Raw genomic sequence first — 111,221 nt, 5'->3', positions numbered from 1 at the left:
GCGCATCGCTCTGGCAGCGGCCGCAAGCGCGCTCTTCCTGCTCCTGATTGGACGCCTCGTCCGGCGGCGGTCACCTGCAGCCCGAGCCAGCAGGCGCGACCTCGATCAACGGACGCGGCCTGCGCGCATGCTGGGCTATGTTTCCTCGATCGTCTTCGTCGGCGGCGTCGCCGCTTGGTCGAGCGTCGCGCTTCTGGCAAGCGCCGTCGTTGCCAATGGCGTTGTCAGTCCCGAAGGCTATCGCAAGACCGTCCAGCACCTGGAGGGCGGCATCATCGGGGCGATCCACGTGAAGGAAGGCGACAAGGTCAGCGCCGGCCAGGTTCTGATCAGCCTGAAGACAACGGAGGCGCAAGGGCGCTACGACGAGTTGCAGGGGCACTACATCCGCCTGCTGGCAACCGAGGCGCGCCTGGTCGCGGAGCTTGCCGGACAGAACCGGATCTCGTTCCCCAAGGAGTTGACGTCGATCGATAGTGAGTTGGCGCGAAAGGTCGTCGTCGAGGAGCAGGCACTGCTCGACAGCCGCCTCGCAACCCGCGACGGGCGCACGCAGATCCTCAACAAGCGCATCGCGCAGATTAAGGAGCAAAGCGCGGGATCACGAGACGTGATCGCCGCAGAGACCGAACAGCTTGGCCTGATCGAACAGGAGATCGCCTCCGCGCAGGAGATGTATAAGAAGGGCCTCGAACGCCTGCCGCGGATATTGGCGCTGCAGCGTTCCCAGGCCGACATTCGCGCCAACCAGGCATCGAACCGGGCGGAGGTGGCGAAAAACGATCAGCAGATCGGAGAGACCGAGTTCCAGCTCCTCAACCTGCGCCAGCAGGACAGCGAGACCGCCAACGAGGATCTTGCCAAAGCGCGTACAGACCTCGCCGAATTGCGCAGCCAATTGCCTTCGCGCCAGGACGTGCTGGCCAGAACGGATATCGTCGCGCCGATCGCCGGAACTGTGATGAACCTGCGGGTAACGACCGAATCGGGCGTGATCTCCAGCGGTCAGCCGCTTCTCGACATCGTCCCCAACGAGCCCAATCTGATCATCGATTCACGAATCCGGCCCACGGATATCGATGTGGTGCATCCGGACATGCCCGCCCGCGTGGTGCTGACAGCCTATCCGAGCCGGCATTTGCCGCAAATCCATGGCCTGCTTACGTCGGTGTCGGCCGACCGGCTGACGGACGAGAAGACCGGCGAGCCTTATTTCCTCGCTAAGGTCAAGGTCGACACGGCCGATCTTAAAGATCTGCACGACATCCGGCTGTCGCCCGGTATGCCGGCGGAAGTCATGATCCTGACCGGGGAACATACCCTGCTCGACTATATGCTGGCGCCGCTGCAGGCCTCGCTCACACGCTCTTTCAGGGAGAATTGAAACAACAGGGCGGCACGCGGACGAAAAAAAAGGCGGCCGGCGTCGGCCATAAGCCAACGCCTCATCATCGCATTTGTCAGCAGCAGCCGCGGGGGCGACGGAGCTACCGCCTCAGGGCGTAGACATTGTCCGTGGACGGGCCACCCAGCGGCAGCGCCATGTCGTCGTCAAGCAGCCGGGTGATGCGGGCAAAGCCGACAAAGGCCTTTCTCGCTTCCTCGGCCGACATTTTGCCCGACATCGCCGCCGAACAGCAATTCACGGCGCACTGATAAACGGGGCCGCGTCTTCCCGTTGGCCACTTCCGCAGGAACACCATCGCTTCGGAGACGCTATCGACTTCCTCCAAGGGGTATCCCTGCCCACGCGCAATCCGCACTGGGGTAAAGAAATGCAAGCGATCCATAGTTTCCTCCCGGTTCGACCGCAGAGCAGCCGAACCGCAATAAACGCATATCCTGTGGATTAGTTCCAAACAAATTTGGTTGCCGCTTGAAAATTTTGGAACCGCCGATCTGCGGCGAAAACGCCCTCGCCGACTCAGGCAATGATGAGATCAGTGTCAGCGATAAGGGCCATTCTCATTGAATGTCTTTAAGGCGAAAGCCGGCCAATGGATTGCTTGCCGGTTCCCCAGCGTCAGGCTTAACCTCGACGGTTAACGCGTGAGGGCGCGTTTTGCAAAAGGGGAACACTTGCAATGACCATACAAGGCGCATCGCCCGGCCTCTACAACGAGGATCTGGCTCCGGCAACGGTCAGGAACTGGGGACCGTTTTCGATCTTCAACGTCTGGACATCCGACGTCCACAGCCTCTGGGGCTACTATCTCGCCGCAAGTCTGTTCCTGTTCTGCGGCGGCTTCGTCAACTTCATCATCGCCATCGGCATCGGCTCGCTGATCATCTATTTCCTGATGAACCTCGTCGGCTATGCCGGCGTGAAGACCGGCGTGCCCTACCCCGTGCTCGCCCGCGCTTCCTTCGGCATCTGGGGCGCCAACATCCCGGCGCTGGTGCGCGCCGTCGTCGCCTGCTTCTGGTACGGCGCGCAGACGGCTGCGGCATCGGGTGCGATCGTCGCGCTGTTGACGCGGCTGCCATGGTTCAACGAATTCAACCAGACCTCGCACCTCCTCGGCCATTCCACCCTGGAAGTGATCTGCTTCGTCGTCATCTGGGCGCTGCAGCTCCTGATCATCCAGAAGGGCATGGAAACCGTGCGCCGCTTCCAGGATTGGGCCGGCCCCGCCGTGTGGGTGATGATGCTGATCCTGGCGATCTATCTCTGCGTGAAGTCGGGTACCTTCGCCTTCACCAGCGACATCCCGATGGACGTGCTGCTCGACAAGACCAAGGACGCCGGCGTGCCCGGCGAGCCGGGTTCGTGGACGGCGCTGTTCGCGGTGGCGGCGATCTGGGTGACCTATTTCTCGGCGCTCTACCTCAACTTCTGCGACTTTGCCCGCTATGCGCCCGACAAGGCATCGCTGCGCAAGGGCAACATCTGGGGCCTGCCGGTCAACCTCATCCTGTTCTCGCTGGTCGCCGGCGTCACCACGATCGCCGCCTACGACGTCTATCACGAGGTGCTGCTGCATCCCGACCAGATCTCGGCCAAATTCGACAGCTGGTTCCTGGCGGCTCTGGCGGCGCTGACCTTCGCGGTGGCGACGCTCGGCATCAACGTCGTGGCGAACTTCGTCTCGCCGGCCTTCGACTTCTCGAACGTCTTCCCGCGCCAGATCGACTTCAAGAAGGGCGGCTACATCGCAGCGCTTATCGCACTGGTGCTCTATCCCTTCGCGCCTTGGGAAGGCAGTGCCGCTTCCTTCGTCAACATCATCGGCGCGACGATGGGGCCGATCTTCGGCGTGATGATGGTCGACTACTACCTGATCCGCAAAAGCGAGGTCGACGTCGAGGCGCTCTACCGCGAAGACGGCGAGTTCCGCTTCCAGGGGGGCTGGCACGTCAACGCCTTCATCGCCGCCGGTATCGGCGCGATCTTCTCCTCGATCCTGCCGAACTTCACCAGCTGGCTGCCGTCATGGTGGGGCGTCTACGGCTGGTTCTTCGGCGTGGCGATCGCCGGTGCGGTCTACTACGTGCTGCGCACCATGGCGTTGGGTGCTGGAGCGCGGACGGCGAAGGCCTGAAGCAAATGGGGCGGCGAAAGCCGCCCCCTCTCCATCTGGCTAATTCCGGACTATCTCGGCCAGCCGGCGCACCGTGTTCCAGTTGCGCGAAGTACCGATGCCAAAGCGCTTATGATTGGCGGCTGCAAGCAGGCGAGAGCTTGGCCTCTCGCGCGAAAACACCAGCCAGATATCGCCGTCGACCAAAAGCACCTTCTCGTCTTCAGCAGCACGGGCCTGAAGCGCGGATAGGGCATCCGTCGGTACAGGCTCGCGCATGACGCGCACAGCGACCTGATCGCCGGTGGCCGCGGATTCGGCCGGAAACGGATTTCCAGTCGCGAGCTTCAGCCAATCTTCGGCGCCGCGCACGATGATGTCGACATGGCGGCCGAAAGTCTCTTCGAAGGCCCTCTCCAGCCGCTGTTCGAGGGCGGAAATTTTGGTCGACCGCGTCTCGAAGACCAGATTGCCCGTCGCCACCAGCGTGCGGACATTTTTCAGCCCTAGGCCTTCGGCCATCGCCTTGAGGTCCGACATGACGAGGCGCCGCCCCTCGCTGAGGAGAATGCTGTAGAGCAGCGCGACATAGGTCTGCATGGCTGATCCGCCAGCCAACGGCCTAAACGAGCCGCGACTGTTCCACCGCGGCCGAGATGAAGCTCGCGAACAGCGGGTGCGGTTCGAGCGGCCGGCTCTTCAATTCCGGATGGTACTGCACGCCGATGAACCAGGGATGGTCAGGATATTCGACCGTCTCCGGCAGCACGCCGTCGGGCGACATGCCGGCAAAGACCAGGCCGCAATCCTCGAGCCGCTGCTTATAGTCGACATTGACCTCGTAGCGGTGGCGGTGGCGCTCGGAAATTTGGGTGTCTCCATAGATCTCGGCGATCTTCGAGCCCTTGCTGAGCTCGGCCTGATAGGCGCCTAGCCGCATGGTGCCGCCGAGGTCGCCGGTCGCCCTGCGTTTCTCCAGCATGTTGCCCTTCAGCCACTCGGTCATCAGGCCGACGACCGGCTCCCCGGTCGGGCCGAACTCGGTCGACGAGGCCTTCTCGACGCCGGCCAGCGACCGCGCCGCCTCGATGCAGGCCATCTGCATGCCGAAGCAGATGCCGAAGTAAGGCACCTTGCGCTCGCGCGCGAATTTCGCGGCGAGAATCTTGCCTTCCGAGCCGCGTTCGCCGAAACCGCCGGGAACGAGGATGCCGTGAACCTTTTCCAGCCACGGCGTCGGGTCTTCCTTCTCAAAAATCTCGCTCTCGATCCAGTCGAGCTTGACCTTGACGCGGTTGGCGAGGCCGCCATGCGAGAGCGCCTCGATCAGCGATTTATAGGCGTCCTTCAGCCCTGTGTACTTGCCAACGACGGCAATCGTCACCTCGCCTTCGGGATTGTGGATGCGGTTGGAGAGCGCCTGCCACGGCTCCATGCGCGGCTTCGGCGCCGGATCGATACCGAAGGCAGCGAGCACTTCCGAATCGAGCCCCTCCTGGTGGTAGGCCATCGGCACGTCATAGATATGCGGCACGTCGAGCGCCTGGATGACGGCGCTTTCGCGCACGTTGCAGAACAGCGAAAGCTTTCTGCGCTCTTCCTTGGGGATCGGCCGGTCGGCGCGCACCAAGAGGATGTCGGGCGCGATGCCGATGCCGCGCAATTCCTTGACCGAATGCTGCGTCGGCTTGGTCTTCAATTCGCCCGCCGTCGGGATATAGGGCATCAACGTCAGATGCACATAGACCGCGTTGTTGCGCGGCAGGTCGTTGCCGAGCTGGCGGATCGCCTCCAGGAACGGCATCGCCTCGATGTCGCCGACCGTGCCGCCGATCTCGCACAGGACGAAATCGTAGTCGTCATTGCCGTCGAGGACGAAATGCTTGATCTCGTCGGTGACGTGCGGGATCACCTGCACGGTGGCGCCGAGATAGTCGCCGCGCCGCTCGCGCTCGATGATGTTCTTGTAGATGCGGCCGGTGGTGATGTTGTCCTGCTGGTTGGCCGAGCGGCCGGTGAAGCGCTCATAGTGGCCGAGATCGAGATCGGTCTCGGCGCCGTCGTCGGTCACGAACACTTCGCCATGCTGATACGGCGACATCGTTCCAGGGTCGACGTTGAGGTAGGGATCGAGCTTTTTGATCCGCGCGCGATAGCCTCGCGCCTGCAGAAGAGCCCCAAGAGCTGCTGCGGCGATGCCTTTTCCGAGTGAGGAAACCACGCCGCCTGTGATGAATACATATCGCGCCATGGGAGTCATCGCTTAACGCGGCCTGATTGATTCCGCCAGAGAAAAAACCGCCGCGAAGGCTTTTTCCCAAGATGGCGCCGGTGCCCGTGACAGGCGATTTGCTTATGTCAAAACGAAAGGGCCGGCGGTGCCGGCCCTTTCGGCAGTTGTTCGAACGCGTCAGATGATGACGACTGGGTCGTTATATAGGTAACGACCTTGTCGTCAGATAATAACAACCTTGGTGCCGATCTTGACGCGGCTGTAAAGATCCATGACGTGCTCGTTGATCATGCGGAAGCAGCCGTTGGAGGCGCTGGTTCCGATCGATTGCGGCGCAATGGTGCCGTGGATGCGCAGATGCGTGTCCTTCTTGCCGTCATAGAGATAGATGGCGCGCGCGCCGAGCGGATTCTCGCCGCCGCCGGGCATGCCGTCCTTGTATTGGCCATAGTGCTTCGGCTCGCGCTTCTGCATGTCGAGCGTCGGGATCCAGCGCGGCCACTCCTGCTTGTCGCCGACCGCCACGGTGCCCTTGAACTGCAGGCCTTCGCGGCCGACCGCTATGGCATAGCGGCGTGCGGTGGAAAACGATTCGACGAGGTAGAGGCGGCGCGCGCTGGTGTCGATGACGATCGTGCCCGGCTCATAGCCGGTGAACGTAACGTCCTGCGGCACAAACTCCGGCTTCACCTTGAACGGCCTCTTGGCATCCTTCCTGGCGAGCGCCGAATCGAGCGCGCGGGTCTCGGGAAGATAGCTGATCGAGGATACCGACTGGCCGCCGAACAGGCCGGCGAACAGCCCGCCACCGCTGGTCTGCTTTTGTCCCGGCTGCTCGCTGCGCAGCTCGCCGTTGTTGCCGGTGGCCGCGATGTTCATGGCTTCATCCGAGATTGGTTCGTCGGTCTGGATCGGCGCAATCGGCGCAAGGGGCTCGAGCGGCGCGATGATCTTGACGGTCTTCTTCACCGGCCTGGCGTCGGCCACTTCCGACGATGCTGCCGCCCCCTTCTTGGCCAGCCATTCCTGGCGAGCCGCGTCGGCCTTGGCCTTGGCCGCCTCGCGCATCGCCAGCTTGCGGGCTTCGAGCGCCTTTTCCTTGGCCGCTTCCTTGTCGGCCACGATCTTGGCCTCGAGCTTCTTGATCTGCGCGAGATCGTCCGAAGTCGGGTTTTTCTTCTTCTTGAGAAGCTTCAGCTGCGATGCGTCGCTCTTGGCAACGACGGGAATTGCGTCGGTCTTCTCGACCGACGGCGAAGCGGCCAGGTTTGCCGGCGAGGCAAAGGCCGCGGACCCCATGCCGAATACGGCACAGAATCCCAAAAGGATGAAGCTGCGAAGCTGCATGGCGAAGATCCGATTTTCTATGCTAGTTGCCCACGGCGTCGCCCGGCGCCCCCCAAGGACGCCGAAAGTGCCGCGCGCAATCTATAATCGATTAGCCGTAGGCCGCTCAAGCTGAGCGACAGGCTACGCCCGGTTGAATCTTCGTGATCAAGCAGCATTTGCCGCGACTGTGTTCAAAGAACAACAGATCGCGGCGGCAATGCTTGCCCGGCTACTGGTTCGGAACCTGCGGGGTGACCGGCAAGGTGATGCCATTCGCGGCCGGCGGCGTGGTCGGATTCGCGGGCGACGGCGTGGCGGGAGCGGTGGCCGGAGCCGTGGTCGCGCCGCCACTGGACAGCGGAGTGGTCGTTGTCGTGCCACCCGACGGAACCGCGGGCGTGGTGCCGCCGGCCGGCGCTGCGGGCTGCGAGCCACCCACCGGACCGTTGGCGCCGGGCAACTGGTTGAGCACGCCGCCGGCAGGCGCGCGGTCGAGGATGTCGATCGGCTTCTCGCCGTAGCGGGCGAGGATGGAGAGCGCAAGCGAGGTCACGAAGAACGCCGCGGCCAGGATCGCGGTCGCGCGGGTGAGCGCATTGGCGGCGCCCCGCGCCGTCATGAAACCGGACCCGCCGCCGATGCCGAGACCGCCGCCTTCGGAGCGCTGCAGCAGCACCACGCCGACAAGGGCGAGCACGACCATGAGGTGAACGACGATCAGTACGGTTTCCATAATTTATCCTGGCGAGGCCTTGCGCGGCCGCGCATACGACCGGTGATTTGGAGGCGGCTCCTTACAATGCTTTGATGGCATTTCCAAGCCTGCGGCCGGAATATGGGAAGCAAGACGGCCTTTGCAACGGCCCGGCCGCCTCCCTGCCACCTCGGGCCGCGGCTATGAAACGTTCATATAGGCTTCCGCGATGGCGAGGAAGTCGGCCGCCTTCAGGCTTGCGCCGCCGACCAGCGCGCCATCGACATTCTCGACGCCAAGCAGTTCCACCGCATTGGAAGGCTTGACCGAACCGCCATAGAGAATGCGCATCTTGGCCGCGGCATCGCCGAGCAGCGCGGTGAGCTTGCCGCGGATATGCGCATGCGCCTCGGCGACGTCGGCTGCGGTCGGCGTCAGGCCGGTGCCGATCGCCCAGACCGGCTCATAGGCAATGATGGTGTTGGCGGCGGTGGCGCTCGGCGGCACGGACCCGTCGAGCTGACGCGACAGGATATCGAGCGTCGCGCCTGCCTCGCGCTCGGCGCGCGTTTCGCCGATGCAGATGATGGCCACCAGCCCTGCCCGCCATGCGGCCGACGCCTTGGCATGGACAATAGCGTCGTCCTCCCCGCCCTGCTCGCGGCGTTCGGAATGGCCGACGATGACGTGGCTGGCTCCGGCATCCTTCAGCATCTCGGCCGAAATGCAGCCGGTATAGGCGCCGCTTTCCTTGGGGTGGCAATCCTCGCCGCCGGCGCGGACGGGCGTGCGCGAAAGGATCTCGGCAGCCTGGTGAAGCAAGGTCGCCGGCACACAGACCAGCGCTTCCGTCTCCGCATCGAGGCCGCTCATGAAACCGTTGCCGATCATCCTCAACTCGTTGAGCGAGGCGCTGGTGCCGTTCATTTTCCAGTTGCCGGCGACGAGCGGACGGATTCCAGGGGTCATGGGGTCAGGTTCTCCAGGCGACATAAGGCAGCGCCCTCACTACCAAAATCAGGCCACAAAGCAATCGACAGTGGCCCGGAAGGACGCTATTGCGCTTGTTTCAGACTCGGCGCATGCGAAAATGCGCAAAAATCGGAAGTAGGCATGCTTGGTTTATTGAGAAGCGCGGCGGGCACCTGGGTCGCGAAGGCGTTGCTGTCCCTCCTGGTGGTGAGCTTTGCCGTCTGGGGCATTTCCGGGCGCCTGTCAGGAACGTTGGGCGGTCATCATTCGGTGATCACGGCCGGCGGCACGACGGTTTCGATCAACGAATACCGCTTCGCCTACGATCGCCAGATCAACCTTTTGTCACAGCAATATGGCCAGCGCATCACGCAGGAGCAGGCCAAGCTGCTCGGCCTCGACAACCAGGTTCTGGCGCAGCTCGTTTCGGGCGCCGTGCTCGACGAGCAGGCCCGCAAGCTCGGGCTTGGCTTTTCCAAGGACAGCTTGGCCGAATTGACACACCAAGAACCAGCTTTCAGGGGCCCAAGCGGCCAGTTCGATCTCCGGGTGTTTGAGGCCAGGCTTCGCGAGCTCGGTATACGACCTGAAGACTATCTCAGGAATCGTTCTCAGGTGGCCAAGCGCCAGCAGATTGTCGAGGCGATTTCCGACGGCCTCAAGGCGCCGCAGACCTTCCTGAAGGCGGTCGCGCTCTATCGCGGCGAGGACCGCACGATCGACTATCTCGTCCTGCCGAAGACATTGGTGCAGCCGATCGAAGCGCCGTCCGACAGCGCGCTGAAAACCTATTTCGAAGCCAACAAGAAGAACTACGCCGCACCGGAATACCGCAAATTCTCCTATATCCGGTTGGAGCCGCAGGACATCATGGACCCGACGGCGGTGACCGACAGCCAAGTCGCCGACGACTACAACAAGAACAAGGCGCGCTACACCACGCCTGAAATGCGCACCATCGAACAGCTGGTGTTCAAGACGCCGGATGCGGCCAAGGCGGCATATGATTCCCTGAAAACCGGCGCCACCTTCGACAAGATCGTCACCGCCGAAGGCAAGACCCAGGCCGATACGCTGCTCGGCACGCTGGCCAAGGACAAGATCGCCGACAAGGCGGTGGCCGACGCGGCCTTCTCGCTCAATGTCAACGAGGTCAGCCCGGTGGTCCAGGGCGCCTTCGGCCCGGTGCTGCTGCGCGTCACCGAGATCAAGCCGCAAGTGGTGAAGGCGCTTTCGGAAGTGTCGGATCAGATCCGCAAGGACCTGGCGCTCGGCGAGGCTAGCCGCATCCTGCTCGACGTGCATGACAGCTATGAAGACACCCGCGCTTCGGGCGCCTCGCTTGCTCAGGCCGCCGAAAAGCTGAAGCTCAAGGTCGTCACCATCGACGCCATCGACCGCACCGGCCAGCGGCCGGACGGCACGATCGTCAACGACCTGCCGCAATCGGCCGATCTCATCAAGGCGGTCTTCGAGGCCGAGCCGAACCAGGAAAACGAAGGCCTGACCACCGCCGACAACGGCTTCGTCTTCTATGAAGTCCAGTCGATCACGCCGGCGCGCGACCGCACGCTGGACGAGGTTCGCCAGAAGGTGGCGGCCGACTGGACGGCCGCCGAGACCGACAAGCAGCTCGACGCGAAGGCTGAGGAGCTGGAAAAGCGCCTGAAGGCCGGCACGACGCTCGACGTGATCGCGGGCGAGCTGAAGCTCGAGAAGCAGACCAAGCGCGGCTTGAAGCGGGAAGCCGACGATGCCGACTTCGGCAAGGAAGGCGCCGCGGCCATGTTCGGCGTCGGCGAAGGCGGCACGGGCCTGATCCCCTCGCCCACCGGCGATGGCCAGATCCTGTTCAAGGTCGCCGAAGTCTTCGAGCCGGCCGGCGCCGATGGCAGCTCGGTTCCCGACGATGCGCAGAAATCCTTCAGCGCCGGCATGTCCGACGACCTGCTCGACCAGCTGGTGGCGCAACTGCAGTCGCAATACGACGTTCGCATCGATCCGTCCGCCGTTTCCCAGGCACAGACCCGATGAGCGCTCTCAAGACACACATAGCCAAGGTCGCCACCGGCAGTGCGCTCTCCTTCGAGGAAGCGCGCGAGGCTTTCGACATCATCATGTCGGGCGACGCGACGCCGGGCCAGATCGGCGGCTTCCTGATGGCGCTGCGCGTTCGCGGCGAGGCGGTGAGCGAAATCTCCGGCGCGGTCGCCACGATGCGCGCCAAGATGCTGCACGTCGAAGCCCCGCTCGGCGCCATCGACATCGTCGGCACCGGCGGCGACAACTCGCACTCGGTCAATATCTCGACCGCCTCGGCCTTCGTCATTGCGGCGGCCGGCGTTCCGGTCGCCAAGCACGGCAATCGCGGCCTTTCCTCGCTGACCGGTTCCGCCGACGTGCTGATGGCGCTCGGCGTCAAGATCGACATTCCGCCGGAAACGATCAGCCGCTGCATCCACGAGGCGGGCGTCGGTTTCATGTTCGCGCCGGCGCATCACCCTGCCATGAAGCATGTGGGCCCGATCCGGGGCGAGCTCGGCACGCGCACCATCTTCAACCTGCTCGGACCGCTGTCCAACCCGGCCGGCGTCAGCCGCCAGATGGTCGGCGTCTTCCTGCCGGAATGGATCACGCCGGTGGCCGAGACGCTGAAGGCGCTTGGCGCCGATCACGCCTGGGTCGTGCATGGCGACGGCTACGACGAGATCACCACCACCGGCGAGACTCAAGTTGCCGAGCTCGCCGGCGGAGAAATCCGCAACTTCACGCTCACTCCGGAAGCGGTGGGACTGAAGCGGCACAGCAAGGAAGAGCTACGCGGCGGCGATGCGGCCTATAACGCCACGGCATTACGCGATATGCTGGGCGGTGCTGCCGGCGCCTATCGCGACACGGTGCTGATGAATGCCGGCGCCGGGCTGGTGGTAGCGGGCAAGGCGACGACGCTCGCCGACGGCATTGAAGCCGCCGCGCAAGCCATCGACAGCGGCCGGGCGCTCGCGGTGCTCGACAAGCTCATCGAAATCTCGAACGGTTAGAACTTTGTCCGATATCCTGCGCAAGATCGAAGCTTATAAGCGCCAAGAGATCGCCGCGGCGAAGCTCAGCGTGCCGCTTGCCGAGATCAAGGCGAAGGCCAAGGATGCCGAGCCACCGCGCGGCTTCCTCGCGGCGCTCGAGGCCAAACGGAAGGCCGGCGGCTTCGCGCTGATAGCCGAGATCAAGAAGGCGAGCCCGTCCAAGGGCCTGATCCGCGCCGACTTCGACCCGCCGGCGCTCGCCAGGGCCTATCAGCAGGGCGGAGCGGCCTGCCTTTCGGTGCTGACCGACGCTCCGTCCTTCCAGGGCGCGCCCGCTTTCCTGACCGCCGCACGCGCCGCCGTCAGCCTGCCCGCACTGCGCAAGGATTTCCTGTTCGATCCGTACCAGGTTTACGAGGCACGGGCCTGGGGCGCGGACGCGATCCTCATCATCATGGCAAGCGTCGACGATGCGCTGGCTAGCGAGCTCGAAGCGACGGCCTTCGATCTCGGCATGGACGCGCTAGTCGAAGTGCATGACGAGAAGGAGATGGAGCGCGCGCTTTGCCTCTCGTCGCGGCTGATCGGCATCAACAACCGCGATTTGCGAACCTTCGAGACCAGCCTCGACGTTTCCGAGCGGATCGCCGCCATGGTGCCGGCGGACCGGCTGCTGGTCAGCGAAAGCGGCATCTTCACCCATCAGGATTGCCGTCGGCTGGAAAAGAGCAGGATCGGCACCTTCCTCGTCGGCGAGAGCCTGATGCGGCAGGCCGATGTGGCGGCCGCGACCTCGCTTCTGCTGACTGGCAAGGCGCCGGCCGAGGCCGTTTGAGATGGCAGCCCTCACCCATCTTGGCGCCAAGGGCGAAGCCAACATGGTCGATGTCGGCGACAAGGCCGAGACGACGCGCACCGCAATCGCCGAAGGTTTTGTCACCATGCAGCCGCAAACGCTGGAGATGATCCTGGCCGGCGACGCCAAGAAGGGTGACGTGCTGGGCACCGCGCGCATCGCCGGCATCATGGCGGCCAAGAAGACGCATGAACTCGTTCCGCTCTGCCACCCGTTGCTTCTGACCAAGGTTGCGGTCGATATCGAGCCCGACCGCGCGCTGCCCGGCCTGAAGGTGACCGCGCTTGCCCGCGTCACCGGCAAGACGGGCGTGGAGATGGAGGCGCTGACCGCGGCGTCGGTCGCGTGCCTCACCATCTACGACATGGCCAAGGCGGCGGACCGCGCCATGGTGATTTCCGGCATCAGGCTGGTCGAGAAGACCGGCGGCAAGTCGGGCGATTACAAGGCAGAATCCTAAGATGGCACTGCTTCCGGTCGCCGAGGCGCTCGAGCGCTTGCTGGCCGGCGCGACTGCGCTGCCGGGCGAAAGCATACCGTTGGCCGACGCGGCGGATAGGGCTCTGACCGAACCGGTGGTGGCGCTGCGCACTCAGCCGCCCTTCAATGCTTCGGCCATGGACGGCTATGCCGCACGCTTTGCGGATGTGGGCTCGGTGCCGGCGCGGCTCTCCGTGATCGGCATGGCGCCGGCCGGGCGCGGCTTTACCGGCATCGTCGGCAAGGGCGAGGCCGTGCGCCTCTTCACCGGCGCGCCGCTCCCCGAAGGCGCCGACACGATCGTCATCCAGGAAAATGTCCGCGACCTCGGCGGCGGCCAGATCGAGGTGACCGAGCCGACGTCCGCAGGACGCAACATCCGGCGAGCCGGTCTCGACTTCCTGAAAGGCGACGTGCTGCTCGAAAAAGGCCGCCTGCTCGATCCAGCGGCGCTTTCGTTGGCGGCGTCGGCCAACCATCCAAGCCTCACCGTGGTGCGCCGACCGCTGGTTGCCATCATCGCCACCGGCGACGAATTGCTGCCGCCGGGCAGCGAGCTCGGCCCCGACCAGATCATCTCGTCCAATGCCTATGGCGTCGTTGCGGCCGCGCAGTCGGTTGGCGCGCGCGCTCTCGATCTCGGCATCGCTGCCGACCGCCATGACGCGATTGCGGCTCTGGTCGGAAAGGCCGTCGAGGCGGGCGCCGATGTCATCGTCACCCTCGGTGGCGCGTCGGTCGGCGATCATGACCTGATCCACGACGTGCTGACCGGCCAAGGCATGCAGCTCGATTTCTGGAAGATCGCCATGCGCCCCGGCAAACCGTTGATGTTCGGCCGGCTTGGCAACATCCGCTGCATCGGCCTGCCCGGCAATCCGGTGGCAAGCCTTGTCTGCTCGCAATTGTTCCTGAAGCCGCTTCTGGCGCGTCTCGGCGGCCGTAGCTACCGGCAGGACATCCGCACTGCGCGGCTGGCTGCCGCAATGCACGCCAACGATCTCAGGCAGGACTATGTGCGGGCCGTCGTGCGCGAGGACGCCGGACAGTTGGTCGCGACGCCGTTCGGCATCCAGGATTCCTCTATGCTCAAGATGCTGGCCGACGCCAACGGCCTGATCGTGCGCCAGCCCCTCGCCCCGGCGGCCGAGGTCGGCGACGAATGCAGCGTTCTGATGTTACGCTGAACAAAACGTCAACACATTCACTAAACTTTAAACGGTTGCGGAACACAACTGGAACAGATAGTGTTTGTTCTGGGTTTGTTTTTCTGATTCTGGTTTCAGGACCCGTTGGGGCTGCCATGCTGACGCGCAAACAACATGAACTTCTGATGTTCATCCACGAACGGCTCAAGGAAAGCGGCATTCCGCCGTCTTTCGACGAGATGAAGGAGGCGCTCGACCTAGCCTCGAAGTCGGGCATCCATCGGCTGATCACGGCGTTGGAAGAGCGCGGCTTCATTCGCCGGCTGCCGAACAGGGCGCGCGCACTGGAAGTGCTGCGCCTGCCCGATTCGATCGCGCCCGGCCTCAATGCGGCGAGGAAGTTTTCTCCGAGCGTCATCCAGGGCGGCCAAGGCAATCTCGGCCGGCAGATCAAGCCTGCGGCGCCCTCGCGCGCGCCAACGCCCAGCAATGACGACGATGCCGTTTCGGCCGTGTCCATTCCGGTGATGGGCCGCATCGCCGCCGGCGTGCCGATCGACGCCATCCAGCACCAGACGCATTCGATCACAGTGCCGCCGGATATGATCGCGGGCGGCGAGCATTACGCGCTGGAGGTCAAGGGCGACTCGATGATCGAGGCCGGCATCTTCGACGGTGACACGGTCATCATCCGCAACGCCAACACCGCGAGCCCGGGCGAGATCGTGGTGGCGCTGGTCGACGACGAGGAAGCGACGCTGAAGCGCTTCCGCCGCAAGGGCGCCTCGATCGCGCTCGAGGCCGCCAACCCGGCCTATGAGACCCGCATCTTCGGACCCGATCGCGTCAAGGTTCAGGGCAAGCTGGTCGGGCTGATCCGCCGCTACTGAGCTGGTTGCGGCTTGGCCTCTGGCTTCTCGGGCCGCTTGTAAGGCGGCAGGCCCCTCGCCTCGCGCGAATAGCTTCGCTGCTCATGCCAGGGGCGATAGGGCTTTTCGACTGCATATTGAATGGCTGGTCGCGCCGTTGCCGATTGCGGGTCGAAGAAGACGGCAGCACTGCCGTCACGCGCGAGCTGGCGCTTGGTGACGACGAGAACCCGTGGATCGCGGCAAGGATTATAGGCCGTGGCGTCGTTTATGACGATGAGGTCGGCAAAGCTACAGGCCGGCCTGGCACTGTTGCGGTTTTCCGCCAACGCGACGATCGCACCGGAAGGATGCCGGCCGATGCAGAGATCACCGGTACAATAGAACGGCGAACCTGGCGGCAGGTCGACGGGATCGGCTATGTCGAGCGCGTCTTTGGCGAACGTCTCCGGCGGCACGATCGCTTCGGCCTTCAGCGCCCGTTTCCAGTTGTCGGTGGTGAATTCGTTGGAGCGGGCACGGTTGATGGCGAGTTCGCCGCCGCCGATCGGCATGGCCACCAGATGCGCGTCCTCGGAGATCAAAAGGTCCGGCGTGCGCACCTGCGGGATCGTCAACAGGCTGGCCAGAGCGAAAGGAACGGCCGCCAGCCTGAGCCAGGTGGTCGCCATAGTCGCGATGACGAGCGCGATCGTTGCCAGCAGCACCGACTGGATCGAGATCAGCCCTACGGCATCGACTGGCGACCATTGCGAAATCCACGCCGAGATCGCGATCATCGCCGTCAGGCCCTTGCCCATCAAATAGAGGAACGGACCATCGATGCCGAATGGCATCGCCAACGCGCTTAGGACGGCAAACGGCATGACGATTAACGAAACGATCGGCATGATCGCCAGATTGGCCAATAGGCTGAGCGGCGAGACGCGCTGGAAATGCCAGATGGCAAACAGCGCCGTAGCGCTTCCGGCAATGATCGACGTCATGGCGGCGCCACCCGCTCCGACCGCCAGCTTTCGCGACAGGAACCGCAGGAACGAGCGCTTTGCTGGCGGCGCCCTCTCCTTGCTGGCGCGGTAGTCGGCCCAGCCGGCATAGGCGCCGACAAGGGCGGCGGTTGCGGCGAACGACATCTGGAAGCTTGGGCCGACCACTTCATGTGGCGACACAAGGATGACGGCGACGGCCGAGATCGCCAGGTTGCGCATCGTCAGCGCCGCGCGGTCGAACAGCACGGCAACCAGCATGACGGCAAGCATGATGAAGCTTCGCTCGGCGGCGACCACCACGCCGGAGATGACGAGATAGGCGGCGATCGAGACAAGCGCGATGGCCGCTGCATATTTCTTCACCGGGCGCCGCGAAGAGAAATCCGGAAACAACGCGAAGGCGCCGCGCAGCAGAAGCATGATCGTGCCGGCGACCAGCGCCATGTGCAGGCCCGAGATCGAGATGATGTGGTAGATTCCGGTCCGCCGCATCGCCTCGTTGATGTCTTCGGGGATGCCGGCGCGAATGCCGACGATCAGCGCCGCGGCAATCTCGCCTTCGGGTCCGCCGACGGTGCTTCTGATGTGACCGGCAATCGCCTCGCGCGCGTTCTCGATCGCCGAGGTGATGCTCGCCCCAGCGGCCGGATCGGTTGTCGAAATGACTTTCGGGTCACCGAGGAAAAAGCCGCTGCCGCCGATGCCGGAAAAATAGCTATCGAAGGAAAAGTCATAACTTTCGGGGCGGACCGGTCCGGTCGGCGGCAAGAGCCGGGCATAGCCTGTCACCAGCGACCCTGCCTTCATCTCGGGCGGAATTCTGTGCGCCGAGAGCCTGACGCGATCCGGCGCGTAGCGCAGCGTCGGATGCGCGGTCGAGATGAGGTCGATGGTCAGCCGCACACGGCCATTGGCCATTTCCTCGGCGATGACGACGCGACCCGTCAGCCGCGTCTGGATTTCGGAGCCGAGCATCGGCGTTGCGGTCCGCCATGTCTCGACTTTCGCGGCGACAAAGCCCAATGCGCAAAACAGCGCCGCCATGAAGAGAAGATGCGTCTTTGGCCAAGAGCGGGAAATGGCCGCACAGACCGCCATCAGCGCTACCGCCGCCTGCGGCCTGTAGAGATCGGGCTCCGCGTTCAGGGAAAAATAGAAGATCACGCCGGCAGCCAGGAACACCGGCACCAGCAGGAAGGCGATGCCGCGGTCGAGCTCGGTTGTAGCGGCTACAACGACGCTTTGGCGAAACGCGGAAAACGAGGCGCGGCTGAACTGCCGTCGGATCCGGTCGATGGTTGCCGACTGTGGCGGCTGCAGGGCGGCACCGCCGTCCGGCGGTAAAATCTCACCAGCCGGCCGCGGCATCGGAAGCGAAACCGGCGTCGCTTCAGCAGGCGCGGTGCCGGCAAACAGCAGGCGCTCGCTGACGCCAGCCGTCGTCCCCTCGCCCTCCACCGCGCCCCGGCCACGTCCAGCCATCGGGTCTGCCCCTTGCGCCCCAGACCTCCTATGCTACATGAACCGCGACAGCGCGAAAGTCCGCGCAACCACCTCTGTTTTCAGTGCCATTCTGAGAGTTCCATGTCCGACAAGGTCGTCACCCGTTTTGCCCCCTCGCCCACCGGCTACCTGCACATCGGCGGGGCGCGCACGGCGCTGTTCAACTGGCTCTATGCCAAGCACACGGGCGGCACGATGTTGCTGCGCATCGAGGACACCGATCGCGAGCGCTCCACCGAGGCGGCGACGGCCGCCATCCTGGATGGACTGACCTGGCTCGGCCTCTCTTGGGACGGCGAAGCAGTATCGCAGTTCGCGCGCGCGCCGCGCCACCGCGAGGTGGCCGAGGAGCTCGTGCGTCTCGGCAAGGCCTACTACAGCTACGAGACGCCGGCAGAGCTCGAGGCGATGCGCGAGGCGGCGCGAGCCAAGGGCCTGCCGCCGCGCTACAACGGCCAGTGGCGCGACCGCGACCCGTCAGAGGCGCCTCCCGGCGTCAAGGGCGCCATCCGCATCAAGGCGCCGACTGAGGGCGAGACGATCGTGCACGACCGCGTGCAGGGCGAGGTGCGCTTCCCGAACAAGGATCTCGACGACTTCATCATCCTGCGCTCGGACGGCAACCCGACTTACATGCACGCGGTCGTCGTCGACGACCACGACATGGGCGTCACCCACATCATCCGTGGCGACGACCATCTGACCAACGCGGCGCGCCAGACCGTGATCTACAACGCCATGGGCTGGGCTGTCCCGTCGATGTCGCACATCCCGCTGATCCACGGCGCCGACGGCGCCAAGCTGTCGAAGCGCCACGGCGCGCTCGGCGTCGAGGCCTACCGCGCCATGGGCTATCTGCCCGAGGCGCTGCTCAACTATCTGGCGAGGCTCGGCTGGAGCCATGGCGACGACGAGGTGATGTCGATCAAGGACATGATCTCCTGGTTCGACATCGGCGACGTCAACAAGGGTGCCGCGCGCTTCGACTTCGCTAAGCTCGAGGCGCTGAACGGCGTGCACATGCGCCAGATGGACGACAAGGCTCTCTTCGACATCTTCGTCGCCACCTTGCCCTGTCTCGAAGGCGGACCGGCGCTCGCGGCAAGGCTCGACGACAGGCGCAAGGCACAGCTGCTGGCCGCCATGCCCGGCCTCAAGGAGCGGGCAAAGACGCTGGTCGAGCTCGTTGACGGAGCCGCCTTCCTGTTCGCGGAGCGGCCCCTGCAGCTCGATGAGAAGGCCGCGGGATTGCTTGGCGCTGACGCGCGCGCCATCCTTCGTGGTGCCCATGCAGCGCTCGCGGCGGTCCCCGCCGACTGGAGCGCCGCGACCGCGGAAGCCGCTATTCGTGACTTTGCGCAGGCCGGCGGCCACAAGCTTGGCGCCGTGGCTCAACCGTTGAGAGCCGCGCTCACCGGCCGGAGCACATCGCCCGGCGTGTTCGACGTGCTGGCCGTGTTGGGGCGCGTGGAGAGCCTGGCGCGGATCGGAGATCAAATCGATTAGGAGCGAACTGGCCCAAGAAGATTGGCATTGAAAGGTGTGTTTCGCAGTGCAACATTAGGCCTTGGCCCAATCTGGCACGCACTTCCTAAAATGCGGTGGTAAGTTCGCGCATTCCGGTGATTTCGACGTGTCGTTTGCAGGAATTGCCTTGCCGGCATGAGGAAACATAAAGGAGTTTGAGAATGAGCGAAGCTGCGACAAAACTGGAACCGGGCGGCAAGGCGCATGAGTCGACCGCCAAGCTCGAACTCGCCGGCAAGACCCATGAATTCAAGGTGCGAAGCGGCTCGACGGGGCCCGACGTCATCGACATCGGCGCGCTCTACAGCACCACCGGCGCCTTCACCTACGATCCGGGCTTCACGTCGACGGCGAGCTGCGAGTCGGCGATCACCTTCATCGACGGCGATGCCGGCATCCTCTTGCATCGCGGCTATCCGATCGACCAGCTTGCCGAACATGGCGACTTCCTCGAGGTCTGCTACCTGCTGCTCTATGGCGAACTGCCGACCAAGGCGCAGAAGGACGACTTCGATTACCGCGTGACGCGCCACACCATGGTGCATGAGCAGATGTCGCGTTTCTTCACCGGCTTCCGCCGGGACGCGCATCCGATGGCCGTCATGTGCGGCGTGGTCGGCGCGCTGTCGGCCTTCTACCATGACTCGACCGACATCTCGGACCCGTACCAGCGCATGGTCGCCTCGATGCGCCTGATCGCCAAGATGCCGACGATCGCCGCGATGGCCTACAAATACCATATCGGCCAGCCCTTCATTTATCCGAAGAACGAGCTGAACTTCGCCGCCAACTTCCTGCATATGTGCTTTGCGGTGCCCTGCGAGGAGTACAAGATCAATCCGGTGCTGGCGCGCGCCATGGAGCGCATCTTCATCCTGCATGCCGACCACGAGCAGAACGCCTCGACCTCTACCGTGCGGCTTGCCGGCTCGTCGGGCGCCAACCCGTTCGCTTGCATCGCCGCCGGCATCGCCTGCCTGTGGGGCCCCGCGCATGGCGGCGCCAATGAGGCGGCCCTCAACATGCTGGGCGAGATCGGCCATGTCGACAACATCCCGGAATTCATCGCCCGCGCCAAGGACAAGAACGATCCGTTCCGGCTGATGGGCTTCGGCCACCGCGTTTACAAGAACTATGATCCGCGCGCCAAGATCATGCAGAAGACCGCGCATGAGGTGCTGGGCGAGCTCGGCATCAAGGACGATCCGCTGCTCGACATCGCGATGGAGCTGGAAAAGATCGCACTCACCGATTCCTATTTCATCGAGAAGAAGCTCTATCCGAACGTCGATTTCTATTCGGGCATCACGCTGAAGGCGCTGGGCTTCCCCACCACCATGTTCACCGTGCTGTTCGCGGTCGCCCGCACCGTCGGCTGGATCGCGCAGTGGAAGGAAATGATCGAGGATCCCCACCAGAAGATCGGCCGCCCGCGCCAGCTCTACACCGGCGCCACGGAACGCGACTACGTGCCGATTGCGAAAAGGTGAACTTGAGCGAATAGCGAAATAGCGAGTAGCGAATAGGGAAAAGCAGCAAAGCGCTGAGCAGCACCCAGGCCCCTACTCGCTATTCGCTATTCGCTACTCCCTATTCGCTCTCTTGATGCATCCAAGAACCACCCCTGCAGCGATTTCGCCCGACGGCCTTTCCGTTGCCATGCGCCTCACGATCTCGGCGAAGCCTGCCTTCTGCCAGGCGCGCATGCCGGTATCGGCAAATAGGCCTTCCAACTGGCGGGCCAGGTTCTCCGGCCGGACATACTGGTTGTAGAATTCAGGAACCAGCGTACGGTCCGAGATCAGGTTGGGCAGCAGTGCCGACCATGTGGTCACCAGATAGCGTGAAATGACGCGCGCGATCGGATCAAGCTTGTAGCTGGACACCATCGGAACGCCCGAAAGCGCAAGCTCGAGCGAAACCGTTCCAGACGCGATCAAAGCCGCATCGGCCTTGCCGAAAGCCTGCCATTTGCGCTCCGCATCGGTGATGATCTCGGGCTTTTCGTCCCAACCCGCGACGGAGGTCCTGACCAGGTCGGCGACATGCGGCACGGTCGGCAGCAGCAGGCGCAACCGGTGGCCGCGCTGGCGCAAGACCGACATCGTCTCGCCAAACGGCTCGATCAGCCGGCGCACCTCGCCGCGGCGCGAGCCCGGCAGTACGAGCAGCGTCTTGACGCGATCCTCAGACAGGTCGCGCGGCAGGCCTTGCGCTTTGGCTGCACCAAGCACGCCCGGATCCTGCGTCAGGCGGTGGCCGACATAAGTGCCGGGCGGTCCGCCAAGCCGGGCAAGCGCCTTCACCTCGAAAGGCAGGATGCAGAGAATGTGATCGACATAGGGCTTCATCGCCACCGCCCTGCCCGGCCGCCATGCCCATACACTCGGACACACATAGTGGACGATCGGAATGGCGGGCGCGGCAGCGCGGACCTTTTTAGCGACGCGCAACGAAAAATCGGGGCTGTCGATGGTGATCAGGCAATCCGGTCGCTCCGCCGCGATTGCGGCGGCTGTCTGGCTGATCCGCCGCATCAGCCGCGGCAAGTCGCGCAAGACGGCGCTGAAGCCCATCAGCGCGATCTCGCTGCCGTCGAAGAGCGGTCTCAGCCCCAATTCCTGCAAATGCCGGCCGCCAATGCCGATCAGTTGGATCTTGCGGCCGGTGATCTTCTCCAGTGCGCGCACGATGTCGGCGCCGAGCAGGTCGCCGGATTCCTCGCCGGCGACGATGGCGATCTTAAACGGCTTCTCATCGGCCATCAGCCGGCTCCGTTACTGGGAGACCGACGATGAACAGGCCAAGCGCATTGGCCCGCGTCAGTGTCGCCGGGCCTTCGAGAATGAGCGAGCGGCCTGATTCGACGGCTATGCCGGCAAGCCCCGCGGCATGTGCCGCCTCTACCGTCTGCGGGCCTATCGAAGGCAGGTCGGCGCGCAATTCCTGACCAGGCTTGGCGCATTTGACGAGAACGCCGCGCGTCTTTCCGGCGAGTCTGCCGTGATGCCGCAGCTCTTTCGTCCGCTCCAGCAGGCCGGCAGTGCCTTCGATGCCTTCCAGCGCAATGGCCCGGCCGCCGATCGCAATCGCCGCCTGCCCGATATCAAGCGCGCCGATGGCCTTGGCCGCAGCGCGACCCGCCTCGATATCGCGCCAGTCGGACTTGCTTGGCTCGGTTGCCGTGAGCGTGCCTCTGCCGGCGGTCAGTTCGGGGACGACCTCGTGCGCGCCGACCACCTTGATGCCGCGCTTTTCCAGGCCGCGCGTCAGAACCTTCAGAAGTCCGTCATCGCCGCGCGCCAGTGCGACGATCACCGACGGTACGATCGCCAGCAATCCGAGGCTGGGGCGCATGTTGCTCAGCCTTGGCCTGCGCTTGATCTCCCCGGCAAGAACCAGATGGCTGACGCCGTGGCGTTTCAGCGTCGACACCAAGGAACCGATCTGTTCGAGCGCCATGGTGACGTGCTCGTATCGGCTAAGCTGCTGCTCACGGTCAGCCTCACCTTCCATCAACAGAATGAAGGGCGGATAGCCGTGCGCGGCGAGACCGTCGGCGACCTCGACCGGCAGGTTGCCGCCGCCGGCAATGATGCCGACCCTGGAGCCCGGCGCGAGTGCAAGCGCTGATCCGGCGGGCTCAGCCCTCGTCATCGCCGTTATCATCGTCGCCGCCACCCTTGAGTGACGGGACGGCATAGTGCCGCTTGCCGCGGCTGGTGATGAAGTCGATGATCTTCATGGCCGTCGGCGAGGAGGCGAATTCGGCCTTGGCGATTTCGACATTCTCGCCGACGGTGCGGGAGCGGTCGAAGATCATCCTGTAAGCCTTGCGCAGCAAATAGATTTCAGCGCGCGGCAGGCCGGAGCGCTTCAAGCCTATGATGTTGAGGCCACGCAGGCTGGCGCGATTGCCGACGGCGATCGCATAGGGGATGACGTCGCCGACAAAGGCCGAGCACCCACCGAGAAAGGCGTTGTCCCCGACACGCACGAATTGATGAACGGCGCTGAGGCCACCGATATAGACGTTGTCGCCGATCTCGCAATGTCCGCCGAGCGTCGCTCCATTGGCGAAGGTGGCGTTTTTGCCGACGACGCAATCGTGAGCGATGTGGGCGTAGGCGAGGAAATTGCCGTTGTCGCCCACTGTCGTCTCGCCGCGGCTGGAATCCGTGCCGACATGCATGGTGACGCCTTCGCGGATGGTGCAGTTCTCGCCGATGATCAGCGTGGTGCGCCCGCCCTTGTGCTTTGTGTTCTGCGGCGGGCCACCCAGGATCGCCATCGGATAGACCTTGGTCGCGGCGCCGATAGTGGTCGCGCCCATCACCGAGACATGGCTGAACAGTTCGACACGGTCGCCGATCACCGCGTCGGCGCTCACATGGCAGAACGGCCCGATGCGGACGCCTTCGCCGAGTTGGGCGCCTTCTTCGACGATCGAGGAAGGATGAATTGATGTCTCGACTTTCATGAGCATTTCGAACCTCAGCCGGCAACCATGGCCGAGATCTCGGCCTCCGCCGCCTTCGCGCCGTCCACCATCGCCTCGCAGGCGAATTTGAGCAGGTTGCCGCGCATCTTGATTTTCTTGACGTGGATCCTGAGTTGGTCGCCTGGACCGACCGGCTTGCGGAATTTTGCGTTGTCTATGGTCAGGAAATAAACCAGAGACGGCTTTTCCGTGTTGAGGCTGCGGATGCAGATAGCACCGGCCGTCTGGGCCATGGCCTCGATGATCAGCACGCCCGGCATCACCGGCTGTTCCGGAAAATGACCCTGAAAATGCGGCTCGTTGATGGTCACGTTCTTGATGCCGACGGCCGAATCGTTGCCGTCGATATCGACGATGCGGTCGATCATCAGGAACGGATAGCGGTGCGGCAGGAGCTTCATGAGCCCCATTATGTCGACCGCTTCGAGTGTCGTCGCTACCATGTCAGCCATTTCCGTCGCCCTGCTTGCGCGTCCTGGCCAGTCTGCGCAGCATCGCGATCTCGCGCATGGCTTCCGCCATCGGCTGCGCCGGATAGCCTCCCCAGACCTCGCCCGCCGGCACGTTGCTCATGAATCCGCTTCTCGCAGCAAGCTTGGCTCCCGGACCGATGGTCAAATGGTCGGCGAGGCCGACACCGCCACCCATGGTGACGTTGTCGCCGACGACGACGGACCCGGAAATACCCGAAAGCCCGGCTATAATGCAATTGCGACCGATGCGAACATTGTGGGCGATCTGCACCAGATTGTCGATCTTGGTGCCTTGGCCGATGACTGTGTCGGACATCGCGCCGCGATCGACGGTCGAGTTGGAGCCGATCTCGACATCGTCCTGGACGATGACGCGGCCGATCTGCGGCACGCGCTCGGGCCCCTTGGCGCCGGCCACGAAGCCGAACCCGTCCTGGCCGATCCTTGCGCCGCCATGGATGATGACGCGATTGCCGATCAGCGCATATTGGATGCTGGCGCCCGGACCGACATAGCCGTCGCGGCCTATCTTGCAGGAGCGGCCGATGACGGCGTGGGGCGCAATGACCGTGCCGGCGCCAATCGAGGCGTCGGGACCGATCACGGCGCCCGCCTCCACGATCGCGCCGGCTTCGACATGCGCGGACGGATCGATATGCGCCTGCGGTGAAACACCGGTTTCCCCGGTCATCGGCCCTGGAGTGGCAGCTTGCGGAAAGAGCAGCCGCCCGACCATGGCGAAGGCCTGCTGCGGGCGCGGATGCACCAGCACCGCGATCCCTTGCGGGGCTCTGTTGGCAAAGTCGGCGGGACACAGGACCGCGGCCGCCTTGAGCGACTGCATCAAAGCAAAATTGCGCTTGCCGTCGACGAAGACAAGCGCACCATCGCCGCCCTCATTGGCCGGCGCCAGCGCTTCGATGGCAATATCGGCTTGCGAGGAATCGACGAGGTTGGCGCCGGTCAGATTCGCGACCTCGCCAGCCGTATACCGGCGTGAAGGCGCGAAGAACACCGGATCGGTCATTCCACAAATAGTATCCAGCTCGGTCGGATCAGTCTATTCCGGGCCGGCAGGCAGCCCGGAAACATCGTAACCCGCGGATTAGAAACGGGTCGCAATGCCGAAGTTGAATTCCTCTACGTCGTCGCCCGGCTGCTTCTCGACCGGGATCGCATAGTCGATGCGGATCGGACCGAACGGCGAAGCCCACATCAGGCCGACACCGACCGAAGCACGCAGATGCATGTCAGCCGATCCGGCCTGGATCAAAGTCGGATCGAGCTTGTTGCCATAGAGTGTTGCTGCGTCGGCGAACACCGCGCCACGCAATCCGAAGCTTTCCGGAATGACCGGCATCGGGAACTGGGCTTCCGCCGAGGCATTGAAATAGGTCGTGCCGCCGAGATGGTCACCACTGGTTCCAGCAGCCACAGGACCAATGCCGCCATAGGCGAAACCGCGGATCATGCGGTCATTGCTCTGGAAGTGGTCGAAAATGCGCAGATCGCCATTGCCGTAGCTCGCGATATAGCCGGCGCCACCCGACACCAGGCCGACTAGGTCCAGCTGCTCGGACAAGGTCTGATAGACACTCGCGCGCCCGGTCAGCTTCACCCACTTGGCGTCGCCACCGAGACCAGCGACCTCGGTCGTGCCGGTGATGTAAAGACCCTCATGCGGGTTCTTCATGTCATCGATAGTGTTGTAGACCAGCCCGAGGCTGACCGACGATTTCAGCCAAGGGCTTTGTTCGATGCCGTCTAGGATTGCCTGGGAGACATTGCAGTCTGCGTCGGGAATACCATCGCCATTGTCATCGCAGCCGTCCGCCAACTTATACTTTTCCTGGGCGATATTATACGCCAACTGCGTCGAGATACTGTCGGTGATCGGCAGGCCGAAGCGGATGGTCGCGCCGGTGACGTCAGTGTCGTAGTGTCTGTACTCGCGGGTCGACTTGTAGATATCGAAGCCCGCCGCGATGCGCCGGCCGAGGAAATACGGCTCCGTGAAGGAAATCGCATAGTCGCGCGAGTGCCTGCCGCCGCCGGCCGATAGCTTGATATACTGGCCGCGGCCGAGGAAATTGCGCTCGGTGATCGAGCCTTCGACGGACGGACCGGGCGTGTCGCCGCCGGTCGAATAGCCGGCGCCGACCGAGAACTCACCGGTCGACTTCTCGACCACGTCAACGACCAGAACGACCTGGTCGGGAGCTGACCCGGGAACAGTCGAGATGTCGACTTTTTCAAAGTAATCCAGCGCTTCCAGCCGCTTCTTCGCGCGCTGGATGAGAACCTGGTTGAAGGCGTCGCCTTCGCTGACGTCGAATTCGCGACGGATGACATAGTCGCGCGTGCGGTCGTTGCCGCGGATTTCGATGCGCTCGACATAGGCTTTGGTGCCCTGGTCGATGGTGTAGACGACAGAGATCGTGTGATTCTCGAAATTGCGGTCGCCACGCGGCGTCACCTGGGCAAAAGCATAGCCCGAACCGGCGACCTTCTCCGTCAGAGCGACGATCGAATCCTCGACGTCCTTGGCGTTGTAGACATCGCCCTTGTGGGTCTCGACCACCGATTCCAGCGACTTGGAGTCGACTTCGGGAATGCTGCTCTCGACGCTGATGTCGCCGAAGGTGTAGCGCTCGCCTTCCTGAACGGTGATCGTGACCGTGTATTTGTTCGTGGTGTCGTCGAGCTCGCCGACAGCGGAAACGACCTGGAAGTCGGCATAGCCGTGATTGTAATAGAAGCGGCGCAGCAACTCCTGGTCGGCGCGCAGCTTGTCCTCGTCATAGACGTCGTCGCGCAGCACGAACGAAAGCCAGGACGAACGCTTGGTGTTGATCACGTCCGACAGGCGGCGGCTGGAATAGGCGCTGTTGCCGACGAAGTTGATGGCCGCGATCTGGGTACGGCCGCCTTCGTTGATGTTGAAGACCACGTTCACGCGATTGTCGCCGAGATCCATGATCTGGGTGGTCACGGCGGCGTCGTCGCGGCCGATGCGCCGATAGGCAGCCTTGACCGCCTCGACGTCGGCATCGAGCGCCTGCTGCGAGAAGGTCGCGCGCGGCTTCAGCTGAATGGCCGCCTGGAGCGCGTTGTCCTTGAGCTTCTTGTTGCCCTGGAACAGGACCTGATTGACGACCTTGTACTCGGAAACCTTGACGACCAGCGTCGAGCCGACCTGATTGATCTGGACGTCCGAGAACAGCCCGGTGCCGAACAGAGCCTTCACGGCGCTGTCGATGTCGGCGCTCGAAAACGCCTTGCCCGGCTTGATCGAGATGTAATTGCGGATGGTTTCGGCATCGACACGCTGGTTGCCGCTGACCTCTACCCTGCTGACGACTGCTGCTTCGGCTACCGATATGGCAACGAACTGCACTGCGAGCGCGCCTGGCAAAACCAGCGCGGCGGACAAAGCCGCCGCGGACGCGGCGCTCAGAAACTTGGATGCTGCCTTCATCGGGCTTTTGTACCTTTTTCTCGTAGTCCCCACGGCGAGAAAACCGGACGTGCGGTATTTTCCCTTACCGTATTAACCGGATTTTCCCTACACGCAAGGCTCCCGGTTAATTTGTATTTACTTAACCCTGATGCGTGGCTTTCGCGTCACGCATATCCCCACGCATGGTAAACGGCGTCTCAATACGGTCAGGGCCGAAGCCAAATTTCTTCATGATTTCAGCACCCAAACAGATCATTCCAAAAAACGAAGCCCATGAACCCGAGCACCAGAAGGAGACCGGCCCGGTAGGCCATCTCCATCATCCGCTCCGACACGGGCCGCCTTATGACGGCCTCCACGCCGTAGAACAAGAGGTGGCCGCCGTCGAGAGGGGGAATCGGCAGAAGATTGAGAATCCCTATCCCGACTGACAGGAATGCAACAAGCTGCACCAGCCACTCGAAGCCGAGTTTGGCAGCCTGTCCCGACATTTTTGCGATCTTGATAGGTCCGCCCAGCTGGCACTTGTCCTCGCGCCCGACGACAAACCGCTTCAGGAACTGGCCGGTGCGCTCGATGACGTGCCCGGTTTCCTCGACGGCGGCCGCCAGCGCGCCCGCGGGCGTATAGGAGATCAGCCGCGGCTGCCCGAGCTCGGCATTGTTGGCGACGCCGATGACCGCGACTTTGACCTTGTTGCCCAGCGCATCCTGCTGTTCCATCGGCTCTGGCGTGGCCGTGACGGTGATTTCCTTGCCGTCGCGCAGCATGGTGAAAGTGATGGCGTCGCCGGCGCGGCCCGAGACCAGGCGTTGAACGTCGGCGAAAGTCTCCACCTTGTTGCCGTCAACCCTGACGAATCGGTCGCCGGGCTGGATGCCTGCCCGCGCCGCGGGACTGCCGGCAGTGACTTCGGCCACCGTCGGCTCCATGACCGGACGGCCGTAGAGCGAAAACAGCACCGCGAACACAGCGATCGTCAGCAGGAAATTGAACAGCGGCCCGGCAACGACGGTCGCCGCGCGTTTCCAGATCGGCTGGGTGTGGAAGGCGACCTCGCGCTCGGCCTCGGTCAGCGATTCGAGGTCTTCGGCGCTCGGCTGGCTCGACGTCGCGTTCATGTCGCCGACGAATTTGACATAGCCGCCAAGCGGGATGGCGCAAAGCTTCCAGCGCGTGCCGTGGCGGTCGTTGAAGCCGAAGAGTTCCGGTCCGAAGCCGATCGAAAACGCCTTCACGCCGATGCCGCACCAGCGGCCGATGAGATAGTGGCCCATCTCGTGGACGAACACCACGACGGTAAGGACGAACAGGAACGGCACAAGGGTGCCAAGGACAAAGCCTTGAGTGCTGAAGAGCGCGTGAAGAATGTCGTTCAAGTCATGCCCTCAAATTCGCCCAGCGCGACAGTCCGCCGCGACTGTGGCATCAATCCGGGCGAATCCGTGGCGCGCGTCGTTTTTCGCCCAGCGGCGACGCCCTTCAGTTCGGAAACAGCCCCATTGCCGGATGGTCGGCGCCCGCCGCAATCCAACCGATGACGTACAGGGCGAAAGCCGCCGCGACAAGCCCATCGACTCTATCCATGACGCCGCCGTGGCCGGGAATCAGATTGCTCGAATCCTTGCAGCCATGCCGGCGCTTGACCCAGGACTCGAACAGATCGCCGATCTGCGAGACGATCGAGAGCGCCAAGGCGACGAATCCAAGCTGTACGAGGTTGCCGGCCCCGCTGACGATTGCCAGCAGCAATCCGGCAACCACTCCGCCGACGGCGCCGCCCAGCGCGCCGCTCTGCGTCTTGCCGGGCGAGATCGACGGCGCGAGCTTCGGGCCGCCGACCGCGCGGCCGACGAAATAAGCCGCTATGTCGGTCGCCCAGACCACCGCGAACAGGAAAAGAATGGCGATCAGCCCTGAGTGGTTGTCATCGCGCAGGTAGGCGAGCGAAAGACCGGACAGAGCCGCATAGGCCAGCCCACAGGCTTCCCACTGCGCCCCACCCTGAATGCGCGCGGCGATGACAGCGACTGCCACAAGGATCGCGACAATGACCAGCAGCCACAAGGCCGGCAGGCCGCCAATCAGCGCGCCGATGAAGACCAGAATCAGCGCTTCCGCCAGGAAACCGAGCGCCGCGCCGTTCCCGGGGCGCGACATCCGCGTCCATTCGTAAAAGATCAGCGCCGCGATCGCCGCGCAGAACAGGCGGAACGGCAGCCCGCCCAGCCAGGTGAGCGCGAGCGTGACGCCCGCCATCACGATGGCCGAGATGACGCGCTGCTGGAGATTGCTCATTTTTGGCGGCGCCTAGGAGGCGACGTCGCGGGCGGCGAGCCCGCCGAAACGTCGCTCGCGGCCGGCAAAGTCCCGCAGGGCGTCGGCAAGATGCTCCCGGCTGAAGTCCGGCCAGTAGCAAGGCAGGAAGACGAGTTCGCTATAGGCGGCCTGCCACAAGAGAAAGTTCGACAGCCGGAGCTCGCCGCTGGTGCGGATTACCAGGTCGGGATCTGGAATGTCTTCGGTGTCGAGCGAACCGGCAAAGCTCTCCATCGTGATGGCATCGCTTGTCATTTCGCCGCGCGCCACGGCATCGGCGAGCTTGCGCGCGGTGCGAACGATCTCGTCGCGGCCGCCATAATTGAAGGCGATGACCAACGTCAGCGCTTCGTTGCCGGCGGTCAGCGATTCGGCCTCCTGCAGCAGGCCCCTGATGTCGGGTTGCAGCCCCTCCCTGTCGCCGATCACCCTCACCCGCACGCCGTTCTGGTGCAGTTCGGCGAGATCTCGGCGGATGAAGAGCTTCAAGAGACCCATCAGGTCGCTGACTTCGGATTTCGGCCGCGACCAGTTTTCCGAGGAGAAGGCATAGACCGTCAGATAGGAGATGCCGAGTTCGGGCGCGGCGCGCACCGTCTTGCGCAAGGCCTCGACGCCGGCGCGATGGCCGGCAAGCCTCGGCATGCCGCGCGCCTTGGCCCAGCGTCCATTTCCATCCATGATGATCGCGACATGCGCGGGCGTTGCCATGGTCTCGCTTTCGAGCCGGTGAGAAGCCGACCCTAAACCTGCATGATTTCAGCTTCCTTATCGGAAAGCAGGTGATCGATGGTGCTGATCATCTCGTCGGTCAGCTTCTGAACCTGGTCGGAGCGCTTGCGATGATCGTCTTCGCTGAGCGTGCCGTCCTTTTCGGCCTTCTTGAGGAAATCCATGCCGTCGCGGCGAACGTGGCGCACCGCGACGCGAGCGTTCTCGGCATAGCCGTGCGAGATCTTGACCAGTTCCTTGCGGCGCTGCTCGTTGAGCTCGGGCAGCGGAATCCTGAGATTGGTGCCGTCGACGATCGGATTGAAGCCGAGATTGGCTTCGCGGATAGCGCGGTCGACGGCGCTGACCATCGACTTGTCCCAGACCGAGACCGAAATCATGCGCGGCTCCGGCACCGTCACATTTGCCACCTGGTTGATCGGCATTGTCGTGCCGTAGGCCTGGACCTGGATCGCGTCGAGCAGGTTGCTGGAAGCGCGGCCGGTGCGCAGCGAAGCGAGATCGTGCTTGAAGGCCGAGATCGCCCCGTCCATGCGCCGCTTGAGGTCGTCATACTCGCCACTCATGATCATCTCCTCGACCCGTTCGCCGGGTTCACTGTTTGTGTTCAGGTTCCCGTCCGGAACCAACGCTCGTTTAGCCGGTTCTGATCCGATCAATTGTCGGCGACGATCGTGCAACGGCCGCCGCCCCTCAGAATTTCGCCGAAACCACCCTTTTCGTGGATCGAATAGACGATTATCGGAATGTTGTTTTCGCGCGCAAGAGCAATCGCGGCCGTATCCATGATCGTAAGCCCGCGTTTGATGACTTCGGCATGACTTATGCGGTCGAACCGCACCGCGTTCGGATCCTTCTTGGGGTCTGCCGAATAGACGCCGTCGACCTGCGTGCCCTTGAACAGGGCGTCGGCGCCGATCTCGGCGGCGCGCAGCGCCGCGGCCGAATCGGTGGTGAAGAACGGATTGCCGGTGCCGCCGGCGAAGATCACCACCTTGCCCTGGTTCATATAGGCGGTCGCCTGGCGCTGCGAGAAGCTCTCGCAGAGCTCGGGCATGGCGATGGCCGAAAGCACCACGGCGTCGACGCCGATCTTGTTCAGCGAGGTGCGCAGCGCCAGCGAGTTGATGACGGTGGCCAACATTCCCATGTGGTCGCCGGTGACGCGGTCGCCGCCCTTGGAGGCGACGGCCACGCCGCGGAAGATGTTGCCGCCGCCGATGACGACACCGACTTCGATGCCAAGCGCGCGCGCCTCGGCAATGTCGGCGGCGATGCGGTCGACGACCGAAACGTCGATGCCGAAATGCTGTTCTCCCATCAACGCTTCGCCCGAAGCTTTCAGCAAGACACGTCGATAGAGGGGCTTCACCGTCATCTGGTTCCTCGAAAATCTCGGCGCGGCAAATCTGGGGACGAAAACTGCCCCGCTTCGCCTGGCGGCGCTGGCATGATGGATCGACCCGATACACGAAGGGCGCGGCGATGTCACGCCGCGCCCTTGCGCAAAATCCCAGGCTTTTTCGATCAGTTGCTGCTGATGCTGACCGCCTCGCCTTCGACCAGGACCGGCAGCGAATAACCCGAAGGCTTGTCGCCGGTCGCGGTGCCGCCTGTGACCCTGACCTGAATCTGCGAGCCGAAATACGGATGAGGAAATGGCGCCGGAACGCTGCTGACCGCTTCCAGCCGCTGGCGAAGTGCGGCGGGAATTTCGAAATCCAGCGCCGCGAGATTGTCCTGCAGTTGCGCGAGCTTCGTCGCCCCGAGGATGACGGTTGCAACGCCTGGCTGCGTCGCAACCCAGTTAAGCGCCACCTCAGCCATGCTGCGGCCGAGTTCGGCGGCAACCTTCTCGAGCTCCGCCACGATCGCCCAGTTGCGGTCGCTGAATTTCTGGAAGCCCGGATGCGTGGTGTTGCGGAAACCGTCGAGCCGGCCGGCGTTCCCGGCCTGCGTCGGGCGGTATTTGCCGCTCAGCAACCCGCTGGCCAGCGGGCTCCAGACCATGATGCCGGCGCCGTGTCGTGTGGCCAAAGGCACGAATTCATGCTCGATCGTGCGCTCAGTCAGCGAATATTCGAGCTGCAGGGCCGAGATCGGCTCATAGCCGCGCAGTTCGGCGATCGCCTGCGCCCGGCCGGCATACCAGGCCGGCACGTCGGAGAGGCCGACATGGCGCACCTTGCCTGCGCGCACCAGGTCGTCCAGCGTGCGCAGCACCTCCTCGGCCGGCGTCAGCCGGTCCCACACATGCATGAGATAGAGGTCGATATAGTCGGTTCCGAGCCGCCTCAACGAAGCGTCGATGGCGCGCATGATGTTCTTGCGGCCATTGCCGCCGGCGTTCGGATTGCCCGGTTCAGAATTGAAGGTGAATTTGGTGGCGATCACCGCCTTGTCGCGCAAACCGCGCTCGGCGACGAATTCGCCGAGCCAGGTCTCGGCAGTGCCGCCGGTGTATAGGTCGGCGGTGTCGAAGAAATTGCCGCCAGCCTCGACATAGGCATCGAACATGGCGCGGGCGGTATCCCTGTCAGCGCCCCAGCCCCATTCGGTGCCGAAGGTCATGGTGCCCAACGCCAGCCGGCTGACGCGCAGACCGCTGTTGCCGAGCGTGTAATAGGTCATGCTCATGATGTTCTCCGATCGTGTTGATGTGGGCTTATTGACCAGGAGTCGTTTTCACCCAGGGATTGCCGCGCTCATGCGTCATGCGGAAGGTGAAGCCGTCGACCTTCCAGCCGGCGCCGGAGCGCGTCAGGTGGTGCTCATAGGTGCCCCACACTTCCCAGAGCGGGTCGCCATTGCCCTCCATCCGGTTCCAGGCATAGCCGTTGGAGCGAACGGTCGCCGCATCGGCCTCGATGACGACCTGATGGTTGGTGCGCAGATGCAGGCTCGTCTTGCCGCCCTTGAGGTTGGCCGCCCATATGCCGATCAAATCGTCGGAGGCGATAGTGGCGGCAGGCTGGCCGGAAAGACTGCTGAAATCGGCGGTGACGCGATCCGCGAAATAGCTGCGCGCAAGCTTCCAGTCCTGCGCATCGACGGCGCGGTCGATCGCATCCGCGATACGAATGACGGCGCGCTCATCGGCAAGCGCCTGCCAACCCGTGGGTTCGGCTCCGCCGGCGTCGATCGGCGCCAGCGCCAATCCTGCCGCGAAGGTCATATGTCTCAACGCATTCATGTCTTTTCTCCTCGAGCATCAGCCCATCGCCGATGTGTTGAGGACAATGTGGAGCAGCGCGTTGGCATCGATAAGATTGCATTGTTCGTAAAGACCATGCGATATCTTTCATGAATGGATCGCGATCTGCTCACGCATCTGCCTGTCGTCGTCGCCGTGGCGCGGCGCGGCGGCTTCGCGCTCGCCGCGGCTGAGCTCGGCATGAGCCCGTCGGCCGTCAGCCATGCGGTGCGGCTGGTGGAAGAGCGCATCGGCCAGCCGCTGTTCGCCCGCACGACGCGCAGCGTTTCACTGACCGAAGCCGGCCGAGCGCTGGTGGAGACGGCAGCCCCCGCCCTTCAGGACATCGCCGAACGGATGGACCGCATCCGCGGCGTCAAGGGCCGGCCCTCCGGCCTGCTCAGGATCAATGCTTCCAACATCGCAATCCCCTTGGCGGTGACGCCCGTGATCGCGGCGATGGCCGAGCGCTATCCGGACGTAACCGTCGAGGTCTTCGCCGACCAGGCTCTGGTCGATATCGTCGGAGAGGGTTTCGACGCCGGCATCAGGCTGGGCGAGATGATCGCGCAGGACATGGTCACCGTGCGGCTCACGCCGCCCTTCAAGGCCATGGTCGTTGCTTCGCCCGCCTATATCGGAAAGCACGGCCGTCCGCGCGACGTCGCCGACCTCGCCAACCACAATTGCATCGGCTATCGGCTCGTCCGCTCGGGCGGCCTCTATCGCTGGGATTTGAACGATAACGGCAAGGATGTCGTGGTCGAGACGCGCGGCACGGCCGTCGTCACCGATTCGCTTGCAGCGATCGATTTAGCACTTGCGGGCGTCGGGCTCGCCTATGTGTTCGAGCCGCTGGTGCGTGCCGGTCTTGCCGCCGGGCGCCTCATCCAGATCCTGCCGAAGACGGCGATCGAGGAGCCGGGCCTCTTCCTCTACTTCCCGCGCCGGGCGTCGATGGCACCGAAGCTCAGGGCCTTTATCGACACCGCACAAGAGATCGGCCGGGCATCCATGCGGACACCCGGCCGAGTTGCCTGAGCTGTTTAGCCTTACTTTTTCTTCGGGCTATTTCTTGACCGCGGCCGCGACTTCCGCGGCGAAGTCGGTCGTTTCCTTCTCGATGCCCTCGCCAAGCGCGAAGCGCAGGTAAGCGCTGATCTTGGCCGGAGCGCCGATCTCCTTCTCGGCATCCTTCAGCGCCTTCTCGACGGTGATGTCGGGATTGAGCACGAAGGCCTGCTTCAGAAGCACCACCTCTTCGTAGAACTTGCGCAGGCGGCCCTCGACCATCTTCTCGATGATCGCCTCGGGCTTGCCGGTCTGGCGCGCCTGGTCGGCGAAGATCGCCTTCTCGCGCTCGACCGCGGCCGGATCGAGTTCTTCCGTGGTCAGCGCCATCGGGTTGGTGGCGGCGACATGCATGGCGACCTGACGGCCGAAGGCGTTCGCCGCATGCTCATTGCCGGTGGTCTCGATCGCGACCAGCACGCCGAGCTTGCCGAGGCCGTCGGCAACGGCGTTGTGGACATAGGTCGCCACCGCGCCGTGCGGAACGGTGAGCTTGGCCGAGCGGCGGAAGCCCATGTTCTCGCCGATGGTGCCGACCGCGTCCTTGATGGTGTCCGTGACCGACTTGTCGGAGCCCGGATACTTGGCCGCGGCCACCGCCTCGGTCGTGCCATAGGCGAGCGCGACCTTGGCGACGTTGGCGACGATTTCCTGGAAGGCCGCGTTGCGTGCGACGAAGTCGGTCTCCGAATTGACCTCGACGACCGCGGCTTCGCGAACGCCGGAATCGACGCCGATCAGGCCTTCCGCCGCGGTGCGGCCGGCCTTCTTGTCGGCCTTGGAGATGCCCTTCTTGCGCAGCCAGTCGACGGCCTCCTCCATGTTGCCGTTGGTTTCGTTCAACGCCGCCTTGCAGTCCATCATGCCCGCGCCGGTCAAGTCGCGGAGTTCTTTGACCTGTGCAGCCGTAATGCTCATTGTCGCCTCTTTGTTTCAAATGCGCCGACGCACCATCGAATCCCGATGATGCGCCCGGCAAAAGCGCTTTAGCGCGCCAACTTATTGGAAAGATGAAGGCCGCAACCGGCCTTCGCTTTTTCAGGCTTCCGGGGTCTCGGCGGCCGGGGTATCGAGCGCCGGCTCGACCGGGGCCTCGGCGGACGCGCCGATATCCATGCCGAGCGCGCCCTGCTGGCGGGCGATGCCGTCGATGGCAGCCTTGGCGATCAGATCGCAATAGAGCTGGATGGCGCGGGCCGCGTCGTCATTGCCGGGGATCGGGAAGTCGATCTTGTCCGGGTCGCAGTTCGAATCGATGATGGCGACGACCGGAATGCCGAGGCGCTTGGCCTCGAGGATGGCGATCGCTTCCTTGTTGGTGTCGATGACGAACATCAGGTCCGGCGTCGAGCCCATATCCTTGATGCCGCCCAGCGCCTTGTTGAGCTTCTCGCGCTCGCGGTCGAGGTTGAGGCGCTCCTTCTTGGTGAGGCCCTGGGCCTCGCCAGCAAGCGTCTCATCGAGCTTGCGCAGGCGCTGGATCGAGTTCGAGATCGTCTTCCAGTTGGTCAGCATGCCGCCCAGCCAACGCGAGTTGACATAGTACTGGGCCGAACGCTGCGCCGCGTCGGCGACGATATCCGAAGCCTGGCGCTTGGTGCCGACGAACAGCACGCGGCCGCCCTTGGCAACGGTGTCGGAGACCTGCTTAAGGGCCTGGTGCAGCAGCGGAACCGTCTGCGACAGGTCGACGATATGGATGTTGTTGCGGGCGCCGTAGATGTAGGGCGCCATCTTCGGGTTCCAGCGGTGGGTCTGGTGGCCGAAGTGAACACCAGCTTCGAGAAGCTGGCGCATGCTGAAATCAGGCAGAGCCATTCTTTAGTTCCTTTCCGGTTGGCCTCCACGGACACAGGCATTTCGGACGGATATCCTGATGCCACCGGAGGTTTCAGCCGGATTTCTCCCGGGCAGACACCAAAGTCCGTGTGTGGAATGAGCGCGCATATAGAGGGGATGCGCCATAAACGCAAGCGAGGCACCGGAAAACGCTTTTGCCTGCGGCGATCCGCGCAGCCAATGCATGTCGCCCAGAAGTGTGCTGCGGTTCTGAGACAACGACATGCATAAAGCAGATCAGCGTTTCACCTTTCCGTTCGGCACCCGCACGCGGCGGAAGATCGCCACGATCTCCTCTCGGCTGCATTCGACCGCGCCAAGTCGCACGGCACGGTCGCGCTCGAAACCGGTGATATCGTAATGCGGCGCCGATGTCTTCGGCGGTCCCTGATAGGACGAGCGCTTGACGCCGAGCTCTGCGGCGAAGCGATGCAACTCGTCGGTGTCGTCGGCAAGCAGATGGCACCAGCGGTGGCCGGCCCATTTCCAGATCGCCGCATCGACATAGACAGCCATCGAGCTTGCCGCACTCCTACCGACATGGGTGGCCCGCTCACGGTCACCCGGGCCGAAATGAAGTCAGCGATGATAGAAGGGATTCGGATAGGAAATGAAGCCGCCGGCGGCTTCGAGCTCGGCGACGATCCCTGTCACCGCTTCCTGCATGCGCGAGCGCAGTTCGGCGAGCGCCTCGTCGACCGAGCCCTTGTAGTCGTGCAATCCCAAAGGCTCTGGCACGCGGATGTGCGCGCAGCGCGGTCCCGCGGGTTGCGGGACGAAGCGGTTGATCGTGTCGCGAAGGGTGCCCTTGCAATAATCGTTGCGGATGCGTTTCAGGTGCTCGGCGATTTCTTCCTGGGTGATCGTTTGATTGGCGAAGGCCCAGGGGCCGACGCGCTGAATGCGCTGGATCGTTTCCGTCAGCTTTCGCACACGTTTCTGCTCACCGGCATCGGCCTTATTCTCACGCAGCCATCGGCGTGAGCACCGCAGCAACTCGGCCATATCCAGGCCCGGCTCGGCAGCAATGGCTGCGGCTAGCTCCCGTCCAAGCACAGCCAGAACGCCTTGCTGGCGGTCGGCATAGGAAGCGCCCTCCTCCGCCGCCAGGCCACAGGCCTGTTCGTCGCGGGACAGTAAGATCGAATAGATACGATAGACGCGTTCCGGCAGAGAGCCGTTTGCGGCGCTTGCGATTTTCAGACTCTTCTCGATGTAGGCGCATTCGCGAGCGAGCGCCCGCTCGACATTGCCGGTGAAAGCGAGTTTCCAGACGACCGGAGCGACCCAAGCCTTGAAATCCTGGTTCGTCTCGCGACCGCGCTTCAAGGCTTCGAGCCCCATCTCCACCGCACCCGGAAGCAATGGCCCGACATAGTTACTGTGCCAGCCGACAGCGCCTTCCGGATGAAGCAGCACGCCATGGCCTTTGAGGGCCCAGTCGACCGAATGCGCCTTGGCGGCGTCGGTGTTGCCGGGAATCTGCGCGATCAGATTGTTGGCCAGCCAGAATTTCTGCATCAGCCGGCCAAGCCCGTTGACCACGCCATGCGTCGCCCATGAGGCGGCAAGCGGACTGACGCGCGAGACGATCTCCTTGTCGATCATCCAGTCGGTGAAGAATTCCGGATGGTTGGGCGTGATGAACGTCGCTTGGCCCCCGCCGCAGCAGGCCTGCAGTCTTTGCCGGTCGGCGGCGGGAAAGTCGATGTGGCGGACGTTTGAGACACCGCGCAGGCCGGCCAGGCGGTTGAACGGCAACAGGTCGCGAAACCCCGGAACGCCCCTCAACATGACGACGCGGTTGACGATCGTCATCACATTGATCAGCGCCGGATTGGGTCGCGGCGCCACGAACACGTCGATCCTGCCCAAGCTTCTCCCCCGAAGTGCCCGCAAGGAAGCTGGAACCGGATTGCGGCGCCTTCAAGTCGAGCCGCCCCGGCAGGTCGATTTGTGGTTAACTCGTCGCTATTTCGACGCCGGGCAAGGCTTGGCCTGATCGAACAGCGATAGGTTGACCAGCTTGCCGGTCATCGAGAAGTCGCCATAGTCCATGACGAGATCGCGCGTGATGCCGTTTTCGTGCAGCTTGAAGCTGATCCGGTACTCCGGCACTTCCTCGCCGCTTTTGTCGGTATCGTCGAAATAGGCGATGTCGACCGGCCAGTACTTGTCGGTCGCGAGCTTGGCGAGCGCCGGCGCTTCGGGGTCCAACTTGTCGGCGTCCGTCCTCTTGCCGACGACGACCGTGGTCGTCATCACCTTGTTGGCGTCCTCGGAGCCGTCGAACAGATTGGTCTGATAGAAATTTTCTCCCCGCTCGGCCTTGCCGATCAGTTCGACCAGATGCTGGGTCGGGAACTGCGTGGCGGCGAGCTCGAGGGTGTTCTTCTCGGGCTTGTCGATATCCACCTTGAGGCCTTTCGGCTCCCTGGTCGCCATGCCCTTGACTTCCTTGTCGAGGTTCTGATCGACGAAGGATTTCGTCACGAAGGAGAAGGTCTTGCCCTCGGCGTCCTCGAACGTCGTCGTCTGCTGGTCGGTCAGCCTGGTGTTGTCGCTGGTGACGATCTGGGTGACGAAGCGGAATTTAACCGTGTAGCCCTCGCAGGGCGAGCCGTTGAACTCGTACACCATGCGGCCGGAAATGCCGGTGATGCCCGATCGGTCCGACGCCTTGTTCAGGGTGAGGTCGTAGACGGCGCGGTGCGCCTGCAGCGCGGGCACAGCAAAGGCCGGAGCCATCGGGATGGCCGTCGACAGGAGAGCGGCGGAAAGAAAAAGGCGCGTCACGCGCATGAAGTGCTCCGATCGTCGCGGCCGATGGCAGACCGCAGGGAAAGATGGTCCAGCTTAAAAAAAGTCGTGGCGGAAGCGAGGCAAAAATAGCAATTTCGGCCCGGCCAACGCGGCGTCTTCCAGCAATAGGGAAAACCAATGAGCGAAACAATCGAAAAGCGGCTAAGCGATCTCGGCGTCACCATTCCGGCCGCCGCCGCGCCCGCCGCGAACTACGTGCCCTACTGCCGGTCCGGCAACATGCTGTTCACCGCCGGCCAGCTGCCGCTCAAGGACGGCAAGCTGCAGGCAAGCGGGCTGCTCGGCCGCGACATCGACACCGCGGCCGGCAGGGAGGGCGCGAAATTCTGCGCCATCAACATACTCGCGCAGGCCAAGGCAGCCCTTGGCGATCTCGAGAAGATCCGCCGGCTGGTCAAGATCACGGTCTTCGTCGCCTCGGCGCCGGATTTCGTCGAGCAGCATCTGGTCGCCAACGGTGCTTCCGACTTCCTTGTCGCCGTGCTCGGCGAACGCGGCAAGCATGCCCGCTCCGCCGTCGGCACCGCGTCGCTGCCGCTCAACGCCGCGGTTGAAATCGAAGCGATCTTCGAAGTCGAGTGAGCGCGCCTGACATGACCGACCTTTCCTGGCTGATCGCCCGCCCGGTCGCGCACCGCGGCTTTCACGACATGAACAAGACGCGCTGGGAGAACACGCTGTCGGCCTTTGCGGCGGCGGCTGAGCGCGGCTATGCGATCGAATGCGACGTGCATATTTCGTCCGATGGCGTTCCCGTCATCATCCATGACGGCGAGCTCAAACGCCTGACCGGCGAGGACGGTTTTGTTTGGCAGCGCACCGCGGCCGAGTTGACGGCGCTGAAGGTGGGCGGCACCAAGGATCACGTGCCGACGCTGCAGGAAGCGCTCGACTTGATCGACGGCCGGGTGCCGCTGGTGGTAGAGCTGAAAGGCGTTGCCGGCCACGACAACGGACTAGTCGCGAGCGTCGGCAGGCTGCTCAAGCGCTACAAGGGCAAGGTGGCGATCATGTCGTTCGACCACTGGCTGATCCGCGATTTCGCCAAGGATGCTCCGGGCATCCCCGGCGGGCTGACCGCCTACGGCAGGGACAACCAGCTCATCGAGGCGCATTTTGCCATGCTGGCGCACAACCTTGCCTTCACCTCCTACGCCGCTGGCGACCTGCCCAACCCGTTCGTCAGCTTCGTGCGCGAGAAGCTCAGGATGCCGGTCATCACCTGGACGGTGCACGACCAGCCGGCGGTCGACCTGACCTTCAAATATGCCGACCAGATGACCTTCGAGGGTTTTGAGCCCGATCTGGTCAAGGTCGCCTAGTGCCGGATGATTTCAGGTCGAAACGACCTGAAATCTGATCCGCTTCTAAATCAATCTCTAAAGAGAGAGCATGATGTCGCCCGAACCGAAGGTCAGCGAAGCAAGAACCGCTTCACACTTTTCGGCATCATGCTCTGAGGGCGGTGCCTGAAACGTGACTTGTAGCAGCCCTGAGGACGCTTAAATAAGCCGCATGGATCAGGGTGACGACGATGATGGACGGACGGCGAATGCGGACTATGCGATCCGCGTCGCGGCGGGTATCGGCGCATTCACCTGCGAGGAGTGGAACGGCTTCGCCGGGACCACGCGCAGCGACAAAGAAAACGGCTACAACCCGCTCGTTTCATTCGCTTTTCTGAGCGCGCTGGAGGATTCCGGCTGCGCCGTGCGGCGCACCGGCTGGCAGGGCCATCACCTCAGGCTCGAGAATGCGCAAGGCAAGCTGCTCGGCGCCGTGCCTTGCTACCTGAAATCGCACAGCCAGGGCGAATATGTCTTCGACCATGGCTGGTCGGATGCGTTCGAGCGTGCCGGCGGGCGCTATTATCCCAAGCTGCAATGCTCGGTGCCGTTCACGCCGGTCACCGGCCCTCGCCTGCTGGTGAGCAAGGGTGAGGACGAAGGCGCAGTGAGGGCCGGACTTGCCGCTGGCCTGAAATTGGTGACCGATAAGCTTGGCGTGTCTTCCGCCCATGTCACCTTCGCCACGGAGCCCGACGTCGCGACGCTGGAGGCAGCCGGCTTCCTGCACCGCACCGACCAGCAGTTCCACTTCTTCAACGAAGGCTTTTCGAACTATGACGACTTCCTCGCCACGCTTGCCTCGCGCAAGCGCAAGGCGATGAAGAAGGAGCGGCGTGAGGCGCTGGCGGACGGCATCAGCATCGACTGGCTGACCGGCAAGGACATCACCGAACGCGCCTGGGACGATTTCTTCGCCTTCTACATGGATACCGGCGGCCGGAAATGGGGCAGGCCCTACCTCAACCGCCAGTTCTTCTCGCTGATCGGCGAGCGCATGGCGGACGATATTCTGCTGGTGATGGCCAAGCGGAACGGCCGCTACATTGCCGGTGCCATCAACTTCATCGGCTCCGATGCCCTCTACGGGCGCAACTGGGGCTGCATCGAGGATCACCCCTTCCTGCATTTCGAGGTCTGCTACCACCAGGCGATCGACTTCGCGATCGAACGCAAGCTGAAGGTGGTGGAGGCCGGCGCGCAAGGCGAGCACAAGCTGGCGCGCGGCTATCAGCCGGTGACCATGCATTCGGCGCACTACATTGCGCATCCGGGCCTGCGCAACGCCGTCGCCGACTATCTGCGCCGCGAACGCCACGAGGTCGAGCGGATGGGCGAATATCTCGAAGAGCACACGCCGTTCCGCAAGGATCTCAAGGAGTAGGCCGAAATCGTCGCGCGCGGAGTTCCAGTGCCGCATGGTCGATCTTGCCTGACTTGCCTTGCCGCATACAAGCGGCTTCGCTACATCGGGTGGCAGGCTACAATCCGGAGGACCCGCCATGGCCGAAGCCTACGATCCCGGCAACATCTTTGCGAAAATCCTGCGCGGCGAAATCCCCTCGCATCGCATCTATGAGGACGACGCGGTCGTTGCCTTCATCGACGTGATGCCGCAAGGGGTCGGCCATACGCTCGTGGTGCCGAAGGCGCCGTCGCGCAACATCCTCGATGCCGATCCGGCAACGTTCGCCCCGCTCTTTGCCGTGGTGCAGAAAGTGGCGGTGGCGGTGAAAAAGGCCTTCAACGCCGACGGCGTCACCATCCTGCAGTTCAACGAGCCGGCATCCGGGCAGACCGTCTACCACCTCCATGTCCACGTCATCCCGCGCTTCGAGGGTGTGCCGCTCAAGCCGCATTCCGGGCAGATGGAGAAGCCAGAGGTGCTGGCCGAGAACGCCGGCAAGATCCGGGCGGCGCTTGGAAATTGAAACTCGCAAGTCCGTCGACATGAGAGGCGGACCGATAGCCTCGAGCTGACAAGCCCGATCTGGTTTGCGAAAGCCTCCGCGCAGCTCGAACTTCCAGAAGGTAAATTTTGGAGCCGAGCCGATTGCGTACCGGGCCGGGTGCGATCGTTTGCACTCGAATCGCTTGGTTAGGGAATATCGAACCATCTCGCGGTAAGACGTTGAGCGGTAGCGAGCTATCGGGTTTCAAAGCTATGGAAAATTCGGTTGCGACGTCGTCTCTGACGAGGACAGCCGTCGGACGCGCTTTTCTGATCGCGCTGGCGGACGCCTTTCAACGGCACCGGCTGCTGCACGCCATGGCCGTCGCGGCCTTGCTTCTGGCAACCGCGGTCGGCATCCACACCGCAAACATGCCGGATTTCGGCGTATTGAAGGAATACGGCCAGTATCTTTTTATCGCTTTCTGGATCTGCGGCTGCGTCTTCGCTCTCGGAAGCTTTTTCAACCTGGCACTGATCAAGCGAGACACCGAACCGCTCGGCGCCTTCCTGAAATCGCTGGGCAGCTTCTTCGGCGATGCCGAACGCACTGCCAACAGCCTGAACGGCCTGGCCTCCAGCATCGCCTTCATATCCGCCGTCGGCGTGCTGAAGGGAGCCATCGCAATTCTTTCCCCGTTCGCATGGGACAAGGCGCTGGCTCACGCGGATCGGGTCCTGCATTTCGGCCGGGCGCCGCACGAGTGGCTGTGGTTCGTCGTGCAATCGCCACTCGCGTTGAGGCTGCTCAATTTCGCCTACAATTTCTGGTTCATCGCACTCATCGCCACGGTTTTCACCGCTTGCATTACACGCAGCGATACGAAGCTGCGTCACCAGTTCCTGATGAGCTTCATGCTGGTGTGGACCTTTGGCGGCTTTTTCCTGGCGATGGGGTTGTCGTCGGCCGGGCCGTGCTATTTTGAGCGGTTGGGTCTCGGCACTGACTTTCGTCCGCTCATGCAAGCACTCGCCGCCGCCGGTCGCGTCTATCCGATCTGGGCGCTCAGCACGCAGGACATGCTGTGGAGCGGCTATACCGGCGCGACCAGCGGCAGTATCGGAATATCCGCCTTTCCTTCCATGCACGTAGCGATGGCGGTGCTTTTCGCCCTCTATGCAATGCGCCGCTCCCGGCTGGCCGGCATGCTGATGTGGGCATTCGCCGGCATAATCATGATCGGTTCGGTCGCGCTTGGCTGGCACTACGCCCTGGACGGCTACGCAGGCGCGTTTCTGTCAGTCGCGATCTGGAAGGCATGCGGATATTTCCTGAGCCGCTTCGCGCCGGAAGGGATTGCTTGACTCCAGCGACAAGCGATTTGGACTTCACCGGCAAGACTTGCGCGGCAGCATGTCTCCCGAAAGTGGGACCGGTTTCGGGACAAAGACATGCTTAAAATCAAGAACCTAAAGCGCACGGAGCGAATCTGAAAGATCGCGAGGCGCTTAGGGAACTTGACCGGTGAGGCTCAGGCGGCTCGCATTCACGCCAGCCTCCGAAAGGCCAGCGGTTCCGGTCCGGCATCGAGCCGTTGCCGGATTGCCATCGCGCACTCGGTGGGATTTTGCCGCGATGTATCGACCTCGAAATCGTAAACGCCCGGCCTATGCACCTCTTCCTGCCAAAGACCGACGGGCAACGGTACTGGATCGTCGACGGAGCCGGTCACATACGCTCCGTCCGCTCCACTCGCGGCACGCCTTTGCATGATCACGTCAACCGGGCAGTGGACCCCGACAAACAGTACCGGCAAGCCGGCTAGGCGCCGGGCGCAATCGCGAAGGATGCCGAGCGGCCTCGAATACGCATCGTGGTGACCGACATCGGCGACGACATTCAATCCCAGCCGGCTGTGTGCTGCGATGGACTCATAAAGCGCAGCGTAGAGGCGTGGCACAAAGGCCTCCAGGTCCGGGCGTTCTCCGCCTGGGCGCAAGCCGATACCCGGACGCAGTCGTGGCGGCGTGATCTGCACGCAGGCGTCGACGCCGAGATTGATCCAGACGCCGTCGAACATCTCCTGAACGGTGGCGGCAATGCTCGACTTACCGGATCGCGGCGCACCGTTGAGGATGATGATTTGTCCGGCTTCCATGCGCCAGTTTTCTCCCAACGAAAAAAGCCCCGTTGCCGGGGCTTTTTTGATCTTCAGGCCGATCAGCCCTTGCGGGGCAGTTGCGGCACCAGGCTGCGCTTGCCGCCGTCCTTGCCCTTCGGCTCCGGCTTCTGCGCCACCGCCTTCTTGGCGGCAGACTTTTTCGCCGCGGCCTTTCTGGGCTTAGGCGAATCCTCCGGCTCTTCCTTCTTCGGCTTCACCGGGGCTTCGTCGGCGAGCGACTCGAGCTTCAGGCCGGTCTCGCCGGTCTCCTTCTTCTCCACGGTGACGCGCACCGTGCCGCCCTTCTTCAGCTTGCCGAACAGCACCTCGTCGGCCAGCGGCTTCTTGATGTGCTCCTGGATGACACGGCCGAGCGGACGCGCGCCCATGCGCTCGTCATAGCCCTTGTCGGCCAGCCAGGCGATCGCATCCGGCGACAGGTCGAAGGTGACGCCGCGCTCGGAGAGCTGGGCCTCCAGCTGCATGACGAACTTCTGCACCACCTGATGGATCACCGGCACCGGCAGCGAGCCGAATGGGATGATCGCGTCGAGACGGTTGCGGAACTCCGGCGTGAACAGCCGGTTGATCGCCTCGACGTCGTCGCCCTCGCGCTTGGTCGAGCCGAAGCCGATCGCCGCGCGCTGAGCGTCCGACGCGCCCGCATTGGTCGTCATGATCAGGATGACGTTGCGGAAGTCGATCTGCTTGCCGTTATGGTCGGTCAGCTTGCCGTGATCCATGACCTGCAACAGGATGTTGAACAGGTCCGGATGCGCCTTCTCGACCTCGTCGAGCAAGAGCACGCAATGCGGGTGCTGGTCGACGCCGTCGGTCAACAGGCCGCCCTGGTCGAAGCCGACATAGCCGGGAGGCGCGCCGATCAGCCGCGAGACGGTGTGGCGTTCCATGTATTCCGACATGTCGAAGCGGATCAGCTCGACGCCGAGCGAGGCGGCGAGCTGCTTGGCCACTTCGGTCTTGCCGACGCCGGTTGGCCCTGAGAACAGGTAGGAGCCGATCGGCTTCTCCGGTTCGCGCAGGCCGGCGCGTGCCAGCTTGATCGCCGAGGTCAGCGCGGTGATCGCGGTGTCCTGGCCGTAGACGACGCGCTTCAGCTCGACATCGAGGCCCTGCAGCACCTTCTCGTCGTCGGCCGAAACCGTCTTCGGCGGAATGCGCGCCATGGTGGCGATCGTCGCCTCGATCTCCTTGATGCCGATCGTCTTCTTGCGCTTGGCCTCCGGCACCAGCATCTGCGAGGCGCCGGTCTCGTCGATGACGTCGATCGCCTTGTCGGGCAGCTTGCGGTCATTGATGTAGCGCGCCGAAAGCTCGACCGAAGCCTTGATCGCCTCAGATGTGTAGCGGACCTTGTGGAACTCCTCGAAATAGGGCTTCAGGCCCTTCATGATCTCGATGGCGTCCTCGATGGTCGGCTCGTTGACGTCGATCTTCTGGAAGCGCCGCACCAGCGCGCGGTCCTTCTCGAAGAACTGGCGGAACTCCTTGTAGGTGGTCGAGCCGATGCAGCGGATGGCGCCCGACGACAGCGCCGGCTTCAAGAGGTTCGAGGCATCCATGGCGCCGCCTGACGTGGCCCCTGCCCCGATCACGGTGTGGATCTCGTCGATGAACAGCACCGCGCCGGGATAGTCCTCGAGCTCCTTGACGACCTGCTTCAGCCGCTCCTCGAAGTCGCCGCGATAGCGGGTGCCGGCCAGCAGCGTGCCCATGTCGAGCGCGAAGATGGTGGCGTCCTGCAGCACCTCGGGCACGTCGCCCTCGACGATGCGCTTGGCAAGGCCCTCTGCGATCGCTGTCTTGCCGACGCCGGGGTCGCCGACATAGAGCGGATTGTTCTTGGAGCGGCGGCACAGCACCTGGATGGTGCGGTTGATCTCGCTCTCGCGGCCGATCAGCGGATCGATCTTGCCGGCCCTGGCCTTGTTGTTGAGGTTGATGCAGTAGGCCGTCAGCGCGTCCTGCGGCTTCTTCTTGCCGCCGTCCTCCTGCGGCTCGGCGCCGTTCTGGCCGCCCTGCTCGTCCTCGGCGCCGCGCGGCGTGCGCGACTCCGAGGCGCCGGGGCGCTTGGCGATGCCGTGCGAGATGTAGTTGACCGCATCGTAGCGGGTCATCTGCTGTTCCTGCAGGAAATAGGCGGCGTGGCTCTCGCGCTCGGCGAAGATGGCGACGAGCACGTTGGCGCCGGACACTTCCTCGCGGCCGGACGACTGCACGTGGATGACGGCGCGCTGGATGACGCGCTGGAACCCGGCGGTCGGCTTGGAATCCTCGTCGTAACCGGTGACGAGGTTGTCGAGCTCGGTGTCGATATAGGTGAGAACGGTGTGCTTCAGCTCGTCGAGATCGACGTTGCAGGCGCGCATGACGGCGGCCGCCTCGGTGTCGTCGATGAGGGCGAGCAGCAGGTGTTCGAGCGTCGCATATTCATGATGCCGCTCGTTGGCGAATGTCAGCGCCTGATGTAGCGCCTTTTCCAGGCCTTGGGAGAAAGCCGGCATGTTACCTCACTTCTTCTCCATCACGCATTGCAGCGGATGCTGATTCTGTCGGGCGAAATCCATGACCTGAGACACTTTGGTCTCGGCCACCTCGAATGTGTAGACCCCGCACTCGCCCACTCCATGATTGTGAACATGCAGCATGATGCGTGTGGCGGCCTCGCGGTCCTTCTGGAAAAAACGCTCCAGGACGTGGACCACGAACTCCATGGGAGTGTAGTCGTCGTTGAGGATGAGGACCCTATAGAGGCTGGGCTTCTTGGTCTTGGTTTTGGTGCGCGTGATGACCGCCGTGCCGCGACCGGGATCGTTGCGGTCGCCGTCACTTTGCATTCGCACCACGCCTGCCGTGGCAGTCAAACCGATCGTCACGTAGTCCTGCCTTTTCGAATCCTCATGCGAGTTCAACATGTAGGTCTTCGATGGACGATTTTAAGCCCTTCTGTTTAGCTGACAATATGGCTAGGTGGGCAAACTTCAGCGATTTTCTCAATCGTGAATGCGGCAGGGCCCAGGCGGTTGCAGCCGCGCACGAAAAAACCCGGCCGCGCTTCCGCGACCGGGTCCTTTTGGCAGGCCGGCTGGCCGTGTCCGATATGATCGGGCGGGATTACTTCGCCTTGGCGACGACCGATTCGAACGGCTTGTAGGCTTCCTTGGCGAGTTCGGCATAGAGATTGCCGATCTTGCTGGCCTCGGCCACGAAGCTCTCGTAGCTCTGCTTGGCGTAGTCGGTCTGGATCTCGATGGCCTTCTCGATCGACTTGGCCGCGAACAGCTTCTCGACGGCGGCGCTGCCGGCCTCGAAGCTCTTCTTGGTGTATTCGCCGGCTTCGGTGGCGATCGCCTGCGCGCCCTTGGTGAGCGAGGCAAAGCTCTTCAGCCCGGTGTCGGCAAACTCCTTGCCGTATTTCGTGAAGTCCTCATAGGTCTGGGTCATTTCATTCTTCCCTTGGTTGAAACGCCCATTAGCCCCGGGCGCCCTTGTGCAATGCACTGGAACATATTGTGCACCGCACAAAAAGTCAAGATTCCCTTGGACGGCAAGGGGCCCGAGCGGCAGCAACGGCTAAAATTCGAATAAATAGAGGCTCAAATCGCCAGAAAATGGTGAACGCCGCGGTTACCATAAACGGATTGGTAACGCTGGCCGCGATAGCTTGGCCGAAAGCGAGGCAGGCACTCCCTCTGCCGCCTCCGGGGCAACAAAAATTCAGGGTAAATAACGGTGCGTCAGGCGTTGTCGGGCTTCGTCTCCAAATCTCCATTCTCCATCAAGGCAATCATGGTCGCCGCTCTCGCGGTGACGATTGTCGCCGCCGATGTCGCCTCGGCCCTTGCCGCGAAGTCCGCGGCCATCGTCGTCGACGCCAAGACCGGCAAGGTGCTCTATTCGGCCGACGCCAACGGCCGGCGCTATCCGGCTTCGCTCACCAAGATGATGACGCTCTACCTCACCTTCGAGGCGCTGGCGAAGGGCAGGATCAGCAAGAACACGCCGGTGCCGTATTCGGCCCATGCCGCGTCCGAGCCGCCGACCAAGCTCGGCGTGCGCGCCGGCGGCTCGGTGCCGGTCGAGACGGCAATCCTGTCGATGGTGACCAAGTCGGCCAACGATTCGGCGACCGCGCTGGGCGAGCTCTTGGGTGGCAGCGAAGACAATTTCGCCCGCATGATGACGGCCAAGGCGCGCCAGCTCGGCATGAACGGCACCGTCTTCCGCAACGCCAACGGCCTGCCCGATCCCGGCCAGTTCACCACGGCGCATGACATGGCGATGCTCGGCATCGCGCTCCGTGAGCACTACCCGCAATATTACGGCTATTTCTCGCAGCGCTCGTTCCTCTACGGCCGCCAGCGTATCAACGGCCACAACCGACTGCTCGGCCGCATCAAGGGCGTCGACGGGATCAAGACCGGCTATACGCGCGCTTCCGGCTACAACCTGGTTTCCTCCGTCGCCGATGGCGACCGACGCCTTGTCGCCGTGGTGATGGGCGGCGCTTCCGGCCGCAGCCGCGACAACCAGATGGCCTCGCTGATCAACACCTATCTGCCGCGCGCCTCGACCCGCGGCGGCGGCAATCTGATCGCCAAGGCGGGCGGCGACAACCCGATCAAGACACTGGCAAAGGTCTTCCTGCCGAAGCATGACGCGCCGACACCGGACGAAAAGCCGGCTGTCGACGACACCGAAGTCGCGTCGGCCGACGACAATGCGGCTGACGACAGTACCTCGGTCGCCGAGGAGACCAAGCCGGTGATCCAGGTCAGGAAGGTGAAGACGGTTGCCGTGGCAGTCATGGCTCCGGCGCCTGCGCCCCAGGAAACCGCGTCTCAGATCGAAGCCACGTCCCAGACAGTCGCCGCTTACGCCGAGCCGGCTCCAGCGGCCGCGCCGGCCGTCGATCCGGTCAGGACGTCTTCGGTGCCGTCGGGATGGGTGGTGCAGGTCGCGTCCTCGCCCACACAGTCTGGAGCTCAGGCCCTCCTCGACAAGACAACCAAGCAGGCGCCGAAAGCGCTGGCCGACGCTTCGGGCTTCACGGTCGCGTTCGACAAGGACGGCGTCACCTACTACCGCGCCCGCTTCGGCGGCTTCGGTTCGAAAGACGCCGCCTGGAAGGCCTGCGATGCCCTGAAGCGAAAGAAAATCTCGTGCTACGCCGTCCAGCAGTAAGCGGCGTTTGAAGCTCCCCGGTAAGTTCTGCGTCGAAGGAGACTAATCGTGATTGGAGAGCAAGACGTCCTTGGCTTCATTGATTCGCGCCGCCAGGACAGACGTGCCGCCGACATCGGCGTTCAGGCGCTGCATCAGGCGGCGGTGCGCCTTGCGGATATCCGCCGCGGCAGCCCCCGCTTCAAGACCAAGGATCTTGTAGGCCTCCTCCTTAGTCATGGCGCCCGCACCTGGCGCAACACCCAGCCCTTCGCCACTGTCCGGCTGCGCGTCCTTGCGCCAGACGGGAAAACGGCCGTCAAGATACGTCTCTAGAAGCTGGCGGCTCTCCGGATCCGGCCGCAACTCGACATAAAGTTGCTGCAGGTCCGCGATCCCCATGGCGCCCAACATTTTACCTTCATAGTGGCCGGCCAGGACGAGTCCTTCGAGCTTGCCGCTGTCGTGGTCGAGGTCCATTTCGAGGGCCGCGGTGCGCACCGTCGAACGCTTGGCCGCGACAGCTTTTGCCGGCGGTCGTCTCGCCCGCATCCAGGCATACCAGCCTGCCGCCGCGACCATCAGCAGGCCGCCGATGCCGCTGCGACCGACCACGAGCATCGTCGCGCCGGTCAGGCCCAGCAGCGCGGGCCCAAGCGTTCTGAGATTGTCCGCCATCCTGGCTGGGTCGGCGCGCACGAAAACTGTCGCCACGCCAAAAAGCACCAGAAGCAAAGCCGCCAATGCGATGATCACGCCCATCGGTTCGCACCGCCACGCAAATGATTGTGCATGGAAATCAAGATGTGGCGCAGGTGCAGCTCTTGCAAGCCCCACACCGAACCAGCCGAAGGGCCAGCGACGCAACGATTGGTTTGACCTGGATTAAAGCAGCCCCAGTTCGGCGAGTTCCAGCCGCAGTTTCGGCGGCATTTCGGCGAGTGCCGCCTTGCCCTTGCCGAGATCGGCCGGGGCGTCGGAAGGCTTGAGATAGCGCCAGCCCTGGAAGGCGCGGCGCGGCTGCCAGTCGGTGCGCACCACTTCGGGATCAAGCACCAGATGGCAGCGGCCTATGCCTTCGCCGTCGGTGAAAGGCCGGATCTCGGTGATCAATTGCCGGCACTGGACGTTGCCCTTGATCACCCAATAGAGCGAGCCGCCATCGATGATCTCCCCGCCGCGCGTCGGCACCATGCGCGTGGTGTGCCAATGCTCGGCCGGCTCCCCGGCGCGCCGCCGCTCATCGAGACGGAAGGCAATCCACTCTTCCAGGTCCTCGACGCTGTCGCAGCCGACACAGAGCTTGATGAGATTGAGAGACATGCCCGCAATCTAGCGACCGCATGATGGGGGTTCAACGCCCCGAGCGGTTTTGCACAGGCAAGAAAGGCTGTCGGCTCAATCAGCACTCGACGACGTTGACCGCAAGCCCGCCGAGGCTGGTTTCCTTGTATTTCTCGTTCATGTCGAGGCCGGTCTGGCGCATGGTCTCGATGGCCGCGTCGAGCGGCACGAAATGCGTGCCGTCGCCCTTGATGGCGAGCGAAGCAGCGGTCACCGCTTTGACCGCACCGAGCGCATTGCGCTCAATGCAGGGTACTTGCACCAGCCCGCCCACGGGATCGCAGGTCATGCCGAGATGATGCTCGAGCGCGATCTCGGCGGCGTTCTCGACCTGCTCCGGCGTGCCGCCCATGACGGCACAGAGGCCCGCCGCCGCCATCGCCGAGGCCGAGCCCACCTCGCCCTGGCAGCCGACCTCGGCGCCCGAGATCGAGGCGTTGGACTTGATGATGCCGCCGACAGCGGCTGCCGTCAGCAGGAAGTCGCGGATGCTCGGTTGGTCGGCTTCGGGATGGAAATGCAACCAATAGCGCAGCACCGCCGGCAGCGTTCCTGCAGCACCATTGGTCGGGGCAGTCACCACGCGCCCGCCGGCCGCATTCTCCTCATTGACCGCCATGGCATAGATCGACAGCCAGTCATTGGCGAGCAAGGGATTGGGCCGGTTCTGCTGCCACTGTTGCTGCAGCTTGTCGTGCAGCTGGCGCGCACGGCGGCGTACCTTCAGCCCGCCGGGCATGATGCCGTCCTGCGACAGGCCGCGGTCGATGCAGCCCTTCATGGCGCTCCAGATCGCGTCGAGGCCGGCGTCGAGCTCCTCGCGCGACATGTGCTTCTCCTCGTTGGCGCGCTTCATCTCGGCGATGGAAAGCCCGCTCTTGGCCGCCATCGCCAGCATCTCGACGGCGTTCTTGAACGGGTACGGCACCTTCTTGCCTTCGGTCGTCACCGAGCCCTTGGCCTTCATGCGCTGCAATTCTTCCTCGGAGACGACGAAGCCGCCGCCGATCGAATAATAGATGCGCTTGAGCAGCAGCCGGTCGGATGCGTCATAGGCATAGAAGGCCATGCCGTTGGCGTGGCCGGTCAGCGGCGTCTTGCGGTCGAGCACCAGGTCCTTGGCGGGGTCGAAGCGATAGGACGGATGTCCAGGCGGCGAAATCCGTCTGTCCGCGCCGATGCGGGCAACGATGCCGTCCGCCTCGTCCGGATCGACCGTCTGCGGCGTCTCGCCGGCAAGGCCGAGAATGACGGCGCGGTCCGAGCCATGGCCGATGCCGGTATAGGCGAGCGATCCGTGCAGGCTGGCGCCGATGCGATCGACCTTGACGCCGGCCGGGCGCGGCCAGTCGCCGGCCAGGATTTCGTCGAGGAAGCGGCGCGCGGCCGTCATCGGCCCCATCGTATGCGAGCTCGATGGGCCGATGCCGATCTTGAACAGGTCGAAAACCGAAAGGAACACGCGCCGTTGTCTCCTGAAGGCCGCTCAAAAATTACATATAGGAATTCCCGTGATGTTTCCGCTGTTTTGCGTGTGACGGCGCGGCGTCTGCCGACCTTGTTTGCTCCGGCAGCGACATCGCCAGGTGCTCGTATGCGCCATCGAAGGGCCGGCTCGGCCTGTGGTAGAAGAATGCATGGGCGATTCCATCCATCTTTCGGCCGCCGATCTGGCGACGCTGGCCTTCTTTCTGGCTGTCTGGGTGCTGCACACGCTGGCCTCGGACGGTAGGCTCGTCAGCCGCGTGTCGTTGACGACGGCGATGAACGCCCAGCGCGAGGCCTGGATGCGCAACATGGCGGAGCGCGAGGTGCGCATCGTCGACACCGCCATCATGACCGGCCTGCAGCAAGGCACCGCCTTCTTTGCCTCGAGCTCGCTGATCGCGCTCGGCGGCTGCTTTGCCCTGCTCGGCGCGTCCGACCGCGTGCTCCAGGTGCTGGCCGACCTGCCGTTCGGTGCGGCTTCGTCGCGCGAAGCCTTCCAGACCAAGGTGTTCGGCCTGGTGCTGATCCTCGCCTTCGCCTTCTTCAAGTTCGGCTGGGCCTACCGGCTGTTCAACTACTGCTCGATCCTGATCGGGGCCGTGCCGATCCCGCATGGAGCGGCCTCGCGCAACCCGATCAGCGAAACCGCGGTCTGGCGCGCGACGCGCATGAACGTGCTTGCCGGAAAGCACTTCAACTCCGGCCTGCGCGCCGTCTTTTTCTCGATCGGCTATCTCGGCTGGTTCGTCGACCCGGTCGTCTTCGTGATCTCGACGCTCGTGCTGCTGGCGGTGCTGGTGCGCCGCCAATTCTTCTCGGCCGCGCGCCAGGCGGTGCTCGGTCAGCCGCCCGGCGCCGGGAAAGGCTCATCGATCCGGCCAGACAGCCAGTAGGCGAAAAGCCCGATCCATTCGCGGATTGCCGTCGTAGTCGCCTGCAACGAATCGGCAGGGTTATCGCGGAACAGACCGATCCCCTCCTTGCCCGAGGTGCGGTAGTCTACCGGCCAGGGAAGCGTCGGAAAACCTGCCTTGTCGAACAGCGCCTTGGCGCGCGGCATATGGAAAGCCGAGGTCACCAGCAGCCAGATCTCGCCCGGCTTAGGTTCGACCAGCCGGCGGGAGAAGACGGCATTCTCATAGGTGTTGCGCGACTTGTTCTCGAGGAGCAGGCGCTCAGGCGCAACACCGAGCGCGCCGAGCAGGCGCGGCGCGGTGTCGGCATCGCCTTCGCCGTCAAGGAAAAGCTCGCCATTGCCGCCGGAGACGACCACTTTCGCCTGCGGGAAGCGCCTGGTGAGGATCGCCGTCTCCACCATGCGATCGCCGCCGCTGTTCAGCTCATAGCCGCCGCGCGCAAGGTTGATGGCGCCCTCGAAGCCGCCGCCAAGGACAACGATGCCGTCGACCCTCTCCGGCAGCGGCGGCTTGGGGAAGCGCTCTTCCAGCGGATTGAGCATCATCGCGCCCAGCGAGGTCCAAGCAGATAGCGCAAGGATCAGAAAGGCCAGCACGCTGCCGGTGGCAGCGAGCCGCCGACGACCGAAAAGCGCCGCCACCAGTCCGGCCAGCAGCAGGAAAATCGCCAGGTTGAGCGGCTGGATGAAGAACCAGAGGATCTTGGAAAGATAGTAGAACATCCCTCACCCCATTACAGCGCCGCGCGCCCTTTGGACGCGCAAAGGGCGCCATAACGCTTTGATTTTGCTCGTGATCCTTTCGAAAATCGATTCCGACCTTCGGGATCACGAGCTAGATGAGGGACGACGCTACCACCACTTTTCCGGCTGAAATTTGCCCGCCGCCTGTTCGATGACATGGGCAGTCTGGAACAGCGTCTCCTCGTCGAACGGCCGGCCGATGAGCTGCAGGCCGAGCGGCAACCCCTTGCCGTCGAGGCCGGCGGGCACCGAGATGCCTGGCAGGCCGGCCATGTTCACTGTCACGGTGAAGATGTCGTTGAGGTACATTTTCACGGGATCGGAGTTCATGTCCTCGTCCGCAACGCCAAATGCGGCCGACGGCGTTGCCGGGGTCAGGATGACGTCGACGCCGGCGGCGAAGACGTTCTCGAAATCGCGCTTGATCAGCGTACGCACCTTCTGCGCCTGCAGGTAATAGGCGTCGTAATAGCCTGCCGACAGCACATAGGTGCCGATCATGATGCGGCGCTTGACCTCGCGGCCGAAGCCGGCGGCGCGCGTCTTCTCATACATGTCGACGATGTCCTTGCCGGGCACGCGCAACCCGTAGCGCACGCCGTCATAGCGCGCCAGGTTGGACGAGGCTTCGGCCGGCGCCACGATATAGTAGGCCGGCAGCGCGTATTTGGTGTGCGGCAGCGAGATGTCGACGATCTCGGCGCCGGCTTCCTTCAGCCAGGCAATGCCCTTCTGCCACAGCGCCTCGATGTCCTCAGGCATGCCCTCGACACGGTATTCCTTCGGAATGCCGACCTTCATGCCCTTGATCGGCTTGCCGATCACCGCTTCGTAATCCGGCACCGGCCGGTCGACCGAAGTCGTGTCCTTCGGGTCGGAGGAGGCCATCGACTTCAACAGGATGGCGGCGTCGCGCACGTCGCGCGCGATCGGACCGGCCTGGTCGAGCGAGGAAGCGAAGGCGACCACGCCCCAGCGCGAGCAGCGGCCATAGGTCGGCTTGATGCCGACCGTACCGGTGAAGGCGGCGGGCTGGCGGATCGAGCCGCCGGTGTCCGTCGCGGTGGCGCCGGCGCAGAGGAAGGCGGCAACGGCCGAAGCCGATCCGCCGGAGGAGCCGCCCGGCACCAACTGCGCATTGTCCAGCGTGCGCGCCGTCTTCGCGCCACCGGCCGAGACGAAGCCGCCGTCGCCCTGATGCGTCGTCGGCATCACCACCGTGTCGAGGCGCGAGCGCCGCCACGGGTTGATGACCGGGCCGTAATAGGAGGTCTCGTTGGAGGAGCCCATGGCGAACTCGTCCATGTTGAGCTTGCCGAGCATGACGGCGCCGTCGGCCCAGAGATTGCTGGTGACGGTCGATTCGTAGCGCGGCTGGAAACCGTCCAGCACATGGCTGCAGGCTTGGGTATGGATGCCTTCGGTTGCGAACAGGTCCTTGATGCCGAGCGGAATGCCTTCCAGAGCGCCGCCCTCGCCTTTGGCAAGCTTGGCGTCGGAGGCCTTGGCCATGTCGCGCGCCTTGTCGCCGGTCACCGCGACATAGGCATTGAGCACCGGGTTGGCGCGCTCGATCGCCGAGAGATAGGCTTCCGTGATCTCGGCAGCGGAAATCTCCTTGCCGCGCAGCTTGGCGCGGGCCTCGGAAATGGTGAGGTGTGTGAGGTCGCTCATCAGGCAAGGCTCTTTTCGTAAAACACCGACCACTCGGAGTCGGGATAATCCAGCACCGGGCCGCAACGCAAGAAACCGGCGCGCTCATAGACGGTCCAGGCGGCGGGGTGGCGGTCGCCGGTTTCGAGAACCAGTCGCTTCAGCCCTTCCTGCCGCGCCAGCGACTCGACCCGCGCGACGATTTGCGCGCCGATCTTCTGGCCACGATGCGAGGGCCGCGTGTACATGCGCTTGACCTCGCCGGTCGCGTTGTCATGGCGCTTCAGCGCGCCGCAGCCGACGGCAAGGCCGCCGTCGCGGGCGATGAACACGGTCGTGTCCTTGCCGGCCATCTGCTCGACGGTCAGGTGGTAGCAATGCTCCGGCGGCGTCAGTTCGAGCAGCGTGGCGTTGAGCTCCGCGACCAGCGCGCGCACGTCGTCCTGCAAGGGCGTCTCGACGGCGATCTCGACAGCCACGCCTTACTCCACGACTTTGGGGACGAGGAAGAAGTTTTCTTCGGTCGCCGGCGCGTTGGCGACGATGTCGGCTGCCTTGCTGCCGTCGGTGACGACGTCCTCCCGCTTCTTCATCTCCATCGGCGTCACCGAGGTCATCGGCTCGACGCCCGAGACGTCGACCTCGTTCAGTTGCTCGACGAAGCCCAGAATGGCGTTCAGTTCGCCGGTCATGCGTTCGGCATCCTCCTCGCTCACCGCAATACGGGCAAGGTGCGCGACGCGCTTCACGGTCTGAAGATCAACGGACATGTCTATCGCCTCGGGAAAACCAGTGCGGGCTATAGCGGCGCGACGCTTGCGGCGCAACATCGATCATGTGCCGGACCGATCAGCACGCGGTCGCCCGCTCGGCGCTTACTGAGGCAGTGCCACGCCTTCGCAATGATAGTAGCTGCCGCCGTTGCCGGCTTGCTCGCTATCCGCCGGTCGGACCGAGACGAGGTCGATCTGCTTTGGACTCAACTGGGTGACCGAAAGCACATCCGGGAAGACATAACCCGGTTCCTGGCAGATCGCGGTTACCGCCCAGCTTGTCGCGCCCTGTGCCTTGCTGATCTGAAGGAACTCGCAATTGTATTCGACCCCTTGCAAACCATCGGCCGACAATACGATGTTGCCGGCGTCGATCACGGTCTGCAGCGTGTCCTTCTTGGCCTGCGCGCAGAGCTCCTCCGATTGCAGGTAGACGCCCTCGATAAAATCGTCCGCCGCCGGCACGGGCGTCGCCGCGACCAGCATCGAAACACAAAGAGTCCGCCTCAAGGCCATGATTTTATTCCGGTATCCTGATGCAACGACCTAGATCGTAATTGCTCTGCCGATCTCGGGCAGCGCCACCTTGACCCCTGATCCTTCCATCCCGGCCACGAATTTGTCGGCGGTCTGGTCGATGATCGGGAACGTGCCGAAATGGCAGGGAACGACCGTATCGAAGCTGAAAAAGCGACGGCAGGCAAGGGCTGCCACCGCGCCGCCCATGGTGAAGCGGTCGCCGATGGGCACGATGCCGATCTTCGGTTCATGCAATTCGTTGATCAGCCCCATATCGGAGAAGATGTCGGTGTCGCCCATGTGGTAGAGCGTCTTGTCCTGAGGGAAATGCAGCACGAGCCCGCCCGGGTTGCCGAGATAGGTGTTGGTGCCGTCCTGGCCGCCGAACGAGGAAGAATGCAGCGCCTGGACGAAGGTGACGGTGAAGGGGCCGCAATCGACGGTGCCGCCGATATTGCCGGGATTGATCTTCTTGTCGCTGACGCCCTGGCCGACCAGATACATGCAGATCTCGAAATTCGCGGCCAGCATGGCGCCGCTTTTCTTCAGCACTTCGATCGCGCCGTTGACATGGTCGTTGTGGCCATGGGTCAAGAGAACATGCGTCACCCCTTCCGCGGGCCCTTCCCAGCCGCCCGTCCAGGACGGATTGCCGACCAGATAGGGGTCGATGAGGATGTTGGCGTCCTTTGTCTCGATGCGGAATGCCGAATGGCCATACCAGGTGAGTTTCATGAATGCGTTCCTCGATTTTCCCGTTATCAAAGGATAGAACGCCGACGGCAAATTGAAAGTCCAGCGGCCCGTCAAAAAGCCGCGCAGGGAAAGACCGGGGTGGGCTGTTGAGCATCATCAACATTGAGGAATTGCCGGCGCGGCTCGCCGGCGGCCGCACGCTCGCCGGCCTCGATCTCGGCGACAAGACGATCGGGGTCGCGGTGTCGGACCGTGGCCTGTCCTTTGCTCATCCGCGCCCGGTCATCCTGCGCAAGAAGTTTTCAGCTGATGCCGCCCAGTTGCTGGCTCAGCTCGAGAAGGACAATGTCGGCGCGATCGTGCTCGGCCTTCCCGTCAACATGGACGGGTCAGAGGGCCCGCGCGCGCAAAAGTCCCGCGCCTTTGCGCGCAACATGGCTGTTTTGTCCGACCTGCCCTTCGTGCTGTGGGACGAGCGGCTGTCGACGGTCGCAGCCGAACGGACGCTGATCGAGATGGATTTCTCGCGCAAGAAGCGCGCCGGCAAGATCGATTCGGCGGCGGCGGCCTTCATTCTGCAGGGAGCCCTGGACCGACTTCAGTCGCTCGGCCGAGCCGGTCTGGATTGACCGGACCTTCCCGGCGCCGCCTGACCCATTCGGCGATCTGGCGCCGGCGGCGAAACGCCACCAGTCCGGCAAGCAGAAAACTGTCGAAAACGCAGGCCCGCGCCACCATGCCCGGGATGATCGCCGGATCGATACCGAGCATCTGGCCGTAGAGCTGGAAGACCAGGTCGTGCAGCTGGCGGCTGAGCATCACATAGCCGAAATTCATGTCGTTGAGCGACAGGAAGAACCAGCCCCAGAACAGGACCAGCGGCGCCGCCCAGAATACGAACAAGGCGCGCATCAGCGGCGACCTCCGGGTCTGGTTTCCGGCCGGCTGGAGATGCGGGAAAGCAGCGAGCTGTGCGCCGCGCCCGTCGCCATGCGATGGGCGGTCAGGCGGGCGTCGGCCTCATGCAAGGTCATCGCGGCAAGCGTCGAACGCCGCTCGGCGAGCACCGCTACATAGGAGGCGAGCAGCGCCGTCATCTGGATGGCGACCACCATGAACAGCCCGTTGATGCCTTGCGCGGCGCCGCCGATCAGGATGACCGAAAGCAGGAACGAGGCCGAGATGAAGGCGATCCGCACCACTGCGTCGCCGGCATCCGGCCTTGTCGCGATGTTGAGCAGCGTTTCGACGAAAGCCCAGCAGAACAGCAGCGCCACAGTCAGCAGCGCGACCGAAAGCGGCGCCACGACGACGGGGTGTTCGAGCCCCGGGAAGCGGCTGCTTTGCACGGATACGCCAAGCACGCCGAGCGCCGACGCGATGCCGCGATTCCCATCCATGCAGATATAGGCCAGCAGGGCGAACACGACCGCCCAGTGCAAGGCCAGAAATGATGTCAACACGTGCCGCATGCGCTTCCTGCCTGGCGGAGCACGGGATGCTCATGGTTAACGCTTCCCTACTCCGGTCGTCAGAGTGGGCTCTGCGAAGGCTCCCCGCAATGGAAACCATTTGTTAAGGTTAACGGCCATCCACAGGCCGGCGACGGATCGCGGTTCAGGCCTGTTCAGGTCAGGGGCGGATAGAGCGTGTCGATGATCATGCGGGCGTCATGGCGCGAATCGAGCATGCCGTAAGTGGTGCGCCATTGACCGCCGAGCCTTGTTTCGACGAAGGCGTCGGCAATGCGCCCTGCCCCGAGCCTGCGCAACTCCGCCGCCGCCGCCGACAGCGCCAGCTGTTCGGTCAGCAGGCGCGCCGAACCTTGGTCGGTCGAAGCGACCTGCATGGCCGCCTTGAGCACACCTATAGTGCCCCGACCGCCTGCGCCGAGGTCGCGGTCGATGCCGGCCAGAACCTCCTCGAACAGGTCGGGCGCGCGGCCGAGCACGCGCAGCACGTCCAGCGCCATCACATTGCCCGAGCCTTCCCAGATCGCGTTGACCGGAGCCTCGCGATAATAACGGGCGAGCGGCGCTTCCTCCACGTAACCGTTGCCGCCGAGGCACTCCATGGCCTCGTACAGCAGCTGCGGCGCGATCTTGCAGACCCAGTATTTGACCACCGGCGTCATGGCGCGGGCAAAGGCAGCCTCGCCGCGATCGCTCGCCGCCTCGTCGAAGGAGCGCGCAAGGCGGAACGACAGCGCGGTCGCGGCGGCGACGTCGAGCGCCATGTCGGCCAGCACGCGCTGCATCAGCGGCTGGTCGATCAGATTGGTGCCGAACACTTGGCGATGACGCGCGTGGTGGACGGCTTCGGCTAGCCCCGCCCGCATGATCGCCGAAGACGCGACCGCGCAGTCGAGCCGGGTCAGCGTCACCATGTCCATGATCGTCTTGATGCCGGCGCCCGGCTCGCCGACCATCTCGCCGATGGCATTGACGAATTCCACTTCCGACGAGGCGTTCGAGCGGTTGCCGAGCTTGTCCTTCAGGCGCTGGAAGCGAAAACCGTTGCCGGACCCGTCACCCAGGATGCGCGGGACTAGAAAGCAGGAAAGCCCCTCCGACGCCTGGGCAAGCACCAGGAAGGCGTCGGACATCGGCGCCGACATGAACCACTTGTGGCCTGTGAGCCGATAGAAACCGCTGCCGATGCGCTCCGCCCTGGTGATGTTGGCGCGCACGTCGGTGCCGCCCTGCTTTTCGGTCATGCCCATGCCGAGCGTCAGCCCGGTCTTTTGCACCGGCGGCTTCTGGCTCTGGTCGTATTTGCGCGTGGTCACGCGCGGCGCCCATTCGCGGAACAGTTTTGGGCTCGCCATCAGCGCCGCCAGCGAAGCGCTGGTCATGGTGATGGGGCAGAGATGTCCGGTCTCCAGTTCGGCGGTCAGGTAGAAGCGCGCCGCCCTCACCTGGTGCCGGCGGCCGATCTCGGCGTCGCCGTTTTCCCAGACCGAGGAATGCAGGCCGCCGGCGATCGAGCGGCGCATCAAAGCGTGATAGGCCGGATGGAATTCGACCAGATCGATGCGGCGGCCCTGGCGGTCATGCGTCCTGAGCTTCGGCGTATCGGTGTTGGCGAGGCGGGCAAGCTCCTGCGCCTCCTGCGTCATGACGAACCGGCCGAGCCCGTCGAGATCCTTGCGCACCGGATCGGAAAAACGCTCGGCAAGCTGGATGAGCAACGGATCGCCCCGCCATGCGTTGCCGCCTGTCAGCGGCGGCGGCTGGTTGATCACGTCGTCGGTCACGCCCTGTCCTTCAATTGGCAGAAAAGCCCTTACTTGTCCGAAGGCCGCGGTCGCGAATCCGAAGCCATTTGCTGCGTTATAGCCCAAGCCACGCAACGAAAATACCGGGGAGAAAGCCCACGATCCAAAGCTGGCGCTTGCGGCCGGCCGGACCGCACCCTATAGCAGCGCCTTGAGATGACCGACGCTTCGTCCCTGCCGCTCTTTCCACACCGCCATCTTCTGGGCATCCGTGATCTTTCCCCCGCCGATATCGAGCTGTTGCTCGACCGGGCGGACCAGGCTGTAGCGATCTCGCGGCAGTCGGAAAAGAAGACTTCGACGCTGCGCGGCCGTACCCAGATCAACCTTTTCTACGAGGCCTCGACCCGCACGCAATCGTCCTTCGAGCTCGCGGGAAAAAGGCTCGGCGCCGACGTCATGAACATGTCGGTGGCAAGCTCTTCGGTGAAGAAGGGCGAGACGCTGATCGACACCGCCATGACGCTCAACGCCATGCGGCCGGACATTTTGATCATCCGACACCAGTCGGCGGGCGCGGCCGCCCTTCTGGCGCAAAAGGTCGGCTGCTCCGTGGTCAATGCCGGCGACGGCGCGCATGAGCATCCGACGCAGGCGCTGCTCGACGCGCTGACCATACGCCGCGCCAAGGGACCGCTGTCGAAGCTGATCGTGGCGATCTGCGGCGATATCCTGCATTCGCGCGTCGCCCGCTCCAACATCATGCTCTTGAACGCGCTCGGCGCGCAGGTGCGCGTCGTCGCGCCCTCGACGCTGCTGCCGTCAGGCATCGATAGGATGGGGGTGATCATCTCGCGCTCGATGGCCGAAGGCCTCAAGGATGCCGACGTGGTGATGATGCTGCGCCTGCAGCGCGAGCGCATGGAAGGCGCCTTCGTGCCTTCGATCCGCGAATATTTCCGCTATTTCGGCCTCGACGCCGAGAAGCTGAAAGCGGCGAAGGAGGATGCGCTGGTCATGCATCCGGGCCCGATGAACCGTGGCGTCGAGATCGCCTCGGAAATCGCCGACGGACCGCAAAGCGTCATCCAGGAACAGGTCGAGATGGGCGTCGCCGTGCGCATGGCGGTGATGGAAGCGCTGCTAGATCCTCGTCGCAACGATGAGGGCCGCAACCACGAGGAGCGCGGCGCATGAGCGCGACGGTCTTCAGCAAGGCCCATATCGTCGACCCTTCGCGCGGCGTCGATGAGATCGGCACAATCATCGTCGAGGGCCGCAAGATCGCCGCCGCCGGCAAGGCGGCGCTGAACCAGGGCGCTCCCGAAGGCGCTGTCGTCATTGATTGTGCCGGCAAGACGATCATTCCAGGCCTCGTCGATGCGCGCGTCTTTATCGGCGAACCTGGCGGCGAGCATCGCGAGACGATCGCTTCGGCAAGCGTCGCGGCGGCGGCCGGCGGCGTCACCTCCATCGTCATGATGCCCGACACCAATCCGGTGATCGACAATGTGGCGCTGGTCGAGTTCGTGCTGCGCACGGCAAGGGACACGGCGAGCGTCAACATTTTTCCGGCGGCGGCGGTCACCAAGGGTCTCGAAGGCCGCGAGATGACCGAGTTCGGCCTGCTGCGCGAAGCCGGCGCCGTCGCCTTCACCGATGGCCGCCACACGATCGCCAATGCGCTGGTGATGCGCCGGGCGCTGACCTATGCGCGCGACTTCGGCGGTGTGATCGCACATGAGACCCAGGACGCCGACCTCGCCTCGTCCGGCGTGATGAACGAAGGCCTCTATGCGAGCTGGCTCGGGCTTTCCGGTATTCCGCGCGAGGCCGAGCTCATCCCGCTGGAGCGCGACCTTGCCCTGGCGCGGCTGACGGGCGGCGCCTATCACGCCGCCAAGATCTCGACGGCGATGGCGGTTGGAGCGGTGAGCCGAGCAAAGACGGACGGCGCCAATGTCACCGCGGGCGTCGCCATCCACAATCTCTCGCTCAACGAGAACGATGTCGGCGAATATCGCACCTTCTTCCGGCTGACCCCGCCCTTGCGCGCCGAGGACGACCGGCTGGCGATGATCGAGGCGATCAAGGACGGCACCATCGACATCATCGTCTCCTCACACGATCCGCAGGATGTCGACACCAAGCGCCTGCCCTTCGCTGATGCCGCCGCCGGCGCGATCGGCCTGGAGACGCTCCTTGGCGCGGCGCTTAGGCTCTACCACAACGGCGACGTGCCGCTGCTGAGGCTGGTCGAGACGCTATCGACCGCGCCGGCAAGATTGTTCGGCCTGCCCGGCGGCACGCTGAAGCCGGGTGCGTCGGCCGATCTCGCCGTGGTCGACCTCGACGAGCCATGGATCGTCAGCGAGAGCGGCCTGCACTCGCGTTCCAAGAACACGTGCTTTGAGGGCGCGCGCCTGCAGGGCAAGGTCTTGCAAACCATGGTGGCGGGCCGCACAGTGTTTTCGGCCTGAGCATCATCCGACAAGCCGGGACGGTATCGCGATCCGGATACTGAAATAGGAAATGCGGGGGAAACAATGGGTTACGTGCTCGCGCTCATCTTCGGCTATCTGCTCGGATCGATCCCGTTCGGACTCTTGATCACCCGCGCGGCCGGTCTGGGCGACGTGCGCAATATCGGCTCCGGCAACATCGGCGCGACCAATGTTCTACGCACCGGCAACAAGGCGCTCGCCGCGGCGACGCTGCTGCTTGACGCGCTGAAGGGCACGGCGGCAGCGCTCATCGCCGGACATTTCTCGCCGGACTTCGGGCTTCTCGCCGGCTTCGCCGCCTTCCTTGGCCATCTCTTCCCGATCTGGCTCGGCTTCAGAGGCGGCAAGGGCGTCGCCACCTATCTCGGCGTTCTGCTCGGCCTTGCCTGGCAGGGCATGGTTGTCTTCGCCGTCGTCTGGCTCGCCATGGCCTTCCTGTTCCGTTACTCCTCCTTGGCGGCGCTAGTGGCTGCGGTCGTGGTGCCGATCGCGCTCTATTTCATCAGCACGCCGCAGATTGCCGGCCTCTTCGCTCTGATGAGCCTGATCGTCTTCATCAAGCATCGCGCCAACATTTCGCGGCTTCTCGCCGGCACCGAGGGTAAGATCGGGGCGAAGGGATGAGCGGGCCTGCCGCCGGCCCGCGCCTCAGCGACCGGCAGCGGCTGAGCTGGCTTCGGCTGATCCGCACGCCCAATGTCGGCCCGGCCTCTTTTCGCGAACTGATCAATCGCTTCGGCTCGGCCGAAGCCGCGCTCGAAATGCTGCCGGAACTGATGATCTCGGGTGGCGCCAACCGCATCGTCCGCATTCCCTCCATCGCCGAAGCCGAAACGGAGTTGGAAGCGGCCCGGCGCGCCGGCGCCCGCTTCGTCGGCATCGGCGAGGCCGACTACCCGTCCATGCTGAAGACCATGGACAACCCGCCGCCGCTGCTGGCGGTGAAAGGCGAAGGCGCGGTGTTCCTCTTGCCGGCCGTGGCGATCGTTGGCGCCCGCAATGCCTCGCTCGCCGGCATCAAGATGGCGCGCATGCTGGCGGCCGATCTCGGCCGCGACGGTTACGCCATCGTGTCGGGCCTCGCGCGCGGCATCGACACGGCGGCGCATCAGGGCAGTCTTTCGACCGGCACGGTCGGCGTGCTCGCCGGCGGGCTCGATGTCCCCTACCCGCCCGAAAACGCCGGACTGTGCGAGGAGATCGCCGAGCGCGGCGGCGCCATCGTGTCGGAAATGCCGTTCGGCTGGCAGCCGCGCGCGCAGGATTTTCCGCGTCGCAACCGCCTGGTCGCCGGGATGGCGATGGGGCTGGTGGTGGTCGAGGCGGCGCAACGCTCCGGCTCGCTGATCAGCGCCCGCCTCGCCAACGAGCTGGGCCGGCTGGTCTTCGCGGTGCCGGGCTCGCCGCTCGACCCGCGCGCCGCTGGCTGCAACGCCCTGCTCAAGGACGGCGCAACGCTGGTGACCGAAGCGACCGACATCCTGGGCGCGCTGGCGCCTCTTGCCGGCACTCGCCCGCCAAGGACCGCGCCGCTCGCCGAGGCACCCGACCTGTCGGCAATGCCGCCGCCCGGCGAGAACGAGCGCGCCGACGTGCTGGAAGCGCTCGGCCCCACACCGGTCGGCGTGGACGAGATCATTCGCCACACGGGGCTCAGTGCCGCGCAGATCGCGATGGTGCTGTTGGAGCTCGATCTTGCCGCGCGGCTCGAGCGCCATGCTGGCGGGAATGTGTCGCTGGTCCTGGGACGTTCCTGAAGCGCCCCTACCGGAACAGATATTTGGACACTTCCGGGTTGCCGCGACGCCACATCACGTTGTCCAGGAAATAGTGGTGCACGTTGATGAAGATCAGCACGATGAAGAAGAACAGCGAGGAACCGAGAACCTGCTTGTCGTAGGGGATCAAGGCCGTCAGCGCGAACGGGATCAGCCAGAAACCGAGATACCCAAGCGCACCGCCACCGACGATAAATCCCAGGACCCGAAGCCTGTAGAGAGGTCCGAGAACGGATAGAATCTTCGGTTCAGGATTTCTTGCCGCATCCGCGACGTCGCGTTCGACGTTGGTCTGGTAACGCCAGACCACCGCCAGGTATTGCAGCGAGTGGAGCGCCGGCACCACAAGCAACCAGAGCGGGTTTATCCTCGCAATCAGGATCCACAGATAGAGCGACGCGACATAGGCCACGATGCCGTTATACGGCAGCGCTCGGCCGTTTTTTCGCCAGCGGTTGACCAGCATCAAAACCGTGGCCGCCGTCGAGGCAACGGCCGCCAGCAGGGCAATGTTGGCGATCCAGGAAGGGGCCGCGAACGTGTAATATTCCAGGCCGTAATATTTTCCCTGAGTGACTGCCATGTTCGTCTGGAGCCATGCCAGGATCCACACGGCATAGCTGTTGACCAGCAGCACCTTCTTGTCCCGATCGCCGAAGAATTTGCGCTTCAGCACGGCGTCCACCATCAGCATGCCGTAGCCTTGCTTGACGTAGTGCCAGCCCACGAAGAAGAACATCGCGTTGGCCGCATATCCGAGCAGCCGCGTGTTCGCCGTTGCCGCCCCATACGCAAAGAATGCGCCCATGATCACAGGAACGACAATGCCCGCAAAAATATAGCGAAGCTGCAGGCTCCTGTCGTACCCGTTCCCGCTCACCTTGCGCCCGAAATTGCGGTAGAAAATCTGGTAGGAGTGGGCGAAGTGGGGATAGTTCACCAGGTAAGCCACGATGACCATCGTCGCGGCGACGGGGCCTTCATATTTGAGCGGCACCAACAGCAGAATCGGCAGGACCAGAAACGCGCCGCCGCCGAGCATGAGGAAGTCGGCGACCGGGCCGAAGAGATACTTGCCAGGTGGCGCCGCCGCCTTGGCGGCTGACGCATCTACCGAAAGGTCAAGTGCCATGGTCGAGCCTCCTTCGGGGGACCGACCTTAACCATCGGCCGCTCTGGTCACAAGGTTGGAACTGCTCCGAACCACAGCCGCGGCGATGGAGGACCGAGCCTCGCTAGCCGGCTTTTAGTGCTATCAGGATGGAAAAGGTCGCAATAGCCGACACAATCAGCGCCCATGTCACGGCGTTGCGAGAAGGGCGCCACCGCCGGCCACGCGCCGCGCGCTTCCGCCACTGCCCAGAACGAGTATCGTATCGCCAATTGTCCAAACCCGTCTCCGGGGAACGATCCAGTTGCGCGACGGCAGCCGGCCTACGACCTAGATTGGGGACTGCGCGCGTTTCGGCGACTGCAGTTCGCGCCCCATCTTCGCCGCCTGGAAGATGGTCATCAAAACCAGGATCGGCTCGCCGTCAGTCGGGTTGACCGTCAAGGCCACGCGGCCAAGCTCGTCGCTCATGACGCAGGTCCAGTCCTTGACCGCGATCACCTTCTTCTCGGACAATTTTATCCCCTCCCCTGGACGCCCACTTACCGGTGGCAGCCCGGAACCTCGAAATGCCTTTCATTTTGTATGATCAAGCAACCTAGTCGCGGCGGTTTCACGACGATGTTCGGAATTGGCGCGATCGATGCCATCCACGGTGATCGCGAACATCCCGTTCTCGATCCTGGCTATCCAGCCCTTTGCCTTCAGATACCAGAGATGAAACTCCAGATGTTCTCGCGGGCAGCCCGACAAGCGTTCGAGCTCTTCATCGCCAATGCCGGGATTGTTGACGTCTTGCCGGCGTTTTACATAGAGCAGCGACAGCAGTTTGGCCTGAATGACGATGTCCCGTTCAAGCCCTTTGGTGTTGCTCGCTTCCTCGCTCAGCTCGCGCCTAAGGCTCAAATGGTCTTTATACTGGATGTCGTATTGGGCGCGTTTGACCGGATCTTTGAGCGTATTATGGGCCTCTACGATTTCGCTGAAGCGTGACTCATTGCCGGTGTCCCGATTATCGGGATGATAACGCATGGCAAAATAACGAAATATCCGTTCAATCGTTTCCGAATTCGCGTTCGGACTGATTTCCAGAAGTTCGTAGTAATCAATGAACATAGTGGTGCTTTCACAGAATCGACATTGCGAACACCACTCCCCAACGGCAGCATCGCGCAACCGTTCTGCCCATGCAAGCGGGCTTCCCGCACCATCGTAAACAAGCACTCCGGATGGCCTTGCCGATCGCCGGCGACCATAATTCTCGTTGGATTTCTTCGACGGGAGAGCAGGTCCACACATTCCGTTTCCGGCGCCTAGTGCAGATCCGATGGGAAAAGCGCGTGATTTTGAGGGATGAGGGAAGGCAGACGCCCGTCCGTCCAAAACGATCGCGCCGAAGCACCGCCCCGGCCTCAGGCGCGCAAGTAGATAAGTTAAAGGCACCTTGGTGTGTTATATACATACGCTGCGCTCTCGGCGCGGATACGAGATCGATGGATCAGGAAACAGTTCTAGCCGCAGTCCTGTTAGCTGATGTCGTGGGCAGCACGCCGCTCTATGAGCGCATCGGCGACGATGCCGCTCTGCAGCAGATCTCGGATTGCCTGGACGCGATGCGCGATATCGTCGCCCGGCACGGCGGTGATTTCATTCACTCGAAGGGCGATGACGTGCTCAGCCTGTTCGAGAGTCCGGAGGGGGCGCTGAGGGCCGTCTGCCAAATCAGCAGCCAACTGACGAAAGGGCCGTTGAGCGCCCGGATCGGATTGCATTTCGGGGCGGTTATTCGCGCGCGGGGCGCGGTATTTGGCGACGTTGTCAATGTCACCGCAAGGCTGTCCACCACGGCCAACCCCGGGGAGGTGCTGATCAGCCAGAACTTCTTCGAAGCGCTTTCTGCGGGCAGCCGCAGTGCCTTGCGGCTTCTCGACAAAATGGCCTTCAAGGGGAAGCAGGAACTCTTCGATGTCTATACCCTGGGGAGCGACGATGGGAACCGCAGTACACACATCGCCAGCCGGGGCACCATTATCGACAGGCGCTCCGCCCCGCCGCGGCAGATCATTCTGGTCATCCGCTATGGAGATCAGTTGCGATCCTGCCGAAACAACGAATTCGTGACGATCGGCCGATCTCCGGAATGCGATATCGTTGTCCAGCGGCCCTGGGTCTCGCGACACCACGCGACCTTCACCATTTCAAATGGCAAGGCGCGGCTTATCGAGCGAAGCTCGTCGGGCACATTTGTGTCGATGGGGCCCGGCCATGAAGTATTCGTACGCCGCGAAGATATTCTCCTCTTCGGCTCCGGCGACATCTCGCCTGGAATGAGGTCGTCCCTTCGCGACGCCCAGGTTCTTCACTACGAAATTGTCTCAGGCTGACCCGGCCGGACGCGACAGCCGACCGGCGAAGGCATTTGGCTCGTCTCCTTCGTGCACTAGGATCTCGGCTATACCGATCTGGAACAGAAATCTTGGTGAGCGCGATGGGATTCGAACCCATGACCTACTGATTAAAAGTCAGTTGCTCTACCGGCTGAGCTACGCGCTCCCGCGGGCAGGAAACGCCGCCCTCGAAATTGCGCGGAACATAGGGAGAGTGCATCAACCGGTCAACCGGAAAAAGATGGCTTGCAGGCCGGGTTTTTCCACTGCCCCAGCGCCTGTTCGGACCGCGTTTGCGAAGCCTCGGCCTGGGAACCGAAAAGGTTTCTCATGGCAGGACCAGCGGCAGGACTGCAAAACAGCGGCCCGGTGCTTTTCCCGGAACAATTGCATATGCCGCCCGTTTTTCTTCCCACAGGCGACGGCAACCAACCTGCGAGGAGAAAGTCATGAACAGAATCACAACAGGCCTGCTGGCCAGTGTGCTATCGGTTTCGTTCGCCGCGGCGGAGATCGTGCCGGTCAACGCGCAGCCAACCTACACGCCGCTCGGCCAAGGTCTCTCATCGGACGTTCAGACCGTGCAATACCAGGATTGGCGCAGGCACCGCAGTTTCAATCGCAGTTTTTCCCGTGACCGGGTTTATTCGCGCAACGGTGACGTGTACTGGCGCGGCCATCGCGGCTATCGCGAATACCACCGCGGCTATCGCCGTCATGGCGACTTCTGGTTCCCGCTGGCTGCCTTCGCCACCGGCGCGCTGATCACCGGCGCGATCGTCAACAGCCAGAACCGAGTCTACCGCGGTGGCGATGCGCATGTGCAGTGGTGCTATGACCGTTACCGCTCCTATCGCGCCTCGGACAATACCTTCCAGCCCAACAGCGGCCCGCGTCGGCAGTGCGTTTCGCCTTACTGACCTGATCGGATCGCACACGGGAGACTGAAAGAGCCCGTGCCGGCAACGGCGCGGGCTTGTTATTGAGTGAGGTAATCAAAGTTCCGCTGGTGCTCTCGGGTCTCTACTAACCGGGAGGCGCAACACTTCGATTAGCTTGCCCAACTGACGCTCTTTAAGATCAGATAGAGGCCCACACCGTCATCGGGAGGAGAACGGTAGGCTCCGCAAGCGTTGCAGATACGAGTCACTGCAGAGGTCAATTCCCAACCGAGTGCATTCAGGTCATCGTCCTTCAGATAGTCCTGGGTTAGCTCGCCGATACGGTGCTGCTCCCCGAACGACCGAGCTAACTGTGCGTCGGTTACAAGTTCGAGAGGCCAATTCGAATTTGCCCAGGCCCAGAGCCAGTTGCCAGCTTTGGCACTAGTAGAGCCGGCGATCTGGATCTCCGAGGCGACCTTGACGACGCCTTCTTCTGAGAACAGAAGCTTTCCAGCCTTCAGGTCGTAGTCATAGCGGGACCAACTGCCGAGGTGAAAGTCATCCTGCAAGCGCTTGTTCTTCGCACGAAGCTGTTCAAAAGCCTCCTCGCGCCAGGCAACATACCAGTCCGGATTCATCCCCTACCCCACGCGATCTGCCCCCCACCTGCTTATCGCACGCTCAGCGTCCGGCGCACAGCGTCGCGCCATCCCGCCAGCTTCGCCGTGCGGGTGGCGGCATCCATGTCCGGCTTGAACCGCCGGTCGAGCGCCCAGGTCTTGGCGAATTCCTTCGCCTTCGGCCACACGCCGGCTTTCGATCCGGCAAGCCAGGCGGCGCCCAGCGCGGTCGTCTCCAGGATGGTCGGGCGGTCGACCGGCGCGTCGAGGATATCGGCCAGCCGCTGCATGGTCCAGTCCGAAGCCACCATGCCGCCGTCGACCCGAAGCACGGTCTTGGCGGAAGCGCCTTTCCAGTCCTTGCGCATGGCGTCGAGCAGGTCACGCGTCTGGAAGGCGACGGATTCGAGCGCGGCGCGCGCGAACTCCGCCGGGCCGGAATTGCGCGTCAGGCCGAAGATGGCGCCGCGCGCATCCGCATCCCAGTGCGGCGCGCCGAGCCCGACGAAGGCCGGCACCAGATAGACCTGCTGCGCTGGATCGGCGGTCGCAGCAAGCGCACCGCTCTGCTCGGCCTTGCCGATCACCTTGATGCCGTCACGCAGCCATTGCACGGCCGCGCCCGCAATGAAGATCGAGCCTTCCAGCGCGTAGGTGGTCTTGCCGTTCAGCCGGTAGGCGATGGTGGTCAAGAGCCGGTTCTTCGAGCGCACCAGGTCGGCGCCGGTGTTGAGTAGCGCGAAGCAGCCGGTGCCGTAGGTGGATTTCATCATGCCGGGCTCGAAACAGGCCTGGCCGATGGTCGCCGCATGCTGGTCGCCGGCGACGCCCAATATCCTCATCTCGGCGCCGAAAAGGCTCTTCTCGGTGACGCCGAAATCGTCGGCGCAATCCTTCACTTGCGGCAGGATCGCGGCCGGTATGTTCAGGGTGGACAGCAGCTCGTCGTCCCAGACGTTCTTCTCGATGTTGTAGATCAGCGTGCGCGAGGCGTTTGTCGCATCGGTGGCGTGCACCTTGCCACCGGTGAGCCGCCAGATCAGGAAACTGTCGATGGTGCCGGCGAGCAATTCACCCTTCTCGGCGCGCTTCCTCGCGCCCTTCACCTTGTCCAGCATCCAGGCGATCTTGGTGCCGGAGAAATAGGGATCGAGCAGCAGCCCGGTCTTGCGCGTGAACTTCTTCTCCAGCCCCTGCTTCCGGAGCTTCTGGCAGAGCGGCGCCGTCCGGCGGTCCTGCCACACGATCGCATTGTGGATCGGCTTGCTGGTCGCCTTGTCCCAGATGACGACCGTCTCGCGCTGGTTGGTAATGCCGATCGCGGCCACGTCCGATGCCGCCCGACCGGCGGCCTTCAGCGCCGCCTTCACAGTCGCGATCACGCTTGCCCAGATATCTTCCGGGTCATGTTCGACCCAGCCGGAAGCCGGATAATGTTGAGCGAATTCCTGCTGACCGGTGCCGGCTACCTTCATCTTGTCGTCGAACAGGATCGCCCTGGTTGAGGTCGTCCCCTGGTCGATGGCCAGCACAAAACCGCTCATTCCGCATCCCTCCACTTCTCATGCAACAGGGGAGACGGCAAAGCCGCCTCCCCTGCATTTCTTACGCGGACGAGCACGCCCACGTCATGCAGTTACTTCTGCCAGCTCTTCACCAGCTCGTCGTAGTTGATGGTGATCGGCTTTTCCTTCTCGTTCTCGATCTTGAGCTGAGGAGCGAGATTGCCCTTCTTGACCGCGTCGGCGTTCCAGTAGGCGAGGTCATGCTCTTCGGCCATCTTCGGGCCGATATCGCCCTGGACGCCCGACTTCTCGATGCGGCTCATGACCTTTTCCTGCTCGGCGCAGAGCGAGTCCATCGCTTCCTGCGCGGTCTTGGCGCCCGACGAGGCATCGCCGATCGCCTGCCACCAGAGCTGTGCCAGCTTCGGATAGTCAGGCACGTTGGTGCCGGTCGGAGACCACTGGACGCGAGCCGGCGAGCGGTAGAACTCGATCAGGCCGCCGAGCTTCGGAGCGCGCTCCGTGAAGCTCTTGTCGTGGATCGTGCTCTCGCGGATGAAGGTCAGGCCGACATGGCTTTTCTTCACGTCGACGGTCTTCGAGGTGACGAACTGCGCATAAAGCCAGGCGGCCTTCGCCCGGTCGGTCGGCGTCGACTTCATCAGCGTCCAGGAACCCACGTCCTGGTAGCCGAGCTTCATGCCGTCCTTCCAGTAGACGCCGTGCGGCGACGGCGCCATGCGCCATTTCGGCGTGCCGTCGTCGTTCAGCACCGCCTTGGCGCTGGCGTCGACCATCGAGGCGGTGAAGGCGGTGTACCAGAACATCTGCTGGGCAACCGCGCCCTGTGCAGGAACCGGGCCGGCTTCGGAGAAGGTCATGCCCTGAGCTTCCGCGGGAGCATAGGCCTTCAGCCAGTCGAGATACTTCTGGATCGAGTAGACCGCCGCCGGTCCATTCGTGTCGCCGCCGCGCGCGGTGCAGGAGCCGACGGGGCGCGAATTCTCGTCGACCTTGATGCCCCACTCGTCGACCGGCAGGCCGTTCGGAATGCCCTTGTCGCCATTGCCGGCCATGGACAGCCACGCGTCGGTGAACCGCCAGCCGAGCGACGGGTCCTTCTTGCCGTAGTCCATGTGGCCATAGACCTTCTTGCCGTCGATCTCGCGGCCGGTGAAGAACTCGGCGATGTCCTCATAAGCCGACCAGTTGACCGGCACGCCGAGGTCGTAGCCGTACTTGGCCTTGAAGTCGGCCTTGTTCTTCTCGTCGTTGAACCAGTCGTAGCGGAACCAGTAGAGGTTCGCGAATTGCTGGTCGGGCAGCTGGTAGAGCTTCTTGTCGGGCGCCGTCGTGAACGACGTGCCGATGAAGTCCTTCAGGTCGAGGTTCGGGTTGGTGACGTCCTTGCCGTCGCCCGCCATCCAGTCGGTCAGGTTGCGCACCTGCTGGTAGCGCCAATGCGTGCCGATGAGGTCGGAATCATTGACCCAGCCGTCATAGAGGTTCTGGCCGGTCTGCATCTGGGTCTGGATCTTCTCGACGACGTCGCCTTCCTGGATCGTGTCGTGCGTGACCTTGATGCCGGTGATGGCCGAGAAGGCAGGCGCCAGCACCTGCGATTCATAGGAATGGGTGGCGATGGTTTCCGACACGACCTTGATATCCATGCCGGCAAACGGCTTGGCGGCGTCGATGAACCACTGCATCTCCTTTTCCTGATCGGCGCGCGAAAGCGTCGACAGGTCGCCTATCTCCTTGTCGAGAAAGGCTTTTGCCTCATCCATTCCGGCATAGGCATGGCCCGCGCCCAGCAACAGGACAAGGGCGGTCGTCGATGTAAGAAATTGCCGTCGCATGTGTCTCCTCCAGTCTTAGGTTTCAAGTGTGATCCGGGACGGCCGCCAGCACGCGGCCGCTCCGGCTATTCCCCCTCTATACGTATCGGAACACGCCAATGGCGTAGACCACGGAGAGAGCGAGAGCCCACCACAGGTTGGGGCCAACGAGACCCAACCAAGCGAGATGGATGAAGGCGCTGCCGAGCAGCGAAAGGAAGAGGCGATCGCCGCGCGTCGTCTCGAAGCGCAGGGTGCCGACGCGCGGATTGCCGCCGGGCGAAGCGTATTCCCAAGCCGCCATACCGCAAAGCAGCAGCAGGATGGTTCCGAAGAAAGCCGCCGTCGGCCAGGTCCACGCCATCCAGGAGAGGTCGAGGTTCATGATCACACCCTCCCCAGGGCGAAGCCCTTGGCGATATAGTTGCGGACAAACCAGATGACGACCGCGCCGGGGATTAGCGTCAGCACGCCGGCGGCAGCAAGCAGTCCCCAGTCCATCCCCGCGGCCGAGACGGTGCGCGTCATCGTCGCGGCGATCGGCTTGGCGTCGGTCGTGGTCAGCGTGCGCGCGATCAAGAGTTCCACCCATGAGAACATGAAGCAGAAGAAGCAGGCGACGCCGATGCCGCTCGCGATCAGCGGCATGAAGATCCTCACGAAGAAGCGCGGGAAGGAATACCCGTCGATATAGGCGGTCTCGTCGATCTCCTTCGGCACGCCGGACATGAAGCCTTCCAGGATCCATACCGCCAGGGGCACGTTGAACAGACAGTGCGCCAGCGCCACGGCAATATGGGTGTCGATGAGACCGAAGGCCGAATAGAGCTGGAAGAATGGGAGCGCGAACACCGCCGGCGGCGCCATGCGGTTGGTCAGCAGCCAAAAGAACAGGTGCTTGTCCCCGAGGAAACGGTAGCGCGAAAAGGCGTAGGCCGCAGGCAGCGCCACCGCCACCGAGATTACCATGTTCATAACCACATAGGTGATCGAGTTGATGTAGCCCGAATACCAGGATGCATCGGTGAAGATGGTGCGGTAATTCGCGAGCGTCGGATTGTGCGGGAACAGCGTCAGCGACGACACGATCTCCGCATTGGTCTTGAAGCTCATATTGATGAGCCAGTAGATCGGTAAGAGCAGCACGACGATGTAGAGCGTCGGCACGATCCACCACCAGCGCGATTCCTCGCCGCGGCGGCGCATCAGCTTCGCCACCTCGTCCTGCGACAGCGTGCTGCCTACTTCGGTGACTGCCGTTTCGCTCACGCGTGTCGTCTCGTTGGCGCCCGTCATCTCAGCGCTCCGCGTCGTAGTTGGTCATCACGGTGTAGAACACCCACGACAACAACAGGATGATCAGGAAGTAGACCAGCGACATCGCCGCCGCCGGACCGAGGTCGAACTGGCCGAGCGCCGTCTTGACGAGGTCGATCGACAGGAATGTCGTCGAGTTGCCGGGGCCGCCGCCGGTGACGACGAAAGGTTCGGTATAGATCATGAAGCTGTCCATGAAGCGCAACAGCACGGCGATCAGAAGCACGCGCTGCATCTTCGGCAGCTGGATGTAGCGGAACACTGCCCAGCGCGACGCGCCGTCGATCTTGGCCGCCTGGTAGAAGGCGTCGGGAATGGAGACCAGGCCGGCATAGCAGAGCAGCACGACGAGGCTCGTCCAGTGCCAGACATCCATGATGATGACGGTGACCCAGGCATCGATCGGATCCTGCACATAGTTGTAGTCGATGCCGAGCGCGTTGACGTAGTAGCCGAGCAGGCCGATGTCATTGCGGCCGAAGACCTGCCAGATCGTGCCGACAACGTTCCACGGGATGAGCAGCGGCAGCGCCATCAGCACCAGGCAGACCGGCACGCCCCAGCCCTTTTTCGGCATGTTGAGCGCGATGAAGATGCCGAGCGGCACCTCGATCGCCAGGATGATGAAGGAGAAGATCAGGTTGCGCACCATCGCTTCCCAGAAGCGATCGGACGCAAGCAGTTCCTCGAACCACTCGGTGCCGGCCCAGAAGAAGACGTTGTTGCCGAACGTATCCTGCACCGAATAGTTGACGACCGTCATCAGCGGGATGACGGCCGAGAACGCCACCAGCACCAGCACCGGCAGGACAAGGAACCAGGCCCTGTTGTTCCAGGTCTTTTCCATCTAGGCCCCCATCTCGACGCGCCATGAATCGGCATAGATGTTGATGCCGGCCGGGTCGAAGCGGACTTTTGGTTCGGCCGGCACCTCGTCGTCCTCGCCGATGACGGCGGCGATCTCCCTGCCTTCCAGGCTGGCGCGGACCACCTTGTGGCGACCGACGTCCTCGACCTTGTTGATGGACACCGCCATGCCTTCACGGCCGAGCCGCACATATTCGGGACGGATGCCGAGCTCGACGGAACCGGCTTCGGCCTTTGGCGCGCCTGGCAGCTCGATGCGTTGCGCGCCGAGCATCGCAGTCCTGCCGTCGAGCGCGACCGGCAGCACGTTCATGCCCGGCGAGCCGATGAAATAGCCGACGAAGGTGTGGCGCGGCCGCTCGAACAGCTCGGCCGGCGTGCCGATCTGCACGATCTCGCCGTCATACATGACCACGACGCGATCGGCGAAAGTCAGCGCCTCGGTCTGGTCGTGCGTGACGTAGACCATGGTGTAGCCGAAGCGGCGGTGCAGCTGCTTGAGCTGCGAGCGCAGCACCCACTTCATATGCGGATCGATGACGGTGAGCGGCTCGTCGAACAGGATGGCGTTGACGTCCGAGCGCACCAGTCCGCGTCCGAGCGAGATTTTTTGCTTCTGGTCGGCGGTCAGCCGGCGCGCCTTCCGGTTGGCCATCGAGGCGAGATCGATCATGTCGAGAGTCTCGCGCACCTTACGGTCGACATCGGCTTCCGGCACGCGCCGGTTGCGCAGCGGGAAGGCCAGATTGTCGTAGACGGTCATGGTGTCGTAGATGACCGGGAACTGGAACACCTGGGCGATGTTGCGCTCCTGCGTCGACAGCCTGGTCACGTCCCGGCCGTTGAACAGAAGCTTCCCGTGCGAGGGGTGGAGCAGCCCCGAAATGATGTTGAGCAAGGTGGTCTTGCCGCAGCCCGAGGGTCCGAGCAGCGCATAGGCGCCGCCGTCCTCGAAAATATGGTGCACTTCCTTCAGCGCGAAATCCGAATCCTTCTTCGGGTTGGGCAGGTAGGAGTGGCGGATGTGGTTGACGTCGATGCGCGCCATCGCTTCCTCCTCAGGCTGCCAGCTTCGACGCCGTCACGGCGCGGCCGTTCTGGTCGAACACCATGATGTGGCGCGGGTCGATGAACACCTCGACCTCGTCGTCCGTCTCGAAGTCGAGGATGCCGTGCGCCAGCATGACCCAGCGCGCATCGGCGAAGTCGAGATGGACGAAGCTTTCCGAGCCGGTGATCTCGGTGATGGTGACCTTGGCCCGCACCGGCACGGCGCTGGCATTGGGACGATCGAGCGACAGATGATGCGGCTGGAAGCCGATCGTGTAGCTGGCGTCCGGAATGCCGAGCAGTTCCCGCGGCACCGGCAGCTTGACGCCGCCTTCGAGCAGGAAATCCGAGCCCTTCTTGGCCAGCACGATGGCGTTGAGCGGCGGGTCGGCGAAGGTCCTTGCCGTCACCAGGTCGACCGGCTTGCGGAACACTTCGACAGTCGGCCCGAATTGCGTGACGCGGCCTTCCGAGAGCGTCGCTGTGTTGCCACCAAGCAAAAGCGCCTCGTGCGGCTCGGTCGTGGCGTAGACGAAAATGGTGCCGGAGGCCGCAAATATCTTCGGCAGCTCGGCCCGCAACTCCTCGCGCAGCTTGTAATCGAGATTGGCGAGCGGCTCGTCGAGCAGGACCAGGCTGGCGTTCTTGACGATGGCGCGGGCAAGCGCCGTGCGCTGCTGCTGGCCGCCCGACAGGTTGAGCGGCGTGCGGTCGAGATAGGGCGTGAGCTTCAGCAGCGCCGCCGCATTGCGCACTTCCTTGTCGATCTTTCCCTGCTCCACGCCGGCAACCCGAAGCGGCGAGGCGATATTCTCGTAGACGGTCATCGCCGGATAGTTGATGAATTGTTGGTAGACCATCGCGACGTTGCGCTTCTGCACCGGCTGTCCGGTGACGTCCTTGCCGTCGAACCAGACCGAGCCGGAGGTTGGCGCATCGAGGCCGGCCATCAGCCGCATCAGGCTGGTCTTGCCTGAAAGCGTCGGCCCGAGCAGGACGTTCAGCGAGCCGTGCTGAAGCGTCAGCGACACGTCGCGGATATGCTCTTGCGCGCCGACCGTCTTCGTCACGTTCCTCAGTTCCAGCATCACGCCTCCTTCCGAGCCTTGCACGTCATTGGGCGGCTGTCATTCCGCCGCCGCGACATGGCGTCGGCCACGCATGAATTCTTCCAGTGCCGCGGTCTGCTCGCGGCTGAAATGCAGGCCGCGCTTGGTCCTGCGCCACAACACATCCTCCGCGGTAACCGCCCATTCGTTCTCGACGAGGTAGCGCACCTCGGCCTCGTAAAGGTCGGCGCCGAAGTTGCGGCCGAGATCGGCATTCGACTTGGCCAACCCGAGCAGCTTCTCGGCGCGCGTGCCGTAGAGCCGGGTGAGCCGGCGCGCCAGCCGCTGGTCGAGGAAGGAATAGGCGCCCTTCAACCTGGCGACCTGCGCGTCGAAGCCGGTCGCCGGGAAATCGCCGCCGGGCAGCGGCGCATTGGCGGTCCACGGCTTGCCGCGCTTGCCGAGAAAACCCTCGATCTTCTCCAGCATTGATTCCGACAATCGGCGGAACGTCGTGATCTTGCCGCCGAATGAATTGAGCAAGGGGGCGGCACCCTCCCCGCCTTCGGCCTTCAGCACATAGTCGCGCGTCGCTTCCTGCGCCTTCGAGGCGCCGTCATCATAGAGCGGGCGCACCGCCGAGTAGGTCCAGACGATGTCCGAACGCTTGACGGCCTGAGCGAAATATTCGCTGGCTGCGGCGCACAGATAATCGATCTCGGCATCGCTGATCTTCACGTCATGCGGATCGCCGGGATAGTCGCGATCGGTGGTGCCGATCAGCGTGAATTCTTCCTCATAAGGAATGGCGAAGATGATGCGCCCGTCCTTGTTCTGGAAGAAATAGGCGCGCGGATCGTCGAACTTCTTCTTGATGACGATGTGGCTGCCCTGCACCAGCCGGACATTGTGCACGTCGTTCTGCCCGACCGCCTTTGCCAGCACCTGGTCGACCCAGGGCCCCGCAGCATTGACGAGAAGGCGGGCCCGGATTTCCTCGGTCTCGCCGGTCAACACATTCTGGATCTTGATCGTCCACAGCGCCCCGTCGCGGCGTGCGCTGACCACTTTGGTGCGGGTGCGTATGACGGCGCCGCGGTCAGCCGCGTCGCGGGCATTGAGCGCCACCAGGCGGGCATCGTTGACCCAGCCGTCGGAATATTCGAACGCCTTGCGGAACAGCGGTTTCAGCGGCTTGCCGGCCGGATCGCTGGCCATGTCCAGCGTCTTCGTCGCCGGCAACAGCTTGCGCCCGCCGATATGGTCGTAGAGGAACAGGCCAAGCCTGATCAGCCAGGCCGGGCGCAGGCCCTTGGCATAGGGCAGCACGAAACGCATCGGCCAGATGATGTGCGGCGCGTTCTTCCACAGAATTTCGCGCTCCATCAACGCTTCGCGCACCAACCGGAATTCATAGAATTCGAGATAGCGCAGACCGCCATGGATCAGCTTGGTCGAACCGGAGGACGTGCCGCTGGCCAGATCGTTCATCTCGGCCAGGAAAACCGAAAATCCGCGGCCAACGGCATCGCGGGCGATGCCGCAGCCATTGATGCCGCCGCCTATGACGAAGATGTCATGGATCGGTGATGCGTTCACAGGTTTCCTCCGCGATTTCGCATTGCACCATTTTTGTGTTTCGCGAAACCGTGACGGATTATTTCGAACTAAGAACGAATGTCAAACGAAATATCACAGGCGCGTGAGACTGCCGTGAAACGACGTTATTCGAGCGCCGTCTCGATCAAACGAACCTCTGTTTCCTCACAGATCCTGCGCACCGACGGGATGTCGCAACGGTCGGTGATGAAGGTGTTGACCTGCGACAGATGGCCGATGCGGACTGGCGCCGTGCGCTCGAATTTGGTCTGGTCGGAGACGAGAATCACATGGCGCGCATTGGCGATGATGGCCTGCGCCACCTTCACTTCGCGAAAATCGAAGTCGAGCAGCGCACCGTCATGGTCGATGGCCGAGGCGCCGATGACGGCGTAGTCGACCTTGAACTGGCGGATGAAATCGACGGCGGCCTCGCCGACGACACCGCCGTCGGAGCCACGCACCACGCCGCCGGCGATCACCACTTCGATCGAAGGATAGATGCGCATCCTATTGGCAACATTGATGTTATTGGTGATGACCATAAGTCCGCTGTGGTCGAGAAGCGCCTTTGAAACGGCTTCCGTCGTGGTGCCGATATTGATGAATAGCGAGGCGTTGTCGGGGATCAGCCTGGCCGCGGCGCGCCCGATCGCCTCTTTCTCGTCTGCGGCGATCTTGCGTCGCGCCTCATATTCCATGTTCTCGATGCCAGAGGGAAACAGCGCCCCGCCATGGATGCGCGTCAGCAGGCGCTGGTCGCAGAGATCGTTGAGGTCCTTGCGGATGGTCTGCGGCGTCACGCTGAAATGCGTCGCCAGGTCTTCGACCAGCACACGGCCGTGATCCTTCGCCATCTGGATGATCTCGGCATGGCGTGGCGAAAGAAACATCCGGCATCCTCCCGTTTTCGTTTTTTCCGTCTATATCGGAAAACGAAAGCTATGAAAAGGTAGAAGCCGGCTAATGAAATCCATATGATCGCAAAGGCAAACCGGTTCGCAATGGCCCCATTGCCTCACGCAAGATGTCGCGCGATCTCGGTGACGACATCGAAAGCCATATCAACGTCTGCTGCCGTCGACTCGAACTGCCCCGCCTGGAAGCGGATCGCGACCCGCCCGTCGACGCGGGTCTGGGTCAGGTAGATGCGGCCGTCCGTGTTGATGGCGTCGACCAGCCGCAGATTGTGCTCGTCCGCGTCGGCGCCCGGCGCTGCACGATGGCGAAACGAAAACAGCGACAGCATGGGTTCGGTGACGAGCTCGAAATCCGCCTCCTTGGCCAGGCGTTCGGCAAGGCCCTCGCTCCAGGCAACGTGGTTGCGGATCATCTTGCGCAGGCCCTCCAGCCCATGGGCGCGCAGCAGGAACCAGAGTTTCAGCGCCCGGAACCGCCGGCCGAGCGGCACCGACCATTCGGAATAATTGATGATGCCGTCATGGCCGCGGGTCTTGAGATAGTCCGGCTTGATCGCCAACGTGCGCACGAGATCTTCCGGCTGGCGGACGAACTGGATCGAGCAGTCGAACTGCGCGCCCAGCCACTTGTGCGGGTTGAAGACGATGGAATCGGCGCCCTCGACACCCGCCCAGAAGTGCCGGTATTCCGGGCAGATCATCGCCGATCCGGCCCAGGCCGCGTCGACATGCAGATAGAGGCCGTGCCGCTTCGCGACGGCGGCAGCGGCGGCGATGTCGTCGGTGCCGCCGGTGCTGGTGCCGCCGACGCAGGCGATGATGCCCGCGGGCAGCAGGCCGGCTTCTCGGTCCGCGACAATCGCCGCTTCAAGCGCCGCCGTGTCCATGGCGCGGAAGCGTCCGCTAACCGGGATGCGGACGAGGTTCTCCTCACCGATGCCCGAAACCCAGATCGCGCGATCGATCGAGGTGTGGACCTGGTCGGAAGAATAGACGCGCAGCTTCGCCTGTCCGGCGAGACCTTGTCTGTTGCCCTGCCAGTCCAGCGCCCGCTCGCGCATGGTGAGCACCGCGGCAAGCGTCGCCGACGACGCCGAATCCTGGATGACGCCGGAGAAGCCTTCGGGCAGGCCGAGCGCCTGGCGCATCCAGTCGACGATACGCATTTCGAGCTCGGTCGCCGCCGGCGAGGTCTGCCACAGCATGCATTGCGCCGCCATCGCCGAGACCAGATACTCGGCTACGACCGACACCGGCGCCGCGTTGGCTGGGAAATAGGCAAAGAAGCGCGGATGCTGCCAATGCGTCATGCCGGGAACGATCCTTTCTTCGAAATCGGCGAAGATCTTTTCCATCGGCTCGGCAGTTTCGGGCGGTGAAGCCTCGATGCTCCTGAAGATCTCACCCGGCGCTATCGCCGGCCGCACCGGCCGGTCGCGCAGGCTGGCCCGGTAATCGACACCCCAATCGGCGGCGCGCCTCGACCAGTCGCGGAATTCTTCGTTGTCCATGTTTCCTCCGGCAGCCGGCGGTCGCTGATCGATCGGCTGTTTCAATTTTGATTAACATGTTAAATAGAAGGAGGCAACCGCTGCATGGATGGAAGCCTACCCCGGGAAATCCGGCAGGCTGGCAAAAGCCGCCTTCAGCGCGTTCGACCAGCCGTCCGAAATGGTGCGGTAATACTGGTCGTCCTGACCGATCCTTTTCTTAAGGCCGACGTTGAAAGCGTCCTTCTCCAGGAAGAGCAGGTCGAGCGGCAGACCTACCGACAGGTTCGACTTCAGCGTCGAATCGAAGGAGACAAGTAGCAGTTTCACCGTCTCGGCCAGGCTCATCGCACGGTCATAGGCGCGGATGATGATCGGCTTGCCGTATTTTGTCTCACCGATCTGGAAGAACGGCGTGTCGTCGGTCGATTCGATGAAATTGCCTTCGGGATAGATCATGAACAGCCGGGGCGGGCTGCCCTTGATCTGGCCGCCAAGGATGAAGGAGGCGTTGAAATAGGAATCGGCCTTGTCGCCGGCGGGCGAGGATTGAGCGATGACCTCTTTCACTGTGTCGCCGACCAGCCGCACCGTCTGGTACATGGACGGCGTTTCGAGCAGCTTCTCGTGGCGGTCGCCGACCGCCTTGTTGCGCTCGTCGAGCAGGCTGACAACGGCCTGGGTCGTGGCGAGATTGCCCGCCGACATCAGCACGATGACGCGGTCTCCAGGTTCCTCCCAGGCATGCATCTTCTTGAAGGTCGAGATCGAATCCATGCCGGCATTGGTGCGCGTGTCCGACATGAACACGAGCCCGCGATCGATCTTGAGGCCGACGCAATAGGTCATGGTCGCTCTTCTGGTGAACCTTAGAGCAATTCCAGGAAAAGTGTGTGGCGGTTTTCCGTACGGAATTGCCTAAAGACGACAAATAGTTAGAGCAGTGCAGCGATTCCATCGAACGTTGAACTGCTCTAACGGCGATTACTGCTCGACCGTGACGGTGACTGCAAGCTTCTCCTCCGCTTGCCCCAGCAGTATCCCGGAAACCGGCGAGGCATCGCGATAATCGCGACCCGTCGCCACTCGCACATAACGTTCGTCGGGAGAGATACTGTTGGCAGGGTCAAAGGCAACCCAACCGAGACCCGCAACATGCGCTTCAGCCCAGGCATGGCTCGCCGCCTGCTCGACCGAAACGTCCATCATCAAATAGCCGCTGACGTAGCGCGCGGGAAAGCCCATCACGCGCGCCGCGGCGGCGAAGATATGGCTGTGGTCCTGGCAGACACCGGCTTTCAGCGTCAGCGCTTCTTCCGCCGGCGTCACCGCGCTGGTCGTGCCCGGCTTGTAGTCGACGCGCTCGCGGATCGTCATCATTAGCCTGTGCAGCCGCTCGATATCGGTCCCCTCGCCCACCGATGTGGCCAATTGGCGGATGCCGTCACCGGCAGTGGTGAGCTGTGTTTCCTGGGCGAACAGCCAGAGCGGCGCGAAACCATGGTGCGGGCCGGATACGCCGGCCGTGTCGCGCGTCGTCACTTCTCCCGCTGCCTCGACCGTGATGATGTTGTGGCCGCCTTCGGCGCTCACCAGTCGCGTGTCGTTGCCGAAATGGTCGGTGAAGCGCACTTCCTCCCGGGCGCCATCGATCTTGATCGCCCAGGACACAACCGTCTGTGTCGGTCCGCTCACCGGCAGAAGGCGCAGCCGCTGCAGCAGATATTGCACCGGTGCGTCGTAGCGATACTCGGTGCGGTGGGTGATCTTGAGCCGCATGGCGTCATTTTCCGTTTGCGAGCATGATCTTGTCCGAAAACCGGTTTCCACTTTTCGGGATCATGCTCAGTAGAACCGGTAGTCCTGGGCGATCTCGTCGCCCAGCCTGGTGTTGTCGCGGATGAATTCGGCCAGGAACTCGTGCAGGCCGTGGTCGAAAATATCCTTGATCGACCCCTTCTTCAGCATCGCCTGGGTCTTCTCGGCCGTGGCATGGCAGGCATGGCGCTCGCCATAGTCGTCAGCGAGGAACTTCAGGTGCTCGCCGAGGAAGCGGTAGCAGAAGGTGAGCGAGCGCGGCATACGCACATTGAGGATCAGATAGTCGGCGATGTTGGTCGGCTTGTAGTCGGCGTCATAGACCCAGCGATAGGAACGGTGCGCCGACACCGAGCGCAGAATCGATTCCCATTGATAATTGTCGAGCGTCGAACCGACCCAGGAGATCGACGGCAAGAGCACATAGTATTTCACATCGAGGATGCGGGCCGTGTTGTCGGCGCGCTCGACATAGGTGCCGAGCTGCGAGAAGTCGAAGATCTCGTTACGCAGCATGGTGCCGTAGAACGAGCCGCGGATCAGCGCCGTCTCTCGCTTGATGGCATCGAGCACCGTCGGCAGGTCGCGCTCGTCGATCGGCGTTGCCAGCATGCGCTTCAGCGACATCCAGGCCTCGTTGATGCTCTCCCAGGTCTCGCGGGTCAGCGCGGTGCGCACCATGCGCGCGTTGTTGCGCGCCGTCTCGATCGACGACATCGTGCTCGACGGATTGGACGTGTCGCGCAGCAGGAAATCCGAGACATTGCCGACCGTGTAATCCTGGTATTTTTGGCTGAAGGCAACGTCGGAGCCGGCGCTGAGCAGCACCGAGTTCCATTCCTCGGACGCGTTCTGGGTGCGCGTCAGCGCCATGCGCAGGCCGGCATCGACCAGGCGCGCCATGTTTTCGGCCCGCTCGATATAGCGGTTCATCCAGTAGAGACCGTTGGCGGTGCGGCCCAAAAGCATATCAGCTTGCTCCGGTGTCGAGCGAATAGCGAATAGCGAGTAGCGAGTAGCGGAAAAAGCACTTCATGACTTTTGTTGCAGGCTCCGGATCATCGAACGCAGCATTTTCCCGATTTCATCAGTTTGGCCGAGCAAGCTGGCGACCTCCGCTTCGACCATCAATCCTACCTCTCCGCACAGAATGAGATGTGTCTCCAATTCTTTCAGGGAACCCTGCGCCACGCGAAGAAATTGGATGAAAGCTCCTGTATTTTCTCGGCCATGACCTTCCGCGACATTCGCCGCGATGGAAGCCGCCGAGCGTCGTACCTGAGAGGTCATTCCGTATGCTTCGCTGTTAGGAAAAGCTTTCGTGGCCGAGTAGCAATCCACTGCCAGACGCAGGGCCGCCTTCCAAACAATTAGGTCTCTGTAAGAATTGATTGCCGTCGTATCCCCCTCTTCCCTATTCGCTATTCGCTATTCGCTATTCGCTATTCCCTACTCGCTCATCTCAATCATCCAGCACCCACGTATCCTTCGTCCCGCCGCCCTGCGAGGAATTGACCACCAGCGAGCCTTCCTTCAGGGCAACGCGCGTCAGGCCGCCCGGCACGAGTTGGATCCGGTCCGAGACCAGGACATAGGGCCTGAGATCGACGTGGCGCGGCGCCAGTCCCTTCTCGGTCAGGATCGGACAGGTCGACAGCGCAAGCGTCGGCTGGGCGATGTAGTTCGCCGGCTTTGCCTGCAGCTTCTTGGCGAACGCCTCACATTCCTTCTTGGTCGCCGCCGGGCCGACCAGCATGCCGTAACCGCCGGAGCCGTGCACTTCCTTGATCACGAGCTCGCCGATGTGCTCGAGCACATATTTCAGGCTGTCCGGCTCCGAACAGCGCCAGGTCGGGATGTTGCCGAGGATCGCCTTGCGGCCGGTGTAGAACTCGACGATCTCCGGCATGTAGGAATAGATCGCCTTGTCGTCGGCGATGCCGGTTCCCGGCGCGTTGGCGATGGTGATGTTGCCGGCGCGATAGACATCCATGATGCCCGGCACGCCGAGCGCCGAATCCGGCCGGAAGGTCAGCGGATCGAGGAAGGCGTCGTCGACGCGCCGGTAGAGCACGTCGATCTGCTTGTAGCCCTCTGTGGTGCGCATCGTGACATGGCCGTCGACCACGCGCAGGTCCTGCCCCTCGACCAGTTGCACCCCCATCTGGTCGGCGAGGAAGGCGTGCTCGAAATAGGCGGAGTTGTAGCTACCCGGCGTCAGCACGGCTATGGTCGGCGCGCCCTTGGCGCCTTGCGGCCGCACCGCCGCCAGCGACTGGCGCAAGAGCTGCGGATAATTCTCGACCGGCCGCACCTTGATCTGCTGGAACAGTTCCGGGAAGAGCTGCATCATCGTCTCGCGGTTCTCCAGCATGTAGGAGACGCCGGACGGCGTGCGGGCGTTGTCCTCGAGCACGTAGAATTCGTTCTCGCTGGTGCGGACGATGTCGACGCCGATGATGTGGGTGTAGACGCCCGCCGGCGGTCTTACCCCGATCATCTCGGGCAGGAAGGCTTCATTCTTTGCGATAAGATCCCTGGGAACGCGGCCGGCGCGCAGGATTTCCTGGCGGTGATAGATGTCGTCGAGGAAGGCGTTCAGCGCCTGCACGCGCTGCTCGATGCCCTGGGTGAGCCGGCGCCACTCCTGGCCGGAAATGATACGCGGGACGATGTCGAAAGGGATCAGCCGCTCGGAGGCTTCCTGCTCGCCATAGACGGCGAAAGTGATGCCGGTTTTGCGGAAGACGCGCTCGGCGTCCTGCATTTTCTGGGTGAGCCTGGCCGGGTCCTGTTCCTTCAGCCAGCGATCGTAAGCCTGATATGGTCTTCTTAATCCGGAGACTTCCGGAAGCATTTCGTCGAACGCTGCCAATCGCGTACTCCCCTCTGAAGCCATTTCACTGGCCTCGACTGAGAAAAGCAAGCGCAATCGGTGATTTGAGAGGCGGCGGCGGCCGCTCGATGCAATTTGCCTAAGATTAGGGCAGCGCGAGCGATGCCGGGTCAGGCTATGCCTCGCGGCCGGGCACTGCCGGGACGATCAAAACGCCCGGAAGGTGACGATGGTGAAGGTGTCCTTGATTCCGGGCAGAATCTGCACCCTCTCATTGACGAAGTGGCCGATGTCTTCCTCGTCATCGACATAGAATTTTGCGAGCAGGTCATAATTGCCGGCGGTCGAGTAGATTTCGGAGGCGATCTCGGCATCGGCGAGCGCGCTGGCGACCTCATAGGCTTTGCCCAGATCGCACTTTATCTGCACGAAAAATGCCTTCATTGCCGATCCTGTGAGCTTCTACGCGAATAAGCGGCCCTTGTGGCAGACTGGCGACGGGCTTTCAAGCATCAGGCTGCACGCGCCTTGGCGACCGCTTGCCGCAATCCCCCGACCGGCGTGCCGCGCCGGTACAGGCTGCCGCCAGCAACGAGCGTCGGAGTGCTCCACAGCCGAGGATCGGTCTGGCCCATCGGTGGCGCCAAGAATCTTCCAGCAGCGATGAAACCGTAGCGTGCCGACGCGCGTATGTTAGATTGCGTCAGCAAAGCGAATTCCGGGAGACAGGCCGTGCGCCGCTTATTGTTCGCATTAGCTCTCATTCCAATGCTCATCGCTTCGATCGCCTCCGCCGGCGACGCCGAGATCAAGGCGGCGCAGACGGTCATCGACAGCCAGCTCAAAGCTTTCCTCGCCGATGACGGCGCCACCGCCTACAGCTTCGCGGCACCGAACGTGAAGCGGATCTTCCCGACCGTCGACACCTTCATGAACATGGTGACCAACGGCTATGCGCCGGTGCGCAGGCCGCAGAGCTATTCCTTCGGCAGGGTCGAGCAGACCGGACCGGCCTCGATCATCCAGCAGGTGCTGATCGTCGGACCCGACGGCAAGGACTATGAGGCGGTCTATACGCTGGAGCAGCAGCCGGACGGCAGCTTCAAGATCACCGGCTGCAGCCTGCGCGCCTCGACCTCGGTCAGTACTTGACGCGGTCGATCAATACCGCGCCCTGCCGCCAGACATGTCAAACACCGCGCCGGTATTGAAGCTTGAGGCGTCGGAACAGAGCCAGAGAACCAGCGCCGCGACCTCCTCCACCGCTCCGAGCCTTTTCAGCGGGCTGGCGCCGACCATGTCGCTGACGACCTCGTTTCCGAGACGCCGGATAAGATCGGTGTCGATCGGACCCGGCGCGACGCAGTTGACGCGGATGTCGGTGTCGCAGACCTCACGCGATAGGGCCTTGGTGAAGGCGATGATGCCCGCGCTCGCCGCCGAATAGACCGCAAGGTTCGGCAAACCTTCCTTGCCGGCGAGCGACCCCATATTGACGATGCGGCCGTTGCCGGCCTTGCGCATGACCGGCAGGACCTGATGCGTGACCTCGAAGGTGCCGATGACATTCACACCAACGATGCGCTGCCACTCGGCCGGATCGAAAGCCTCGAAGCCAAGGTAGGGACCAAGATAGCCCGCATTGTTGACGAGAATGTCGACCCGCCCCGTCCTGGCGACGACCTCGCCAAGGGCAGTGCTTATGTCCTGCGCCTTGGTAACGTCGACGGTCTGGCTGCGGATTCCGTCGGCAGGCGCAGGGTCAGCGTCCCATATCCAGACGTCTGCACCCGACCGGGCCAACAGCGTGGCGACGCCCCTGCCAATGCCCCTTGAGCCGCCGGTCACGATCGCCGTCTTGCCGGCAAAGTCGTATGTTACGTTCATGCTGATCCCCAGGGCACCAAGTCTGCTCCCGGGAGCGGCCGCCCGTCAATTGCGGGGACGGAGCGGCTAGATGGCCGGAATATCGCCTCTCGCCCAGCCTTCCGAAATCTCGGCCGCGCGCGTCTCGAAGGCTTTGGCCTCGATCGCGGCGCGGATGTCCTGCATCAGCTTCTGGTAGTAGGACAGGTTGTTCCAGGTGAGCAGCATCGCCCCCAGCGACTCCTGCGAGCGCACCAGATGGTGCAGATAGGCGCGGGAATAGTCGCGGGCGGCCGGGCAGTCGCTCTCCTCGTCCAGCGGGCGCGGATCATCGGCATGGCGGGCGTTGCGCAGGTTGATCTTGCCGCGGCGCGTGTAGGCGAGGCCATGGCGGCCGGCGCGCGTCGGCATCACGCAGTCGAACATGTCGATGCCGCGCGCCACCGATTTCAAGATGTCGTCGGGCGTGCCGACGCCCATCAGATAGCGCGGCCTGTTGGCCGGCAGTTCCGGGCAGGTTATCTCCAGCATCTCCAGCATCACGGCCTGCGGCTCGCCGACCGCCAGCCCGCCGACGGCATAGCCCTTGAGGTCCATCGCCTTCAGCGCCTGCGCCGAGCGCACGCGCATGACCGCGCTGTCGCCGCCCTGCACGATGCCGAACATGGCCTTGCCCGGCTGGTCGCCGAACGCCGTCTTGCAGCGCTCGGCCCAGCGCAGCGACAGTTCCATGGCGCGCTCGATCTCCGTCGGCTTGGCCGGAAGCGCCGTGCATTCGTCGAGCTGCATCTGGATGTCGGAATCGAGCAGCCCCTGGATCTCGATCGACCGCTCCGGCGACATCTCGTAAGGCGCGCCGTCGATATGCGAGCGGAAGGTGACGCCCTTTTCGCTGAGTTTTCTCAGCTTCGACAGCGACATGACCTGGAAGCCGCCGCTGTCGGTCAGGATCGGGTGCGGCCAGCGCGCGAACTCATGCAGGCCGCCGAGCTTCGCCACGCGCTCCGCGCCTGGCCTGAGCATCAGGTGATAGGTGTTGCCGAGGATGATGTCGGCGCCGACGCCGCGCACCTGGTCCATATACATGGCCTTGACGGTGCCGCCGGTGCCGACCGGCATGAAGGCCGGCGTGCGGATCTCGCCGCGCGGCATGCTTATTACGCCGCGCCGCGCCTTGCCGTCGATGGCGATGAGCTTGAAGGAGAAAGTCTCAGCCATCGAATTCCTTGTCATGCACCGGCGCGCCGGGTGCCTGTTGGTCGAGCGACTGCCTGTAGCGGATGCAGCCGCGCATGAATTTCGGCCAGGGCGGCACGGCGATCGCCGGCTCGGTCTTTTCCGGCAGCAGGTCCCAAAGACCCGGATGATGCCAGCACAGATCATGGCCGGTCGCGTCGCGGTGCGCGCGGATGCCGGCGCGCAGCTTCTTCACTTCCGCGATCAAAGCGTCGCGGTCCATCGTGTCGAGATCATCGTCCATCGTTCGTCTCCGCTCGGAAAAGCAGGCTGGAGTCGCCGTAGGAGTAGAATCTGTAGCGGCTCTCGATGGCATGCGCATAGGCCGAACGCATCGTCTCCAGCCCGCTGAAGGCCGAGACCAGCATGAACAGCGTCGAGCGCGGCAGATGGAAATTGGTCATCAGCATGTCGGCCGTCCGGAAGCGGTAGCCGGGCGTGATGAAGATAGCGGTCGGTCCGGACCAGGCCTCGATCTTGCCGTCGTCGCGCACGGCACTTTCCAGGAGGCGCAGCGACGTCGTGCCGACGGCGACGACCCGCCCTCCCCGCGCCTTGGCCGCGTTGAGCGCATCCGCCGTCTCGGCTGTCACCGAGCCGGTTTCGGCATGCATCTTGTGGTCGGCGGTGTCGTCGGCCTTGACCGGCAGGAAGGTGCCGGCGCCGACATGCAGCGTGACGAAGCGGCGTTCGACACCCTTGGCGTCGAGCGCGGCAAACAGCTCCGGCGTGAAATGCAGTCCTGCGGTGGGCGCCGCGACCGCGCCTTCTTCCCTGGCATAGATGGTCTGGTAGTCGCTGCGGTCGCGCTCGTCATCGTCGCGCTTCGAGGCGATGTAGGGCGGCAGCGGAATGTGGCCGACGGCGTGCATCGCCTCGTCGAGGAATGGGCCGGAAAGATCGAAGCCGAGCAGCGCTTCGCCGGCCTCGCCCTTCTCGATCACCGTCGCATCGAGCTGCCCGAGGAAGCAGGAATTCTGGTCATGGCCGAAATGGATGCGGTCGCCCACGGCTATGCGCTTGCCCGGCCGCATGAAAGCCAGCCAGCGGTCGGGCGCCACCCGCATGTGCAGCGTCGCCTCGACCTGCGCCATCGCCTCGCCGCGCCTGCGGATGCCTTTCAACTGCGCCGGAATGACCTTGGTGTCGTTGAACACCAGCACGTCGCCTTCTCTCAGCAGCGACGGCAGATCGCGCACCGTTCGATCCTCCAGGCCTTCGCCCGGTCTGACGATCAGCATCCTGGCGCTGTCGCGCGGCTCTGCCGGACGCAGCGCGATGCGCTCCTCCGGCAAGTCGAAGTCGAACAGGTCGACGCGCATCAGAACAGCCGGATGAGCAGCGCTCCGACGAGCAGCAACACGGCCCCGGCGACGCGGCCAAGCGAGATCTCGCGCACCGCGACACCGAGGAAGCCGGCGCGGTCGACCAGCATGCCGGCGATCAGCTGGCCGGCGACCAGGAAGGCCATCAGCGCGGCCGCGCCGATGCGCGGCGTGAGGATGGTGGAGAGCGTGACATAGAAGCCGCCGAGCATGCCGCCGGCAATGAACAGCCACGGCGCCGGCGCCTTCCAGTCGAGCGAGATGCCCTGCAGCCTGACCACCGCGACCGCGATGATGCCGAGCACGATGGCGCCCGACAGGAAGGAAAAGGCTGCGGCCGCGACCGGAAGGCCGAGACCGCGTGCCAGTTGCGAATTGATCGGCGCCTGGATGGCGATGAAAGCGCCGGACAGGATGCCAAGCAGGGACCAGACAGCGCCCATCGTTGTCATTCTGCCTTACTTGACGTCGGCCGCGACCTTCAGCGACACGATCTTGTCGGGATCCTGCACCGGTTCGCCGCGCTTGATCTTGTCGACATTCTCCATGCCTTCGATGACCTGGCCCCAGACCGTGTATTGGCGGTTGAGGAAGGCGGCGTCGTCGAAGCAGATGAAGAATTGCGAATTCGCCGAGTTCGGGTTCTGCGCACGGGCCATCGAGCAGGTGCCGCGGCCATGGTTGGCATTGGAGAACTCGGCCTTGAGATCCGGCTTGTCGGAGCCGCCCATGCCCGCGCGGGAAGGCGCATAGGTGGGCTTGCTCGAATTGCCGAACTTGACGTCGCCGGTCTGCGCCATGAAGCCGTCGATGACGCGGTGGAAGACCACGCCGTCATAGGCGCCTTCCCGCGCCAGCTCCTTGATGCGGGCGACGTGACCGGGCGCCAGGTCGGGATACATTTCGATGACGACCTGGCCCTTGGTCGTTTCCATGATCAGCGCGTTCTCGCGGTCCTTGATCTCAGCCATGTCAGAAAATCCTTTTGAAAATTGAGGAAGTTATTTGCCGTCGGCGGCGATGCGAACCTTGATCATGCGATCGGGGTCCGTGACCGTGCCGTTGTCCGCCTCATCGCCCTTCTTGATCTTGTCGACCAGATCCATGCCGCTTTCGACCTTGCCGACGATCGTGTACTGGCCGTCCAGGTTCGGTGCCGGCGCGAACATGATGAAGAACTGCGAGTTGGCCGAATTCGGGTCCTGCGAGCGGGCCATGCCGATCACGCCGCGCGTGAACTGCTCGGTCTGCGAAAACTCGGCCGGCAGGTCGGGAAGCTCGGAGCCGCCGGTGCCGACGGCCTCTGGGTTGAAACCCTTCTTCATGTTGCCGAACTTGACGTCGCCGGTCTGCGCCATGAAGCCGTCGATGACGCGGTGGAAGGCGACATTGTCATAGGCGCCCTCGCGCACCAGTTTCTTGATCTGCGCGACATGCTTGGGCGCAAGGTCCGGGCGCAGCGCGATCGTCACGTCGCCGTCCTTCAGCGTGACGATCATGGTGTTTTCCTTGTCGGCGGCGAAGGCCGGAAAGGATGCCGCCAGAAGTCCGGCAAGCACGACAAGGAACGAAGCAAGCTTTTTCAGCTGCATGGGGATCTCCGGGAGGGTTACTTCGCGAATTTGGCGGTGAGCGCGCCAGCAACTGCCGCCGGCACGAATGGCCGGATATCGCCGCCCATCGACGCAATCTGGCGCACAAGTGTGGCGGTAATGGTGCGCACCGAGGGACTGGCCGGCAGGAAAACCGTCTGCAGCTCCGGCGCCATGGTCTCGTTCATACCGGCCATTTGCATCTCGTAGTCGAGGTCGGTGCCATCGCGCAGGCCGCGGATGATGATCGCGGCACCGTGCTTCCTGGCGGCGTCGATAACCAGGCCATCAAAGGCAACGACCTTGATGCGATCGCTGTCGCGGCCGAACTCCGCCTTGGTCGCGGTCTCGATCAGCTTCACGCGTTCCTCGAAGGAAAACAGCGGCGTCTTGCCGGGATGGATGCCGATTGCCGCGTAGACTGTGTCGGCCACCGCCAGCGACGCCTTCAAGACATCGAGATGGCCGTTGGTCAGCGGGTCGAAGGAGCCGGCGTAAAGGGCGGTGCGTTCGGTCATGGCAGGCTTCTAGCGAGCCTCTCGAACAAAGGCAAATCCCATTGATGTGCCCGCTCGTGAACCTTTTCACGGACGTGAACGACGGATGAATGCGACAATCACGAACACTTCACGCAGCGTTCACTAGGTTGCCGCTTCAGGAGATGAAACCAAAACCCCATCTTATCGTTGTGAGTGCAGGAGAACACGCAAATGCTCATCTACATGCTTGCCACTGCAATGACCATCGTGATGCTCATCGCAACCGCATTCGGCCTGCATCAGGAGGCAGCGCGAGTGCGCGTCAAGGCCAACACCAAGCGGCTCGACGGCTTCGTTGCCCGCAATGCTTACCGTCGCCACTGATTTCCAGCCATGATCGCACCGGCCCCAAGGGCCGGTGGCGTAGCCAAAGCCTATTGGGGATTGCTCTCGCCCGCATCCTCTGTGGTGCCAGCCTCACTCGAAGGCGCCTCTTCGGCTTCCTCGTCCGACTGCGGCTCCGAAATCCGCTCCACCGAAACCACCTTCTCGCCTTCGGCCGTGTTGAAGATGGTCACGCCCTTGGTGGCGCGGCTGGCGAAGCGTATGCCATTGACCGGCACGCGGATGACCGTGCCGCCGTCCGAAACCAGCATGATCTGATCGTCGTTGCCGACCGGGAAAGTCGCGACAAGGCGCCCGATCTCGGCCACTTTCGACACATCCGTGGCGCGGATGCCCTTGCCGCCGCGGCCCGTCAGGCGGAAATCGTAGGACGATGAACGCTTGCCGTAGCCGAATTCGGTCACCGTCAGCACGTATTGCTCATGCGCCTTGAGCTCTTCGTAACGGCTGTCGGAAAGCTCGGTTTCCTCGCCGATCTCCTCATTGGTCAGCGCGATCTCTTCCTCCTCGGCTGCACCACCCACGGCAAGCCGGCGTTCGGCGGCAGCGCGCTTGAGATAGGCGGCGCGCTCGGCGGGCGAAGCGTCGACATGCTCGATGATGGACATCGAGATCACGCGGTCGGTCTCGGCCATGGCGATACCGCGCACGCCGACGGAGTTGCGGCTCTGGAAGACGCGCACGTCGCCGACCGAGAAGCGGATGCACTGGCCGGAATTCGCGGTCAGCAGCACGTCGTCATTGTCGGTGCAGGTCTCGACGCCGAGGATCTCGTCGCCCTCTTCCTCCAGCTTCATCGCGATCTTGCCGTTGCGGTTGACCTGGACGAAGTCGGACAGCTTGTTGCGGCGCACCGTGCCGCGCGTGGTGGCGAACATCACGTCGAGTTCGCCCCAGCTCGTCTCGTCTTCGGGCAGCGGCATGATGGTGGTTATGCGTTCGCCCTGCTCGAGCGGCAGCATGTTGATCAGCGCCTTGCCGCGCGACTGCGGATTGCCGACCGGCAGCCGCCACACTTTTTCCTTGTAGACGATACCGCGCGAGGAGAAGAACAGCACCGGCGTGTGCGTGTTGGCGACGAACAGCCGGGTGACGAAATCCTCTTCCTTGGTCGACATGCCGGAGCGGCCCTTGCCGCCGCGGCGCTGCGCCCGGTAGAGCGAGAGGGGCACGCGCTTGATGTAGCCGGAATGGCTGACGGTGACGACCATGTCCTCGCGCTGGATCAGGTCCTCGTCTTCCATGTCCGCCCCGCCCTCGGCAAGCTCGGTGCGGCGTGGCGTGCCGAACTCGTCGCGGACGGCGATCAGCTCGTCCTTGACGATCTGCTGGATGCGCGCGCGGGAAGATAAAATATCAAGGTAATCAACGATTTCGGCGCCGATCTTGTTCAGCTCGTCGGCGATCTCGTCGCGGCCGAGCGCGGTCAGGCGCTGCAGGCGCAGATCGAGGATGGCGCGGGCCTGTTCCTCGGAGAGATTGTAGGTTCCGTCCTCGTTGATGCGGTGGCGCGGATCGTCGATCAGCTGGATCAGCGGAGCGACGTCGTGGGACGGCCAGCGCCGCTCCATCAACTGCTCGCGCGCCGTCTGCGGATCGGGCGCGGTGCGGATCAGCTTGATCACCTCGTCGATGTTGGCGACGGCAATGGCCAGACCGACGAGCACATGGGCGCGCTCGCGCGCCTTGCGCAGCAGATACTTCGTGCGCCGGCTGATCACCTCCTCGCGGAAGCCGACGAAGGCCTTCAGCATGTCGATCAGCGTCAGCACTTCCGGCTTGCCGCCGTTGAGCGCCACCATGTTGGCGCCGAACGAGGTCTGCAGCGGCGTGAAGCGGTAAAGCTGGTTGAGGATGACGTCGGCGACCGCCTCGCGCTTCAGCTCGATGACAACGCGGTAGCCCTGGCGATCGCTCTCGTCGCGAATGTCGGAGATGCCCTCGATGCGCTTCTCGCGCACCAGCTCGGCCATCTTCTCGATCATCGCCGCCTTGTTCACCTGATAGGGAATCTCGGTGACGATGATCGATTCACGGTCGTTGCCGCGCGCCTCGATATTGACGCGGCCGCGCATGACGATCGAGCCGCGGCCCGTCGAATAGGCGTTGTAGATGCCGGAACGGCCAAGCACGATGCCGCCGGTCGGGAAATCCGGACCAGGCACGATCTCCATCAGCGACGGCAGGTCGATGGCCGGGTTGTCGATGATGGCGATGGCGCCGTTGCAGACCTCGGCCAGATTGTGCGGCGGAATGTTGGTGGCCATGCCGACGGCGATGCCGCCCGAGCCGTTGACGAGAAGGTTTGGGAAGCGGGCCGGCAGCACGCGCGGCTCGCTGCCCGACGCGTCGTAAGTGTCCTGGAAATCGACGGTTTCCTTGTCGATGTCTTCCAGCAGCTCGTGCGCGACCTTGGTCAGACGCGACTCGGTGTAGCGCATCGCCGCCGGCGGATCGCCGTCGATCGAGCCGAAATTACCCTGACCGTCGATCAGCGGCACGCGCAGCGACCAGTCCTGCGCCATGCGCACCAGCGCGTCGTAGATCGAGGCGTCGCCATGCGGATGGTATTTACCCATCACGTCGGCGACCGGGCGCGCCGATTTCACATATTTGCGGTTCCAATGGTAGCCGCTCTCATGCGAGGCGTAGAGGATGCGGCGATGCACGGGCTTCAGGCCGTCGCGCACGTCAGGCAGCGCGCGGCTGACGATCACGCTCATGGCGTAATCGAGGTAGGAGCGCTGCATCTCCTCGATGATCGAAATCGGCTCGATGCCGGTGGGGCCGCCCTCCGGCCCGCGCGGTGTCTTCTGGTCGGTCAAATCAGGTCACAATCCTGTCGGGAATCACTCACCGCTTATATAGGAAGCCGGGCCGAAACTCCAATGGCGGCCGCACTTTTCCAGAGACAATTTCGGTGGCAATTTCAAATGGATACCGCTGATTGCGACGATTTGGCCAGAAGCCCTCCAGGGGCCGACGCCGTCAGCTCCCGCCGTTGGGCGACCTTTGCCTCACAGGCTCCGCCCAGCCGCCGAACCGGATGATTTCGCGCTCGACCGGCAGGCGCGATATGTTCCCGGCGTCTCTCCCATCTCGCGCTTGAACCGGCGGTTGAAGGTCGACAGATCGTTGAAACCGGCATCGAAAGCAATCGCCGAGATCGCCTCGTCCGACGCGCGCAGCCGCACCGCGGCCCGGTGCAGCCTGGTCCTCAACAGGAATTGGTAGGGCGTCATGCCGGCGACACGCCGGAACGTGCGCAGGAAATGATACGGGCTGGTCGCCGCGCTGTCGGCGATCTCGGTCAGCGACAGCGGCTGTTCGGCGTTGAGCTCGATCAGGCGCACCGCCTCGGCGACGCGTTTCTGGTCGCGGCGGCTGGGTGTCGGTGCGATGCCGGGAGAGCCGGTTGTAGCCGCGACCGCCGCGCCGGCAATGCGTAGTCCGAGCTCCTCGAACGCCTCGCCGTCGCCGGTTTCCCGGGCGGCCTCCGCCTGCGCCAGCAACGACGCCAGCGCCGGCAAGGGCGGCAGGCGTGGGCCGGCGAAGCCGAGCCGCTTTGCGCCAGGCACATCGGTGACGATGCGCTCCATATAGGCCGGGGTAAAATGAAAGGAGAGGCAGCGGTCGCCGGCGCCATGCTCATGCCCGCATTCGTAACAGGCGCCCGGATTGCCGAGCAGGATGGCGCCGGGCGCAAGCATCGCCGTGCCTTGGTTCGTCCGATAGCGGAACGTGCCCCTCGTCACGGCGGCGACGCAGAAACTGCGGTGCTCTTCCTCGAACAGTCTGTCGCCGGCAACGGCGGTGCAGATTACGTCGGACACCTGCCAGCCTCGACCCGACGCCAGGTTTTTCGCAGTCGTTGTCATCGAGTGAAAGATAGCAATTTTTCCCAAGCGCAGAACCCCGCCCTGCGCCTATTGCTCGCCCTCTCCTGACAAAAGAGGCAGCAGCCATGACCGATACTTTTGCCGAAGCCCTGCACCGCGATGCGCCCAATCCGGACCTCGCCGAAAAGCTGAACCTCTATGGGCGCTTCATCGGCGCCTGGACATTCGACGCCACGCGCATTCTCGAGGACGGCACCAAGCTGACGGGGCGCGGCGAGGTGCATTTCGGCTGGGTCCTGGAAGGCAAGGCAGTCCAGGACGTCTGGATCCTGCCCGCGCGCGATGCCGGCCCCTCGCCCTCGCTCGGACCATGGACCTTCTACGGCACGACGCTGCGTGTCTACGATCCCGGCGCGGACGCCTGGCACATCTTCTGGAGCGATCCACGCAACCAATACTACAGCCGGCAGCTCGGCCGCGCCGAGGGTGACACGATCGTCCAGATCGGCGCCGATGGCACAGGCTCCTCGGTACGCTGGAGCTTCTCGCGCATCACCGAGAACTCGTTCCGCTGGCTGGGCGAACGCTCGCATGACGGCGGCGCGACCTGGCGCATCGAGGTTGAGTTTTTGGCCCGCCGCGCAACTCCAACCTGAGCAATCAACCCATTGTAACCATGGAGAAAACAATGCTCGACCATGTCTCGATCGGCGTCCGCGATACCGACGCCTCGAAACGCTTCTACGACGCCGCGCTGCAACCGCTCGGCTATTCTTGCCTCAGCCAGTCCCCCGGTTCGCTCGGCTATGGCGCTGAAGCGGTTGAGCTCTGGGTCAATGAGGCCGCACGACCGGTCCCGGCCGACACCAGCTCCGGCCTGCACTTCTGCGTTGCCGCGCCGACACGCGCCAGCGTCGATGCGTTCCATGCGGCTGCGCTTCGCAAAGGCGGCAAGGACAATGGTCAGCCCGGCCTGCGTGCCGCCTACGGCGACAACTACTATGCTGCGTTCGTCATCGATCCCGATGGGTATCGCCTCGAGGCCTATTGCGGCAAAGCCGAATAGCCGGCTGATTTCCCCTCCGCCTGTTTCCAGCGCCCCGGCTTTGCTCTACCAATTGCAGGGCTTGGGCGTCGCCCGGCGGGAGGGGACCAGCGATGCCGAGCTTCGACAGCCTGTTCAATGCCTTCGTCACCATCCTGGTGACCATCGACCCGCCCGGGCTGGCGCCGCTTTTCCTCGCCGTCACGCGCGGCATGAACCGCGAGGAGCGCCAGCAGGTCTCGGTGCGCGCTTCGGTGATAGGCTTCCTGGTGATGGCGCTGTTCGCCGTGGCAGGTGCTTCGATCCTGTCGGTGTTCGGCATCACGCTGCCGGCTTTCCGTGTCGCCGGCGGCTTCCTGCTGTTCTTCATCGCCTTCGAAATGGTGTTCGAGCGCCGCCAGGACCGCAAGGAAAAGATCGGCGACGTCGCCATAACCAAGGACATGATTCACAACATCGCCGCCTTCCCGCTGGCGATCCCGCTGATCGCCGGCCCCGGCGCGATTTCGGCGACCGTGCTGCTATCGGGACATTTCGAGGGCTTTGGCGCTCAAGCCGCGCTGGTCGGCATCATCGCGATCTGCTTGGTCCTCACCTATCTGGTGTTCGTGCTGGCCGAGCGCATCGATCGCATCCTCGGCCAGACCGGCCGCTCAATTCTGACTAGGCTGCTCGGCGTCATCCTTGCGGCGCTTGCCGTCCAGTTCGTAGCTGACGGCGTCAGGGCGCTGATGGCCGCTTGAACAGTACCCCTACTGCCCTACTGCCCTACTGCCCTACTGCCCTACTGCGCCGCTGTGTCGACCACTTCAAAATCATGCGTGACGGTCGCGGTCTTGGCCATCATAGCGGTCGCCGAGCAGTATTTTTCGGCCGACAGATCGATCGCCCGTTTCACCTTGTCACGCGACAGCGCGCGGCCCTTGACGATAAAATGCATGTGGATGCGGGTGAAGACGCGCGGCTCGGTCTCGGCCCGATCGGCGTCGAGCTCGACCACGCAGTCCTCGACCGCCTCGCGGCCTTTCTCGAGGATGTGGACGACGTCATAGGCCGAGCAGCCGCCGGTGCCGATCAGCACCAGCTCCATCGGGCTAGGCCCCGGCGTCCGGCCGTCCGGTCCATGCGCCGTGCCCAGCACAACCTTGTGACCGCTGCCGGACTCGCCGACGAAGGTGCGTTCCTCGACCCACTTTACGCGTGCTTTCACTGTAGTCTTCCTTGTGAGGTTATGATCGCCCTACTGGCCGTACACGACGGCGTGCATGACGCGGCCTGGCAGCAGCGTGAAGATGCCGGCGCCGATCAGCGCGAACAGATAGAGCTTTATCATGGCGCCGCGATGCGCGGCCACCTTATGGGTGTGCGCATACCATACCGCCAGCGGCGCGGTGACGATCACCAGGATCGACAGGATATGGATCGGGCCGAATGGCCCGATCAGGCGTATCTGCCGGATCCAGAAGCTCGAGATGGCGACGACCAGCATCAGCCCCGCCCAGACATAGCCCAGCATGCGGTGGCGCGGCGTGCCTTTCGGCAGAGCCAATTGCGCTCCGCCTATCGCCAGCGCGGCAAAGGCGGCAAACGCATGCCACGGGATGGGAGGCGGCGCCGAAAGCAGAGGTCCGAGCGACATCGCCTCTCCTCAAATGCCGGTCACGCGGTTCTCAGAACGGAATCTCGTCATCCAGCTCGCGCGACGAGCCACCGCCGCCACCGCCCCTGGAACCGCCACCGCCGCCGCGGCTAAACCCTTCGTTCGGGCCGGACTGGCCGAAATCGGAGCCGCGGCTGTTGCCGCCGCCGGCATAGTTGCCGACCTGGCCGCCGCCTTCGCCGCGTGCGTCGAGCATCTGCAGTTCGCCGCGGAATTTCTGCAGCACGACCTCGGTCGTATAGCGGTCGTTGCCGGTCTGGTCCTGCCACTTGCGCGTCTGCAACTGGCCCTCGACATAGACCTTCATGCCCTTCTTCAGATACTGCTCGGCCACCTTGGCGATCTGGTCGTTGAAGATGACGACATTGTGCCACTCGGTCTTTTCCTTGCGCTCGCCCGAGTTCTTGTCGCGCCAGCTTTCCGACGTGGCGATGCGGATGTTGACGACCGGATCACCCGAATTCAGGCGGCGGATTTCAGGGTCCGCCCCGAGATTGCCGACCAGAATGACCTTGTTGACGCTACCCGCCATCGTACTTCTCCGCGCTCATCCGAAACAAATTTTAAGTCGCTCACCTTACAGCCTGTGGGTCGCCCATGCCCGCTAAGGCTGGCTTTTCCCACAAGGTTTTTTGTTCTCTTTTCGTTCTAGTCGCAACCGCCAGTTCTGTCAAGGAATGTCAGCAAAAGGTAGTATTCCTGCGCAGGAAACAAAGGGAGAAATCGGAATGAACATTGTTTCGCATGAGGATCAGCCGCGCGAAACGTGGCGGGCTGGGGTAGAAACCCGTATGCACATTGCCGCGGCCAATGGCGCGGCCGGGCTTTGCATATTTGAGCAGTGGGTCGAACCGGGCACCGGCGCGCCGACCCATGTGCACTCGGTCGAGGAAGTGCTGACGGTGATTGCCGGCGTAGCCGAAATGTGGATCGACGACCGACGGGCGGCGCTAACCGCCGGACAGTCGCTGATCATCCCGGCGCACCGCAGGCATGGCTTTCGCAACGTCGGCTCCGCCGCGCTTCACATCCATGCCGTGCTCGCATCGCCGATCTTCGAGGCAAGCTTCGACGGAGCCGCTGAGCCGGTGAGACGCTGGACATCCTAAAACCGCGCTTGCCAAACCAATAAGTATCGGCTTATGCTTTGATCATGATCGAAACAGAAATTTTCCGGGCGCTGGCCGATCCGACCCGGCGCGCCGTCTATGAGCGGCTGGCAGCCGGCGAGATGACGGTGTCGGACCTGCGCGCCGGCATGAGCGTGTCGCAGCCCGCCGTCTCGCAGCACCTCGCAGTGCTGCGCGGCGCCGGCCTCGTGGCGGAGCGGCGCGCCGGTCGCAACGCCTATTACCGCGCCGAGCCGCAAGGTCTCGATCCGCTGCTCGGCTGGATCGAGCGCTACCGCGCCTTCTGGCCAGAGCGCATCGAGAAACTGAAGACGGTTCTGAAGGAAATGGACCAATGACGAAATATCCGATGGTGACCGACGCGCCGCTCAGCTTCGAATGCGAGCTTCCCGATCCGCCGGAAAAAGTCTGGCGAGCGCTGACCGAGCCGGAACTGCTCGCCGCCTGGATGATGCCGAACGACATGAAGCCGGAAACCGGCAAGCGCTTCGCCTTTGCCGGACCGGATGCGCCGATCGAATGCGAGGTGCTAGACGCCAAGCCGGGCAGGCTGCTGCGCTATTCCTGGCGCGAGCGGCCAAGTGCTGGGGATGCCGAGCGGTTGCCGGCATTCGAAAGCGTCGTCACCTTCACGCTCGCGCGCACGCCCTCCGGCGGCACGCATCTCAGCATCGTCCATGACGGCTTCGTGCCGGCGGCGCAACCTGTCCTCGCCGTTGCAGGCGCAGGCTGCGGACTCTCGCTAAATGCACGCAAGAATCCAACCGCCGCCAATGCGCCATGCATGATGCTGCGCGCGGCTTGACCAACGACAATCCGAGGAGACTTGGCCATGAGCGCCTTTGCCAATCTGGTGCCGATGGTGATCGAGCAGTCGAGCCGCGGCGAACGCGCCTTCGACATTTTCTCGCGGCTGCTGCGCGAACGCATCGTCTTCATCAACGGCGAGATCAATGACGGCGTGTCGGCGCTGGTCTGCGCGCAGCTTCTGTCGCTGGAATCTGACCATCCCGACAAGGAGATATCGATCTACATCAACTCGCCGGGCGGCGTGGTGACCAGCGGCTTCGCCATCTACGACACGATGCAATACATCTCCTGCCCGGTGTCGACGGTCTGCATGGGTTTTGCGGCCTCGATGGGCTCCTTCCTCTTGATGGCTGGCTCGCCGGGCCGGCGCATCGCGCTGCCCAACACCAGGATCGTGCTGCACCAACCGCTCGGCGGCTTCCAGGGCCAGGCCTCCGACATCCAGCGCCATGCCGAGGACATCCTGCGCACCAAGCGTCATATGACGGAGCTCTACGCCAGGCATTGCGGCCGGAGCTACGAAGAGGTCGAGCGCACGCTCGACCGCGACTATTTCATGACCGCCGAGGAGGCCAAGGCCTGGGGCCTCGTCGACCATGTCTACGACACGCGCAAGAAGGCTGCCTGAGGGACGCGCGGCAATTTGATTGCCGCGCGTCTGGCTTCGCTTCCGGCGCGCCTCTATAGTCGGCGGATGATCTGTTCCTTCAAGAAACCGGCTATTGCCGCTGCCGCGCTCGCCAGCACCCTGATGGCCGGCGCAGCCTTCGCGAACGACAGCTCGGCGCAGAAGCTACCTGGCGTCAGCGGCGACTATCGGATCGCCAAGCCTGAGCCGGACGACGCGCAGCCCGCCGGCAGCAATGGTACGTTCAAGATCGGCGATACCGATGTCAGGATTTCCGGCAGCATCACCATCGATATGGCGACCGGCGGCATCAGGCCTCCCAATCATTGATCGGCGAGTTGACTGGCTGCGGGAATAAGCCTCCGTTCTGTCCACAAAATGTAAGCCCCGCCACTGCTTCCGCAGGTGGACGGGGCTTTCATGGATCTGAAACCCAACTTTAGCCGGGAGTGGACTGCCGGCGTTCTGTTTCGGATGCAACGCGGCGCTCGGCCGACGATCCGACTATGGTCTCTGATTGTACGAAATCGGCAGGTCACGGTTTGTCGGGTTGGCGCTCGCGCCTACCCTGGCACTTATGCCCGCCGCGGCTCCATCAACTCGTGGAGCCTCAAGGGACTGTCCGGTGGCGTCATGCTCCGCTCCTTCTGTCCGTTGCGACCATTGTCTTACGAAGCTCTAGTCGCAAACGCCTGCGGCGTCTCGCAGGCCACCTTGGGGTGGCGAGGCCATCGACAGACGGCCGGCTTCGCTGACGTCCCGACACTGCTCCCGTGAGTCGGCGGCGTCAACCGTTGAATAGCCGGTTACCGAAAAATGTGATTGCTTGGAGGTTACGTCCAGGTAAGTCCATACCGTCTGCCGATTGGCGGCTTGCGACCGCTGTTTCCACAGCGCTGCTCGCGATTGTTTCCACAACGCTTTGTCAGGAGCGTGTTCGGCCTTTGTTCTTTCCGCTTGCCCGCCCACGCGAAAGACGGTTAAACCCATAGTTGGCCGCTTCCGTCGAGATTGTGGCGTCTCTCGACGCGGCGGCCAAACTACCTACATAGAGGATGGCCGGGACAAACCCGCCAATCCAGCAAATTCCAGACCTGAGGCGGCGACCGGCGATGGCCGACCAAAAATACCTTTCCATTCGCGGGGCGCGCGAACACAATCTCAAGAACGTCGATCTAGACCTGCCGCGCGACAGCCTGATCGTCATGACTGGACTGTCGGGTTCCGGCAAGTCTTCGCTCGCCTTCGACACCATCTATGCCGAGGGCCAGCGTCGTTACGTCGAAAGCCTGTCGGCCTATGCCCGCCAGTTTCTGGAGATGATGCAGAAGCCGGACGTCGACCAGATCGACGGCCTGTCGCCCGCCATCTCGATCGAGCAGAAGACCACTTCGCGCAACCCGCGTTCGACGGTCGGCACCGTCACCGAAATCTACGACTACATGCGCCTTCTCTTCGCACGCGTCGGCATCCCCTATTCGCCGGCCACCGGCCTGCCGATCGAGAGCCAGACGGTCAGCCAGATGGTCGACCGTGTGCTGGCGCTGGACGAAGGCACGCGCCTCTATCTGCTGGCGCCCATCGTGCGCGGCCGCAAGGGCGAGTACCGCAAGGAACTGCTGGAGCTGCAGAAGAAGGGCTTCCAACGCGTCAAGGTCGACGGCGTCTTCTACGAGATCGCCGACGTGCCGGCGCTGGACAAGAAGTACAAGCACGACATCGACGTCGTCGTCGACCGCATCGTCGTGCGTGGCGATCTGGCGACCCGGCTTGCGGACTCGATGGAAACCGCACTGAAGCTCGCCGACGGACTTGCGGTGGCCGAATTCGCCGACAGGCCGCTCGACGCGAGTCAGACGGGCGAGGACTCGGTCAACAAGTCGAAGAACGAGACGCATGAGCGCATCATGTTCTCGGAGAAATTCGCCTGCCCGGTGTCCGGCTTCACCATCCCCGAGATCGAGCCCAGGCTGTTCTCCTTCAACAACCCGTTCGGCGCCTGCCCGACCTGCGATGGCCTCGGCAGCCAGCGCGCCATCGACGCCAACCTCGTGGTGCCGGACGAGAACGTCTCGCTGCGCGACGGCGCGATCAGCCCCTGGGCGAAATCGACCTCGCCCTACTACGCTCAAACTCTGGAAGCGCTCGGCAAGACCTATGGCTTCAAGCTCGGCGACAAGTTCAAGGACCTGAGCGCCGAGGCGAAGCAGGCCGTGCTGCACGGCACCGGCGAGCGTGAGATCACCTTCCAGTATGACGACGGCCTGCGCTCCTACAAGACCACCAAGACCTTCGAGGGTGTCATTCCCAATCTCGACCGGCGCTGGAAGGAAACGGAATCGGCCTGGATGCGCGAGGAGATCGAGCGCTTCATGTCGGCGACGCCCTGCCCCGCCTGCAACGGCTATCGGCTGAAGCCGGAAGCGCTCGCCGTGAAGATCGCCGGAAAGCACATCGGCGAGGTCACCGAGCTGTCGATCCGCAAGGCCGACCAGTGGTTCACCGACCTGCCGGCGCAACTCAACGAGAAGCAGAACGAGATCGCCGTCAGAGTGCTGAAGGAAATCCGCGAGCGGCTGCGCTTCCTGAACGATGTCGGCCTCGACTATCTGACGCTGTCGCGCAATTCCGGCACGCTGTCGGGCGGCGAGAGCCAGCGCATCCGGCTCGCCTCGCAGATCGGCTCCGGCCTCACCGGCGTGCTCTATGTTCTCGACGAGCCGTCGATCGGCCTGCACCAGCGCGACAATGCGCGCCTGCTCGATACGCTCAAGCACCTGCGCGACATCGGCAACACGGTGATCGTCGTCGAGCATGACGAGGACGCCATCCTGCATGCCGACTATGTCGTCGACATCGGCCCGGCCGCCGGCATCCACGGCGGTCAGATCATCGCGCAGGGCACGCCGCAGCAGATCATGGCCACACCCGCCTCGATCACCGGCAAATATCTGTCGGGCGAGCTGGAAGTGGCGACGCCGCAGCTGCGCCGCGAGGCGAAGAAGAGCCGGCGGATCAAGGTCGTCGGCGCGCGCGGCAACAATTTGAAGAATGTCACGGCGGAGATCCCGCTCGGCACCTTCACCTGCGTCACCGGCGTCTCCGGCGGCGGCAAGTCGACCTTCCTGATCGAGACGCTGTTCAAGGCGGCCTCGCGCCGCATCATGGGCTCGCGCGAGCATCCAGCCGAGCACGACCGCATCGAGGGCCTGGAATTCCTCGACAAGGTCATCGACATCGACCAGTCGCCGATCGGCCGCACGCCACGCTCCAACCCGGCCACCTATACCGGCGCCTTCACGCCGATCCGCGACTGGTTCGCGGGCCTCCCCGAGGCCAAGGCGCGCGGCTACCAGCCGGGCCGCTTCTCCTTCAACGTCAAGGGCGGCCGCTGCGAAGCCTGCCAGGGCGACGGCGTCATCAAGATCGAGATGCACTTCCTGCCCGATGTCTACGTCACCTGCGACGTCTGCCACGGCAAGCGCTACAACCGCGAGACGCTGGACGTGCTGTTCAAGGGCAAGTCGATCGCCGACGTGCTCGACATGACGGTCGAGGAAGGCGTCGACTTCTTCTCGGCGGTACCCGGCGTGCGCGACAAGCTGGTGACGCTGAATCAGGTCGGCCTTGGCTACATCCATATCGGCCAGCAGGCGACGACGCTGTCGGGCGGCGAGGCGCAGCGCATCAAGCTCGCCAAGGAACTGTCGCGTAAGGCGACCGGCAAGACGCTTTACATCCTCGACGAGCCGACCACCGGCCTGCATTTCCACGACGTCGCCAAGCTGCTCGAAGTGCTGCACGAGCTGGTCGACCAGGGCAACACTGTGGTGGTGATCGAGCACAATCTCGAGGTGATAAAAACCGCCGATTGGGTGCTCGATCTCGGCCCCGAAGGCGGCGACGGCGGCGGCGAGCTGGTCGCGTCGGGCACGCCGGAAGCGATCGTGCGCGAGAAGCGCAGCTACACTGGCCAGTTCCTGAAGGAGCTGCTGGAGCGGCGCCCCGGAGGCAAACGCGAAGCGGCGGAGTGATGGCGAACACCGGCCTCATCTCCGTCGAAAGTCGTTTCGGCGTGGCCGAAACCATCGACAGACTGGTCGAAACCGTCACCCGTGCGGGATTGCGTGTCTTCGCCAGGATCGACCATGCCGCCGGCGCGCATGAAATCGGTGCGCCGTTGCGTCCGACCGAACTGCTGATCTTCGGCCATCCCAAAGGCGGCACGCCGCTGATGCAGGATGAGCAGCTTGCCGGCATCGATCTGCCGGTGAAGGCGCTAGCCTGCGAGGATGCACAAGGCAAGGTCTGGTTGTCCTACAACGATGCGCATTGGCTGGCCGAACGGCATGGGCTTGGCGACGCCAGCCGCGATGCCGTTGCGGCCATTTCGGCGGGCATGGAAAAGGTCGTCGCGGCCGCTGCTGGAGTCAATCAATCATGAGGCTGGCCCACTCTGAAGATCTTGCCGCCATCGTTTCGCTGACCACGGCCGCCTATGCGCCCTACACGGCCCTGTTCGACGCGGCGCCGATCCCGGTGACCGAGGACTACGCGCCGCGCATCGAGCGCGGCGAAATCTGGCTGCTGGAAGAAGGCTCCGAACTCGCAGGGCTGATCGTGCTGGAACGGCATCCTGACCACGCCATGATCTTCAGCGTCGCCGTCGCGCCGGCCTTCCAGGGCAGGAAGCTCGGCATCAGGCTGCTGGACTTCGCCGACGAACAGGCCCGACTGTGGGGTTTGCCGGAGGTGCGGCTCTACACCAATTCGCGGATGGAGCGGAACATCGCACTCTATACGGCCTATGGCTATCGCGAGACCGGCCGACGGCCCAATCCGTACCGGCCGGGATGGACCGTGGTCGACATGGCCAAACCCATCGACAAAGCCGCCTGATCGCATTTCGAACCTGAGAGGATGACGATGACCAGCCAAGGAAAGATCCGCTCCGGCATGGGCGGCTGGACCTTCGAGCCGTGGGACACATCCTTCTATCCGGACAAGCTGTCGAAGGCGAAGCAACTCCATTATGCAAGCCGCCAGGTGCCGAGCATCGAAGTCAACGGCACCTACTATTCCAGCTTCAAGGAGCCAACCTTCGTCAAATGGGCAAGCGAGGCACCCGATGGCTTCGTCTATTCGCTGAAAGGCAACCGTTTCGTCACCAACCGCCGCGTGCTCGGCGAAGCCGGGGACTCGATGATGCGCTTCCTAGGCTCCGGTGTTGCCGCCCTCGGCGACAAGCTCGGGCCGATCCTGTGGCAATTCGCGCCGACGAAAAAATTCGACGCGGACGATTTCGAAGCGTTCCTCAAGCTGCTGCCCGAAAAGCAGGATGGCGTGCCGCTGCGCCATGCGCTGGAAGTCAGGCATGACAGCTTCATCGTGCCGGAATTTCCGGCATTGGCGCGCAAATACAACGCCGCGATCGTCTATGCCGACCACGCCAAATATCCGGCGATAGCCGACGTCACCGGCGATTTCGTCTATGCGCGGCTGCAGACCGGCAGCGACGACAATCCCGACTGCTACACGCCAAAGGGGCTCGATGAATGGGCGGCGCGGACAAAGACCTGGGCGGAAGGAAAGCAGCCGGCTGACCTGCCGCGCGCCGATCCCAAGACCGACGCGCCGGTCAAGCCGCGCGATGTGTTCGTCTACTTCATCACCGAGGGCAAGGTGCGCGCGCCTTTCGGAGCCATGTCGCTGATGAAGCGGGTGACAGCCTAGAGCCGGATGATTTCAGGTCGAACCGACCTGAAATATGAATCCGGCTCTAAATCAAAGAGATAGAGCATGATGTCGCCCGAAAACCGCTTCACACTTTTCGGCATCATGCTCTAGATGTGAACTGCGGACCTCTACCGGCTCTTTGTTCCAACGCCTGAGCTCTGCACGGCGCACCACGCGACGCTGGTCGGCGGTTGGCTTGTCGGAACCCGCCGGCCATCTTGACCGTTCTGCCTGAGTCGCCGACCGCGCGAGGTCGGCGCAAGGTTATCTCGCCAAAAGGTCGCTACGGCGAGGTTGCCGCCTCGCGAAATGCTCGCCAAATCCCGCAGCGCCGGAAAGGAGCGAGGAAAGATGACCGTCATCCTCGGTGCGTTGCTTACCGTCGCCGGCGTCGTGTACATGGCAGGCGCCGCTCTGAGGCGCGGACGACTGAGTGACCCAGCTCCCACAGCGCCGGATCGCCCGGCGCCGAACCTGGCAACACCGGGCCCGACACTGGAGCCGCGGCGGCGCGGACTCGGTTTCCTAGGCCTGTCGCAGAATTGGCCGGGTCTGCTGATGATGGCGGTCGGCATCATCCTGCTGTTGTCGATGGCGGTTCTCTGACGTTACGGAATTATGGCGTCCTCACCGCTGTCGTAACGTAATCGATACTTCCTTGCTGCATGAATGCACCTACGCCAGGTTGCAGAAGCCCGGCGCTGGCAAGGACGGTGCATGCTGCTCGACTACAACTCATTGCTGCTGGCCGTCGGCTTCTCCGCCGCCTGCCTCAGCCTGACCCTGTTCGGAACCTGGCTGACCGCCCGTTCCGACAAGTTCCTGCTGACATGGGCAATCAGCGTGCTGGTGGTGGTAGTCGAGGTCTTTGTCTATGACGCCTATATCGAAGCGCCCGGAACAGCCCTGGGCGTCCTGACCTTGGCGCTGTTGCTGCTTGGCTTCTCGGTGATGCTGGGCGCCGCCTACCAGTTCCGGACCGGCCACTCCCCGCTGCCGCGCATCGCGCTTGGCGCCGGCATCTCCTTCGCGCTGGCGCTGCCGCCCATGGCGCTCGGCTATGACGGGCTGGGCTTCATGCTCGAGAATTCGCTCGCCGCGCTGCTCCTGTTCGGCACGGCGCATGACTATTGGAAAGGCCGCGCGGAGGCGCCGGCGCAGCTTGTTGGCGTGGCGCTGCTCTACACGCTGACCGCCTCGTCCTTCGTGCTGTGCGCAGTCGTTTTGGCATGGGACGGCAAGCTGGTTCTTGGCCACGCTCCGAACAACTGGGCGGAGGATCTGAGCCTGGTCATCGTCATCGCCTCGATGACCGGCATCGGCGCGCTGTCGCTGGCGCTCAACCAGGGGCGGCTCGCGCGCCATCACAAGCGCGAGGCGGAGACCGATGCGCTGACCGGGCTGCTCAACCGCCGCGCCTTGTTCGACCTGCACGGCAAGCTGCCCGTCGGCGCCTTCATGGCGGTGGTGGTGTTCGACCTCGATGGCTTCAAGGCGATCAACGACCAGTACGGCCACGCCGCCGGCGACGAGGTGCTCAAGGTGTTCGCCGAAGAACTGTCCGGCAATCTGCGCCCGAACGATGTCGCTGCCCGCATGGGCGGCGAGGAATTCGCGCTGGTGCTGAAGCGCGCCTTGCCTGAGATGGTCGAGAGTACGGCCGAACGGATAAGGATGGCATTCGCCGCGCGGGCGATCGAAACCGAGACAGGCCGGTTAAGATGCACGGTGAGCGCCGGTTTCGCCTTCGGTAGCAACGAAGGCACGAGCTTCGACAAGGTGCTCAGCGCCGCCGACAAGGCGCTTTACGCAGCCAAGCGCGGCGGGCGCAATCGCGTGCTCGACTTCCGCCGCTGCGCTTGAAGCTCTGAGCAATTCCAGGAAAAGTGTGAAACGGTTTTCCGTCCGGAATTGCGTCAAACTCTAGCGGCTAAAGCCGTCAATGGCGTCCGATCACTTCATTGTAGGTGTCGAGGTCGACGTAGAAGACCTTGGTTATCTCGCCGAGCAGATCGTCCTCGTCGTAGCCTTGCGACATAAGGATGTTGATCGCCGTCATGATATCGACCCGTTCGGTGAGGCGTCGTTTCTGATAGTCCTCGACAAAACGTTCCATCGCCTTTCCCCTGGCAAGTTCTTTGTTGGACGCATCGACCGACAATCACTGCAGAGAAAGCTAGGCAGGTTTGCTTGCGTGGAACTTGCCGGGCGCGCCCGCGCCCCTTCATTTTGCGACTGATACGGAAAGCGACCGACTCAGCAAGGCCAGGAAAAGACTAGCATGTGGTCTTTTATGCGCCAGCGCCATCCATCACTTCGTCATCAACTCTGAGGAATCATGGCGTCCCGGAGCCTGGCATTTAGGGTGACGACGATCTTTCGCATGACGGCGGCGATGGCCACCATAGG

General features: G+C 63.4%; 115 protein-coding genes, 1 tRNA gene and 1 pseudogene (1 of these 117 running past the window's edge). 41 read left to right on the top strand and 76 right to left on the bottom strand.

The window, feature by feature from the left end:
• Positions 1-1,384, top strand: the 3' portion of a protein-coding gene (locus ABID26_RS09895) for an HlyD family type I secretion periplasmic adaptor subunit (protein WP_354415152.1). It extends 143 nt beyond the left edge of the window; 1,384 of the gene's 1,527 nt are visible here — the last part of the coding sequence; its start codon lies off the left edge, out of view; its stop codon occupies positions 1,382-1,384.
• Between the two features lie 103 nt (positions 1,385-1,487).
• On the opposite strand, the gene ABID26_RS09890 is transcribed toward ABID26_RS09895, so the two are convergent.
• The gene (locus tag ABID26_RS09890; protein ID WP_126102720.1) at positions 1,488-1,790 is read right to left on the bottom strand and encodes a DUF982 domain-containing protein; all 303 of its coding nucleotides are present in this window, start codon (positions 1,788-1,790) and stop codon (positions 1,488-1,490) included.
• A 294-nt stretch (positions 1,791-2,084) separates the two neighbouring features.
• On the opposite strand from ABID26_RS09890, the gene ABID26_RS09885 reads away from it, so the two are divergent.
• Complete coding sequence (locus ABID26_RS09885; RefSeq protein WP_320277099.1) at positions 2,085-3,542, top strand: NCS1 family nucleobase:cation symporter-1; 1,458 nt, start codon at positions 2,085-2,087, stop codon at positions 3,540-3,542.
• A gap of 39 nt (positions 3,543-3,581) precedes the next feature.
• On the opposite strand, the gene ABID26_RS09880 is transcribed toward ABID26_RS09885, so the two are convergent.
• The 5 genes from ABID26_RS09880 to tpiA all read right to left on the bottom strand — a co-directional run bounded on the left by ABID26_RS09880 (position 3,582) and on the right by tpiA (position 8,746).
• On the bottom strand, positions 3,582-4,121 hold the full coding sequence (locus tag ABID26_RS09880) for a DUF1697 domain-containing protein (protein WP_292299408.1): 540 nt from the start codon (positions 4,119-4,121) through the stop codon (positions 3,582-3,584).
• Between the two features lie 22 nt (positions 4,122-4,143).
• Positions 4,144-5,781, bottom strand: a complete 1,638-nt coding sequence (locus ABID26_RS09875) for a CTP synthase (RefSeq protein ID WP_126100392.1) — start codon at positions 5,779-5,781, stop codon at positions 4,144-4,146.
• 195 nt (positions 5,782-5,976) lie between these two features.
• Complete coding sequence (locus ABID26_RS09870; protein ID WP_292299406.1) at positions 5,977-7,101, bottom strand: L,D-transpeptidase; 1,125 nt, start codon at positions 7,099-7,101, stop codon at positions 5,977-5,979.
• Positions 7,102-7,312: 211 nt separating this feature from the next.
• Positions 7,313-7,816, bottom strand: a complete 504-nt coding sequence (gene secG / locus ABID26_RS09865; RefSeq protein WP_292299404.1) for a preprotein translocase subunit SecG — start codon at positions 7,814-7,816, stop codon at positions 7,313-7,315.
• Between the two features lie 162 nt (positions 7,817-7,978).
• Positions 7,979-8,746 (bottom strand): triose-phosphate isomerase, encoded by a 768-nt coding sequence (gene tpiA, locus ABID26_RS09860; protein ID WP_292299402.1) that lies wholly within the window; start codon positions 8,744-8,746, stop codon positions 7,979-7,981.
• Positions 8,747-8,890: 144 nt separating this feature from the next.
• On the opposite strand from tpiA, the gene ABID26_RS09855 reads away from it, so the two are divergent.
• The 6 genes from ABID26_RS09855 to lexA all read left to right on the top strand — a co-directional run bounded on the left by ABID26_RS09855 (position 8,891) and on the right by lexA (position 15,146).
• Positions 8,891-10,783 carry a peptidyl-prolyl cis-trans isomerase gene (locus tag ABID26_RS09855; RefSeq protein ID WP_292338676.1) on the top strand — a complete coding sequence of 631 codons (1,893 nt, stop codon included), beginning with the start codon at positions 8,891-8,893 and terminating at the stop codon, positions 10,781-10,783.
• Positions 10,780-11,790, top strand: a complete 1,011-nt coding sequence (gene trpD / locus ABID26_RS09850; RefSeq protein WP_292344212.1) for an anthranilate phosphoribosyltransferase — start codon at positions 10,780-10,782, stop codon at positions 11,788-11,790. The genes ABID26_RS09855 and trpD overlap by 4 nt, the downstream gene beginning before the upstream one ends.
• 4 nt (positions 11,791-11,794) lie before the next feature.
• Positions 11,795-12,607, top strand: a complete 813-nt coding sequence (gene trpC, locus ABID26_RS09845) for an indole-3-glycerol phosphate synthase TrpC (RefSeq protein ID WP_292344213.1) — start codon at positions 11,795-11,797, stop codon at positions 12,605-12,607.
• Position 12,608: 1 nt separating this feature from the next.
• The gene (gene moaC, locus ABID26_RS09840) at positions 12,609-13,088 is read left to right on the top strand and encodes a cyclic pyranopterin monophosphate synthase MoaC (protein ID WP_292299391.1); all 480 of its coding nucleotides are present in this window, start codon (positions 12,609-12,611) and stop codon (positions 13,086-13,088) included.
• Position 13,089: 1 nt separating this feature from the next.
• Entirely contained in the window at positions 13,090-14,295 is a 1,206-nt protein-coding gene (locus ABID26_RS09835; protein ID WP_292299389.1) for a molybdopterin molybdotransferase MoeA, read from the top strand.
• 116 nt (positions 14,296-14,411) lie between these two features.
• Entirely contained in the window at positions 14,412-15,146 is a 735-nt protein-coding gene (gene lexA, locus ABID26_RS09830) for a transcriptional repressor LexA (RefSeq protein WP_126100401.1), read from the top strand.
• On the opposite strand, the gene ABID26_RS09825 is transcribed toward lexA, so the two are convergent.
• Positions 15,140-17,596 (bottom strand): ComEC/Rec2 family competence protein, encoded by a 2,457-nt coding sequence (locus ABID26_RS09825; RefSeq protein ID WP_292299386.1) that lies wholly within the window; start codon positions 17,594-17,596, stop codon positions 15,140-15,142. The two genes, lexA and ABID26_RS09825, sit on opposite strands and share 7 nt — an antisense overlap.
• A 102-nt stretch (positions 17,597-17,698) precedes the next feature.
• On the opposite strand from ABID26_RS09825, the gene gltX reads away from it, so the two are divergent.
• Both gltX and gltA read left to right on the top strand, forming a co-directional pair.
• The gene (gltX, locus tag ABID26_RS09820) at positions 17,699-19,123 is read left to right on the top strand and encodes a glutamate--tRNA ligase (RefSeq protein ID WP_292344214.1); all 1,425 of its coding nucleotides are present in this window, start codon (positions 17,699-17,701) and stop codon (positions 19,121-19,123) included.
• Positions 19,124-19,305: 182 nt separating this feature from the next.
• A complete protein-coding gene (gene gltA, locus ABID26_RS09815) occupies positions 19,306-20,634 on the top strand; it encodes a citrate synthase (protein WP_126100404.1) in 1,329 nt (442 codons plus the stop codon).
• A 93-nt stretch (positions 20,635-20,727) separates the two neighbouring features.
• Here gltA and lpxB read toward each other — a convergent pair whose 3' ends face one another.
• From lpxB to ABID26_RS09750, 13 genes and pseudogenes are all read right to left on the bottom strand, one after another.
• Complete coding sequence (gene lpxB / locus ABID26_RS09810) at positions 20,728-21,909, bottom strand: lipid-A-disaccharide synthase (protein ID WP_292299382.1); 1,182 nt, start codon at positions 21,907-21,909, stop codon at positions 20,728-20,730.
• Entirely contained in the window at positions 21,899-22,801 is a 903-nt protein-coding gene (locus ABID26_RS09805) for an LpxI family protein (RefSeq protein ID WP_292299380.1), read from the bottom strand. Before ABID26_RS09805 ends, lpxB begins: the two co-directional genes overlap by 11 nt.
• Entirely contained in the window at positions 22,788-23,624 is an 837-nt protein-coding gene (gene lpxA, locus ABID26_RS09800; protein WP_126100407.1) for an acyl-ACP--UDP-N-acetylglucosamine O-acyltransferase, read from the bottom strand. The genes ABID26_RS09805 and lpxA overlap by 14 nt, the downstream gene beginning before the upstream one ends.
• A 14-nt stretch (positions 23,625-23,638) precedes the next feature.
• Positions 23,639-24,097 (bottom strand): 3-hydroxyacyl-ACP dehydratase FabZ, encoded by a 459-nt coding sequence (fabZ, locus tag ABID26_RS09795; RefSeq protein WP_126100408.1) that lies wholly within the window; start codon positions 24,095-24,097, stop codon positions 23,639-23,641.
• A complete protein-coding gene (lpxD, locus tag ABID26_RS09790) occupies positions 24,090-25,145 on the bottom strand; it encodes a UDP-3-O-(3-hydroxymyristoyl)glucosamine N-acyltransferase (RefSeq protein ID WP_126100409.1) in 1,056 nt (351 codons plus the stop codon). Before lpxD ends, fabZ begins: the two co-directional genes overlap by 8 nt.
• 78 nt (positions 25,146-25,223) lie before the next feature.
• Complete coding sequence (bamA, locus tag ABID26_RS09785; RefSeq protein ID WP_126100410.1) at positions 25,224-27,596, bottom strand: outer membrane protein assembly factor BamA; 2,373 nt, start codon at positions 27,594-27,596, stop codon at positions 25,224-25,226.
• Between the two features lie 218 nt (positions 27,597-27,814).
• Complete coding sequence (gene rseP / locus ABID26_RS09780) at positions 27,815-28,957, bottom strand: RIP metalloprotease RseP (RefSeq protein ID WP_126100411.1); 1,143 nt, start codon at positions 28,955-28,957, stop codon at positions 27,815-27,817.
• A gap of 103 nt (positions 28,958-29,060) precedes the next feature.
• Positions 29,061-29,876, bottom strand: a complete 816-nt coding sequence (locus tag ABID26_RS09775; RefSeq protein WP_292299378.1) for a phosphatidate cytidylyltransferase — start codon at positions 29,874-29,876, stop codon at positions 29,061-29,063.
• Positions 29,877-29,888: 12 nt separating this feature from the next.
• Positions 29,889-30,620 (bottom strand): annotated as a pseudogene (locus ABID26_RS09770) (isoprenyl transferase); the annotation flags it as partial.
• Between the two features lie 20 nt (positions 30,621-30,640).
• A complete protein-coding gene (gene frr, locus ABID26_RS09765) occupies positions 30,641-31,195 on the bottom strand; it encodes a ribosome recycling factor (protein ID WP_126100414.1) in 555 nt (184 codons plus the stop codon).
• An 89-nt stretch (positions 31,196-31,284) separates the two neighbouring features.
• A complete protein-coding gene (pyrH, locus tag ABID26_RS09760) occupies positions 31,285-32,007 on the bottom strand; it encodes a UMP kinase (RefSeq protein WP_059188649.1) in 723 nt (240 codons plus the stop codon).
• 149 nt (positions 32,008-32,156) lie between these two features.
• A complete protein-coding gene (locus tag ABID26_RS09755) occupies positions 32,157-33,266 on the bottom strand; it encodes an aldo/keto reductase (protein WP_292299374.1) in 1,110 nt (369 codons plus the stop codon).
• Between the two features lie 28 nt (positions 33,267-33,294).
• Positions 33,295-33,822, bottom strand: a complete 528-nt coding sequence (locus tag ABID26_RS09750) for a nuclear transport factor 2 family protein (protein WP_292299372.1) — start codon at positions 33,820-33,822, stop codon at positions 33,295-33,297.
• Between the two features lie 114 nt (positions 33,823-33,936).
• On the opposite strand from ABID26_RS09750, the gene ABID26_RS09745 reads away from it, so the two are divergent.
• Positions 33,937-34,863: a LysR family transcriptional regulator gene (locus ABID26_RS09745; protein ID WP_292299370.1), complete on the top strand. Its 927-nt coding sequence runs from the start codon at positions 33,937-33,939 to the stop codon at positions 34,861-34,863.
• Between the two features lie 27 nt (positions 34,864-34,890).
• Here the strand turns inward: ABID26_RS09745 and tsf are convergent, their stop codons facing one another.
• The 5 genes from tsf to ABID26_RS09720 form a co-directional block, all read right to left on the bottom strand.
• Complete coding sequence (gene tsf / locus ABID26_RS09740; protein ID WP_292299368.1) at positions 34,891-35,811, bottom strand: translation elongation factor Ts; 921 nt, start codon at positions 35,809-35,811, stop codon at positions 34,891-34,893.
• Between the two features lie 120 nt (positions 35,812-35,931).
• Entirely contained in the window at positions 35,932-36,711 is a 780-nt protein-coding gene (gene rpsB, locus ABID26_RS09735; protein ID WP_126100420.1) for a 30S ribosomal protein S2, read from the bottom strand.
• Positions 36,712-36,969: 258 nt separating this feature from the next.
• Positions 36,970-37,248 (bottom strand): DUF4031 domain-containing protein, encoded by a 279-nt coding sequence (locus ABID26_RS09730; RefSeq protein ID WP_059188655.1) that lies wholly within the window; start codon positions 37,246-37,248, stop codon positions 36,970-36,972.
• A 63-nt stretch (positions 37,249-37,311) separates the two neighbouring features.
• Positions 37,312-38,607, bottom strand: a complete 1,296-nt coding sequence (locus tag ABID26_RS09725) for a hypothetical protein (protein ID WP_126100421.1) — start codon at positions 38,605-38,607, stop codon at positions 37,312-37,314.
• Positions 38,608-38,703: 96 nt separating this feature from the next.
• A complete protein-coding gene (locus tag ABID26_RS09720; RefSeq protein WP_126100422.1) occupies positions 38,704-39,534 on the bottom strand; it encodes a cell envelope integrity EipB family protein in 831 nt (276 codons plus the stop codon).
• 138 nt (positions 39,535-39,672) lie between these two features.
• Here ABID26_RS09720 and ABID26_RS09715 point away from each other — a divergent pair, with 138 nt between their 5' ends.
• From ABID26_RS09715 to ABID26_RS09695, 5 genes are all read left to right on the top strand, one after another.
• A complete protein-coding gene (locus tag ABID26_RS09715) occupies positions 39,673-40,137 on the top strand; it encodes a RidA family protein (protein ID WP_126100423.1) in 465 nt (154 codons plus the stop codon).
• A gap of 11 nt (positions 40,138-40,148) precedes the next feature.
• Positions 40,149-40,877 (top strand): glycerophosphodiester phosphodiesterase, encoded by a 729-nt coding sequence (locus tag ABID26_RS09710; protein WP_292299363.1) that lies wholly within the window; start codon positions 40,149-40,151, stop codon positions 40,875-40,877.
• 193 nt (positions 40,878-41,070) lie between these two features.
• Positions 41,071-42,285, top strand: a complete 1,215-nt coding sequence (locus ABID26_RS09705; RefSeq protein WP_126100425.1) for a GNAT family N-acetyltransferase — start codon at positions 41,071-41,073, stop codon at positions 42,283-42,285.
• A gap of 118 nt (positions 42,286-42,403) precedes the next feature.
• Positions 42,404-42,832 (top strand): HIT domain-containing protein, encoded by a 429-nt coding sequence (locus tag ABID26_RS09700; protein ID WP_126100426.1) that lies wholly within the window; start codon positions 42,404-42,406, stop codon positions 42,830-42,832.
• A 233-nt stretch (positions 42,833-43,065) separates the two neighbouring features.
• The gene (locus ABID26_RS09695) at positions 43,066-44,157 is read left to right on the top strand and encodes a phosphatase PAP2 family protein (protein ID WP_354415129.1); all 1,092 of its coding nucleotides are present in this window, start codon (positions 43,066-43,068) and stop codon (positions 44,155-44,157) included.
• A gap of 182 nt (positions 44,158-44,339) precedes the next feature.
• On the opposite strand, the gene ABID26_RS09690 is transcribed toward ABID26_RS09695, so the two are convergent.
• The 4 genes from ABID26_RS09690 to ABID26_RS09675 form a co-directional block, all read right to left on the bottom strand.
• Positions 44,340-44,951: a chloramphenicol phosphotransferase CPT family protein gene (locus tag ABID26_RS09690; protein ID WP_292299359.1), complete on the bottom strand. Its 612-nt coding sequence runs from the start codon at positions 44,949-44,951 to the stop codon at positions 44,340-44,342.
• A 62-nt stretch (positions 44,952-45,013) separates the two neighbouring features.
• The gene (gene clpA, locus ABID26_RS09685) at positions 45,014-47,479 is read right to left on the bottom strand and encodes an ATP-dependent Clp protease ATP-binding subunit ClpA (RefSeq protein WP_126100428.1); all 2,466 of its coding nucleotides are present in this window, start codon (positions 47,477-47,479) and stop codon (positions 45,014-45,016) included.
• A gap of 6 nt (positions 47,480-47,485) precedes the next feature.
• On the bottom strand, positions 47,486-47,812 hold the full coding sequence (gene clpS, locus ABID26_RS09680) for an ATP-dependent Clp protease adapter ClpS (protein WP_040972327.1): 327 nt from the start codon (positions 47,810-47,812) through the stop codon (positions 47,486-47,488).
• A 277-nt stretch (positions 47,813-48,089) separates the two neighbouring features.
• Complete coding sequence (locus tag ABID26_RS09675) at positions 48,090-48,419, bottom strand: phasin family protein (protein WP_126100429.1); 330 nt, start codon at positions 48,417-48,419, stop codon at positions 48,090-48,092.
• Positions 48,420-48,707: 288 nt separating this feature from the next.
• Here ABID26_RS09675 and ABID26_RS09670 point away from each other — a divergent pair, with 288 nt between their 5' ends.
• On the top strand, positions 48,708-50,159 hold the full coding sequence (locus tag ABID26_RS09670) for a D-alanyl-D-alanine carboxypeptidase (RefSeq protein ID WP_354415126.1): 1,452 nt from the start codon (positions 48,708-48,710) through the stop codon (positions 50,157-50,159).
• A 42-nt stretch (positions 50,160-50,201) separates the two neighbouring features.
• Here ABID26_RS09670 and ABID26_RS09665 read toward each other — a convergent pair whose 3' ends face one another.
• From ABID26_RS09665 to ABID26_RS09655, 3 genes are all read right to left on the bottom strand, one after another.
• Positions 50,202-50,900 (bottom strand): J domain-containing protein, encoded by a 699-nt coding sequence (locus tag ABID26_RS09665; protein ID WP_189521570.1) that lies wholly within the window; start codon positions 50,898-50,900, stop codon positions 50,202-50,204.
• A gap of 123 nt (positions 50,901-51,023) precedes the next feature.
• Positions 51,024-51,461, bottom strand: a complete 438-nt coding sequence (locus ABID26_RS09660) for a DUF1489 family protein (protein WP_126100433.1) — start codon at positions 51,459-51,461, stop codon at positions 51,024-51,026.
• Positions 51,462-51,540: 79 nt separating this feature from the next.
• Complete coding sequence (locus tag ABID26_RS09655; protein WP_292299355.1) at positions 51,541-52,944, bottom strand: L-serine ammonia-lyase; 1,404 nt, start codon at positions 52,942-52,944, stop codon at positions 51,541-51,543.
• A 175-nt stretch (positions 52,945-53,119) separates the two neighbouring features.
• On the opposite strand from ABID26_RS09655, the gene ABID26_RS09650 reads away from it, so the two are divergent.
• On the top strand, positions 53,120-53,863 hold the full coding sequence (locus ABID26_RS09650; protein ID WP_126100437.1) for a DUF599 domain-containing protein: 744 nt from the start codon (positions 53,120-53,122) through the stop codon (positions 53,861-53,863).
• On the opposite strand, the gene ABID26_RS09645 is transcribed toward ABID26_RS09650, so the two are convergent.
• The 6 genes from ABID26_RS09645 to ABID26_RS09620 form a co-directional block, all read right to left on the bottom strand.
• Positions 53,812-54,609, bottom strand: a complete 798-nt coding sequence (locus tag ABID26_RS09645) for a YdcF family protein (RefSeq protein ID WP_292299354.1) — start codon at positions 54,607-54,609, stop codon at positions 53,812-53,814. The two genes, ABID26_RS09650 and ABID26_RS09645, sit on opposite strands and share 52 nt — an antisense overlap.
• Positions 54,610-54,738: 129 nt before the next feature.
• The gene (locus ABID26_RS09640; protein ID WP_292299352.1) at positions 54,739-56,304 is read right to left on the bottom strand and encodes an amidase; all 1,566 of its coding nucleotides are present in this window, start codon (positions 56,302-56,304) and stop codon (positions 54,739-54,741) included.
• Positions 56,304-56,762 (bottom strand): GNAT family N-acetyltransferase, encoded by a 459-nt coding sequence (locus tag ABID26_RS09635; protein ID WP_292299351.1) that lies wholly within the window; start codon positions 56,760-56,762, stop codon positions 56,304-56,306. The genes ABID26_RS09640 and ABID26_RS09635 overlap by 1 nt, the downstream gene beginning before the upstream one ends.
• Positions 56,763-56,765: 3 nt before the next feature.
• A complete protein-coding gene (gene gatC, locus ABID26_RS09630) occupies positions 56,766-57,053 on the bottom strand; it encodes an Asp-tRNA(Asn)/Glu-tRNA(Gln) amidotransferase subunit GatC (RefSeq protein WP_292299349.1) in 288 nt (95 codons plus the stop codon).
• 105 nt (positions 57,054-57,158) lie between these two features.
• Positions 57,159-57,572, bottom strand: a complete 414-nt coding sequence (locus ABID26_RS09625) for a hypothetical protein (protein ID WP_292299347.1) — start codon at positions 57,570-57,572, stop codon at positions 57,159-57,161.
• Between the two features lie 30 nt (positions 57,573-57,602).
• Positions 57,603-58,310, bottom strand: a complete 708-nt coding sequence (locus ABID26_RS09620; RefSeq protein WP_292299345.1) for a metal-dependent hydrolase — start codon at positions 58,308-58,310, stop codon at positions 57,603-57,605.
• Between the two features lie 107 nt (positions 58,311-58,417).
• Between ABID26_RS09620 and ruvX the strand changes: the two genes are divergently transcribed.
• A complete protein-coding gene (gene ruvX, locus ABID26_RS09615; RefSeq protein WP_292344719.1) occupies positions 58,418-58,900 on the top strand; it encodes a Holliday junction resolvase RuvX in 483 nt (160 codons plus the stop codon).
• Here ruvX and ABID26_RS09610 read toward each other — a convergent pair.
• The 3 genes from ABID26_RS09610 to ABID26_RS09600 all read right to left on the bottom strand — a co-directional run bounded on the left by ABID26_RS09610 (position 58,842) and on the right by ABID26_RS09600 (position 61,527).
• On the bottom strand, positions 58,842-59,183 hold the full coding sequence (locus ABID26_RS09610) for a DUF6105 family protein (protein WP_126100445.1): 342 nt from the start codon (positions 59,181-59,183) through the stop codon (positions 58,842-58,844). The genes ruvX and ABID26_RS09610 overlap by 59 nt on opposite strands.
• Positions 59,183-59,743: a hypothetical protein gene (locus tag ABID26_RS09605; RefSeq protein ID WP_292299341.1), complete on the bottom strand. Its 561-nt coding sequence runs from the start codon at positions 59,741-59,743 to the stop codon at positions 59,183-59,185. The genes ABID26_RS09610 and ABID26_RS09605 overlap by 1 nt, the downstream gene beginning before the upstream one ends.
• 155 nt (positions 59,744-59,898) lie before the next feature.
• Positions 59,899-61,527 carry a DNA alkylation response protein gene (locus tag ABID26_RS09600; RefSeq protein ID WP_354415115.1) on the bottom strand — a complete coding sequence of 543 codons (1,629 nt, stop codon included), beginning with the start codon at positions 61,525-61,527 and terminating at the stop codon, positions 59,899-59,901.
• 177 nt (positions 61,528-61,704) lie between these two features.
• On the opposite strand from ABID26_RS09600, the gene ABID26_RS09595 reads away from it, so the two are divergent.
• The 4 genes from ABID26_RS09595 (at position 61,705) to dprA (ending at position 65,749) form a co-directional block, all read left to right on the top strand.
• A complete protein-coding gene (locus ABID26_RS09595) occupies positions 61,705-62,685 on the top strand; it encodes an aspartate carbamoyltransferase catalytic subunit (protein WP_126100448.1) in 981 nt (326 codons plus the stop codon).
• Entirely contained in the window at positions 62,682-63,968 is a 1,287-nt protein-coding gene (locus ABID26_RS09590) for a dihydroorotase (RefSeq protein WP_292299337.1), read from the top strand. The genes ABID26_RS09595 and ABID26_RS09590 overlap by 4 nt, the downstream gene beginning before the upstream one ends.
• A 66-nt stretch (positions 63,969-64,034) precedes the next feature.
• On the top strand, positions 64,035-64,616 hold the full coding sequence (gene plsY / locus ABID26_RS09585; RefSeq protein ID WP_292299335.1) for a glycerol-3-phosphate 1-O-acyltransferase PlsY: 582 nt from the start codon (positions 64,035-64,037) through the stop codon (positions 64,614-64,616).
• Positions 64,613-65,749, top strand: a complete 1,137-nt coding sequence (gene dprA / locus ABID26_RS09580) for a DNA-processing protein DprA (RefSeq protein WP_354415112.1) — start codon at positions 64,613-64,615, stop codon at positions 65,747-65,749. Before plsY ends, dprA begins: the two co-directional genes overlap by 4 nt.
• Before the next feature lie 7 nt (positions 65,750-65,756).
• On the opposite strand, the gene ABID26_RS09575 is transcribed toward dprA, so the two are convergent.
• The 3 genes from ABID26_RS09575 to ABID26_RS09565 all read right to left on the bottom strand — a co-directional run bounded on the left by ABID26_RS09575 (position 65,757) and on the right by ABID26_RS09565 (position 67,997).
• Positions 65,757-66,902, bottom strand: a complete 1,146-nt coding sequence (locus tag ABID26_RS09575) for a hypothetical protein (protein WP_126100452.1) — start codon at positions 66,900-66,902, stop codon at positions 65,757-65,759.
• Positions 66,903-67,211: 309 nt separating this feature from the next.
• On the bottom strand, positions 67,212-67,397 hold the full coding sequence (locus tag ABID26_RS09570; RefSeq protein WP_126100453.1) for a hypothetical protein: 186 nt from the start codon (positions 67,395-67,397) through the stop codon (positions 67,212-67,214).
• 60 nt (positions 67,398-67,457) lie between these two features.
• On the bottom strand, positions 67,458-67,997 hold the full coding sequence (locus ABID26_RS09565) for a DnaJ domain-containing protein (protein ID WP_126100454.1): 540 nt from the start codon (positions 67,995-67,997) through the stop codon (positions 67,458-67,460).
• A 377-nt stretch (positions 67,998-68,374) separates the two neighbouring features.
• Between ABID26_RS09565 and ABID26_RS09560 the strand changes: the two genes are divergently transcribed.
• Positions 68,375-69,265, top strand: coding sequence for an FHA domain-containing protein (locus ABID26_RS09560; protein ID WP_292299330.1), 891 nt, complete (start codon positions 68,375-68,377; stop codon positions 69,263-69,265).
• Positions 69,266-69,358: 93 nt separating this feature from the next.
• Here the strand turns inward: ABID26_RS09560 and ABID26_RS09555 are convergent.
• Positions 69,359-69,434 (bottom strand) — tRNA-Lys (locus ABID26_RS09555).
• 283 nt (positions 69,435-69,717) lie between these two features.
• On the opposite strand from ABID26_RS09555, the gene ABID26_RS09550 reads away from it, so the two are divergent.
• Complete coding sequence (locus ABID26_RS09550) at positions 69,718-70,188, top strand: BA14K family protein (protein WP_126100456.1); 471 nt, start codon at positions 69,718-69,720, stop codon at positions 70,186-70,188.
• A gap of 131 nt (positions 70,189-70,319) precedes the next feature.
• On the opposite strand, the gene ABID26_RS09545 is transcribed toward ABID26_RS09550, so the two are convergent.
• The 17 genes from ABID26_RS09545 to ABID26_RS09465 all read right to left on the bottom strand — a co-directional run bounded on the left by ABID26_RS09545 (position 70,320) and on the right by ABID26_RS09465 (position 87,505).
• On the bottom strand, positions 70,320-70,790 hold the full coding sequence (locus ABID26_RS09545; RefSeq protein ID WP_126100457.1) for a DUF6882 domain-containing protein: 471 nt from the start codon (positions 70,788-70,790) through the stop codon (positions 70,320-70,322).
• Positions 70,791-70,822: 32 nt separating this feature from the next.
• Positions 70,823-72,316, bottom strand: a complete 1,494-nt coding sequence (glpK, locus tag ABID26_RS09540; protein WP_354415106.1) for a glycerol kinase GlpK — start codon at positions 72,314-72,316, stop codon at positions 70,823-70,825.
• Positions 72,317-72,408: 92 nt separating this feature from the next.
• Positions 72,409-74,136, bottom strand: coding sequence for an ABC transporter substrate-binding protein (locus ABID26_RS09535; protein ID WP_126100459.1), 1,728 nt, complete (start codon positions 74,134-74,136; stop codon positions 72,409-72,411).
• Positions 74,137-74,212: 76 nt separating this feature from the next.
• Positions 74,213-74,500, bottom strand: coding sequence for a DUF2160 domain-containing protein (locus ABID26_RS09530; protein ID WP_354415103.1), 288 nt, complete (start codon positions 74,498-74,500; stop codon positions 74,213-74,215).
• Positions 74,501-74,502: 2 nt separating this feature from the next.
• The gene (locus tag ABID26_RS09525; protein WP_126100461.1) at positions 74,503-75,411 is read right to left on the bottom strand and encodes a carbohydrate ABC transporter permease; all 909 of its coding nucleotides are present in this window, start codon (positions 75,409-75,411) and stop codon (positions 74,503-74,505) included.
• 1 nt (position 75,412) lies between these two features.
• Entirely contained in the window at positions 75,413-76,279 is an 867-nt protein-coding gene (locus tag ABID26_RS09520; RefSeq protein WP_126100462.1) for a carbohydrate ABC transporter permease, read from the bottom strand.
• Positions 76,280-77,347, bottom strand: a complete 1,068-nt coding sequence (locus tag ABID26_RS09515; protein WP_126100463.1) for an ABC transporter ATP-binding protein — start codon at positions 77,345-77,347, stop codon at positions 76,280-76,282. It lies immediately after the preceding gene.
• A gap of 10 nt (positions 77,348-77,357) precedes the next feature.
• Positions 77,358-78,437, bottom strand: coding sequence for an ABC transporter ATP-binding protein (locus ABID26_RS09510; RefSeq protein ID WP_354415098.1), 1,080 nt, complete (start codon positions 78,435-78,437; stop codon positions 77,358-77,360).
• Positions 78,438-78,476: 39 nt separating this feature from the next.
• Positions 78,477-79,997 carry a glycerol-3-phosphate dehydrogenase gene (glpD, locus tag ABID26_RS09505; RefSeq protein WP_292299318.1) on the bottom strand — a complete coding sequence of 507 codons (1,521 nt, stop codon included), beginning with the start codon at positions 79,995-79,997 and terminating at the stop codon, positions 78,477-78,479.
• 125 nt (positions 79,998-80,122) lie between these two features.
• Positions 80,123-80,890 carry a DeoR/GlpR family DNA-binding transcription regulator gene (locus tag ABID26_RS09500; protein ID WP_126100466.1) on the bottom strand — a complete coding sequence of 256 codons (768 nt, stop codon included), beginning with the start codon at positions 80,888-80,890 and terminating at the stop codon, positions 80,123-80,125.
• 125 nt (positions 80,891-81,015) lie between these two features.
• Entirely contained in the window at positions 81,016-82,428 is a 1,413-nt protein-coding gene (locus tag ABID26_RS09495) for a pyridoxal phosphate-dependent decarboxylase family protein (protein WP_354415095.1), read from the bottom strand.
• A 96-nt stretch (positions 82,429-82,524) separates the two neighbouring features.
• The gene (locus ABID26_RS09490; protein ID WP_354415092.1) at positions 82,525-83,256 is read right to left on the bottom strand and encodes a peptidase; all 732 of its coding nucleotides are present in this window, start codon (positions 83,254-83,256) and stop codon (positions 82,525-82,527) included.
• 135 nt (positions 83,257-83,391) lie between these two features.
• Positions 83,392-84,186: a transglutaminase family protein gene (locus ABID26_RS09485; protein WP_292299313.1), complete on the bottom strand. Its 795-nt coding sequence runs from the start codon at positions 84,184-84,186 to the stop codon at positions 83,392-83,394.
• A 66-nt stretch (positions 84,187-84,252) separates the two neighbouring features.
• A complete protein-coding gene (locus ABID26_RS09480; protein ID WP_126100469.1) occupies positions 84,253-85,194 on the bottom strand; it encodes an alpha-E domain-containing protein in 942 nt (313 codons plus the stop codon).
• A 63-nt stretch (positions 85,195-85,257) separates the two neighbouring features.
• Complete coding sequence (locus ABID26_RS09475; RefSeq protein WP_292299435.1) at positions 85,258-85,617, bottom strand: four helix bundle protein; 360 nt, start codon at positions 85,615-85,617, stop codon at positions 85,258-85,260.
• Between the two features lie 70 nt (positions 85,618-85,687).
• On the bottom strand, positions 85,688-87,100 hold the full coding sequence (locus tag ABID26_RS09470) for a circularly permuted type 2 ATP-grasp protein (RefSeq protein ID WP_292299310.1): 1,413 nt from the start codon (positions 87,098-87,100) through the stop codon (positions 85,688-85,690).
• Between the two features lie 168 nt (positions 87,101-87,268).
• The gene (locus ABID26_RS09465) at positions 87,269-87,505 is read right to left on the bottom strand and encodes an Lrp/AsnC ligand binding domain-containing protein (RefSeq protein WP_059185676.1); all 237 of its coding nucleotides are present in this window, start codon (positions 87,503-87,505) and stop codon (positions 87,269-87,271) included.
• 288 nt (positions 87,506-87,793) lie between these two features.
• Between ABID26_RS09465 and ABID26_RS09460 the strand changes: the two genes are divergently transcribed.
• A complete protein-coding gene (locus ABID26_RS09460; RefSeq protein ID WP_292299307.1) occupies positions 87,794-88,213 on the top strand; it encodes a DUF4864 domain-containing protein in 420 nt (139 codons plus the stop codon).
• Between the two features lie 9 nt (positions 88,214-88,222).
• Here ABID26_RS09460 and ABID26_RS09455 read toward each other — a convergent pair whose 3' ends face one another.
• The 8 genes from ABID26_RS09455 to coaD form a co-directional block, all read right to left on the bottom strand.
• The gene (locus ABID26_RS09455; RefSeq protein WP_126100473.1) at positions 88,223-88,948 is read right to left on the bottom strand and encodes an SDR family NAD(P)-dependent oxidoreductase; all 726 of its coding nucleotides are present in this window, start codon (positions 88,946-88,948) and stop codon (positions 88,223-88,225) included.
• Between the two features lie 66 nt (positions 88,949-89,014).
• On the bottom strand, positions 89,015-90,145 hold the full coding sequence (gene tgt, locus ABID26_RS09450; RefSeq protein WP_292299304.1) for a tRNA guanosine(34) transglycosylase Tgt: 1,131 nt from the start codon (positions 90,143-90,145) through the stop codon (positions 89,015-89,017).
• Complete coding sequence (locus tag ABID26_RS09445) at positions 90,138-90,407, bottom strand: hypothetical protein (RefSeq protein ID WP_292299303.1); 270 nt, start codon at positions 90,405-90,407, stop codon at positions 90,138-90,140. Before ABID26_RS09445 ends, tgt begins: the two co-directional genes overlap by 8 nt.
• Positions 90,397-91,485: a tRNA preQ1(34) S-adenosylmethionine ribosyltransferase-isomerase QueA gene (gene queA / locus ABID26_RS09440; RefSeq protein WP_354415085.1), complete on the bottom strand. Its 1,089-nt coding sequence runs from the start codon at positions 91,483-91,485 to the stop codon at positions 90,397-90,399. Before queA ends, ABID26_RS09445 begins: the two co-directional genes overlap by 11 nt.
• Positions 91,485-91,931, bottom strand: a complete 447-nt coding sequence (locus ABID26_RS09435) for a DMT family transporter (protein ID WP_292299299.1) — start codon at positions 91,929-91,931, stop codon at positions 91,485-91,487. Before ABID26_RS09435 ends, queA begins: the two co-directional genes overlap by 1 nt.
• Positions 91,932-91,946: 15 nt before the next feature.
• Positions 91,947-92,459: a peptidylprolyl isomerase gene (locus tag ABID26_RS09430; RefSeq protein WP_126100478.1), complete on the bottom strand. Its 513-nt coding sequence runs from the start codon at positions 92,457-92,459 to the stop codon at positions 91,947-91,949.
• Between the two features lie 30 nt (positions 92,460-92,489).
• On the bottom strand, positions 92,490-92,987 hold the full coding sequence (locus tag ABID26_RS09425) for a peptidylprolyl isomerase (RefSeq protein ID WP_292367171.1): 498 nt from the start codon (positions 92,985-92,987) through the stop codon (positions 92,490-92,492).
• Positions 92,988-93,097: 110 nt separating this feature from the next.
• The gene (gene coaD / locus ABID26_RS09420) at positions 93,098-93,598 is read right to left on the bottom strand and encodes a pantetheine-phosphate adenylyltransferase (protein WP_292299296.1); all 501 of its coding nucleotides are present in this window, start codon (positions 93,596-93,598) and stop codon (positions 93,098-93,100) included.
• Positions 93,599-93,790: 192 nt separating this feature from the next.
• On the opposite strand from coaD, the gene ABID26_RS09415 reads away from it, so the two are divergent.
• Entirely contained in the window at positions 93,791-93,943 is a 153-nt protein-coding gene (locus ABID26_RS09415; protein WP_126100481.1) for a hypothetical protein, read from the top strand.
• A gap of 50 nt (positions 93,944-93,993) precedes the next feature.
• Here the strand turns inward: ABID26_RS09415 and gyrA are convergent, their stop codons facing one another.
• Both gyrA and ABID26_RS09405 read right to left on the bottom strand, forming a co-directional pair.
• Positions 93,994-96,789 (bottom strand): DNA gyrase subunit A, encoded by a 2,796-nt coding sequence (gene gyrA / locus ABID26_RS09410; RefSeq protein WP_126100482.1) that lies wholly within the window; start codon positions 96,787-96,789, stop codon positions 93,994-93,996.
• 192 nt (positions 96,790-96,981) lie between these two features.
• A complete protein-coding gene (locus ABID26_RS09405) occupies positions 96,982-97,842 on the bottom strand; it encodes a helix-turn-helix transcriptional regulator (protein WP_292299291.1) in 861 nt (286 codons plus the stop codon).
• Between the two features lie 86 nt (positions 97,843-97,928).
• Here ABID26_RS09405 and ABID26_RS09400 point away from each other — a divergent pair, with 86 nt between their 5' ends.
• The 3 genes from ABID26_RS09400 (at position 97,929) to ABID26_RS09390 (ending at position 99,591) form a co-directional block, all read left to right on the top strand.
• The gene (locus ABID26_RS09400; RefSeq protein WP_126100484.1) at positions 97,929-98,459 is read left to right on the top strand and encodes a hypothetical protein; all 531 of its coding nucleotides are present in this window, start codon (positions 97,929-97,931) and stop codon (positions 98,457-98,459) included.
• Positions 98,460-98,491: 32 nt separating this feature from the next.
• The gene (locus tag ABID26_RS09395; protein WP_126100485.1) at positions 98,492-98,869 is read left to right on the top strand and encodes a VOC family protein; all 378 of its coding nucleotides are present in this window, start codon (positions 98,492-98,494) and stop codon (positions 98,867-98,869) included.
• A 92-nt stretch (positions 98,870-98,961) separates the two neighbouring features.
• Entirely contained in the window at positions 98,962-99,591 is a 630-nt protein-coding gene (locus tag ABID26_RS09390; protein WP_126089097.1) for a MarC family protein, read from the top strand.
• 41 nt (positions 99,592-99,632) lie between these two features.
• On the opposite strand, the gene ABID26_RS09385 is transcribed toward ABID26_RS09390, so the two are convergent.
• The 3 genes from ABID26_RS09385 to ssb are packed head-to-tail and all read right to left on the bottom strand — an operon-like array spanning position 99,633 to position 101,040.
• Positions 99,633-100,058, bottom strand: coding sequence for an OsmC family protein (locus tag ABID26_RS09385; protein ID WP_354415079.1), 426 nt, complete (start codon positions 100,056-100,058; stop codon positions 99,633-99,635).
• A gap of 30 nt (positions 100,059-100,088) precedes the next feature.
• The gene (locus tag ABID26_RS09380; RefSeq protein WP_354415077.1) at positions 100,089-100,487 is read right to left on the bottom strand and encodes a DUF2306 domain-containing protein; all 399 of its coding nucleotides are present in this window, start codon (positions 100,485-100,487) and stop codon (positions 100,089-100,091) included.
• Positions 100,488-100,518: 31 nt separating this feature from the next.
• Positions 100,519-101,040, bottom strand: coding sequence for a single-stranded DNA-binding protein (gene ssb / locus ABID26_RS09375; protein WP_126100488.1), 522 nt, complete (start codon positions 101,038-101,040; stop codon positions 100,519-100,521).
• Positions 101,041-101,236: 196 nt separating this feature from the next.
• On the opposite strand from ssb, the gene ABID26_RS09370 reads away from it, so the two are divergent.
• From ABID26_RS09370 to ABID26_RS09320, 11 genes are all read left to right on the top strand, one after another.
• Complete coding sequence (locus tag ABID26_RS09370; RefSeq protein ID WP_292338616.1) at positions 101,237-101,617, top strand: cupin domain-containing protein; 381 nt, start codon at positions 101,237-101,239, stop codon at positions 101,615-101,617.
• 44 nt (positions 101,618-101,661) lie between these two features.
• Positions 101,662-101,976 carry an ArsR/SmtB family transcription factor gene (locus ABID26_RS09365; protein ID WP_354415074.1) on the top strand — a complete coding sequence of 105 codons (315 nt, stop codon included), beginning with the start codon at positions 101,662-101,664 and terminating at the stop codon, positions 101,974-101,976.
• On the top strand, positions 101,973-102,443 hold the full coding sequence (locus ABID26_RS09360; protein ID WP_354415072.1) for an SRPBCC family protein: 471 nt from the start codon (positions 101,973-101,975) through the stop codon (positions 102,441-102,443). Before ABID26_RS09365 ends, ABID26_RS09360 begins: the two co-directional genes overlap by 4 nt.
• Positions 102,444-102,470: 27 nt before the next feature.
• Positions 102,471-103,076 (top strand): ATP-dependent Clp protease proteolytic subunit, encoded by a 606-nt coding sequence (locus ABID26_RS09355; protein WP_126100491.1) that lies wholly within the window; start codon positions 102,471-102,473, stop codon positions 103,074-103,076.
• Positions 103,077-103,142: 66 nt separating this feature from the next.
• Complete coding sequence (locus tag ABID26_RS09350; RefSeq protein WP_354415069.1) at positions 103,143-103,406, top strand: hypothetical protein; 264 nt, start codon at positions 103,143-103,145, stop codon at positions 103,404-103,406.
• A 782-nt stretch (positions 103,407-104,188) separates the two neighbouring features.
• Positions 104,189-107,110, top strand: coding sequence for an excinuclease ABC subunit UvrA (gene uvrA / locus ABID26_RS09345; RefSeq protein WP_292299280.1), 2,922 nt, complete (start codon positions 104,189-104,191; stop codon positions 107,108-107,110).
• Complete coding sequence (locus ABID26_RS09340; RefSeq protein WP_126100494.1) at positions 107,110-107,520, top strand: DUF302 domain-containing protein; 411 nt, start codon at positions 107,110-107,112, stop codon at positions 107,518-107,520. Before uvrA ends, ABID26_RS09340 begins: the two co-directional genes overlap by 1 nt.
• On the top strand, positions 107,517-107,975 hold the full coding sequence (locus ABID26_RS09335; protein WP_354415065.1) for a GNAT family N-acetyltransferase: 459 nt from the start codon (positions 107,517-107,519) through the stop codon (positions 107,973-107,975). Before ABID26_RS09340 ends, ABID26_RS09335 begins: the two co-directional genes overlap by 4 nt.
• A 27-nt stretch (positions 107,976-108,002) precedes the next feature.
• Positions 108,003-108,809, top strand: a complete 807-nt coding sequence (locus tag ABID26_RS09330; protein ID WP_354415062.1) for a DUF72 domain-containing protein — start codon at positions 108,003-108,005, stop codon at positions 108,807-108,809.
• A 354-nt stretch (positions 108,810-109,163) separates the two neighbouring features.
• Entirely contained in the window at positions 109,164-109,418 is a 255-nt protein-coding gene (locus tag ABID26_RS09325) for a hypothetical protein (RefSeq protein ID WP_126100497.1), read from the top strand.
• Between the two features lie 111 nt (positions 109,419-109,529).
• A complete protein-coding gene (locus ABID26_RS09320; protein ID WP_354415059.1) occupies positions 109,530-110,675 on the top strand; it encodes a GGDEF domain-containing protein in 1,146 nt (381 codons plus the stop codon).
• A 76-nt stretch (positions 110,676-110,751) separates the two neighbouring features.
• Here the strand turns inward: ABID26_RS09320 and ABID26_RS09315 are convergent, their stop codons facing one another.
• Positions 110,752-110,928, bottom strand: a complete 177-nt coding sequence (locus ABID26_RS09315; RefSeq protein WP_126100498.1) for a hypothetical protein — start codon at positions 110,926-110,928, stop codon at positions 110,752-110,754.
• Positions 110,929-111,221: the final 293 nt, after the last annotated feature.

It is taken from the genome of Mesorhizobium shonense, assembly GCF_040545255.1.
Taxonomy (GTDB): domain Bacteria; phylum Pseudomonadota; class Alphaproteobacteria; order Rhizobiales; family Rhizobiaceae; genus Mesorhizobium; species Mesorhizobium shonense.
This window is presented reverse-complemented; position numbering and strand designations above follow the sequence as displayed.

Bases quoted from the DNA above. Each gene is read 5' to 3' on its own strand.
- gltA (WP_126100404.1), top strand. From the start codon at position 19,306: ATGAGCGAAGCTGCGACAAAACTGGAACCGGGCGGCAAGGCGCATGAG.
- ABID26_RS09695 (WP_354415129.1), top strand. From the start codon at position 43,066: ATGGAAAATTCGGTTGCGACGTCGTCTCTGACGAGGACAGCCGTCGGA.
- ABID26_RS09535 (WP_126100459.1), bottom strand. From the start codon at position 74,136: ATGCGACGGCAATTTCTTACATCGACGACCGCCCTTGTCCTGTTGCTG.
- ABID26_RS09545 (WP_126100457.1), bottom strand. From the start codon at position 70,790: ATGAATCCGGACTGGTATGTTGCCTGGCGCGAGGAGGCTTTTGAACAG.
- ABID26_RS09650 (WP_126100437.1), top strand. From the start codon at position 53,120: ATGGGCGATTCCATCCATCTTTCGGCCGCCGATCTGGCGACGCTGGCC.
- queA (WP_354415085.1), bottom strand. From the start codon at position 91,485: ATGCGCGTCGACCTGTTCGACTTCGACTTGCCGGAGGAGCGCATCGCG.
- ABID26_RS09495 (WP_354415095.1), bottom strand. From the start codon at position 82,428: ATGGACAACGAAGAATTCCGCGACTGGTCGAGGCGCGCCGCCGATTGG.
- ABID26_RS09590 (WP_292299337.1), top strand. From the start codon at position 62,682: ATGAGCGCGACGGTCTTCAGCAAGGCCCATATCGTCGACCCTTCGCGC.
- ABID26_RS09340 (WP_126100494.1), top strand. From the start codon at position 107,110: ATGGCGAACACCGGCCTCATCTCCGTCGAAAGTCGTTTCGGCGTGGCC.
- ABID26_RS09775 (WP_292299378.1), bottom strand. From the start codon at position 29,876: ATGAGCAATCTCCAGCAGCGCGTCATCTCGGCCATCGTGATGGCGGGC.
- ABID26_RS09360 (WP_354415072.1), top strand. From the start codon at position 101,973: ATGACGAAATATCCGATGGTGACCGACGCGCCGCTCAGCTTCGAATGC.
- lpxD (WP_126100409.1), bottom strand. From the start codon at position 25,145: ATGACCGATCCGGTGTTCTTCGCGCCTTCACGCCGGTATACGGCTGGC.
- tgt (WP_292299304.1), bottom strand. From the start codon at position 90,145: ATGGCTGAGACTTTCTCCTTCAAGCTCATCGCCATCGACGGCAAGGCG.
- ABID26_RS09400 (WP_126100484.1), top strand. From the start codon at position 97,929: ATGACCGATACTTTTGCCGAAGCCCTGCACCGCGATGCGCCCAATCCG.
- ABID26_RS09690 (WP_292299359.1), bottom strand. From the start codon at position 44,951: ATGGAAGCCGGACAAATCATCATCCTCAACGGTGCGCCGCGATCCGGT.
- clpS (WP_040972327.1), bottom strand. From the start codon at position 47,812: ATGCAAAGTGACGGCGACCGCAACGATCCCGGTCGCGGCACGGCGGTC.
- ABID26_RS09455 (WP_126100473.1), bottom strand. From the start codon at position 88,948: ATGAACGTAACATACGACTTTGCCGGCAAGACGGCGATCGTGACCGGC.
- ABID26_RS09465 (WP_059185676.1), bottom strand. From the start codon at position 87,505: ATGAAGGCATTTTTCGTGCAGATAAAGTGCGATCTGGGCAAAGCCTAT.
- ABID26_RS09715 (WP_126100423.1), top strand. From the start codon at position 39,673: ATGAGCGAAACAATCGAAAAGCGGCTAAGCGATCTCGGCGTCACCATT.
- ABID26_RS09480 (WP_126100469.1), bottom strand. From the start codon at position 85,194: ATGCTTTTGGGCCGCACCGCCAACGGTCTCTACTGGATGAACCGCTAT.
- ABID26_RS09550 (WP_126100456.1), top strand. From the start codon at position 69,718: ATGAACAGAATCACAACAGGCCTGCTGGCCAGTGTGCTATCGGTTTCG.
- pyrH (WP_059188649.1), bottom strand. From the start codon at position 32,007: ATGACGGTGAAGCCCCTCTATCGACGTGTCTTGCTGAAAGCTTCGGGC.
- dprA (WP_354415112.1), top strand. From the start codon at position 64,613: ATGAGCGGGCCTGCCGCCGGCCCGCGCCTCAGCGACCGGCAGCGGCTG.
- ABID26_RS09730 (WP_059188655.1), bottom strand. From the start codon at position 37,248: ATGGCTGTCTATGTCGATGCGGCGATCTGGAAATGGGCCGGCCACCGC.
- ssb (WP_126100488.1), bottom strand. From the start codon at position 101,040: ATGGCGGGTAGCGTCAACAAGGTCATTCTGGTCGGCAATCTCGGGGCG.
- ABID26_RS09445 (WP_292299303.1), bottom strand. From the start codon at position 90,407: ATGGACGATGATCTCGACACGATGGACCGCGACGCTTTGATCGCGGAA.
- ABID26_RS09625 (WP_292299347.1), bottom strand. From the start codon at position 57,572: ATGGCCTTGAGGCGGACTCTTTGTGTTTCGATGCTGGTCGCGGCGACG.
- ABID26_RS09335 (WP_354415065.1), top strand. From the start codon at position 107,517: ATGAGGCTGGCCCACTCTGAAGATCTTGCCGCCATCGTTTCGCTGACC.
- tsf (WP_292299368.1), bottom strand. From the start codon at position 35,811: ATGAGCATTACGGCTGCACAGGTCAAAGAACTCCGCGACTTGACCGGC.
- ABID26_RS09885 (WP_320277099.1), top strand. From the start codon at position 2,085: ATGACCATACAAGGCGCATCGCCCGGCCTCTACAACGAGGATCTGGCT.
- ABID26_RS09350 (WP_354415069.1), top strand. From the start codon at position 103,143: ATGATCTGTTCCTTCAAGAAACCGGCTATTGCCGCTGCCGCGCTCGCC.
- gltX (WP_292344214.1), top strand. From the start codon at position 17,699: ATGTCCGACAAGGTCGTCACCCGTTTTGCCCCCTCGCCCACCGGCTAC.
- ABID26_RS09575 (WP_126100452.1), bottom strand. From the start codon at position 66,902: ATGGCACTTGACCTTTCGGTAGATGCGTCAGCCGCCAAGGCGGCGGCG.
- ABID26_RS09355 (WP_126100491.1), top strand. From the start codon at position 102,471: ATGAGCGCCTTTGCCAATCTGGTGCCGATGGTGATCGAGCAGTCGAGC.
- ABID26_RS09320 (WP_354415059.1), top strand. From the start codon at position 109,530: ATGCTGCTCGACTACAACTCATTGCTGCTGGCCGTCGGCTTCTCCGCC.
- ABID26_RS09325 (WP_126100497.1), top strand. From the start codon at position 109,164: ATGACCGTCATCCTCGGTGCGTTGCTTACCGTCGCCGGCGTCGTGTAC.
- ABID26_RS09365 (WP_354415074.1), top strand. From the start codon at position 101,662: ATGATCGAAACAGAAATTTTCCGGGCGCTGGCCGATCCGACCCGGCGC.
- ABID26_RS09700 (WP_126100426.1), top strand. From the start codon at position 42,404: ATGGCCGAAGCCTACGATCCCGGCAACATCTTTGCGAAAATCCTGCGC.
- ABID26_RS09720 (WP_126100422.1), bottom strand. From the start codon at position 39,534: ATGCGCGTGACGCGCCTTTTTCTTTCCGCCGCTCTCCTGTCGACGGCC.
- moaC (WP_292299391.1), top strand. From the start codon at position 12,609: ATGGCAGCCCTCACCCATCTTGGCGCCAAGGGCGAAGCCAACATGGTC.
- ABID26_RS09755 (WP_292299374.1), bottom strand. From the start codon at position 33,266: ATGAGCATGACCTATTACACGCTCGGCAACAGCGGTCTGCGCGTCAGC.
- gatC (WP_292299349.1), bottom strand. From the start codon at position 57,053: ATGTCCGTTGATCTTCAGACCGTGAAGCGCGTCGCGCACCTTGCCCGT.
- ABID26_RS09620 (WP_292299345.1), bottom strand. From the start codon at position 58,310: ATGAAACTCACCTGGTATGGCCATTCGGCATTCCGCATCGAGACAAAG.
- uvrA (WP_292299280.1), top strand. From the start codon at position 104,189: ATGGCCGACCAAAAATACCTTTCCATTCGCGGGGCGCGCGAACACAAT.
- ABID26_RS09530 (WP_354415103.1), bottom strand. From the start codon at position 74,500: ATGAACCTCGACCTCTCCTGGATGGCGTGGACCTGGCCGACGGCGGCT.
- ABID26_RS09645 (WP_292299354.1), bottom strand. From the start codon at position 54,609: ATGTTCTACTATCTTTCCAAGATCCTCTGGTTCTTCATCCAGCCGCTC.
- ABID26_RS09640 (WP_292299352.1), bottom strand. From the start codon at position 56,304: ATGAGCGACCTCACACACCTCACCATTTCCGAGGCCCGCGCCAAGCTG.
- ABID26_RS09425 (WP_292367171.1), bottom strand. From the start codon at position 92,987: ATGATCGTCACGCTGAAGGACGGCGACGTGACGATCGCGCTGCGCCCG.
- coaD (WP_292299296.1), bottom strand. From the start codon at position 93,598: ATGACCGAACGCACCGCCCTTTACGCCGGCTCCTTCGACCCGCTGACC.
- rpsB (WP_126100420.1), bottom strand. From the start codon at position 36,711: ATGGCTCTGCCTGATTTCAGCATGCGCCAGCTTCTCGAAGCTGGTGTT.
- ABID26_RS09750 (WP_292299372.1), bottom strand. From the start codon at position 33,822: ATGAATGCGTTGAGACATATGACCTTCGCGGCAGGATTGGCGCTGGCG.
- ABID26_RS09430 (WP_126100478.1), bottom strand. From the start codon at position 92,459: ATGGCTGAGATCAAGGACCGCGAGAACGCGCTGATCATGGAAACGACC.
- ABID26_RS09370 (WP_292338616.1), top strand. From the start codon at position 101,237: ATGAACATTGTTTCGCATGAGGATCAGCCGCGCGAAACGTGGCGGGCT.
- ABID26_RS09565 (WP_126100454.1), bottom strand. From the start codon at position 67,997: ATGTTCATTGATTACTACGAACTTCTGGAAATCAGTCCGAACGCGAAT.
- ABID26_RS09380 (WP_354415077.1), bottom strand. From the start codon at position 100,487: ATGTCGCTCGGACCTCTGCTTTCGGCGCCGCCTCCCATCCCGTGGCAT.
- ABID26_RS09405 (WP_292299291.1), bottom strand. From the start codon at position 97,842: ATGACAACGACTGCGAAAAACCTGGCGTCGGGTCGAGGCTGGCAGGTG.
- ABID26_RS09855 (WP_292338676.1), top strand. From the start codon at position 8,891: ATGCTTGGTTTATTGAGAAGCGCGGCGGGCACCTGGGTCGCGAAGGCG.
- ABID26_RS09890 (WP_126102720.1), bottom strand. From the start codon at position 1,790: ATGGATCGCTTGCATTTCTTTACCCCAGTGCGGATTGCGCGTGGGCAG.
- bamA (WP_126100410.1), bottom strand. From the start codon at position 27,596: ATGAAGGCAGCATCCAAGTTTCTGAGCGCCGCGTCCGCGGCGGCTTTG.
- lexA (WP_126100401.1), top strand. From the start codon at position 14,412: ATGCTGACGCGCAAACAACATGAACTTCTGATGTTCATCCACGAACGG.
- fabZ (WP_126100408.1), bottom strand. From the start codon at position 24,097: ATGGCTGACATGGTAGCGACGACACTCGAAGCGGTCGACATAATGGGG.
- clpA (WP_126100428.1), bottom strand. From the start codon at position 47,479: ATGCCGGCTTTCTCCCAAGGCCTGGAAAAGGCGCTACATCAGGCGCTG.
- ABID26_RS09330 (WP_354415062.1), top strand. From the start codon at position 108,003: ATGACCAGCCAAGGAAAGATCCGCTCCGGCATGGGCGGCTGGACCTTC.
- secG (WP_292299404.1), bottom strand. From the start codon at position 7,816: ATGGAAACCGTACTGATCGTCGTTCACCTCATGGTCGTGCTCGCCCTT.
- ABID26_RS09675 (WP_126100429.1), bottom strand. From the start codon at position 48,419: ATGACCCAGACCTATGAGGACTTCACGAAATACGGCAAGGAGTTTGCC.
- ABID26_RS09805 (WP_292299380.1), bottom strand. From the start codon at position 22,801: ATGACGAGGGCTGAGCCCGCCGGATCAGCGCTTGCACTCGCGCCGGGC.
- ABID26_RS09390 (WP_126089097.1), top strand. From the start codon at position 98,962: ATGCCGAGCTTCGACAGCCTGTTCAATGCCTTCGTCACCATCCTGGTG.
- ABID26_RS09500 (WP_126100466.1), bottom strand. From the start codon at position 80,890: ATGTTTCTTTCGCCACGCCATGCCGAGATCATCCAGATGGCGAAGGAT.
- ABID26_RS09705 (WP_126100425.1), top strand. From the start codon at position 41,071: ATGGATCAGGGTGACGACGATGATGGACGGACGGCGAATGCGGACTAT.
- ABID26_RS09520 (WP_126100462.1), bottom strand. From the start codon at position 76,279: ATGGAAAAGACCTGGAACAACAGGGCCTGGTTCCTTGTCCTGCCGGTG.
- ABID26_RS09710 (WP_292299363.1), top strand. From the start codon at position 40,149: ATGACCGACCTTTCCTGGCTGATCGCCCGCCCGGTCGCGCACCGCGGC.
- ABID26_RS09515 (WP_126100463.1), bottom strand. From the start codon at position 77,347: ATGGCGCGCATCGACGTCAACCACATCCGCCACTCCTACCTGCCCAAC.
- ABID26_RS09875 (WP_126100392.1), bottom strand. From the start codon at position 5,781: ATGACTCCCATGGCGCGATATGTATTCATCACAGGCGGCGTGGTTTCC.
- tpiA (WP_292299402.1), bottom strand. From the start codon at position 8,746: ATGACCCCTGGAATCCGTCCGCTCGTCGCCGGCAACTGGAAAATGAAC.
- ABID26_RS09315 (WP_126100498.1), bottom strand. From the start codon at position 110,928: ATGGAACGTTTTGTCGAGGACTATCAGAAACGACGCCTCACCGAACGG.
- ABID26_RS09660 (WP_126100433.1), bottom strand. From the start codon at position 51,461: ATGTCTCTCAATCTCATCAAGCTCTGTGTCGGCTGCGACAGCGTCGAG.
- ABID26_RS09825 (WP_292299386.1), bottom strand. From the start codon at position 17,596: ATGGCTGGACGTGGCCGGGGCGCGGTGGAGGGCGAGGGGACGACGGCT.
- lpxA (WP_126100407.1), bottom strand. From the start codon at position 23,624: ATGAAAGTCGAGACATCAATTCATCCTTCCTCGATCGTCGAAGAAGGC.
- ABID26_RS09435 (WP_292299299.1), bottom strand. From the start codon at position 91,931: ATGGGCGCTGTCTGGTCCCTGCTTGGCATCCTGTCCGGCGCTTTCATC.
- ABID26_RS09525 (WP_126100461.1), bottom strand. From the start codon at position 75,411: ATGACGGGCGCCAACGAGACGACACGCGTGAGCGAAACGGCAGTCACC.
- frr (WP_126100414.1), bottom strand. From the start codon at position 31,195: ATGAGTGGCGAGTATGACGACCTCAAGCGGCGCATGGACGGGGCGATC.
- ABID26_RS09835 (WP_292299389.1), top strand. From the start codon at position 13,090: ATGGCACTGCTTCCGGTCGCCGAGGCGCTCGAGCGCTTGCTGGCCGGC.
- ABID26_RS09490 (WP_354415092.1), bottom strand. From the start codon at position 83,256: ATGACCTATTGCGTCGGCCTCAAGATCGATCGCGGGCTCGTGTTCATG.
- ABID26_RS09870 (WP_292299406.1), bottom strand. From the start codon at position 7,101: ATGCAGCTTCGCAGCTTCATCCTTTTGGGATTCTGTGCCGTATTCGGC.
- ABID26_RS09610 (WP_126100445.1), bottom strand. From the start codon at position 59,183: ATGCGCGCCTTGTTCGTATTCTGGGCGGCGCCGCTGGTCCTGTTCTGG.
- trpD (WP_292344212.1), top strand. From the start codon at position 10,780: ATGAGCGCTCTCAAGACACACATAGCCAAGGTCGCCACCGGCAGTGCG.
- lpxB (WP_292299382.1), bottom strand. From the start codon at position 21,909: ATGGCCGATGAGAAGCCGTTTAAGATCGCCATCGTCGCCGGCGAGGAA.
- plsY (WP_292299335.1), top strand. From the start codon at position 64,035: ATGGGTTACGTGCTCGCGCTCATCTTCGGCTATCTGCTCGGATCGATC.
- ABID26_RS09880 (WP_292299408.1), bottom strand. From the start codon at position 4,121: ATGCAGACCTATGTCGCGCTGCTCTACAGCATTCTCCTCAGCGAGGGG.
- ABID26_RS09485 (WP_292299313.1), bottom strand. From the start codon at position 84,186: ATGCGGCTCAAGATCACCCACCGCACCGAGTATCGCTACGACGCACCG.
- ABID26_RS09665 (WP_189521570.1), bottom strand. From the start codon at position 50,900: ATGGGCGTGATCATCGCATTGGCGGCTTTGCTTCTGGTGCTTTTTGGC.
- ABID26_RS09595 (WP_126100448.1), top strand. From the start codon at position 61,705: ATGACCGACGCTTCGTCCCTGCCGCTCTTTCCACACCGCCATCTTCTG.
- ABID26_RS09745 (WP_292299370.1), top strand. From the start codon at position 33,937: ATGGATCGCGATCTGCTCACGCATCTGCCTGTCGTCGTCGCCGTGGCG.
- ABID26_RS09605 (WP_292299341.1), bottom strand. From the start codon at position 59,743: ATGCGGCACGTGTTGACATCATTTCTGGCCTTGCACTGGGCGGTCGTG.
- ABID26_RS09560 (WP_292299330.1), top strand. From the start codon at position 68,375: ATGGATCAGGAAACAGTTCTAGCCGCAGTCCTGTTAGCTGATGTCGTG.
- ABID26_RS09510 (WP_354415098.1), bottom strand. From the start codon at position 78,437: ATGCTGGAACTGAGGAACGTGACGAAGACGGTCGGCGCGCAAGAGCAT.
- ABID26_RS09395 (WP_126100485.1), top strand. From the start codon at position 98,492: ATGCTCGACCATGTCTCGATCGGCGTCCGCGATACCGACGCCTCGAAA.
- ABID26_RS09415 (WP_126100481.1), top strand. From the start codon at position 93,791: ATGCTCATCTACATGCTTGCCACTGCAATGACCATCGTGATGCTCATC.
- glpK (WP_354415106.1), bottom strand. From the start codon at position 72,316: ATGAGCGGTTTTGTGCTGGCCATCGACCAGGGGACGACCTCAACCAGG.